The organism is Pseudomonas sp., assembly GCF_048269965.1.
Lineage (GTDB): Bacteria > Pseudomonadota > Gammaproteobacteria > Pseudomonadales > Pseudomonadaceae > Aquipseudomonas.
In genome coordinates this window covers 1-113,143 of sequence record NZ_JBLWTV010000017.1, presented here as the reverse complement: position 1 = coordinate 113,143, position 113,143 = coordinate 1, and the positions used below count along the sequence as shown (strand labels likewise).

Here is a 113,143-nt window from a genome sequence, read left to right as displayed (position 1 = left end):
GCCCTGCAACTGCTCGGTCGTCTGCTCGATCACGTGCTGGCCAGGCGCGGCGAGCGCGTGGTGATCATGGGGGCGACCTCCGGCGACACCGGTTCGGCGGCCATCGAAGGCTGCAAGGCCTGCGACAACGTCGACATCTTCATCATGCACCCGCACAACCGCGTGTCCGAGGTGCAGCGCCGGCAGATGACCACCATTGTCGGCGACAACATCCACAACATCGCCATCGAAGGCAACTTCGACGACTGCCAGGAGATGGTCAAGGCCAGCTTCGCCGATCAGGGCTTCCTCAAGGGCACGCGCCTGGTGGCGGTCAACTCGATCAACTGGGCGCGGATAATGGCCCAGATCGTTTACTACTTCCATGCTGCGCTGCAGCTCGGCGCGCCGGCGCGTTCCATCGCCTTCTCGGTGCCGACCGGCAACTTCGGCGACATCTTCGCCGGTTACCTGGCGCGCAACATGGGGCTGCCGGTCAGTCAGCTGATCGTCGCCACCAACCGTAACGACATCCTGCATCGCTTCATGAGCGGCAATCAGTACGTCAAGGAAACCCTGCACGCGACGCTGTCGCCGTCGATGGACATCATGGTCTCGTCCAACTTCGAGCGTCTGCTGTTCGACCTGCACGGTCGCAACGGTGCCGCCATTGCCAGTCTGATGGACAGCTTCAAGCAGGGTGGCGGTTTCAGTGTCGACGAGGATCGCTGGACCGAAGCGCGCAAGCTGTTCGACTCACTGGCGGTGAACGACGAGCAAACCTGCGAAACCATCACCGAGGTGTACAGGGAGTGCGGCGAGCTGCTCGACCCGCATACCGCCATCGGTGTGCGTGCTGCGCGTGAGTGCCGCCGCAGCCTGGCCACGCCAATGGTGGTGCTGGGTACTGCGCACCCGGTCAAGTTCCCCGAGGCGGTGGAGAAGGCCGGCATTGATGCCGTGCCGGCGTTGCCTGCGCACCTGAGCGATCTGTTCCAGCGTGAAGAGCGCTGCACGGTGCTGGCCAACGACCTGAAGACCGTGCAGCAGTTCGTCGCCGCGCGGGGGAATCGCGGCAAGCCGCTCTGAGGTCTCTGCTTCGACGAAACCGGCGCCCCAGTGGCGCCGGTTTCGTTTGTGCGCGGCTCAAAGGGCGAAGATCACCGCCAGCAGCGCCATCAGGATGATCAGGATCAGCCAGATCAGGGCGTTGAGGCGGCTGGCGCGAACGACGCCGGCGCCGCGCAGGTGCACCGGGGGATCGTCCTCCAGGTACTGATCGATACGGCGTTCGGCCTCCTGCTGGTCGTTGGCCAGGTATTCGCTCAGCAGGTCGATGGCTGCCTGACGCTGATTGGCATGCACGAGCTGGCGGACTGCGGGTGGAAGTTCGTTCATGGCGCTGCCTGTCTCTCGGGGTGGCGGGTCTGCGACCCGGTTGGCGCTTTTTTTCGTGCGCAGCGCGGGCGTCTGCGGTTTAATTCGACACCTCGCGAATGGAAGCGTTTTGCTCGAGTCATGGATGAGCCCAAGTGCCTGCCTCTCTTCTTTACCCATTCTTGTCTGTTCTTCGGCTTTTTGCGCCGAGGATCGCCCCTGCGTGCTTATCTGACGAACGGCATCACATTTATCACATGTGATTACTTTACGACTCACATGTAAGAGTCTAGGCTGCGATTCATGGACAACAAATCATCAGCCCATTACCAGCGTCTTTATCGTCAGCGTCTGCGTGAGCAGGGGTTGGTCAAGAAGGAAGTCTGGATATTGCCCGAGCATGCGCCCTTGTTGGTCGCGTTCGAGCGCAAACTGCGCCAGCCACAGTCGCTGCTGGCTTCGATGGAGAAGGAGGAGGGTATGAGCATGCCTCAAGTTTGGACCGCCCAGGCGCTGCATGAAGCGCTGGCGGCAACGGAACTGTTCCAAAGCGGTCAGGCCGGCATCGAGCTGATTCAGGGCGCTGACGCCAGCCTGCACATCACCATGCGTGAGTACGGCGACCTGCCGCTGTTCATCGCCGTGTTCGGTGAGCAGATCATCGTCGAGGCGCTGCTCTGGCCGGCAGCGGACGTCAAGGACGCGGCGAGCTTCAACGAAGAAGTGCTGCGTACCCACAAGCTGTTCCCGCTGTCGTCCATCGGCCTGGAGAAAATGGTCGACGGGCGTGACTGCTACACCATGTTCGGCGCGCTGAGCTCGTCCTCGACCCTGTCCGATGTGGTGTTCGAGATCGAATTGCTGGCGGACAACGTGATCAAGGCCACCGAAGCCTATGAAGGCTTCCTCAAGACCGGCGCCTGAGAGGAGATGAGACGATGAATGTCTGGAGCAAAATGCTGACGGCGCTGCGTGGCGGCGCCAATGAAGTGGGTGAGGCGGTGGTCGATGGTCAGGCCCTGCGCATTCTCGATCAGGAAATCCGCGACGCCGATGTCGAACTGCGCAAGTCCAAGGAAGCGCTGGCCGAGATCATGGCCAGGCACAAGCTGGCCAGCGACAAGGTGACCAAGAGCGCGGCGAGCATTGCCGAGTACGAACAGTACGCGCTGAAGGCGCTGGACGCCGGTAACGAGACCCTGGCCAAGGAAGTCGCCGAGAAGATCGCCAACCTGGAAATCGAGCAGGCCAGCGAGCGTGAGCAGGCCGAAGGCTTCGCCGCCAGCGTGGCGCAGCTGCGCAAGGCCGTGACCCAGGCCGAGGGCAACATCAAACGTCTCAAGCAGCAGGTGGATACGGTCAAGGCCACCGAAAGCGTGCAGAAGGCCCAGATGGCCGTGGCCCAGCGCTACGGCGGCTCGCAAGCCAAGCTGCAGACCGCAGTCGAGTCGCTCGAACGGATCAAGCAGAAGCAGGCCGAGCGCGCAGCGAAGATGGAGGCTTCAGCCGAGCTGGCTGCCACCAGCGCGCCGGACGATTCGCTGGAAGCCAAGCTGCGCGCGGCCGGTATCAAGGCCGACAATGCCAGCGCCGACAGCGTGCTGGCACGTCTGAAGGACAAGGCCAAGCCCTGATCAGGGCGCATTGACCGGCAGGCGCGAATGATCGCGCCTGTCGTATGGATTCGGGAAAAGGAAAGCTATGGAACTCTTCCTGCAGGCGGCTCTGTCATTCCCCACCGCCATCTACAGCTTTCTGCTGTGCGTGGCGGTCATCTACTGGCTGGTCGTTGCCGCCGGCCTGCTCGAGGTCGACCTGCTCGACGTCGAGGCCGACTCCATGATGGAGGGCAGCGGCCAGACCGAAGGCCTCGCCGGCCTGCTCTACAAACTCAAGCTCGATGGCGTACCGGTCACGCTGGTGCTGACGCTGCTGTTCTTCTTCGCCTGGTTCGCCTGCTACTTCATCGAACTGTGGCTGCTGCGTCACCTGCCGTTGGGCATTCTGCGTTACCCGCTGGGGCTGGTGGTCATCGCTGGCGCCTTCGTGCTGGCGGCACCGCTGTGCGCGGCGATCTGCCGGCCGCTGCGGCCGCTGTTTCGCAAGGTCGAGGCGATCAGCAGCAAGTCGGTGCTGGGCCAGGTGGCGGTGGTGCGCAGTGGTCGCGTCACCGCCAGTCATGGTGAGGCGGTGCTGGAAGATGGCGGTGCTGGTCTCATCCTGCGGGTACGTGCCGACGAGGCGCTGGGTTTCAAACGCGGCGACCGCGTCGTGCTGCTCGAATACCTGGCGGCCGAACACGCCTATCGCATCATCACCGAAGAAGAGTTCCGAGGCGTCTAGCCTCTGCCCACAATCCCTACGTAACACAGGGCAGGCAGGGTATGCCGAACCTGCCTGCACAACTAGCAAAGGAGTAGAGCTGTAATGGAAAACGTCATTCCCTTCATCGTCGGGGCAGGGCTGGTCGTCCTCTTCATCATTGCCCTGATTGCCCTGTTCAAGGCCTTCTACATCAAGGTTCCGCAAGGCACCGCATTGATAGTCAACGACATGAGCTCGACGCCCAAGGTGCACTTCACCGGTTCCCTGGTGTATCCGGTGATCCACCTCAAGGAGTTCATGAAGATCTCCCTGATCACCCTGGAAGTCGACCGTCGCGCGAAGGATGGTTTGATCTGCCGTGACAACATGCGCGCCGATATCACCGTGGCCTTCTACCTGCGCGTCAACGAGACCCAGGAAGATGTACTCAAGGTGGCCAAGGCCATCGGCGTGGAACGCGCTTCCGACCGCGGGGCGGTCAACGAACTGTTCAACGCCAAGTTCTCCGAGGCACTGAAGACCGTCGGCAAGCAGTTCGATTTCGTCCAGCTGTTCGAGAATCGCCAGGACTTTCGTGATCGTATCGTCGAGGTGATCGGCAATGACCTCAACGGTTATGTGCTCGAAGACGTGGCCATCGATTACCTGGAGCAGACAGCCAAGCATTCGCTGGACCCGAGCAATATTCTCGATGCCGAAGGCATCCGCAAGATCACCGAGCTGACCGCTGCGCAGAACGTCATCACCAACGAGCTGGAGCGCAACGAAGAGCTGGCGATCAAGAAGAAGAACGTCGAAACCCGCGAGGCGACCCTGTCGCTGGAACGCCAGCAGGCCGATGCCGAAGCGCGCCAGAAGCGCGAGATCGAAACCATTCAGGCTCGTGAGCAGGCCGAGACGCTCAAGGTCAAGGAAGAAGAGCGCCTCAAGGCCGAACAGGCCCGTATCCAGACCCAGCAGGAACTGGATATCCGCGCCGAGAACCACCAGCGCGAAGTGGAAGTGGCCCAGCAGAACCGCCAGCGTGCCGTGGTCATCGAGGTGGAAAAGGTCACTCGCGCCAAGGACCTGGAAGTGGTATCTCGCGAGCGCGAAGTCGAGCTGCAGCGCATCGAGAAAGAAAAGGCGCTGGAGGAAGAACGCAAGAATATCGCGGGCGTGATTCGCGAGCGCGTCGCGGTCGAGAAGACCGTGGCCCAGGAAGAAGAGCGCATCAAGGAAGTGCGTGAAGTCTCCGAAGCAGAGCGCATGAAGCAGGTCACCGTGCTCAATGCCCAGGCTGAAGCCGAGCAGGAGCTGGTGCGCCAGGTCAAGCAGGCCGAAGCCGACGAAACCCGCTCCAAGCACAAGGCGGTGGAAATCAACAACCTGGCCCAGGCCGAGCTGGAAGCAGCGGCCAAGAGCGCCGAAGCCAAGAAGAAAATGGCCGAAGGCATCGAGGCCGAGCGCGCCGCACCTGGCCTGGCCGATGCGCGCGTGCGTGAAGTCACCGCCGCCGCCAAGGAGAAGGAAGGCCTGGCCGAGGCTCGCGTGCAGGCCGAGCGTCTGATCGCCGAAGCCAAGGGCGAGCAGGAGAAAGGTCTGGCGCAGGCGCGCGTCATCGAAGCGCAGGCTGCTGCCAAGGAAAAAGACGGCCTGGCCGACGCCAAGGTGCTGGAAGAGAAACTCGGCGCCCAGGCGCGCGGCGAAGAGCAACTGGGCTCCGCCAAGGCCAAGGCGACCCAGGATCTGGGCATGGCCGAGGCGCAGGTGCTGCTGGAGCGCCTGAACGCCGAAGCCGAAGGCCTGGGCAAGAAGTTCGGTGCCCTGGATTCGCTCAGCGACAACGCCCGTGCCCACGAAGAGTTCCGCATGCAGCTGGAGAAGAGCTTCGAGGAAGCCATGGCCGCCATCGCCGCCAACAAGGACATCGCCAAGGACCAGGCCGAGGTACTGGCCACCGCGCTGGCCAAGGCGAAGATCGAGATCGTCGGCGGCGAAGGCGACTTCTTCAACTCCTTTGCCAAGTCGCTGTCGGTGGGCAAGGCCATCGAAGGTGTGGTGGGCAAGAGCCCGGTGGTGCAGGACGTGCTGTCGCGCTTGCTGGCCGGCAAGGCGGCGCCCGCAGCGCCAGCAGCTGCACCGAGCGCCGGATCCGAGCAGGCCTGAGACCTGTCCGTAGGGGGACAACGCTCTTTCTGTCCGCCATCGACGAGATCGGTGGACAAGCTTCGCGTTGTCCACCCTACCCACTTGTAGGGTGGGCTTAAGCCCACCCAGTTGGCCTTGCATGGCGGGCTGAAGCGCCGCCCAGCCCAACCTGGCAGCCCTTCTCCAGAGGGGCTTTTCAGATGCAGCAGATTCAGGATGACTACGATGTCGGACGCACACACACAGGACGTATTGGACAAGGCCGTCGCCGAAGGCGGCGCCTACGAGGTGCTGCACAGGCGCCTGCAGGAGCAGGGCCAGCGCCTGCGTGACTTGACCGAGACGCTCAACGGCCAGCGTCTGGCCGAGTTCGGCAGCAGTGCGATGGAGGCCATCGGCCGGGTGCGTATCCGCACCGAAAACAACTGCATCGCCCGCGATATCGTCCAGGTCGGCGAGTGCCTGCTGTTCGGCTACAACGTGTTCCTGGGGCTGAAGAAGGAAACCGGCGTCGCCGACGTGTTCTCCCTCTACCGCCTGGTGGAAACCCCTGACGGCTTCGATGCCGAATCGGTGCCGCTGGACGGCAGCTTCCTGGCCCAGGCCAGCTTCGTCGCCGATTTCAACGAGCTGTACACCTACTACAAGAACACCCGCCTGCTGCAGTTGGCCATTCGTGACGGCAAGCTGCTGGCGAGTTTCCAGATCGGTGAGCGAATCACCGACATCCGCGTGTTCCGCTGGTCCATCTCCACCGACGGCAAGGATGTCCGCTACATCGATAACCGTGGCGAGCGCGATATCGCGCTGCCGGCGCCGTTCGATTTCGAATGGCAGAAGACCAACCGCGAGATGGTGGTCATGGGCCGCCATCCGCACGTGAACATCCTCGACACCCTGTTCGTCGAGACCGTCGGTGGCGACCTCACCATCAAGGTCGAGAACAACACCCAGGACGGCCAGGGTATCTACCGCGAGGCGGTGGTCGACAAGACCCAGTCGCTGGACGACGCGCAGATCGAATATGCGCGCCTGGGCAGCCTGATCCTGCTCAAGGTGCTGCCGTACCGCGAAGAGCAGTGGCGCTACCTGGTATTCAACAGCCTGACCCGCCAGGTCGAGCGCATCGATGCCATCGGCCTGGCCTGCGTGCAACTGCCGGAAGACCACGGCATCATCTTCCCTGGCGGCTACTACCTGCAGAACGGCGAGTACAAGACCTTCGAGCAGCCCATGGGCGGCATGCGCTTCAAGCGCTCGGTGCGTTCGCCCAACGGCGAGGACGTGCAGTACATCTTCTACCACCCGGAAGAAGGCCGCTCGGCGCTATTCACCTACAACATGATCAATCGCCAGCTGCAAAACCCGATCTTCGGCCATGGTTACGCGCGCCTGGAAGATGGGCGCATGGTGATCTTCGCCGCCGAGGGCAGCGAACCGACCCGCATTCACCCGATGCAGATCTGGCAGACGCCGTTCGAGAGCGAGGACCATGCAGCGCGCCAGCCGGCACGCAGTGGTTTCTTCGGGCGCATCGGCAATGCCGAGCTGGTGCGTGGCGTATCCGACCTGCTGAATCTGAGCCGCGAGATCGACAGCCGCGAAGTGTCGGTGGCGCGCTACACGCAGTTGTGCCAGAACACCCGTCGTCTGTTCGACGTCTACCACTGGCTGGGCGACGCCCAGTGCGCCGAGCTGGCACCGCTGCTGCGCGAAGTGGCCGCCACTTCCGAGCTGGTCCTCGACGAGTTCGAAAAGGTCGAGAGCATTCGCCAGCAGTCCAGCCGGGCCATGGCCGAGGCCGAATCGCGACACAAGAGCCTGCTCTCGGGCCTGCTGGTGGACAGCTGGGATGAGGTGCAGCACTTCGTCGAGGCGCTCAACGCCATCACCGCACAACGCGGTCAGTTGCTGACCATCCGTGACTACCGCTACATCGACGTGGCGCGTATCGACGCCATGGAAACCGAGCTGCTCGAAGCGCAGGAACGCGTGGCCGGCGCCACCTCGGCCTTCCTCGCCAGTGATGCGGCGCTGCAACCCTATGTGCAGCGTCTGGGCGAGCTGGACGGTCTGGCGCAGAAGGCCGAGACCGTCACCCAGCTCAATGAACCGCTGGTCGAGATGCAGGAGATGGCCGGCAACCTCGACATGCTGTCGAGCCTGATGGCCTCGCTGAAGATCGATGACGCCACCCAGCGCACCCGCATCGTCGAGTCGATTTCCGAGGTCTACGCCCGGCTCAACCAGGCCAAGGCGCGTGCCGAGCAACGGCGCAAGGGGCTGGGCTCGGCCGAGACCGTGGCGCAGTTCGGCGCCCAGTTCAAACTGTTCAGCCAGGGCATCACCAACGCCCTGGCACTGGCCCAGGACCCGGAGAAGTGCGACGAACAGCTGTCGCGCCTGCTGGTGCAGCTGGAAGAACTGGAAAGCCAGTTCGGTGACCAGGAGCAGTTCCTCAGCGATATCCTCGGCAAGCGCGAAGAGCTGCTGGAAACCTTCGAGTCGCACAAGCAGAGCCTGCTCGACGAGCGTCAGCGCCGCGCCCAGGGCGTGCTCGACGCCGCCCAGCGCATCCTCGACAGCCTCGTCCGGCGCACCGCGCGCCTGACCCAGATGGAGGAACTCAACGCCTTCTTCGCCGCCGACCCGCTGATTCTCAAGCTGCGCGAAATGGCCGAGCGCCTGCGCGAGCTCAAGGACAGCGTCAAGGCCGACGACGTCGAGGCGCGCCTGAAGGCCGCCCGCGACCAGGCGGTGCGGGCACTGCGCGACAAGAGCGAGCTGTTCGAAGAGGGCGGCAACGTCATCAAGCTCGGCCCGCGCCACCGCTTCAGCGTCAACACCCAGGAACTCGATCTGACCCTGATGCCGCGCGGCGATGCGCTGTACCTGCACCTGACCGGTACCGATTTTCTCGAGCCGCTGCGCGATGAAACCCTGGAGGGCCTGCGCGACTACTGGCAGGTGTCGCTGGAGTCCGAATCACCCTCGCTGTACCGCGCCGAATACCTGGCCGGGCTGGTGCTGGACGCCGCCCTGGGCGGGCGCGAAGGGCTGACCCTGGATCTGCTCAAGACCCATCTGGCGCAGCCGGATGACCTCACCCGACTGATCCGCGACTTCGCCGCGCCGCGCTACAAGGATGCCTACGAGAAAGGTATTCACGACCACGATGCCGCGCTGATCCTCATCCAGTTGCTGCCGCTGCGCGAAAGCGCCGGGCTGCTGCGCTATGCGCCGGCTGCGCGAGGCTTTGCCGCGCTGTTCTGGAACCGCTGGGGGCAGGATATCGAGGCCGAACTGTGGCCCGAGCGCGCGCGCAGCAGCCTGCACCTGCGGCAAATGTTCGGCAGCGAAGACGGCGTGCTGCGCCTGCAGGAAGAGATCGCTGCAGCCATGCAGCGCTTCCTCGCCCAGCACCCGCTGACGGTGACGGCAGCGCAGCGCCAGGCGGCCGCGGCCTATCTGGTCGAGGAGCTGGCGGCCAAGCCCATCGAGTTCACCTTCAGCAAGTACGCCCGGCAACTGCTCGACACCCTGCAGCAGCGCATGCAGGCCAGCCATGTCTGGGATGACTACCGCGCCGCGCTGGACAACCTGCGCGGCCGGCCGGTGCAGCGCTGGTCGCTGGCGCAGACCTGGCTCGATGGCCTCTGCGCGCAGGACGAGGCGCTGGCCGAGCTGGTCGACTACATTCCCGAAGCCGTGGCCATCAGCCTGCTGGACGACGAGTTCCCGCGTCGCTTCACCGAAGTCGACCTGCGTTTCACCGTCAGCGGCCTGCTCGGCGATCACCCGCGTGTGCAGGGTGGTGCCCTGGTGTTGGCCATCGACGATTACTTCGCCCGTCTGCAGCAGCACCGCGGCGACTTCGTGCCGCAGTTGCAGCGCTACCAGGCGCTGCGCCAGGAGGTCATCAACCGCGAGCGCCAGGCCCTGCGCCTGTCCGAGTTCAAGCCACGGCCGCTGTCGTCCTTCGTGCGTAACAAGTTGATCAACGATGTGTACCTGGGTTTCATCGGCGACAACCTGGCCAAGCAGATGGGCACCGCTGGCGAGAACAAGCGCACCGACCTGATGGGCCTGCTGATGCTCATCTCGCCGCCCGGCTACGGCAAGACCACGCTGATGGAGTACGTGGCGCACCGCCTGGGTCTGATCTTCATGAAGATCAACGGCCCGGCCCTGGGCCACGAAGTGCGTTCCATCGACCCGGCGCAGGCGCCGGACGCCACTTCGCGCCAGGAGCTGGAAAAGCTCAACCTGGCGCTGGAAATGGGCAACAACGTGATGCTGTATGTCGACGACATCCAGCACACCCACCCGGAGTTCTTGCAGAAGTTCATCTCGCTCTGTGACGGCACGCGGCGCATCGAAGGCGTATGGAAGGGCAAGACCAAGACCTACGACATGCGCGGCAAGAAGTTCTGCGTGGTGATGAGCGGCAACCCATACACCGAGTCCGGCGATGTGTTCAAGATCCCCGACATGCTCGCCAACCGGGCCGACATCTACAACCTGGGCGACACCCTGGGTGGCATGCAGGAAGCCTTCGCGCTGTCCTATATCGAGAACAGCCTGACGTCCAACCCGGTGCTGGCGCCGCTGGCCACCCGCGACATGGCCGACGTCTACCGCTTCGTCGCCAAGGCCGAGGGCAAGCCGTTCTCCGCCAACGAGCTGTCGCACACCTACAGCGCCGCCGAGATCAACGAGATCAGCTCGACCCTGCAGCGCCTGATGCAGATTCGCGATGTGGTCGGCCGGGTCAACCAGCAGTACATCGTCAGCGCCGCGCAGGCCGACAGCTACCGCACCGAGCCGCCGTTCAAGCTGCAGGGCAGCTACCGCAACATGAACAAGATGGCCGAGAAGATCAGCGCGGTGATGAACGACGCCGAACTGCTGCAACTGATCGCCGACCACTATCAGGGCGAGTCGCAGTTGCTCACCACCGGTGCCGAGGAGAACCTGCTCAAGCTCGCCGAGCTGCGCGGCAACCAGACGCCCGAGCAGGTCGAACGCTGGGCGCAGATCAAGCGCGACTTCATGCGCAACAAGGCCATGGGCGGCAGCGACAGCGATGTCGGTGGCCGCATGGTGGCGCAGCTCAATGATCTGGTCGAGAGCGTGCGCGGCCTGGGCACGGGCAAGTCGTCCGGCGAGGCGCCGAGCATTCCCTGGCAGCAGCTGCTCGCCGGCCTGGACAACCTCGGCAAGCTGCGCCCGCAGGTTGAGGTGGTTGCGCCGCCACAGCAGGGCACGCAAAAATTGCTGGAAAGCCTGGCCGACAGCCTGGAAAACAGCTTCCTGCCGCTGGTCAAGGCGATGGACAAGAAAATCGACATCGATTTGCGTACCCACAACCGCATGCTGGAAATCTCCACCCAACTGCGTGACCTCGGTACGCTGCTCGGGCACGAGCAGCGCAACGACGTCTCGGATGACGAGGCGCCGTGAGACGAGGCTGGCTGACCGAGCTGCGTCCGCTGCTGGTGATCAGTGGCGTGATGCTGCTGGTGCAGCTGGTCAATGGCGCCTTCGCGGGTGCCTTGAACGTCTGGGGGCTGCTACCCCGGCATGTCGAGGCGCTGCCCGGGATTCTCTTCGCGCCCTGGCTACATGGCAGTTGGGCGCATCTGCTCAGCAACCTCAGTGGTCTGCTGGTGCTCGGCAGCCTGGTGCTGCTGCGCTCGCGCCGCGATTTCTATTTTTCCAGCGCCTTCATCATCCTCGGCAGCGGGGCACTGGTCTGGCTGTTCGGTCGCATTGGCCTGCACGTCGGTGCCAGCGGCTGGCTGTTCGGCTTCTGGGGGCTGCTCCTGGCACGCGCGTGGTTCGAGCGCAGCCTGCTCGATCTGCTGTTGGCGGTGCTGGTGTTCTTCCTCTACGGCGGCTGGTTCTTCGGCCTGCTGCCGCGTGTCGGCGTTTCCTTCGAATACCACCTGGCGGGGGCTTTTTGTGGGGTGCTTTACGCCGCCCTGAGCCGCCGCCGTCTCACTCGATGAAAAGGACTTTATATGGACTTCAACCGTCTCGATCAGCAACTGCGTGACAGCCTGGCCGACCTGCGCCTGAGCAATGAGGAGCGTGACGAGCTGCGCCAGCTGGGCAGTGAACTGAGTAGCGACCAGGTGCGTTTCATGCGTAACCGCGCCTTCGCCCTGGCGCGAGAACTGATGCGTGAGCCGGAGAACGTCGAGCCAGCGCTGAAATGGCTCGAGCAGGTGATCAAGACCCTCGACAGCGCCGGCAGCGCGCCGCGCGTTGAGCATGCCAGTGCTTACTTCAGTCCGGGCGAGAGCTGCCGGCGCAAGATTCGCGAGCTGTGCCGCCAGGCGCGCAAGAGCGTGGATATCTGCATCTACACCATCTCCGACGATCAGCTCAGCGAAGAAGTGCTCGCCTGTCATGAGCGTGGCATCGCCGTGCGGGTGATCACCGACAACGAAAAACAGTTCGATGTCGGCAGCGATATCCAGTGGCTGCGTGACAAGGGGGTGCCGCTGCGCATCGACGCCGGGCCTTATCACATGCACCACAAGTTCGCCCTGTTCGATGGTCGCCTGCTGCTCAACGGCAGCTTCAACTGGACGCGCAGCGCCACCACCAGCAACGAGGAAAACCTGCTGGTGATCGACCACCCGCAGCTGCTGGCAGCCTACAGTCGTGAGTTCGAAGCGCTCTGGGCACGTTACGCGGGCAACTGATGAATCATCCTCACGCTCGCCAGCTTCTCGGCTTCTACCGCAGTTGCTACCTGGCCGACAGCCGCGACCTGGACCTGGATAACCTCGGCAAGCTGCCCGCCAACCGCTGGGCCTGGCTCGATGGGCTCGAGGAACTGGCCAGCGGCGGCATACCGCTGTTACCGCTGTCGGCCGAGCTGGGTCACGCGCTGGCCGAGGCGCAGGCGCTGTATCAGCGTGAGCTGCAACTGGTCTATGGCGTGCTGCCGATCTGTGGCCGCCTGCCATTGGAGAGTGGTGGTTCGCAGGCGATCTGCGGCCCGCTGTTCTATTACGAGGCGAGCCTGCAACCGACGGCGGACGGGCAGAGCCACTTGCTCGCCATCGACCCGCAGCAGGTGCATGGCAACTGGCGTCTGCTGCGCCGTCTGTTCGATGAAAGCGGCCACGCCAGCCTCGATGGTCTGCCACTGCCGGCGGCACCACTGGATGCTGCCGCGCTGGGCCAGTTGCTCGCCTGGGTGGCGCGCAATACGCAGGTGCGCGAGGTCAGCGAGGCCGCTGGTTTCCCGCAGTTGGTGAGCGCTGAGGTGTTGGCCAAGGCCCAGCGGCGTCGCAGTTTGTCGCTGCAGGCGGGTGCCTTCGTCGCGCTGGTGCCGCGCGGCAGTGGTAGCCGTGGCATCGCCCATGAGTTGCAACTGCTGCAGGACGCCGAGCGACTGTCACCTGCCTTGTTGCAGCTGTTGGGCGAAACACCCTCTGTGCAGGCGGTGGGCTCGACCAGCAGGCCGCAGCGTCTGCCGGCGCAGCTCAGCACTGCCCAGTGCCAGGCGCTGGCCAATGCCGCGCGCCACCCGCTGAGCCAGATTTCCGGCCCGCCCGGTACCGGCAAGAGCTACAGCCTGGCGGCGCTGGCGCTGGATCGCTATCTGCAGGGTGAGAGCGTGCTGCTGGTCAGCCGCAGTGCCCAGGCGGTGCGCGTGATCGCGCACAAGTTGCGCGAGGATTTCGGCCTGCGTGACGGCGTGCTCGAAGGCGACGGCCAGAGCCTGCGCCAGGCCTTGCGCGAGCGTCTGGAGCGGTTGCTGCAGGGCGAATTCGAATGGGTGTCGGAGCAAGCCGAAGAGCGTCAACGCAGCGAGCTGCAAGTGCTGACCGAGGCCGAGCTGCGCCTGTCGGCAGATTTTCGTAAGCGCTGCGAGCAGGCTGTGCGCTGGAGCCGCCTGTTGCTGCGCGCCGAACGTGGCAGCCTGGCCTTCTGGCAGCGCTGGTTGCAGGTGCCCTGGGTACGCAGGCGCATCGGCAGCAGTGTGCGCCCCTGGGCATTGCTGGATGAGTTGCGCGATTGCCAGCAGCGCCGCCAGCTTCTGAGCCGTGAGCACCTCAACAGTCATCGCGCCCTGAACCTCAAGCGCCTGCTGGTCAGCGACCGCGCGCTGTTCGTGCGTTACAACCAGGCCATCCGCGCGCGCAGCTCACAGCGCCAACTGGCCTTGTTCGAGGATATCGACCCGGCGCGCCTGCTGGCTGCCTTTCCGATCTGGGTGGTGACCCTGGACGAATTGCACCGCCTGCTGCCACTGCGTCCGGAGCTGTTCGATGTGATGGTGATGGACGAGGCGACGCAGTGCGACATCGCCTCGGCGCTGCCGGCCTTCCAGCGCTGCAAGCGCGCCGTGGTCACCGGCGATGCGCGCCAATTGCGGCACATCTCCTTTCTCTCCCGCACGCGCGAAACGCAGTTGCTGCAGCGCGCCGGCCTGCAGGCCGAGGAGCGCGAGGCCTGGAGCTACCGCGACAACAGCGTGCTGGATCTGGTCGGCCTGCAGTTGGCCAGCCAGGAGGCGGTGGTTTTTCTCGATGAGCATTTCCGCAGCCGCCCGGCGCTGATCCGCTTCAGCAACGAGCTGTTCTACGACCAGCGCCTGCGGGTGATGAAGGAGCGCCCCGGCGTTGATGCCTGCGACAGCCTGCAGCTGCTGCGTATCGAGGGCCAGCGCGGGCGCAATGGTGCCAACGAGGCGGAGGTCGAGCGGGTGCTGGCGCTGATCACGGCGCACCTGGCCGAATACCAGGGCAGCCCGCTCAAACCGAGCATCGGCGTGCTGTCGCCGTTTCGCGATCAGGTCGAGCGCATCCGCACACGCATCGGCGAAACGCTGCCGTTGGAGCAACTGCGCGAGTTTCGTCTGCTGGTGGATACGCCCTACGGCTTTCAGGGCGAGGAGCGCGACCTGATGATCCTCAGTTTCGCCATCGACCGCGAATCGAGTCAGGCGGCCAGTTACCTGAACCGCGCCGATCTGTTCAACGTCGCCATCACGCGTGCCCGCGAGCGCCAGGTGCTGCTGTTCAGCGGTGACGAACGCCAGTTGCCGGCCACGCATCTGTTGCGCCGCTACCTGGAATTCCTGCACAAGCCTGGTGTCAGTTGGCAGGCGGGGGCTGTGGAAGTCGCCCGGCAGAACCTGTGTCAGGCGCTCGAAAGTCAGGGCGTCAGCGTGTGGAGTCACTATCCGCTGGCCGGACAGGTGCTGGACCTGTTCTGTCGCCGGGGCGACAGGTGCCTGGCCATCGACCTGATCGGTTTTCCGGGGGAGGGCGAGGGCTTTCTCGAGCTGGAGCGCTACCTGGTGCTGGCGCGCGCCGGCCTGGAGACCTTGCCGCTGAGCTACGGTCTATGGCGTGAGGCACCGGAGCAGGCGTTGCAGGCGGTACTGGCGCGACTCTGACACTGTCAGCCCTTGAGCCGATGTCGCGGGCTTTCTTGACGCGCGCGGCGATCGTGCCTAGGTCTGTATCAGGCAGACCATCAATGTACCGGGGGGGCTCATGGCGCTGCGCAACGCTGTTCAACTGATCACTTATCCCGACCGCCTGGGGCGTAACCTGGGGGAGCTTTACCAGCTGTTGGATCGGCACCTGGGGGACGCGCTTGGTGGGGTGCATATCCTGCCGCTGTATCCGTCCAATGCCGACGGTGGATTCTCACCGCTCACGCACATGGAGGTGGATCCACGTTACGGCGACTGGGCGGATGTCGAGCGAATCTCCGCACGCTTCGACCTGTGCGTCGATCTGGTGATCAGCCACATCGCGGACGAGTCGCCGGAGTTTCTCGATTTCGTTGCGCATGGCCAGGACTCGCCCTACGCGGATCTCTTCGTTCAGGTCGATCGCTTCGGCGAAATCAGCCATGACGACCTGGCCAAGATCCATATCCGCAAGGAAAAGGAGCCGTTTCGCGAGGTGCGCCTGGCCAATGGTGAAACCTGTCGGGTCTGGTGCACGTTCACCGAACGGCAGATCGACCTCAATTACGACTCGCCGAAAACCTATCAGTTGATGGAGCAGTACATGGCCTTCCTCGCGGCGCGCGGGGTCAGGCTGTTTCGCCTGGATGCCTTCGGCTACACCACCAAACGCATCGGCACCAGCTGCTTTCTGGTGGAGCCGAACGTGTACCGCATCCTCGAGTGGTTCCGCGAAACCGGGGTCAAATACGAGGCCGAGATGCTGCCGGAGGTGCATGACCACATCAGTTACCAGTACGCCATCTCGCGGCGGCAGATGCGCCCGTACGGCTTCGCGCTGCCGCCCTTGGTCCTGCACGCACTGCTCAGTGGCAGCAGCCGCTACCTCAAGAACTGGTTGCGGATGTGCCCACGCAACCAGATCACCGTGCTCGATACCCACGACGGCATCTGCATTCCGGATGTCGAAGGCATGTTGCCCGAGGCGCAGATCCAGTACCTGATCGACGAGGTCTCGACACGCAGTGCCGACCCCATCATGCGTCGCTCGGCGGTGAACGTGCACAGCGTCGGGGCCATCTACCAGCTGACCTGCACCTTCTACGAGGCGCTGATGCGCAATGACGAGGCTTATATCGCCGCACGCGCCATCCAGTTCTTCGCGCCCGGTATCCCGCAGGTTTACTACGTTGGCCTGTTGGCTGGCTGCAACGACTTCGACCTGCTCGAGCAGACCGGCGAGGCGCGCGACGTCAATCGCCACTACTACAGCCTCGAGGAGGCCGAGCAGGCCTTGCAGCAACCACTGGTGCAGCGCCTGCTGGCGCTGATGCGTTTGCGTTGTCAGCATCCGGCTTTCGAGGGGCGTTTCGAGCAGAACTATTCGGCTGACGATCAACTGCTGCTGGCCTGGCGTCATGGCGAGCATTACTGCCGTTTGCACCTCGATCTGAGCAGCCTGCAAGCGATCATCGACTACACCGATGGACAACTGAGTATCTGCCGCATGACCTGTTGAAGGTCGGCGTGGGGCATGCTTTCGCGTTAGACTTGCGCTCTTTCGACCAGCCAAGAAGCCCGCCATGGCCCTGCCATCGACCACCTACAAGATCGAACTGAACCTCACCGACATGGATCGCAGCGTTTATGAAAACCTGCGTTTCACCGTCGCTCGCCACCCGTCCGAGACCGAAGAGCGCCTGGCTGCGCGGCTGATTGCCTATGCGCTGTTCTATCACGAGCAACTGGCGTTCGGTCGCGGCCTGTCGGATGTCGATGAGCCGGCGCTGTGGGAAAAGAGCCTGGACGATCGCGTGCTGCACTGGATCGAAGTGGGCCAGCCCGACAGCGAGCGCATCACCTGGTGCTCGCGGCGCACCGAGAAGTTCAGCCTGGTGGCTTACGGCAACCTGCGCGTGTGGCAGGGCAAGTGCCTCGACCCTGTGCGCAGCCTGAAGAACATCAACGTGGTCGCGCTCGGCCAGGAGGCACTGGCCGACCTGGCGCTGGACATGCCGCGCTCGCTGAACTGGAGCGTGATGATCAGCGATGGCGAGCTGTTCGTCACCGACGAGCGCGGCCAGCACGAGATTCCCATTGAGTGGCTCGCTGGCGAGCGTTGAACCTGATGCGTGCCGTAGGACGGACGACGTTTTTTTCGTCCGCCATAATGAGCGCTCATGGTGGACGGATGAAGCGTCGTCCACCCTACGAATCTGGCCAGCGAGCATTGAAGCCGTAGCCGGATGCAATCCGGGACCGCCTTGTACCCTATCCCCGGATTGCATCCGGGCTACGGTTCAGTTCCCTCTCCCCTCGGGGAGAGGGCTAGGGAGAGGGGGATTTCGGCGACTCGGTGTTGCTGGATGAACCCTCTCCCCCAGCCCCTCTCCCATAAATGGGAGAGGGGAGACAAGCCACTCCCATGCGAACATAAAGAAGTCCCATGCGTATCGAAGCCCGTCCCTTACCCGCCCAACTGCCTGATCTGGGCAATCTGCCGCCTTTGCTGACGCGCCTCTACGCCGCCCGTGGCGTGCAGTCTGCCGAAGAACTGGACAAGGGCCTGGCGCGGCTGATTCCGTACCAGCAGCTCAAGGGCATCGACGCCGCAGTCGAATTGCTGGTCGAGGCGCTGGCGCAGCGTCAGCGCATCCTCATCGTCGGCGACTTCGATGCCGATGGTGCCACCGCCAGTTCGGTCGGCGTGCTCGGCCTGCGCCTGCTCGGTGCGGCGCATGTGGATTACCTGGTGCCGAACCGCTTCGAGTACGGCTACGGCCTGACCCCGGAGATCGTCGCCGTGGCGCTGCAGCGCCAGCCAGACTTGCTGCTGACCGTGGACAACGGCATTTCCAGCGTCGACGGCGTGGCGGCGGCCAAGGCCGCCGGGTTGACGGTGCTGGTCACCGATCACCACCTGCCAGGGCCGGAACTGCCGGCCGCCGATGCCATCGTCAACCCGAACCAGCCAGGCTGCGATTTCCCGAGCAAGGCCATGGCCGGTGTCGGCGTGATGTTCTACGTGCTGCTGGCGCTGCGCGCGCGCCTGCGTGAAACCGGCTGGTTCGCCAGCCGTGCGGAGCCCAACCTGGGCGAGCTGCTCGACCTGGTGGCACTGGGTAGCGTCGCCGACGTGGTGCCGCTGGATGCCAACAACCGCATCCTGGTGCATCAGGGCCTGGCGCGGATTCGTGCCGGCCGGGCGCGGCCGGGCTTGCGTGCGATTCTCGAAGTCGCCGGGCGCGACCACCGCCGCATCACCTCCACCGACCTGGGGTTCATCCTCGGCCCAAGGCTGAACGCGGCCGGGCGTCTGGATGACATGAGCCTGGGCATCGAATGCCTGCTGTGCGACGACGAGGCACTGGCCCGCGACATGGCCGTGCAACTCGACCAGCTCAACCAGGACCGCAAGGCCATCGAGCAGGGCATGCAGCGCGAGGCGCTGGCTCAGCTCAAGGATCTGCCGGTGGCGGACATGCCGTTCGGCCTCTGCCTGTTCGAGCCCGACTGGCACCAGGGGGTGATCGGCATCCTTGCCTCGCGCCTGAAGGAGCGCTATCACCGGCCGGCCATCGCCTTTGCCGATGCTGGCGAGGGCATGCTCAAGGGCTCGGCGCGTTCTGTGCCGGGGCTGCATATTCGTGATGCGCTGGATGCCGTGGCAGCCAAGCATCCGGGGCTGATCAGCAAGTTTGGCGGGCACGCCATGGCCGCCGGGCTGTCGCTGCCGCAGGAACATTTCGGTGCGTTCTCCGTCGCCTTCGACGCCGAGGTGCGCCGCCAACTGTGCGAAGACGACCTGACCGGCCGCCTGCTGTCCGACGGCCAGCTCGATGCCACCGAGTTCCACCTGGAACTGGCCCGCGCCCTGCGCAACGCCGGGCCCTGGGGCCAGCACTTCCCCGAACCGCTGTTCCATGGCGTGTTCCAGATCGTCAATCAGCGCATCGTCGGTGAGCGTCATCTGAAGCTGGTACTCAAGACCGAATGCGGCAGCGTGCAACTCGACGGCATCGCCTTCAACATCGACCGTGAGGTCTGGCCCAACCCGACGTTGCGCTGGGCCGAAGTGGCGTACAAGCTCGACCTCAACGAGTTTCGTGGCAACGAGACGGTGCAGTTGATGGTGGCGCATATCGCCCCGCGCTGATCGTGGCGGCGACGAAACTCCGCGTTACCAATATGCCAGGCCGATTCTGACGAACTCTGCTAGAAACTCTCGTCAATTCAGCCGATGTCGGTTGAGGCGCATGCGGAATTTCCCTGCGTTATCCGGGGTCGGATGCACCGGCACCTACTTTTTCAGGAGCGTTCGCGATGAACACCAGTAATCTGCTCGACCAATTGCTCAAGGCCGGCCAGCAGGCCATGCAGAAACCTGCGGCGAAGGGCTCCCAGGGGCAGCAGGCCGGTGGTTTGGGTGGCCTGCTCTCTGGTGGAGGCCTGGGCAGCCTGCTCTCGGGCGCGGGCGGCGGCGCGTTGGCGGCCGGTGCGGTCGGCCTGCTGCTGGGCAGCAAGAAGGCGCGCAAGATGGGCGGCAAGGCGCTGACCTATGGCGGCCTGGCTGCTCTCGGTGTGATGGCGTACAAGGCCTACGGCAACTGGCAGGCGCAGCAAGCCCAGCAGGGCGGCGCGCAGCCGGTCGAACCGCAGACCCTGGATCGGTTGCCGGCGCCGCAAGTCGAGCAGCACAGCCGCGCCATTCTCAAGGCGCTGGTGGCGGCGGCCAAGGCCGATGGTCATGTCGACGAGCGTGAGCGTCAGTTGATCGAAGAGGAGTTGGGCAAGCTGGCACAGGACGCCGAACTGCAGACCTGGCTGCACACCGAACTGAACAAGCCGCTCGACCCGGCCGATGTGGCGCGCGCCGCAGCGACCCCGGAAATGGCCGCCGAAATGTACCTGGCCAGCGTGCTGATGGTGGATGAAGAGCACTTCATGGAGCGCGCCTACCTCGAAGAGCTGGCGCGTCAGCTGAAACTGCCGCTGGAGCTCAAGGCCGAGCTGGAAACCCAGGTGCGCTCGCTGCCGGTCGGTGCCTGAGTCGTCTTTTCGTCTCAGTCCGCATGCCGGGCGTGACCCGGCATCGCCTCATCACCATGATCGCTCAGGTAGGCTTCGACGGCCGCGCTGACCGTTGGTTGCAGGTGCCTTGGCTGATCGTCGTGCAGCAGCCCGAAGCGCCGCAGCTTGTCCTTGAGCGGCCCCTTGACCTCCGCGAAGTGCAGCTCGATGCCGGCTTCCGCCAGCATTCGTTCCAGGTCGCCGAGCATGTCGGCAGAGGTCACGTCGATGCTGGTAACCGGCTCGGCGGCGATTACCACGCGGCGCACCGGTGCGGGAGCTTGCTCCAGCGCCTGCAGCAGGGATTGCTGGAAGAGCTCGGCATTGGCGAAGAACAGCGGGGCGTCCCAGCGAAACAGCAGCAGGCCGGGTATCTGCCGTGCATCGGGGTGTCGCTTGATGTCATGGAAACCACGGATGCCCTCTACCTGGCCGAGAATGGCGTAGTAGGGGCGCCAGCCATCCCAGAGAAACTCGATCACCGCCAGCACCACGGCAATGCCGATGCCGGGGATGACGCCGAAGGTCACCACGCCGGCAAAGCAGGCCATCGACAGCCAGAATTCCCATTGCTGCACGCGGAAGATGCGGCGCAGATCGGTGACCACGAACAGGCCGATGACCGCGGCAATCACCACCGCAGCCAGGGCACTGGTGGGCAGGTACTGCATCAGGTCCGGAGCCAGCACCAGCAGCAGGGCGACGCTCAGGGCGCCGACGATACCGGCGACCTGGGTCATGGCGCCTGCCGCCTCGGCGACGGGCGTGCGCGACGAGCTGCTGCTGATGGGAAAGCCCTGGAACAAACCGCCTGCCAGGTTGGCGGCCCCGAGACCGATGAGCTCCTGGTTGGGGTCTACGTGGCGTCCGGTGCGCGCGGCGTAGGTACGCGACAGCACGCTGGTGTCGGCGAACGCGACCAGGGCGACGGCGATGCCGCCCAGCACCACGCTGGCCAGATCGACGCCGCTCAGCCAGGGCAGGGTGAAACTGGGCAGCCCCTGTGGCAGTTCGCCGAGCACCTGCACGCCCTGGGTATCGAGGTCGAACAGCGCGACTGCCACCGTTGCCAGAGTCACGGCGATGAGGATGCCGGGCAATTGCCGGAAGCGACTCAGCAGCAGGATCAAGGCCAGTGTGCCGGCGCCGACGAGCAGGCTGTAGAGGTGGGCCTGGCCCGCGATCAGCGCGCTGGCGATGGCCCGCAGGTCGCTGAGCGGCCCCTGGCTGTCGATGGAAAAGCCGAACAACCTGGGCGTCTGGCTGATCAGCACGCTCAGCGCAATGCCGTTCATGTAGCCATAGCGGATGGGCTTGGAAAGCAATTCGGTGATGAACCCCAGGCGCAGCAGCCCGGCGATCAGGCAAGTCAGGCCCGCCACCACGGCCATCATGCTGGCCAGGGTCACCGCACGCATCGGGTCGCCGCCTGAGAGTGGCAGCACCACTGCGAGAATCAGCGCCGCCAGGGCCGAATCCGGGCCGAGCACGAGAATACGGCTGGGGCCGAACAGGGCGTAGGCCAGCAGCGGCACGATGGTCGCGTACAGACCATAGATGCCTGGCACGCCGGAGGCCTCGGCATAGGCGATGCCCACCGGCACCAGCATGGTGGTCAGCACCAGGCCGGCCGCAATGTCCTTCGGCAGCCAGGCCAGGTGATAGTCCCTGAGCGTTTGCAGGCCCGGAAGCCAGCGTAGCCAGCCGCGTCGTTGCGCAGTGCCGGGAAATGGTTTACGGGTGTTGTTCGACGGTGCAGGCGGCATCGCGTAGCGGCTCTGACAGGGTTGCCAGCAAGTAAAGCGCAGAGCGCTGGGGCAGCACCACAGGTATTGATCGCAGGCTGAACATTGAGCCGCTGCATCAGACCAAAAGATCATTCATCCTCGCCCCCGGCTTGCTTTAGGCTGTTGGCCAACGACAAGAACGACACGCGAGGATGCTTATGTCGCAACTGCCACTGGATGCCTACGACTACCTGATCGTCGGTGCCGGCCCTGCCGGCTGCCTGCTGGCCAATCGGCTTTCTGCAGACCCTGGCGTCAGCGTGCTGCTGATCGAGGCGGGCGGGCGCGACAACTACCCCTGGATTCATATTCCGGTCGGCTACCTCTACTGCATCGGCAACCCGCGTACCGACTGGTGCTACGACACCGAGGCCGATCCCGGCCTGCATGGCCGCTCGTTGAAATACCCGCGTGGCCGCGTGCTCGGCGGCAGCTCCTCGATCAACGGCATGATCTACATGCGTGGCCAGGCGGCGGACTACGATGGCTGGGCCGCTGCGGGCAATCCCGGCTGGGCCTGGCGGGATGTGTTGCCGCTGTTCAAGCGTTCGGAGAATCATTTTGCCGGCACCAGCGAACTGCATGGCGGCGATGGCGAGTGGCGGGTCGAGCGCCAGCGCCTGTCCTGGGAGATTCTCGAGGCCTTCCGTGAGGCGGCGGCGCAGAGCGGTATCGCCAGCGTCGACGACTTCAACGGGGGTGACAACGAAGGCTGCAGCTACTTTCAGGTCAACCAGAAACACGGCGTGCGCTGGAATGCCTCCAAGGCCTTTCTGCGCGATATTCGCCAGCGCCCCAATCTGCAGGTGCTGACCGGCGCCGAGGCCGAGCGGCTGGAGCTGGAGGGCGGTCGCGCCCGTGCGCTGCATCTGCGTTGTCAGGGGCGAGCGCTGCGGGTGTCGGCACGTCGCGAGATCATCCTGTGTGCTGGCGCCATCGGTTCACCGGCCTTGCTGCAGCGTTCCGGCATCGGCCCAAGGCCGCTGCTCGAACGCCTGGGTATCGGCGTGCACCATGAGCTACCAGGCGTCGGTGAGAACCTGCAGGATCACCTGCAACTGCGTTTGATCTATCGCGTCGAGGGCGTGAAGACGCTCAACCGCATCGTGGCTACGCCTTGGGGCAAGCTGGGAATGGGGCTGGAGTACCTGTTCAAGCGCAGCGGGCCACTGTCGATGGCGCCCAGCCAGCTAGGCGCCTTCGCCAGGTCCGACCCCGGCCAGGCGCGCGCCAACTTGCAGTATCACGTGCAGCCATTGTCGCTGGAGCGTTTTGGCGAACCCTTGCATGACTTCCCGGCTTTTACCGCCTCGGTGTGTAACCTGCGCCCGCATAGCCGTGGCAGCGTCCAGATCGCCTCGGCCGATGCCAGCGTCGCCCCGCTTATCCGCCCCAATTACCTCAGTGACGAGCGGGATCTGCAGGTGGCTGCCGACGCCATTCGCCTGACCCGGCGCATCGTCGCCGCGCCCGCCCTGGCCGGCTACCGGCCCGAGGAATACAAGCCGGGGCCGCAGTACCAGAGCGAGGAAGACCTGCAGCGCGCAGCGGGCGAGATCGGCACCACCATCTTCCATCCGGTGGGCACCTGCGCGATGGGGCAGGGGCGCGATGCGGTAGTGGACGCCCGCCTGCGCGTGCACGGTATCGCCGGGCTGCGGGTGGTCGACGCGTCGATCATGCCGAGCATCACCTCGGGCAACACCTGCTCGCCGGTGCTGATGATCGCCGAGAAGGCGGCGCAGATGATCGCCGAGGACGCGCGAGCGGCGATAAGCATGGTGCCGCAGCGCGAGCCTTGCGGGGTGAGCGCGTGACCGCTCGATCCGAGCCTTGGCGGGCTAGGCTGACGGTGTGCTCTGGTAGCATTGGGCGTCGATGAATGGAGGCGAACATGGCTCTGCGTGTAGCGCTGATCGGGTTGGGCCTGCTTCAGGTCGCCATGAGCGTTGTAGCTGGCGATCTGGCGTTGGACCAGCGCGCCTTGCTCCTGGAGGACAGCCGGCTGCCGCGCGAGGCGGCCCTGGATCGTCTGCAGCAGGTGCGCTTCGCCTTTCGCGAGGCGGCGCCTGAGGCCGGCGAGTGGCCGCTGTGGTCGCGCACCTATGGTATCCAGGGGAGCTGGGACGACGCCGGCCTTGAGCGCCGCGGCGAGGGGCTGCTGATGGGGATGGATCGTGCGCTGGGCGGGCAGTGGATCGGCGGTGTGCTGGGTGGCGTGACGCGTGCCCGACTGGATCATGATCAGGGTCATGGCCGCACCGATAGTCGTTACCTTGGGCTCTACGCCGCGACTCGGGTGTACAACCAGCTGGGGTTTCGGCTCGGGTTGCTGCACGGCTGGCATGAGCTGGATCGGCGCGATAACGCGCGCAGTTGGCAGCTGTTTGGCGAAAGCAGTTACGCCATGGACTATCGCGATTTCACCTTGGAGCCATTTGCCGGCCTGGCGTTGGTGCATCTGGATGCCGACGCCCGGCGTTTCGACGGACTGCGCCTGGCGGCTGCGCACGAGCAGACGGGTTATCTGACGCTTGGCTGGCGCCTGGCCGCGCCCTGGTACTGGCAGCAGCGCAAGTGGGTAGGGCGTGCCAGCCTGGCGCTGCGGCAGAATCTGGGCAGCGACCGCTTGCGTGACGAGGCGGTCGACGGCCAGGGCGCACTCCAGCAGATGCACAGTCGTGAGTTCGAGCGCAGCAGCCTGCGTCTTGACCTGAGCCTGGATCATGAACTCAGCCGCAGTCTCTACCTGGGCCTGACCTATGCGGGCCATTACGCCGAAGACGCGCGCGACAACGCCTTGGCGGCACGCCTGAGCCTGAAGTTCTGAGCGCGCCCCGCCGGTCAGCCAGCGGGCTGCCAGGGGGCTTCGAGTCGGGTATACTCGCCGGCTTTTCAGAAACTTTGCGGTCACGGCTCTTGCCGTGCTCGGCCAGGGCAGCGCATTAGCCGCCCGGGCGAGCCGGATTGAGCCGTTTCGCGTCTTTTGCCCGAGAGTGCTGCCCACCATGGAAATCAATCCGATCCTCAACAGCATCAAGGACCTGTCCGAGCGAACCCAGTCAATTCGGGGGTATCTTTGACTACGATCACAAGCATGATCGTCTGGTCGAAGTAAACCGCGAGCTGGAAGACGCCAGCGTCTGGAACAAGCCCGAGTACGCGCAAGCCCTGGGCCGCGAGCGCGCCATGCTGGCGCAGATCGTCGAAACCATCGACGACCTCACCGGCAGTCTGGTCGATTCCAGGGATCTGCTGGAAATGGCCGTTGAAGAAAACGACGAAGCTGCGGTGAACGATATCGTCGCCGAGGTCGAACGCCTGCGCGAAATCCTCGAGAAGCTTGAATTCCGCCGCATGTTCAGCGGCGAGATGGACCCGAACAACTGCTACCTGGACATCCAGGCCGGTTCCGGCGGCACCGAGGCTCAGGACTGGGCCAACATTCTGCTGCGCATGTACCTGCGCTGGGCCGACAAGCGCGGCTTCGACGCCACCATCATCGAGCTGTCCGAGGGTGAAGTCGCCGGTATCAAGGGCGCCACCGTGCACATCAAGGGCGAATATGCCTTCGGCTGGCTGCGCACCGAGATCGGCGTGCACCGCCTGGTGCGCAAGAGCCCGTTCGACTCCGGCGCCCGTCGCCACACCTCGTTCTCGGCAGTGTTCGTATCGCCCGAGATCGATGACAAGGTCGAGATCGACATCAACCCGTCCGATCTGCGCATCGACACCTACCGCTCTTCCGGTGCCGGTGGTCAGCACGTCAACACCACCGATTCGGCGGTGCGTATCACTCACGTGCCGACCAACACCGTGGTGGCTTGCCAGAACGAACGTTCCCAGCACGCCAACAAGGACACCGCCATGAAGATGCTGCGGGCCAAGTTGTACGAGCTGGAGATGCAGAAGCGCAACGCGGCTTCGCAGGCGCTGGAAGACAGCAAGTCCGATATCGGCTGGGGTCATCAGATCCGTTCCTACGTGCTCGATGACTCGCGCATCAAGGACCTGCGTACCGGCGTCGAGCGCAGCGACTGCCAGAAAGTCCTCGATGGCGACCTCGACGGCTACCTCGAGGCCAGCCTCAAGCAGGGCCTCTAAGCCCAGCAACCCATCCGTGGGCGCCGGCTAGCCGGCGCCTGCTCAAATCTTGTACGACACGCCAGGCAGATAAAGCGACCATGAGCGACCAACAACTCGACCAGAACGAACTGCAACAGGAAGAAAACAAGCTGATTGCCCAGCGCAAGGAAAAGCTTGCTGCCGTCCGTGAGCAGGGCATTGCCTTCCCCAACGATTTCCGCCGCGACCGCCTGTGCGCCGACCTGCAGAAACAGTACGAGGGCAAGAGCAAGGAAGAGCTGGAAGCCGCAGCCATCCCGGTCAAGGTGGCCGGGCGCATCATGCTCAACCGTGGCGCCTTCATGGTCATCCAGGATACGTCCGGGCGCCTGCAGGTCTACGTCAACCGCAAGACCCTGCCGGCCGAGCAACTGGAAGCGGTCAAGCACTTCGACCTGGGCGACATCATCGCCGCCGAGGGTACCCTGGCCCGCTCGGGCAAGGGCGACCTGTACGTCGACATGCAGAACGTGCGCCTGCTGACCAAGTCGCTACGCCCGCTGCCAGACAAGCACCATGGCCTGACCGACACCGAGCAGCGCTACCGCCAGCGCTACGTCGACCTGATCGTCAACGAGGACGTGCGCCACACCTTCCGCGTGCGCTCGCAGGTGATCGCGCACATCCGTCGCTTCCTCAACGAGCGCGGTTTCCTCGAAGTGGAAACCCCGATGCTGCAGACCATCCCCGGCGGCGCTGCGGCCAAGCCGTTCGAGACCCACCACAATGCGCTGGACATGGCCATGTTCCTGCGTATCGCCCCGGAGCTGTACCTCAAGCGTCTGGTGGTGGGTGGTTTCGAGAAGGTCTTCGAGATCAACCGCAACTTCCGCAACGAAGGCGTTTCGACCCGGCACAACCCCGAGTTCACCATGCTCGAGTTCTACCAGGCCTACGCCGACTACCGCGACAACATGGACCTCACCGAGGAACTGTTCCGCGAGCTGGCCCTGGCCGTGCTGGGCAGCACCGACGTGCCGTATGGCGACAAGGTGTTCCACTTCGGCGAGCCGTTCGTGCGCCTGTCGGTGTACGACTCCATCCTCAAGTACAACCCGGATATCACCGAGGCTGACCTGAGCGACGTCGAGAAGGCCCGCGCCATTGCCAAGAAGGCCGGCGCCAAGGTGCTCGGCCACGAAGGCCTGGGCAAGCTGCAGGTGATGATTTTCGAAGAGCTGGTGGAGAGCAAGCTGGAGCAGCCGCACTTCATCACCGAGTATCCGTTCGAAGTGTCGCCGCTGGCGCGTCGCAACGACGACAATCCCAACGTCACCGACCGCTTCGAGCTGTTCATCGGCGGGCGCGAGATCGCCAACGCCTATTCCGAGCTCAATGACGCCGAAGATCAGGCCGAACGCTTCCTCGCTCAGGTGGCCGAGAAGGACGCCGGTGATGACGAAGCCATGCACTACGACGCCGACTTCGTCCGCGCCCTGGAGTACGGCATGCCGCCGACGGCCGGTGAAGGCATCGGCATCGACCGCCTGGTGATGCTGCTGACCAACTCACCGTCGATCCGCGACGTCATCCTGTTCCCGCACATGCGTCCGCAGGCTTGATGCCAGACAGAAAGCCGCCTTCGGGCGGCTTTTTGCTATCTGTCTTTGCACTTTTCGCGGCGATGTCACCGGTCGCCCGGGCTGCAAGCGAAACGGAGCCTTTTGCTTGCCTGTCCAAGCCATTACTCTCCCTGTCATAACCAGAACCCAGAGGGTCGACCCATCTTGAGCTCCGTGCCCGCGTCCCCGAATGCCACCCAGGCAGCCAATGCCGTCGCCGAAAGCGTCCAGTACCAGGGCCGCAAGGCCAGTCGTCAGGGCAGTGAGCAGCGCCGCCAGGCGATTCTCGATGCCGCCATGCGCATCATCGTGCGTGATGGCGTGCGCGCCGTGCGCCATCGCGCGGTGGCGGCCGAGGCGCAGGTACCCTTGTCGGCCACGACCTACTATTTCAAGGATATCGATGACCTGATCACCGATACCTTCGCCCAGTTCGTCGAGCGCAGCGCTGCGCAGATGGCAGCCTTCTGGGCCAGTACCCGGGGTGTGCTGGAGGAGATGGTCGGGCGCCTGGATGGCGGCGAACAGGCGCGTCGGCAACTGGCCGACGAGATCGCCGCTCTGGCGGTGCAGTACGTGCAGCGCCAGTTGCATGAGCGTCGTGATCACCTGATCGCCGAGCAGGCGTTCCAGCAGGAAGCCCTGCTCAACCCACGGCTGCGCGAGCTGGTGCGAGCCCACCGGCAGATCCTGCAGCAGGGTGTCACGCACTTCTTCGAGGTACTGGGCTCGCGCCAGCCCGAACAGGATGCCGTGCTGTTGACGGCCGCCATCGTGCGGATGGAGTATCAGGGCCTGCTAGACGGTGTAGAGCACCTGGACAGCCAAGGAATGCTGGCCATCCTTAAACGCTACATGAACTTGGTTCTGGGGTTGTAAACCGTCGATCATCGGGTCGAACGGCCTTCACAAGGAGAGCGAAATGAAAGCCTGGCGCGCATTGGTCGCCCTGTCCTTCCTGCTGTTGAGTGGTTGCCTGGTCACCTTCAAGGACCCGATTCCGGCCAACGAGGCTGCGCCCATACCACTGCTGGGCGAATGGACTCGGCAGGACGAGTGGGGGGATCAGCTGTTTCTGGAAATCACCCGTGCCGGCTCCAACCTCTACCTGGCGCGCATCTACGAGGGCAGTGCGGACAACGAAAGTAGCTTCGAGGAGTTCGGTTTCACCGTCGCTCATCATGGCCGCCGCTGGTACCTCTCGGCGGGCTTGCCGAAGAGCCTGGGTGCCAACTTCGCCATCGCCGGTTTCGAGCTGACCCGGGACAACGAGCTGGTGCTGTACAACCTCGACACCGACCGCATTCTTCAGGATATGGACAAGGGCCTGCTGGAAGGGCAGACCGTACCCATGCCCGAAGCTGACGGTGCATTGATCACCAGCCCGCTGGACAAGGTGTTCGCCTACCTCGACGACCCGGCCAATGCCGACCTGTTCGTCGAGGTGGCGCGCTATCAGCGGGCCGCCGAGTAGGAACTGCAATGAACAGCCAGCAAAAACTGGACGACTACCAACTCTGTATTCGTGCCCTCAGTGACCGCATCGTCGACGCGCAAACGCCCATCCGCATACTCGATGCGGTGAAGTGGGACGACGGCATCCGTGACGGCTTTCTCAAGGCCAAGGGCAAGCAGCTGCCGGCCGTGGATCGCGACTACTACCTGAGTCGGCCGCTGGCCTTCGATGCCACCGCGAAGAAGCTGGAATTTCAGAACATCGAGCGCGACATCACCCGCCAGCTCGGCCAGTTCAACCCGGTCGGGCAGATCATGCGGCGCATGTGCAAGGAATACCGCATGGTCATCCGCATGCTCGAGGCGCGTGGCACCGAGGACTTCGGCCTGATCAGCCAGGAGCTGTATGGCGCTGCCTCCGACGCCTTCCATGCTGGCGATCCGACCTTGGCCGACCTGGGTCTGATGCTGTCGGACTACCTCAACAACATCGCCGCGCGTGGTGATCTGGAAGACGAGGCCAAGACCCTCGGGGCCAGTGATGCGGTGAATATTCTGCAGCAGCGCCTGGCCGGGGTATTCGGCGACGACACCATCCGCGTGTTCGAGTCCGACGGTATCCTTGCCGATGCTGCCGCCGGCGCTGACTACATCAAGATCCGCAGCGATGCGCGCTTCAACGAGCGCGACGTCAAGGCGCTGGAGGTGCATGAAGGGCTGGTGCACGTTGGCACCACGCTCAACGGCCTCAACCAGCCGATCTGCACCTTTCTGGCCAAGGGCCCGCCTTCATCGACGGTGACCCAGGAGGGCCTGGCAATTCTCATGGAGGTGATCGCCTTCGCCTCCTACCCCACGCGTTTGCGCAAGCTGACCAACCGCACCCGCGCCATCCACATGGCCGAGGAGGGCGCAGATTTTCTCGAGGTGTTCGAGTTCTTCCGCGAGCAGGGTTATGGCCTGGAAGGCGGCTACAGCAATGCCAGCCGGGTGTTTCGCGGCTCGCTGCCGACGGGGCTGCCGTTCACCAAGGATCTGTCCTACCTGAAGGGCTTCATCCTCATCTACAACTACATCCAGTTGGCGGTGCGCAAAGGCAAGCTGGAGCAGATTCCGCTGCTGTTCTGTGGCAAGACCACCCTGGAAGACATGCGCACGCTGCGCAAGCTGGTGGACGAGGGGCTGGTGCTGCCGCCCAAGTATCTGCCGCCGCAGTTTCAGGACATGAACGCACTGTCGGCCTGGATGTGCTTCTCCAACTTCCTCAACCATTTGAGCCTGGATCGCATCGAAGCGGACTACGCCAACATCCTCTGAATCACACTGCACGTAGGCTGCGCCGCGCGCACCGCTGCCGCAGCGCATCGTCAGGTTTGCAACGTCGTGGCCCACCCCGGAGACCCGCAAGTGCCCAGCCATCAACTCGAATACGAAATCCTCGGCACTTCGGCGCAATCGGTGGAGATCATCCTCGACCCTGGCGAGACGGTGATCGCCGAGGCCGGTGCGATGAACTACATGACCGACGGCGTGCGCTTCGAGACGCGCATGGGTGACGGTTCGTCCAGTGGGCTGCTGGGCAAGCTGTGGAGCGTCGGCAAGCGCATGCTCACCGGCGAGTCGCTGTTCATGACCCACTTCAGCAATGGCGGGAAGACCCAGGCGCGGGTCGCCTTCGCCGCGCCTTATCCGGGCACCGTGGTGCCCATCGACCTGGCGCAGGTCGGCGGCCGGCTGATTTGCCAGAAGGACGCCTTCCTCTGTGCCGCACATGGCACCCGCATCGGTATCAGTTTCGCCAAGCGCCTGGGTGCCGGCTTCTTCGGTGGCGAGGGCTTCATCCTGCAGAAGCTCGAAGGCGATGGCCTGGCCTTCGTGCATGCCGGTGGCACGGTGATCCGCAAGGAGCTGAACAACGAGACGCTGCGTCTGGACACCGGCTGCCTGGTGGCTTTCAGCAGCGGCATCGACTACGACATCGCCCTGGCCGGCGGCCTCAAGAGCATGCTGTTCGGTGGCGAAGGCATCTTGCTGACCACCCTCAAAGGCACCGGTACGGTGTGGATCCAGAGCCTGCCGTTCTCGCGTCTGGCCGAACGTGTCTATGCCGCGACCGTGCAGGCGCGCGAAGAGGTGCGCGCGGGTGGCAAGTAGCCTGCGAGTACTGGCCTTGCTGCTGGCCAGCCTGTGCTTGGCTGGTTGCAGCGGCCTGTTGTTCTACCCGGAACCTGGCCTGCCCATCACTCCGGCTCGCGCCGGCCTGGAATACCGCGATATCGAACTGCGCGCCGCCGATGGCACGCGCCTGCATGCCTGGTGGCTGCCGGCCAAGGCCGGGGTGAAGGTCAAGGGCACGGTGCTGCATCTGCATGGCAATGGCGGCAATCTGGCCTGGCACCTGGGTGGCGTTCACTGGCTGCCGGAACAGGGCTATCAGGTGCTGATGCTGGATTATCGTGGCTACGGTCTGTCCGCAGGCAAGCCGCGACTGCCGGAGGTCTATCAGGATATCGATGCAGCCTTCGCCTGGCTCGAACAGGCGCCGCAGGTGCAGGGCTTGCCGCTGTTGGTGTTGGGGCAGAGCCTCGGTGGCGCATTGGCCGTGCACTACCTGGCCGAGCATCCCGAGCGTCGCTCAGGCGTGCAGGCCATGGCGCTCGATGGTGTGCCAGCCAGTTATCGCGACGTGGCCCGGCATGCCCTGAGCACCTCCTGGCTGACCTGGCCGCTGCAGGTGCCGCTGTCCTGGTTGGTGCCGGATGGTGACAGCGCGATTCACCGCATCGATCGACTCGCCGGCTTGCCGCTGCTGATCTATCACAGTGTTGACGATACGATCGTGCCGCTTTCCAATGGCCAGCGTTTGTATCAAGCTGCGCGCCCGCCACGCGCCTTTCAGGCGACCGGTGGGCTGCACGTGCAAACCTTTGCCGAGCCCGCCTGGCGCCAGTCGCTGCTGGCGTTCTTCAGCGCGCCGCAGGCTTTTGTCGAACGCCAGGGGCCGGCTACCGAATCCGCAACAGAGAGTCCGCAATGACCGAACGTAATCCCATTCCCCTCATCTTCACGGGTGTCGCCAGCATCGTCGGCACCATCGGCGTGCTCTGGTACTACGGCTACGTGCATTTCGCCAAACCGGAAGATGCGCTGCTGCTGTCCGATTTCACCATGCTCAAGACCGTACCGGGTGAGGATTACAAGGTCTCGCTGAAACCGGCCAACCAGGTGGCGCAGTGCATCGATGGCGTGCTGGTGTTGTTCGATCTGCAGCAGAAGGGGCTGACCGGTGTGCTGGTGGACAACAAGAAGCAGGCTGTGCGCTGCATGGGCCAGGAAACCCCGGGGCTGGAGCAGTAAGACAAAACGCATACGTAGGGAGTCGCGGGGCCGCCTAGGCCGTGCGCACCGAAGCCTCGGCGTGAGTGTTATCGGTGCGCATGGCGCACCCTACGGCAAAAAAGAAACCCGCCGTCAGGCGGGTTTCTTCATTCCGGCTGGCTGTCAGGCGCCGGTAGCCGAACGCGGAGCGACCGGCTGGTTGTCGTTGGAGATGGTCACCTCCACGCGACGGTTCTGCGCGCGACCGGAGTCGCTGGCGTTGTCCGCGACCGGATACTCCTTGCCATACCCCTGGGCGACGATGCGCGTCGGCGCTACGCCAGCGCGTACCAGGGCGCGGCGTACGGACTCGGCGCGGCGCTCGGACAGGCCCTGGTTGTAGCTGGCCGAGCCGACGCTGTCGGTATAACCCTCGACGATCACCTGGCGCTCCGGATTCTCCTGAAGGAAACGCGCCAGTTCGGTGACATTGGGCAGCGCGCTGCTCTTGAGTTCGGCCTTGTTGAAGTCGAACAGGACGTCACCAAAGGTCACCAGCGTGCCGCGTTCGGTCTGTTTGGCGTTGAGGCTGTTCTGCAGCTTGCGGATCTGCGCATCACGAGCATCGAGCAGGGCCTGGGCGCGCTGCGCCGAGGAATTCTTCAGCTCGGCTTCGGCATTGCGCAGCACGATGGTCTGCTTGGCCACCTCGACGCGCTGGTTGGTCAGGTAGGCCAGTTGGTCGACCTTCTTCTCGTCTTCCTTTTCCATGTAGGCCTTGTCGGCCTTGTTCAGCCATTCCTGGGCTTCCTTGGTTTCCAGCGCCGCGACCTTGCTCGCCTGCGGATCACTCTGCAGGGAGGAGAAGTTGCTACGCGCCGACTCCAGGTTGGCATTGGGCTGGTGCGAGCAGGCGGCCAGGCCGACGCTCAGGGCCAGAAGGGCGGGGATCATCACGTGTTTACGCATGGCGTTCATCCTTTGATCTGTCAGCGAATGGGTGGGGTGCATGGCGCTCACTGAGCGTTGCGCATGCCTTCCTCACGCAGTTCCTGAACACCCTGACGGGCGTCTTGCAGTGCCTGCTCGGCTTTGGCGGCCTGGGCCTTGCGCTCGGCGAGTCGGGCGTCCCACTCAGCCTGTTCAGCCAGGCGGCGGGCCTTCTCGTACTCTTCCTCATGCATGGCCAGTTCGGCTTCTTTGAGCTTGTCCTGCGCGGACTTCATTTCCACGGCGGCAAACTCGGTACCGCCGGCACTGATCGCCGAGTTCACGGCAGACTGCGTCACGGCGTATTGCTCGCTGGGCGGGTTACCCGCACAGCCAGCCAGTACCAGGCTGCCACCCAGTGCCAGGGCGGCCAGTTTGATCCCGTGCAGGCGGCTGCGTGGGGCTTTCTCGGTATGGGTCTTCATGGCGGCTAACTCCATTTGAAACACTCCTATGAACGACGATATCCGTGGCAATTGGTCCATCGTGCTGCCCGTCTACCAAGGGTCTTGGCGATATTGGCGTGCCGCGATGGCCTGCAGTTGGGACCCGCACGTTTTTCGAATGGTTCAGAAAAAAAGACAGTTAGCTCATGATTTAATGGATGACCGGCCAGTCAGGTAATCACTGCTCTGGCCGTCCTCGAAGCGGGCGGTGAGGCTCGTTGATAAGCCTCAAGCCCTTGTGGAATCTGGCTTATGAGTTTTTGGCAGGTTGCTGGTGGCCGCGACAAAGGCGCCCCTGAAACGTCCAGGGTCGCTGTCGCTATTGCGTAAAGCAGCTTGGATATTCGGCGTTCAGGCTCTAAACAAGCGGAACTGAACGATATATCGAACGAATGAGCGCCTTCCCAGCATCAGTGGCTCGTACCCTTGCCCGTTTCACTGAGCTCACGCAGGTACTTGCGCGACAGCGCCAGAAAGCGCGGTGTGGGCCCTATGTCCTCGTACAGCGGGTCGCCCTGTTCGTCCAGTGCCACCACCTTGCTGCCGCGCACGTAGGGCAGGCTGGCCTCGAGCTCCTCGAGCGCCGCCCCGATCAGCTCGCCGAGCAGTTCCTCGCTGTGGTGCTTGGGGTACATCTCGGTGAGCGCCGCCAGGCGGGCGGCCGACTCGACATCCAGATGAATGTGATAGCGGGTCGGGGTCAGGTGCCCCTTGGCATTCTGTTCCCAGTGTTTTGCCAGTTCGCGAATTCTCATGTCGTCACTCCTCACGGGGGGCGCAGCTGATGCCGGCTAGCGCATCCACTACGCCTGTCAGTAAGCCTAGTCCCAGCACGCAGGCCTGCCTGGGTACGCGTCGCACCCTTGTAAGAAGTTGGCGCGCTGGGCACTCTGTTGACACTAACCGGGATAAGGAGTGCGACATGGCGGAAATCGATGCGCGCCTGCGTGAAGAGGTGCACCTGCTCGGCGAGTTGCTCGGGCACACCATCAGCACCCAGCTAGGCGACGAGTTTCTCGACAAGATCGAACGCATACGCAAGTCGGCCAAAGCCGGTCGTCGCGGCTCTGCGGCGGGTGCCGAGGAGTTGACCAGCACCCTGGGCGATCTGGGTGACGACGAACTGTTACCGGTGGCACGAGCCTTCAATCAGTTTCTCAACCTGGCCAACATCGCCGAGCAGCAGCATCGTGTGCGTCGCCGCCGTGCCGGTGAGCCCGAGCCGTTCGAGTTGCGCGTGCTCGACGAATTGCTCGAACGTCTGCTCGCCGCCGGACAGGGCAGTGATGAACTGGCGCGCCAGCTGGGGCGCCTGGACATCGAGCTGGTGCTGACGGCGCACCCCACCGAAGTGGCGCGGCGTACGCTGATCCAGAAATACGATGCGATCGCCGCGCAGCTGACGGCACTGGATCACTGCGACCTGTTGCCAGCCGAGCGTGAACGCATCGCCCAGCGTCTGCAGCGGCTGATCGCCGAAGCCTGGCACACCGAGGAAATCCGTCGTAGCCGGCCCAGCCCGGTGGACGAGGCCAAATGGGGCTTCGCCGTCATCGAGCATTCGCTGTGGCAGGCTGTGCCGCAGTTCCTGCGCCGCGCCGATCAGAGCCTGCAGGCCGCCACCGGCCTGCGTCTGCCATTGGAGGCTGCGCCGATTCGTTTCGCCTCGTGGATGGGCGGTGATCGTGACGGCAACCCTAATGTCACGGCGCGCGTGACCCGTGAGGTGTTGCTGCTGGCGCGCTGGATGGCCGCCGATCTTTACCTGCGCGACGTCGACAATCTGGCTGCGGAGCTGTCCATGCAGCAGGCCAGTGACGAACTGCGCGCGCAGGTGGGCGACAGTGCCGAACCCTACCGCGCATTGCTCAAGCAGCTTCGCGAGCGTCTGCGCGAAACGCGCAGCTGGGCGCAGCAGGCGCTCACTGCCGAGGTGGCGCCCAGCACGGCAGTGTTGCGTGACAACCATGATCTGCTGGCGCCGCTGCAGCTCTGCTACCAGTCGCTGCATGCCTGCGGTATGGGCGTCATCGCCGATGGTCCGCTGCTCGATTGCCTGCGTCGAGCAGCCACTTTCGGCCTGTTTCTGGTGCGCCTCGATGTTCGCCAGGATTCCACCCGGCACGCTGCGGCGATGTCGGAAATCACCGATTACCTGGGCCTCGGTCGCTACGCCGAATGGGACGAGGAGACGCGCCTGAGCTTTCTCCAGCGCGAGCTGGAAAACCGCCGGCCACTGCTGCCAAGCGACTATCGCCCTTCGGCCGATACTGCCGAAGTGCTGGCGACTTGCCGTGAGGTGGCGGCTGCGCCTGCCGCCTCGCTGGGCTCCTACGTGATCTCCATGGCCGGTGCCGCCTCCGATGTGCTGGCCGTGCAACTGCTGCTGAAAGAGGCCGGGTTGCGCCGACCGATGCGGGTGGTGCCACTTTTCGAAACCCTGGCCGATCTGGATCATGCCGGGCCGGTGATCGACCGCCTGCTGGGGTTGCCCGGCTATCGTGCGCGCCTGCATGGCCCGCAGGAAGTGATGATCGGTTATTCCGATTCGGCCAAGGATGCCGGTACAACCGCCGCGGCCTGGGCGCAGTACCGCGCTCAGGAGGAATTGGTGCGCCTGTGTCGCGAGCATCAGGTCGAACTGCTGCTGTTCCACGGTCGCGGTGGCACCGTCGGCCGTGGTGGTGGCCCTGCTCACGCGGCCATCCTGTCGCAACCGCCCGGCTCGGTGGCAGGGCGTTTCCGCACCACCGAGCAGGGGGAAATGATCCGCTTCAAGTTCGGTCTGCCGGATATCGCCGAGCAGAACCTCAACCTCTATCTGGCAGCAGTGCTGGAAGCCACGCTGCTGCCACCGCCGGCGCCGGAGCCGAGCTGGCGGGCGATGATGGATCGCCTTGCCGATGTCGGCGTGAAGGCCTATCGCGGGGTGGTGCGCGAGCATCCACAGTTCGTCGAATATTTCCGTCAGGCCACGCCGGAGCAGGAGCTCGGCCGCTTGCCGCTGGGCAGTCGCCCGGCCAAGCGGCGCGAAGGTGGTGTGGAGAGTCTGCGGGCGATCCCGTGGATCTTCGCCTGGACCCAGACGCGGCTGATGTTGCCGGCCTGGCTTGGCTGGGAGCAGGCACTGGGACAAGCCCTGCAAGGCGGTGATGCCGAGCTGCTGAAAAGCATGCGCGAGCAATGGCCGTTCTTCCGTACGCGCATCGACATGCTGGAAATGGTCCTGACCAAGGCAGACGCCAATATCGCTGCCCTGTATGACGAGCGCCTGGTCGAACCGGCGCTGCAGGCGCTGGGTGCGCAGTTACGCGACCTATTGTCGCAGGCGTGCGCTGCCGTGCTGGAACTGACCGGCCAGTCGCGCCTGCTCGCGCATAACCCGGAAACCCTGGAATCGATCAGCGTGCGCAACACCTACCTCGACCCGCTGCACCTGTTGCAGGCCGAGCTGCTGGCGCGCTGCCGGCAACGTGAACAGGCGCCGGAGAGCCCTCTCGAACAGGCCTTGCTGGTCAGTGTTGCCGGTATTGCAGCGGGCTTGCGCAACACGGGGTGAAGGGCAGCGGGCGCTGGTGGACAACTGCCTGACCTGCGCCGCGAAGCAGGTCCAGGCCGCCGGGAGGAGGGTTTTTATCCGACTTTTGGCGGCTTGTGCGCCTGGGGTGCGCTGTGTATCTTGAGCAGCCTTTTGGCCGCTACGGCTGCCGCACTACATTCAAGAGATTGGCCCCACGAGGCGAGTCCGACCGATTACTACATAACTCTTGAGGAGCACATCGATGCGCGTGATTCTGCTGGGGGCGCCCGGTGCCGGCAAAGGTACCCAGGCTCGCTACATCACCGAGAAATTCGGCATTCCGCAAATCTCCACTGGCGACATGCTGCGTGCTGCGGTCAAGGCTGGCACCGAGCTTGGTCTGAAGGCCAAGAGCGTGATGGACGCTGGTGGTCTGGTCTCCGACGACCTGATCATCAATCTGGTCAAGGAGCGCATCGCTCAGGCCGATTGTGCCAATGGCTTTTTGTTCGATGGTTTCCCGCGCACCATTCCGCAAGCCGAAGCGCTGCGTGATGCTGGCGTCGCTCTGGATCACGTGGTTGAAATCGCCGTGGAAGACGAGGAGATCGTCAAGCGTCTGTCCGGCCGCCGTGTTCACCCGGCTTCCGGCCGCGTCTACCACACCGAGTACAACCCGCCGAAGGTTGCCGGCAAGGACGACATCAGCGGTGAAGAGCTGGTTCAGCGCGAAGACGACAAGGAAGAAACCGTGCGTCATCGCCTGTCCGTCTACCACTCGCAGACCAAGCCGCTGGTGGACTTCTATCAGAAACTCTCCGCTGCATCCGGTACCCCGAAATACAGCCATATTCCGGGTGTCGGCAGCGTCGAAGAGATCACCGCGAAGACTCTGGCGGCTCTGGACTGAGTTCAGATCGCCAGCTGTCATCATGACAAGGCCCCACAAGGGGCCTTGTTCGTTTATGGAACCTGGTACGTTCTGGTCGTTCTCAAGCATGGCCGCGCAATGCGTGCCGGCTAGTATCGAGGATGCAGCCTCCGGCCTGCGTCGGGGCGTGTCGATAACCTATAAGGAAGAGGGCATTCAATGACCGAGAAACGCATCTGGCTGGGCCTTGCGGTATCGCTGCTGGCTACTGAGCTGACATTTGCCGACACCGCGGCGGATTGCTCCGTCACCGAATTCACCATGGGCTTGCGCTTTCAGCAGCAGTCCGCGGAAATCCAGGCGTTGCAGTTGCAGGCCTACAACATCGCCACGGAGAAACTCGACAAGGCTGTGGCGGCGGCGAAGGATCCGTCGAAGCTGGCCATCGTCACCGATCTCGATGAAACCGTGATCGACAACAGCGCGCTGCTGGCGCGTGATCTGGCCAACTGTCACCAGTACGACGCCTGGGACACCTGGCTGCCCTGGGAGCGTGACGGCACTCCCGTGCTGATCCCAGGTGCGAAGAAATTCCTCGAGCACGCCGACAGGCTCGGCGTGACCATCCGCTATATCTCCGACCGCGCCGACGAGCAGAAGAAGTACACCCTGGCCACGTTGAGCAAGCTGGGTCTGCCGCAGGTATCGGAGCAGAGCGTGCTGCTGCTCGGGCCGCCCAAGGTCGAGCGCCGCGCCATCGTCAGCGCCGATCAGCAGATCATCCTGCTGCTGGGTGACACGTTGCATGATTTCGACGCACGTTTCCGCAAGACACCGCTCGACGCACAGCGCAAGACCGTCGCCGAAGAGTCGGGCAAGTGGGGCGTGGAGTGGATCGTGTTCCCCAATGCCGGCTACGGCACCTGGTCCAAGGCGCCGCTCAAAGGCTGGGAGGCAGAGCCGGTAGTCGAGCCCTGGTAAGAGCCTGTTCAAAGTCTGCTGCGCGTCGGCCCTGCGGCGTTAAAACAGGCTGGAGCGCCAGCCCGGTCGGAAGCCGTTTGCGGCTAACGCGCTTTAGCGCGGCCCGAAGGGCGAACGAAGTGAGTAATGCTCATGTACAAAAGTACAGTCGCCCGCGACTCCGACCGTTCCTCGCCTGTTTGATTCGCTGGCGCTCACCCTTCGGGCCAGCCTTCGGCTGTTACTCCCGTGGGTCGTTGCGCCTTGCATTGCTCTAGCTCGCGAGACTTTGAGCAGGCTCCAAGGGCGCCCGTCGGTCGCTCGGCGCGAGCCGGGCGCCGTCATGGCGCTGGAAAAAATGTCGTCGAGCCGGTCTAATGCCGGCTCTTTTTTCTTCAGCTGTCCGAATGCAATGACCACTCTCCTGGCCCTCGATACCGCTACCGAAGCCTGCTCCGTCGCGCTGCTGCACGATGGTCGCGTGCTCAGCCACTACGAAGTCGCCCCGCGCATGCACGCGCAGCGCCTGTTGCCAATGATTCAGCAACTGCTGGGAGAGGCGGGTATCGCCGCATCGGCGCTGGATGCCATCGCCTTCGGCCGTGGCCCGGGTGCATTCACCGGTGTGCGCATCGCCATCGGCGTGGTGCAGGGGTTGGCCTTTGCCCTGGATCGACCGGTGCTGCCGGTCTCCAATCTGGCCGTGTTGGCTCAGCGTGCGCAGCGTGAGCAGGGCGCGACCCAGGTCGCAGCCGCCATCGATGCACGCATGGACGAAGTCTATTGGGGCTGCTACCGCGCCGAGGCTGGCGAGATGCGTCTGCTCGGTCAGGAGGCAGTGTTGCCGCCGGAGCACGCCGAGGCGCCGCGTGGCAGCGAGGGCGAGTGGTTCGGCGCCGGCACCGGTTGGGGCACCTTCGCCGCGCGTATCGCCCTCACGCCGACGCGCATGGATGGCAGCATGCTGCCACATGCCGAAGACCTGCTGAGCCTGGCCCGCTTTGCCTGGGCGCGTGGCGAGGCGGTGCCGGCCGATCAGGCGCAGCCGGTGTACCTGCGTGATCAGGTCGCCACGCCGAAAGCGCCGCCGGCATGACAACTGGTCGGATGCCTGGCGCCGGAATCCCCTTGGCATTTGCCAAGGACGATGCCCGCCGCTACATTGCCAGCACTGTCCCTTGTTCAGCCGAGCCCACCGAGCAGTCCTAGATGCGGATCGACGGTTACCTACCTTCCTACTCGCCAGATCGCGGCCCCCGTTCGGGCACCGCGGTCACGCCCTATCGTGAGGCGCAGCGGGAGGTCGAGGCTCAGCGCGAACAGCCGGCTGCCCCGGCCAGCAGCCAGGGGCTGGAGCAGACGCCGCAGATTCGCCGTGTGCAGGCCAGCAGCAGTAACACCGATAGCCTGCCGAGCCGTGCGCAGGACCTCGGTTATCAACAGCCTGCGCTGAGCAACCGTGCCGCTCAGGCGCTGGCCAGCTACAGCACCACCGCCGCTTACGCCAGCGAGTACGATGCGCAGGAAGTGCTCGGCCTCGATCTCTACGCGTAACCCCGTTTCACGCCCTCTCAGCCAGGCCTGCCAAACCGATCGATGAGCGCTGCGCTTCCCTATTACCTTGGTTGTCCGTCCTGGAGCGAAGCTGCCTGGCGAGCCACGCTGTATCCGCAGGATACCCGGCCAGCCGAGTTTCTCAGCCGCTACACCGAGGTGTTCAACGCGGTGGAAGGCAACACGACGTTCTACGCCAGACCCAACGAGCAAACGGTGACGCGCTGGGCGCAGGTGATGCCGACGCACTTTCGCTTCTGCGCCAAGTTGCCGCGAGACATCAGTCATAGCGAGGATCTCTGCCAGCAACTGGATGAGGTCACGCAGTTTCGCCAGTTGCTGGCGCCGCTCGGCGAACGGGTAGCGCCTTACTGGCTGCAGCTGCCGGCCAGCTTCGGACCGTCGCGGTTGGCGGAGCTGGCGGCGTTCATCGAGCAGTGGGGTGACTGGTCTCTGGCGATAGAAGTGCGCCACCCGGAATTCTTCGCCAAGGGCGATGCCGAGCGCGTGCTCAATCGCCTGCTGCACGAGCGTGGTATCGAGCGCATCTGCCTGGATTCGCGTGCGCTGTTCAGCTGCGATTCGCAGGAGCCCGCCGTGCTGCATGCGCAGGGGAAGAAACCGCGCCTGCCGACTCGGCCCACTGCGTTCAGTCAGGGCCCGCAGTTGCGCTTCATCGGTCATCCCGAGTTACTGGCCAACGACCCCTTCATGCAGCCCTGGCTGGACAAGGTCGCCGGTTGGATCGAGCAGGGGCTGTCGCCCTACGTATTCGCGCACACCTCGGACAACCGCCTGGCGCCGGAACTGGCGCGGCGGTTTCACGAACAACTGATGCTGCGGCTGCCAGGTTTGCCCGAACTGCCGGTATTGCACACGGAACCGGAACTGGAGCAGCTCGGCTTGCTCTGATGGAGGATGAATATGCTGATACGGATAATCGGCCGCTTGCTGTTGCTCTCCCTGCTGCTGGGCGCAGCGCTACTGGTGGCGCTGTGGCGTGGATGGCTGGATGTGGCGCCGCGCTTCAACCCCTGGGCGCCGCTGGATGTGCGAGAGGCGCCGAATCTGCTGACCCCCTTCAAGCTCTGGCGTCTGGGTGAGGATCGTGAACTGTGCGACCTGGCCCTGGCGACGTCCGGGCTGCGTTTCAGCCGTCTGGCCGACAGCACGCCGCACCCGGGCTGCCCGGTGGAGAACGCCGTGCGCATCCAGGGTGCCAGCGTTGGCCTGAGCAGCAGCTTCATGGCCACCTGTCCGCTGGCGGTGAGCTTCGCCCTGTTCGAGCGACATGGGCTGCAGCCGGCTGCGCAGGCGGTGTTCGGCCAGCCGGTGAGCCGCGTCGAGCATGTCGGCAGCTTCGCCTGTCGCAGCATCGCCGGCAGTCAGCGGCCCAGCCAGCATTCCTATGCCAATGCGCTGGATATGGTCGGCTTCCGTCTGCGCGACGGTCAGCACATCAGCGTGCTGCGTGACTGGCCGGGGCAGGGCGACAAGGCGCGCTTTCTGCGTCTGGTGCAGGAAGCGGCCTGCGACAGTTTCAACCTGACGCTGGGGCCGGACTACAACGCCGCCCACCGCGATCACTTTCATGTGGATATGGGGCTGTGGCGGATGTGTCGCTGAGGCGCCCTACGGCAACGAAAAAGCTTCGCCATCCCTAGCGCTTGGCCAACAGCAGATCGGCCGCCTGTCCCTGGCGTCCATCGGCGAATTCGAAGCGGCCCAGCTGGGCGATCTGGTCGTAAGCGCCCAGGGCGATGCCGACGTCGCGGGCGTGCAGGTCGATGGCGCTGACGCCGGCTTCGCCCAGCGTCTGCAACTGCTGGCGGCCCTGGGCATCGAAACGCAGCAGGCGCAGCTGGTCGAACACGGCATCGGCCGCATCGATACGGCCGTCGCCGTTTTCGTCGACGCGGGCCAGTTCGGCAAAACCGTTGACGGCGCCATGCTGGTCGCCGAACAGCTCGCGGCCATCGTCGATACGCCCGTTGCCATTGCGATCCAGCGCCAGCAGTGCATCGTCATTGGTGGGTACGCTGATCGAGTCCATGCGTCCATCGGCGTCCAGGTCGAAGCTCACCGGGCGGCTCAGTCCGCTGGTGGAAAAACCGTTGCCGGCCAGATCCAGCACCAGCGGGTCGACCTGCTGGGGTGCTTGTCCGCTGCTGACATTCAGTTCCAGGCCGCGTTGGTCGATCACTGCCTGACTGACGGCGGCTGCACTGCTGGAGACGGCAGGTGGCTCGGCTGCCTGCTGCAGCTCGCGGGCAATTTCTCCAGGTTTCTGTTCGTCGTCTATCCCAAGGGTGCGGCGCAGAATCTGATAGTTGATGGATTCGTGCGCCACACTGTCGAGCTCTTCATCGAGACGACGATGGCTGGCGGAGCTGCTGCTTGGGCGTGGTGCGGAGAGGGCGTCGAACATGTTCACTCTCGATGCGGCTGTCGGCGGCCGGGTCTGGCAGAATGCCGCTTCTTCGATATCGGCCGCGTGGTCGATGCTTTGAGTGATTTTTGAGCGAACGAGCCAATGACCGACGAGCGGCACAACGCCAGCATCCGTATCCAAGCCCTGCACCCCCAGTACGCTGAAGCAGCCGCCCGGTGGGCGTCGCGCCTGGGCCTGGCGCAAGAGGGGGAAACCGAGTTCGCTCTGCAGCTGGGAGACGACGGGCTGCAACTGGTGGAGCTGGGCGACAAGGCGCCTGGCCCAGTGCGGGTGGATTTCGTCGAGGGCGCAGCGGCGCATCGACGCCAGTTCGGCGGTGGCAGCGGGCAGATGATCGCCAAGGCGGTGGGCGTACAGTCGGGTATTCGTCCGCGCATTCTCGACGCGACGGCCGGGCTGGGCCGCGACTCGTTCGTGCTGGCCAGCCTGGGCTGCGAGATGACGCTGATCGAGCGTCAGCCGCTGGTGGCGGCGTTGCTGGAGGACGGTCTGCAGCGTGCGGCGCTGAACCTCGACGTGGCGCCCATCGTGGCGCGCATGCATCTGCTTGTCGGTAACGCCATCGAGCTGATGCGCCGCTGGCAGGGGGAGGCGCCGCAGGTGATCTACCTCGATCCGATGTTCCCGCATCGCGACAAGAGTGCGCTGGTTAAGAAGGAAATGCGCCTGTTCCGCCCGTTCGTCGGCGATGACCTGGATGCGCCGGCGTTGCTTGAGGCGGCGCTGGCGCTGGCCACTCATCGCGTGGTGGTCAAGCGCCCGCGCAAGGCTCCTGCAATCGAAGGTGGCAAGCCGGGCTACGTGCTGGAAGGCAAGTCCAGTCGTTATGACATTTACCCGAAGAAGAAGCTGGAAGCCGGCGCATAGGCGCCGCCGGTTCAGGGCCGGTAAGCGCGCAGAAACAGCTGCACCGCATCCTGTACATGGTGCTCGGCGGCTTCACCCTCCAGGGGTTCGCCACAACCGATCAGCAGGCGGAAATGCGCGCCGCCCTTGAGCAGGCTGAAGAAGTGATCGGCGGCCAGATGCGGGTTGTCCAGGCTCAGCAGGCCGCGCTTGGCGGCCTTGTGCAGTAGCACTTCCATCTCTTCCTGCACCCGCTTCGGGCCCGCTTCGTAGAACAGCTGCGACAGCTTCGAACCCTGGCTGGCCAGGTTCACCATCATGCGGTGCATTTCCACCGATTCACGGCTGTTGACCAGCGCCAGGAAGCCGCGCGCGATGCCCAGCAGCTGACTCTCCAGCGGCACGTTTTCCGGCAGTTCGAACAGCAGTTCGGGAAGCTGCTCCTCGCACTTGGCCTTGATCGCCGCAGAGAACAGGGTCTCCTTGTCGGTGAAGTGGCTGTAAACCGTGAGCTTGGAAACGCCTGCTTCAGCGGCGATGGCGTCCATGCTGCTGCCGTCGTAACCGTTGCGCAGGAACAGACTCTTGGCCGCCTCGAGGATGGCACGACGTTTGGCGGGATCCTTCGGGCGGCCGGGGCCGGAAGGTTGTAACAACTTGTCAGGCATTGGCGGATTTTAATACTGGACTGGCGAGTTTGCTATTTTTACTATACCCGCCAGTACAAATATTCCAAACCTTCTCCGAAAGGTCTTACACATGTCCCGCCACGTTCTCCCGCTTGTTGCGTCTCTGGCTCTCGTATCCCTGCTGTCTGCCTGCGGTAACGGTGAGCAGGTGGAGCAACCGATCCGTCCTGCCATGGTGGTGCAGCCGCAGCCGGCTAGCGCTCTGGTCGACAGCTACCCGGGCGAGGTGCGTGCACGCTACGAGCCGGAGCTGGCCTTCCGTATCGCCGGCAAAGTGAGCAAGCGCATGGTGGATGTCGGCGACCGGGTGAAGAAGGATCAGCCACTGGCCGAACTGGACCCCCAGGACGTGCGTCTGCAACTGGAAGCCATACGCGCGCAGATGGCGGCAGCCGATGCCAACCTGCAGACCGTGCGCGCCGAGCGTGAGCGCTACAAGGCGTTGCTGGGGCGCAACCTGGTCAGTCGCTCGCAGTTCGACAACGTCGAGAATCAGTACCGTGCTGGCGCAGCGCGTCTGAAGCAGGTCCAGGCCGAATACGACGTGGCCCGCAATCAGACCGACTATGCCGTGCTGCGAGCGTCGCAGGACGGCGTGATCGCCCGTCGTGCGGTCGAAGTGGGGCAGGTGGTGGCGGCTGGTCAGACGGTGTTCACCCTGGCTGCCGATGGTGAGCGCGAGGTGTCGATCAGCCTGCCGGAGCAGAACTTCGGTCGTTTCGAGATGGGGCAGGTGGTCGAGGTCGAACTGTGGTCGCAGCCTGATCAGCGTTTCCCCGGGCGCATCCGCGAGATGGCGCCGGCGGCCGATCCCCAATCGCGCACCTTCGCCGCCCGTGTCGCGTTCACCGAAGGCAAGGTGCCGGCCGAACTGGGGCAGAGCGCGCGGGTATTCATCGCCAGCAATGGCGAGGTACCGCTGGCGGTGCCGCTGTCGGCACTCAGCGCCGAGCAGGGGCAGGCGTTCGTCTGGGTAGTCGATCCCAAGGAGCACATCGTGCAACGCCGCCCGGTGCGTGTCGGCGCCTATGGTGATGAGCGTGTGCCGGTGCTGGAGGGGCTGGCCGCGTCCGATTGGGTGGTCGCCGCCGGGGTGCAGATTCTGCGCGAGGGCCAGCAGGTACGCCCGGTCGATCGGGACAACCGTAACGTCGAACTGGCAGGCAAGGAGTAAGCTGGCATGAGCTTCAACCTGTCTGCCTGGGCGCTGCGCCATCGCCAGATCGTTCTCTACATCATGCTGCTGTTCGCCGTGGTGGGGGCGCTGTCCTACACCAAGCTGGGGCAGAGCGAAGACCCGCCGTTCACCTTCAAGGCCATGGTGATTCGCACCAACTGGCCGGGCGCCAGCGCCGAAGAGGTATCGCGCCAGGTCACCGAGCGCATCGAGAAGAAGCTGATGGAGACCGGCGAGTATGACCGTATCACCAGCTTCTCCCGCCCGGGCGAATCGCAGGTCACCTTCATGGCGCGCGACTCCATGCGCAGCTCGGAGATTCCCGAGCTGTGGTATCAGGTGCGCAAGAAGATCAGCGACATTCGCCACACCTTGCCGCCCGGTATCCAGGGGCCGTTCTTCAACGACGAGTTCGGCACCACCTTCGGCAATATCTATGCGCTGACTGGCAACGGTTTCGACTACGCGGTGCTCAAGGACTACGCCGACCGCCTGCAGTTGCAACTGCAGCGGGTCAAGGATGTGGGCAAGGTCGAGCTGGTGGGGCTGCAGGACGAGAAGATCTGGATCGAACTGTCCAACACCAAGCTGGCGACCCTCGGTCTGCCACTGTCTGCCGTGCAGCAGGCGCTGGAGGCGCAGAATGCGGTCGCGGCTGCCGGCTTCTTCGAGACGCCCAGCGAGCGTATTCAACTGCGTGTGACCGGGCGTTTCGAATCGGTGGAGGAAATTCGCGATTTTCCCATTCGCGTCGCCGATCGTACCTTCCGCATCGCCGACGTGGCCGAGGTCAAGCGCGGCTTCAACGATCCACCCGCACCGCGCATGCGCTTCATGGGCGAGGACGCCATCGGTATCGCCGTGGCGATGAAGGACGGCGGCGATATTCTGGTGCTGGGCAAGGCGTTGGAAGGGGAGTTCGCCCGCCTGCAACAGACGCTGCCGCTGGGCATGGAGTTGCGCAAGGTGTCGGATCAGCCGGCGGCGGTGAAAACCGGCGTGGGCGAGTTCGTCAAGGTGCTGGTGGAGGCGCTGGTGATCGTGCTCGCGGTCAGCTTCTTCTCCCTGGGCGTGCGCACCGGCCTGGTGGTGGCGCTGGTGATTCCGCTGGTGCTGGCGATGACGTTTGCCGCCATGTACTACTTAGGAATAGGCCTGCACAAGATTTCTCTCGGCGCGCTGGTGCTCGGCCTCGGCCTGCTGGTGGACGACGCGATCATCGCGGTGGAGATGATGGCGATCAAGATGGAGCAGGGCTACGACCGCTTCAAGGCCGCCAGTTTCGCCTGGACCAGCACGGCTTTCCCGATGCTCACCGGCACGCTGATCACCGCTGCGGGTTTTCTGCCCATCGCCACCGCGCAGTCCGGTACGGGCGAATACACCCGGTCGATCTTCCAGGTGGTGGCCATTTCGCTGATCGCTTCATGGATCGCGGCGGTGATGTTCGTGCCCTATCTGGGCGACAAGCTGCTGCCCGATCTGGCCAAGCTGCATGCGGCGAAACACGGTGGCAGCGCAGAGGGTCATGACCCTTATTCGACGCCGTTCTACCGCCGTGTTCGCGCCACGGTGGAGTGGTGCGTGCGTCGTCGTGGCGTCGTGATCCTGCTGACCATTGCGCTGTTCGTCGCCTCGGTGCTGCTGTTCCGCTTCGTGCCGCAACAGTTCTTCCCGGCCTCCGGGCGCCTGGAGCTGATGGTCGACATCAAGCTGGAGGAGGGCGCCTCGCTGAGCGCCACCGAAGCCGAGGTGCATCGTCTGGAGAAGCTGCTCAAGGAGCAGCCTGGCATCGACAACTACGTGGCCTATGTCGGCACCGGCTCGCCGCGTTTCTACCTGCCGCTGGATCAACAGTTACCGGCGGCGAGTTTCGCTCAGTTCGTGGTGCTGGCTTCGAGCATCGAGGAGCGTGAGCGTCTGCGTAGCTGGCTGATCCAGGTCATGAACGATGAGTTTCCGTCCCTGCGCAGCCGCGTCAGCCGCCTGGAGAACGGGCCGCCCGTGGGCTACCCGATCCAGTTCCGTGTCAGTGGCGAACATATCGACGAGGTGCGCGCCCTGGCCCGTCAGGTGGCGGACAAGGTGCGCGAAAACCCGCATGTGGTGAACGTGCACCTGGACTGGGAAGAACCGAGCAAGGTGGTGATCCTCAATATCGATCAGGATCGTGCCCGTGCCCTGGGGGTCAACACCGCCGAGCTGTCGCGCTTTTTGCAGGGCTCGCTGTCCGGTACCAGCGTCAGCCAGTACCGAGAGGGCAATGAGCTGATCGAGATTCTTCAGCGCGGTACGCCGCAGGAACGCAAGGCGCTAAGCCTGCTGCCGAGCTTGGCGGTGCCGACCGACAGCGGCCGCAGCGTGGCGCTGTCGCAGGTGGCGACGCTGGAATACGGCTTCGAGGAAGGCATCATCTGGCACCGCAATCGCCTGCCCAACGTCACCGTACGTGCTGATGTGTATGGCAAGCAGCAGCCGGCCAGTCTGACCCAGCAGATCCTGCCGACGCTCGAGCCGATCCGCGCCGAGCTGCCCGATGGTTATCTGCTGGAAGTGGGCGGCACGGTAGAAGACTCCAGCCGTGGGCAGAAGTCGGTGAACGCGGGGGTGCCGCTGTTCATCGTGGTGGTGCTGACGCTTTTGATGCTGCAACTCAAGAGCTTCTCGCGCTCGGCGATGGTGTTTCTCACCGCACCGCTGGGCTTGATCGGTGTCACCTTGTTCCTGTTGATCTTCCGCCAGCCGTTCGGCTTCGTCGCCATGCTCGGCACCATCGCCCTGGCCGGGATGATCATGCGTAACTCGGTGATTCTGGTCGATCAGATCGAACAGGACATCAGCCACGGTCTGGATCGCTGGCACGCCGTCATCGAGGCCACGGTACGCCGCTTCCGCCCCATCGTGCTCACTGCACTGGCGGCGGTGCTGGCGATGATTCCGCTGTCGCGCAGCGTGTTCTTCGGGCCGATGGCGGTGGCCATCATGGGCGGTCTGGTGGTCGCCACGGCGCTGACCCTGCTGTTCCTGCCGGCACTGTATGCAGCGTGGTTCCGGGTCAGGGAGAGCGAGGCGCGTTGAGTCGTGGGAGGCGCTTCAGCGGCGACTTGCTATCGCGGCTTGCGCCCCTTCCACGAGATTCGGGATAGCCATAAAAAACGGGAGCCAGTGGCTCCCGTTTTTCGTCGAGCGGATCGGACTTATTCGTCCATCTGCGATTGCAGGTAGTTCTGCAGGCCGACGGCCTCGATCAGGCTGAGCTGGGTTTCCAGCCAGTCGATGTGATCCTCTTCGGAGCAGAGGATCTCTTCGAGCAGTTCACGGCTGGCGTAGTCACCGATGCTCTCGCAGTAGGCGATGGCGGCCTTCAGGTCACCGTGTGCCTTGTGCTCGATCTTCAGGTCGCACTCGAGCATTTCCTTGGTGTTTTCACCGATCAGGATCTTGCCCAGGTCCTGCAGGTTGGGAATACCTTCGAGGAAGAGAATGCGCTTGATCAGTTTGTCGGCATGCTTCATCTCGTCGATGGACTCGTGGTACTCGTGCTCGCCGAGTTTCTTCAGGCCCCAATCTTCGTACATGCGCGCATGCAAGAAGTACTGGTTGATGGCGACCAGTTCGTTACCAAGAATCTTGTTCAGGTGTTGAATGACCTTCTTGTCGCCTTTCATGACCGCTCCTGCTGCTTCAATGACCGTGATGATCTCGAATTTTCGGCCTGGTTTTCTCTTATGTCAAACTTAAGTAGTTGAAACATAAGTAAAAATAAAACTGAATAAGAATGTTTTTATTCCGCATCACGGCGCCAAGTTATTGAATCAATGCAATAAAAAAGTTGCTGAAAGTTCTGCGCTGACTGAAACAGATAAGTGACCTCGATATTTTATTTTTCCGTGCCCATAAAAAAGCCCCGCAGGACGGGGCATGGGGCGCGCAGAATTCAGGCGGCGTGAGCCGAATGCGGGTCGCGGCTGTTCAGATAGTCCTGCAGGCGGGCCTGCTGCACCGGGGTCATGAACAGGCCCAGTTTGCTGCGCCGCCAGAGAATGTCGGCACTGCTGCGCGCCCATTCTTCACGACGCAGGTATTCCACTTCGCGGGTGTAGAGCCCGGCGCCGAGATGTTCGCCGAGGTCGGTAAGGTTGTGTACGCCATCGAGCAGACGCCAGCTGCGGCTGCCATAGCTGGTGGCCCAGCGTCTGGCCAGGCTGGTGGGTAGCCAGCCATAGCGTTCGCAGAGTGCTTCGACCAGGGCGCTCTGGCTTTGCAGATCCTCACCACCGGGGAGCGGCGCGCTGGCCGTCCAGCTCGGCCCCAGGTGGGTGAAATGCGCGGCCAGTTCCTGCATGGCGGACTCGGCCAGCTTGCGATAGGTGGTCAGCTTGCCGCCGAACACCGAAAGCAGTGGCGCTTCGCCCGGCGCACCGGAGAGCGACAGGGTGTAGTCACGGGTAATGGCCGATGGCTCATCGGATTCGTCATCGCACAGCGGTCGCACGCCAGCGAAGCTGTGCAGCACATCGTCGCGGCTGAGCTGTTGCTTGAAGTGATCGTTGACCACCTTGAGCAGATAGTCGGTTTCCTCGGCGGTGATCGTCACCTGTGCGGGGTCGCCCTGATATTCGCGGTCAGTGGTGCCGATCAGGGTGAAGCGCTCCAGATACGGAATGGCGAAGACGATGCGGCGGTCTTCGTTCTGCAGGATGTAGGCCTGCTCACCGTCATACAGGCGCGGCACGACGATATGGCTGCCCTGGATCAGGCGAATGCCGTACGGCGATTGCTGCTTGAGGTCTTCACGGATGAAGCGCGCGACCCAGGGGCCGGCGGCGTTGACCAGAGCGCGGGCGCGAATGGACAGCAGGCTGCCGTCGCTGCGCTCCAGGTGGATATGCCATAGGCCCTTGCTGCGTCGGGCGCTGACGCAGCGCGTGCGCGGGTGAATGTGCGCGCCTTTTTCCCGTGCGGCCATGGCGTTGAGCACCACCAGGCGAGCATCGTCTACCCAGCAGTCGGAATACTCGAAACCGCGGCTGATTTCCGCTTTCAACGGGCTACCGGCGCCGAAGCGCAGGCCGCGCGAAGCCGGCAGGCGCTCGCGCTTGCCCAGGTGGTCATAGAGGAACAGGCCGGCGCGGATCATCCAGGCTGGGCGCAAGTGCGGACGGTGCGGCAGAACGAAGCGCATCGGTTTGACGATATGCGGCGCCTTGGCCAGCAGCACTTCACGCTCGGCCAGCGCCTCACGTACCAGGCGAAATTCGTGGTGCTCCAGATAGCGCAGACCGCCGTGGATCAGCTTGCTGCTGGCAGAGGAGGTGTGGCTGGCCAGGTCGTCCTTTTCGCAAAGGAACACGGACAAGCCGCGACCGGCTGCATCGGCGGCGATACCCACACCATTGATACCACCGCCAACGACGGCGAGGTCATAGACTTCCGCAACAGGGCTGGCGAACTGGTCATGGGGCATGTGGCACGCTCGGCTATTGGATTCGAATGTGTTGATGTTCACTTTCGAAAATATGCTAGACGAAGATGCGCAGTTTCGCTACCCCGGCGCGCTGGGTGGTCATGCACAAAGGGGATCAGTCGTAGGGCGGGTGTAACCCGCCATCGGTATGCTGGCGGTTTCACCCGCCCTGCGTGAGTACCTGCCAACCGCGCTGATCAGACCAGATCGAGCTGAACCTTGTGGCTGTGCAGCAGGCGGGTGATGGCAGCAGAAGGGGCGCTATCGGTGAAGACGCGGTCGACCAGCGCGATGGAGCCCAGGCGCACCACCGCGTTGCGGCCGAACTTGCTGGAGTCGGCGGCGAGGAAAACCTGCCGCGCGTTGTCGATGATGGCCTGGGAAACCCGCACTTCCTGATAGTCGAAATCGAGCAGGCTGCCGTCGTCGTCGATACCGCTGATGCCGACGATGGCGTAGTCGACCTTGAACTGCTGGATGAAATCCACCGCGGCCTGACCGACGATGCCGCCGTCGCTGCGCACCGTGCCGCCGGCCACCAACACTTCGAAGTCGGCCTTGGCGCTGAGCTGGGCGGCGACGTGCAGGTTGTTGGTGATGACCTTCAGGCCCTTGTGGTTCTGCAGCTCGCGGGCGATGGCTTCGGTGGTGGTGCCGATGTTGATGAACAGCGAGGCATGATCGGGTATCTGCGCCGCCACGGCTTCGGCGATGCGCTGTTTTTCCTCGCGCATCTGCCCGGCGCGCATGCCGTAGGCGGTGTTCTGAATGCTCGACGACTCGCACGCCGCGCCGCCATGGGTGCGACGCAACAGGCCGTGCTCGGCCAACTGGTTGATGTCGCGGCGAATGGTCTGTGGGGTAACGGCGAAGGCCTGAGCCAGCTCGTCGATGCTGACGTAGCCGCGTTCGCGGGCGAGGTTGAGGATGTCGTGCTGGCGGGGAGCGAGATTCATGAGCGCTTCCTGTGATGGTCACCCATTATAGGCTGTAGATGCGGACGATTTCGGCCTGTTAATGTAGGGCATCTTTCACAGCGTTTTCACATTCGAACATGACTCCAGCCATCGATCTGTTGAAGAAGGCCAAGGCCGAACACCGTGTGCATAGCTATCAGCATGACCCCAAGGCGCCGTCCTATGGCCTGGAAGCGGCGGAAAAGCTCGGCCTGGCGCCCGAATGCGTGTTCAAGACCCTGCTCGCGGCGACCGAGAAAGGTGAACTCCTGGTGGCGGTGGTGCCGGTGGTCGGCAGTCTCGATCTCAAGGCGCTGGCCGCAGCGGCCGGCGCGAAGAAGGCCGATATGGCGGACCCGGCTGCCGCGCAGCGCGCCACGGGTTACCTGGTCGGCGGCATCAGCCCGCTGGGGCAGAAGAAACGCTTGCGCACCTTTATTGACGAATCGGCGCGTCAGCACCCAAGCATTCACGTCAGCGGCGGCCGGCGCGGGCTCGAACTGGAGCTCTCGGCCGAGACCCTGGCGCAGCATACCCAAGGACAGTTTGCCGCTATCGGCAAAGCCTGAACCGCGCAGTATGCTGCCAGTGAATAAGCCACTCTGCGGTCAACAGCAGCGAACGTTACCGATAAAAACAAGGAATCTTGCATGACCCAATACCTGCTAGCCATCGACCAGGGCACCACCAGCTCCCGCGCCATCATCTTCAGTGCCCAGGGACTGCCGGTTGCGCGGGCCCAGCAGGAGTTCAAGCAGTATTTCCCGCAGGACGGCTGGGTCGAGCACGATGGACAGGAAATCTGGCTGTCCACGCTCAAGGTTTGCCGCGATGCCATTGCCAGCAGTGGTCTGCAGCCCGAGGCGATCGCGGCCATCGGCATCACCAACCAGCGCGAAACCACCCTGGTATGGGATGCCGTCAGCGGCACGCCGATCCATCCGGCCATCGTCTGGCAGGATCGCCGCACGGCGGACTACTGCGCCGGGCTCAAGGATCAAGGCCATGAAGCGCTGGTCTCGGCCAAGACCGGCCTGCTGATCGACCCCTATTTCTCTGCCACCAAGCTGCGCTGGATCCTGGAAAACGTACCCGGCGCCCGCGAGCGGGCCGAGCGCGGCGAATTGCGTTTTGGCACCGTCGACAGCTTCCTGCTGTGGCGCCTGACCGATGGCAAGGTGCATCGCACCGACGCCAGCAATGCCTCGCGCACGCTGATGTTCAATATCCATACCCAGCAGTGGGACGAGGAGCTGCTCAAGCTGTTCGAAATTCCCGCCAGCCTGCTGCCCGAAGTGCTCGATTGCGCCGCCGAGTTCGGTCACACCGACAGCGAGCTGCTCGGCGCCAGCATCCCGGTGCTGGGCATGGCGGGCGACCAGCAGGCGGCCTTGATCGGCCAGGCCTGCTTCGAGCCGGGTATGGTCAAGAGCACCTACGGCACCGGCTGCTTCATGATCCAGAACACTGGCGATCAGCCGGTGAGCTCGAAGAATCGCCTGCTGACCACGGTCGGCTATCGCCTCGATGGCAAGGTCACCTATGCGGTGGAGGGCAGCATCTTCGTCGCTGGCGCGGCGGTGCAGTGGCTGCGTGACGGTATCAAGCTGATCAGCCATGCGCGCGAGAGCGAGGCGTTGGCCGAAGCAACCGGCGAAGCCTGCGGCGTCTATCTGGTGCCGGCTTTCACCGGCCTGGGCGCGCCGTATTGGGACCCCAAGGCACGTGGTGCCATCTTCGGCCTGACCCGCGACACCGGGATCAAGGAGATCGTCACCGCCGGTCTGCAATCGGTGTGCTACCAGACCCGCGACCTGCTCGAGGCCATGCGCCAGGATGGTGCTGCGGCGCCCAGCGCGCTGCGTGTCGACGGTGGCATGGTGGAGAACAACTGGGTCATGCAGTTTCTCGCCGACATCCTCGGTGTCAGCGTCGAGCGCCCCGAGGTCACCGAGACCACGGCGCTCGGCGTCGCCTACCTGGCGGGGCTGAAGCTCGGCCTGTACCAGGACCTCAATGCCATCGCCAGCCACTGGCATCGGCAGCAGCGTTTCGAGCCGAGGATGAACGAGGCGCATCGCGAGCGCCTCTACGCCGGTTGGCTGGATGCGGTGAAACGGGTGCGCAGCGAAGCGTGAAGCGGCTCGCTCTGTGGCGACGCAGCAGCGCTTGCGTGCTGCTGTCGCTGCTGCTCGGCAGTGGGCTGGCGCGGGCCGAGAAACTGGTGATCGCCGGAGATCTGTGGTGCCCGATCAACTGCGCCGCCGATGCCGAGCAACGTGGCATTTTCGTCGAGCTGGCCGAGCAGATCTTTGCCGAGTCAGGCATCGAGGTGGAGTACCGCGTCATCAACTGGGCGCGTGCGGTGCACGACACCCGGCGCGGCAAGCTGGGGGCGTTGATCGGCGCCGGGGTGCAGGATGCGCCGGACTTCATCTTCACGCCCACGGCTCCCGGTGTGTCGCGCATGTGCTTCTACGCCCTGCGCGGCGGGACCTGGCGTTACCAGGGGCTGAAGTCGTTGCAGGCCGTGCGTCTTGGCGCGATCAACGGTTACAGCTATGGCGCCGAACTCGATCTGTATCTGCGCGAGCACCAAGACCAGGCACAGGTGCAACTGATGACTGGTGACCGCGCGCTGCAGAGCAATCTGCGCAAGCTGCGTCACGATCGCATCGATGCGTTGGTGGAAAATGCCTGGGTGATGCAGGCGCTGCTCAGCGAACACTATCTGCACGGCGATATCGTCGAAGTGGGTTGCCGTCAGCCAGATATACCCATCTACCTGGCATTCGCCCCAGGGCTGGCTGATAGCGCGCGCTATGCACGGCTGTTCGAGCAGGGGCTGCTGCGCTTTCGCGAGGACGGGCGCATGGACCAACTGTTACGGCGTTACGGCCTCCGTTGAGGCTTACTGTTCGGGGAAAATACAGACCGTCTGTACGTGGTTCGGCTTCGATTAACTGGGCATGCTCTGATTTCACAACTATGGCCAGGAACGCCCCATGTCCCTCGAATTTCACCAGATCGACGCCTTCACCGATCAGCCCTTCGCCGGTAACCCAGCCATCGTCTATCGCCTGGACCGCTGGCTCGATGAGGCGCTGATGCAGCGCATCGCCGCCGAGCACAATCTGGCGGAGACGGCATTCGTGATGAAGGAGGGCAGTGCCTGGCATATCCGCTGGTTTACCCCGGTCAGCGAGGTACCGCTCTGCGGGCATGCCACCCTGGCTGCGGCCAAGGTGCTGTTCGACATCTATCGGGAACCGGCCGAGGTGCTGGATTTCACCTGCTTGTCCGGAGCGCTGCAGGTCACCCGGCAGGGCGAGCGTCTGCAGCTGGACTTTCCGGTGCGGCGCGTGGAATGGGTGGCGCAGCCTCTACATGAGCAGGCCGAACGTGCGCTGGAGCGCCAGGTCGAGCAGGTACTGGCACTACGCAACGGCGATGGCAGCGTGCAGGAGCTGATGGTGGTGCTGGGCTCCGAGGCCGAGCTTCGCGAGCTGAAGCCGAATCTGCCGACACTGGCCACTCTGCCTGGGCTTGGCGTGTTGGTCACTGCCTGCGGGCAAAAGCACGACTTCGTCTCGCGCTACTTCGCGCCGAGCATTGGTATCGATGAAGACCCGGTGACGGGCTCGACGCACTGCATGCTGGTGCCGTACTGGTCCGAGCGTCTGGGACGTACCACGCTCAGCGCCTTCCAGTGTTCGACGCGCGGTGGTGAGCTGCTCTGTCGTCTGGAGGGCGAGCGGGTGAAGATCGCTGGCCACGCGCGGCACATCGCCAGCGGCCAACTGATGCTCTGATCAGTTGCTGCTGACCCGGCGCACGCCACCTGATTCGCTCAGTTGCAGTTGCGCGGCGACGCTGCCGAGTGCCGGGAAGGCCACCAGGTGATCGGCCGCGACGCGGATGCCCACTTCGTCGCCCGGCTGATGATCGGCATGGCTGGGGAAGATCGATTCCAGCTGGCTGCCAGTCGGCAGTTGCAAGCGGTAGAGCGTGGCGGCGCCGAGGAAGGTCTTGCCGACGATGCGCGCCTTCAGTTCGCTGTGCTCGTCCGGGACGATGTCGTCCGGGCGCAGCAAGACGTCCACCGCGCTGCCCTGCGCCCAGGTATAGGCACGGTTGCCGCGGATCATGCCGAGCTCGGTCTGCACCGTTTCCGGGCCGAGTAACTGGCCGCGAATGAAGTAACCCTGACCGATGAAGCTGGCGACGAAAGGCGTCAGCGGCTCGTGATAGAGGTTGAACGGCGTGTCCCACTGCTCCAGGCGCCCATCTTTGAATACACCGACGTGATCGCTGACGGCGAAGGCTTCTTCCTGATCGTGGGTGACCAGGATGGCGCTGGTGCCACGCGCCTTGAGAATTTCCCGTACCTCATGGCTCAGGCGCCTGCGCAGTTCGCCATCGAGGTTGGAGAAGGGTTCATCGAGCAGCAGCAGTTTCGGTTCCGGCGCCAGAGCGCGCGCCAGGGCGACCCGCTGCTGCTGACCACCGGACAGCTCGTGCGGGTAGCGTTTGGCCAGGTTGCCGAGTTTGACCAGTTCCAGCAGCTCTTGAGTGGCGCGCTCGGCGTTGGGCTGCTTGCGGATACCGAAGGCGACGTTCTCCGCCACGCTCAGGTGGGGGAACAGGGCGTAATCCTGAAACACCATGCCGATATGGCGTTTCTCCGGCGCCAGGGTAAAACCGGCGCGGGAAATCACTTCACCTGCCAGTTCGATCTCGCCTTCCAGAACCGGCTCGAAACCGGCGATGGCGCGCAGCGTGGTGGTCTTGCCGCAACCCGATGGACCGAGCAGGCAACCGATATCGCCGGCATTGAGGTGCAGGTCGAGATCCTGCACCACCTTGTGCGCGTGATAGCCGCAGTTCAGTCCGCGTAGCTGCAGCAGGGGCTGGCTCATGCGTGGTGGTACGCCGGTTCGACCAGCATCTCCAGCAGCGCCTTCTGGGCGTGCAGGCGGTTCTCGGCCTGATCCCAGGCAACCGAGCGCGGGTCGTCGAGCAGGTCGAAGCTGATTTCTTCGCCACGATGCGCCGGCAGGCAGTGCATGAACAGCACGTCTTCTGCGGCGCCGTCGAGCAGCTCGCGGGTGACCTGGTAGGGGCGGAACAACGCCATGCGCTGCTCGGCTTCGTCTTCCTGACCCATCGAGGCCCACACGTCGGTGCTGACCAGATGGGCGCCGGCCACCGCTTCGCGCGGGTCGCGCACGACCTGCACGCGCTCGCCGGCCAGGGCGAGGAAGCGCGCATCCGGCTCGTAGCCGGCAGGGCAGGCGACCTTCAGCTGGAAGTCGAACTGCATCGCCGCTTCGATATAGGAGTTGCACATGTTGTTGCCGTCGCCGATCCAGGCCACCGTCTTGCCGGCGATGCTGCCGCGGTGCTCGAGGAAGGTCTGCATGTCGGCCAGCAACTGGCAGGGGTGCAGGTCGTCGGACAGGCCGTTGATGACTGGCACCTTCGACTTGGCGGTGAACTCGGTGAGGTTGCTGTGGGCGAAGGTGCGGATCATCACCGCGTCGAGCATGCTCGACATGACGATGGCAGCATCGCCGATCGGCTCGCCACGGCCCAGTTGGGTGTCGCGCGGCGAGAGGAAGATGGCCTGGCCGCCGAGCTGGATCATGCCGGCCTCGAAGGACAGGCGGGTGCGAGTCGAGGCCTTCTCGAAGATCATGCCCAGCACGCGATTCTTCAGCGGTTCGAAGAGCACGCCGCGGTTGCGCAGACTCTTCAGCTCGATGCCTCGGCGGATCAGTCCCACCAGTTCGTCCGGTGTGTAATCCATCATCGAGAGAAAGTGTCTGACGCTCATCGTTAACTACCTTTATCACTACAGTTCGCAAGCTTGTGTTCGTGGATAAAACCGACAAAAACAGCAGAGCTTGCGGCAGGAGGCCGCAGGGTGCGACGAAACAGGGGAAGGCGCGATCTTATAAGGAAATGACGAGACGGCGCAAATTGCCGCCCGCAGGCTTGCTTGATCCTGTTTTGTAAGCCTTTTCCCAATTCGGCGTAAGAGATGTCATAAAACTGAAAAAATAGATTGCGCCGCTCTAGAACGGGCCTCTACGATGCCGCCGCCTTTCCAACGCAATGCATTGCCCCCCGCAATGGGGACATCCATGGAATATCTGTGCAAAGGAGTTTTGCATGAAAAACGTAGCCTACGCTGCTACCTTCTCCGCCCTGGCCCTGCTGACTGGCTGTGCCAGCCAGAACGTAAGCCAGCCGACTGCACCACTGACTGGCGCCGTCGAAACCAACCTGAAAGCCGACGTGAAAGTGGGCGAGTCCATCTCCGGTCAATCTTCGGTGAACATCCTGTTCGGTGTGTTCAAGCTGGGTGGCGACACTCAGTTCGCCGACGGCGTGACCTACGGTGGTGGCGAGGGTGGTTTCGCGCTGGGTCTCGACCCGGTCGCTTCCGCCAAGTCCGCAGCTGCTTACAAGGCCGTCAAGGCTTCGGGTGCCGACCTGATCGTCGCCCCGCGTTACGAAGTGAACGTTCAGGATTACTTCGTATACAAAACCGTTAACGTCAGCGTTACCGGCAAGAAAGGCACCGTTACCTCCATCCGTTGATCGGATCGGTAATTGCCTGAATCGGCAGGCTTGATGCCTGCCGATTCATGAGACGAACGCTGCTGGCGTCGCCTCCACGCTCGGCCCATAGTTCATGACCTGCGACCTGACCGGTCGTCTCGGATCAGAACAAGAGGCCAGGCCATGACCAAGTCCCTTCATTACCGTGCATGCCATCTGTGCGAAGCCATCTGCGGCCTCGCCATCGAAACCGAAACCCAGGCAGACGGCGCAACGCAGATTCGCTCGATCAAGGGCGACGCTCAGGACAGCTTCAGCCGTGGCCACATCTGCCCCAAGGCCGTGGCGCTGCAGGATATCCAGAATGACCCGGATCGCATTCGCCAGCCCATGCGGCGCATTGGTGAACAGTGGCAGCCCATCGGCTGGGACGAAGCGTTCGCCCAGGTGGCCGAGCGCCTGAGCGCGATCCAGGCGGCGCATGGGCAGAACGCTGTTGCGGTCTATCAGGGCAATCCCAGCGTGCACAACTACGGGCTGATGACGCACAGCAACTACTTTCTCGGCCTGCTGAAAACCCGCAATCGGTTTTCCGCCACGTCGGTCGACCAACTGCCGCATCACCTGACCAGTCACCTGATGTATGGCCACGGCCTGCTGATTCCGATTCCCGATATCGATCACACCGACTTCATGCTGATCCTGGGCGGCAACCCGCTGGCCTCCAACGGCAGCATCATGACCGTGCCGGATGTGGAGAAGCGTCTGAAGGCCATCCAGGCCCGTGGCGGCAAACTGGTGGTGGTCGACCCGCGCCGAAGCGAAACTGCAGCCATCGCCGACCAGCACCTGTTCGTGCGCCCCGGCAGCGATGCCGCGCTGCTGCTGGCGCTGCTCAATACCCTGTTCGAGGAAGGCCTGACGCGTGACAGCCATCTGCCGGTGGAAGGTTTGCAGCAGGTACGCGAGGCGATAGCCGGCTTTGACGCCGAAGCCATGAGCGCACGCTGTGGCGTACCTGCCGCTACCATCCGCCAACTGGCGCGGGATTTCGCCGCTGCGGACAAGGCGGTGTGCTACGGCCGCATGGGGGTTTCCACGCAGGCGTTCGGTACGCTGTGTCAGTGGCTGGTGCAGGTGATCAACCTGGTGACCGGCAATCTCGATCGCAGTGGCGGCGTGCTCTGCACGACGCCGGCGGTGGACCTGGTGGCGAGCACCTCCGGCGGGCATTTCAACCGCTGGCAGAGCCGGGTTTCCGGCCTGCCGGAATACGGCGGCGAGTTGCCGGTCTCGGCGTTGGCCGAAGAGATGCTCAGCCCCGGCGAAGGGCAGATTCGCGCGTTGGTCACGGTGGCCGGCAACCCGGTGCTGTCCACGCCCAATGGGCGTCAGCTGGAGCAGGCGCTGAACGGCCTGGAGTTCATGCTTTCGGTGGATTTCTACATCAACGAGACCACCCGTTATGCCGACCTGATCCTGCCGCCCACCGCGCCGCTGGAACACGATCACTACGACACCACCTTCAATGTGTTCGCGGTGCGTAACGTCACCCGTTTCAACGAGGCGATCCTGGCCAAGCCGGAGGGCGCATTGCACGACTGGGAAATCTTCGTCGGTCTGGCCAAGGCCTTCGCCGCGCGCAATGGCCTCGAGCTGAAACCGACCATGGCGCCTGAGCAGATGATCGACATGGGCCTGCGTTTCGGCCCCTACGGTGATGGTAGCGAGCGCAAACTCAGCCTGGCGGCCTTGCGCGAGCATCCGCACGGCGTCGACCTGGGGCCGCTGCAGCCGAATCTTGCTGTGCGCCTGAAAACGCCGAGCAAGGCGGTGCAGGCCGCGCCTGAACTGCTGCTGGCCGATCTGGCGCGCTTTGCCGAGCAGCAGCAGCCGGCTGCCCATGAACTGCTGCTGATCGGCCGCCGTCACGTGCGCAGCAACAACTCCTGGATGCACAACTATCACCGTCTGGTGAAGGGCAAGCCGCGTCACCAGTTGCTGATGAACCCGGCGGATCTGGCCAGTCGTGGCTTGGCCGATGGCCAGCGTGTACGGGTGCGCTCGCGGGTCGGCAGTATCGAGGTGGACGTGGTGGCCAGCGATGAGGTGATGGCTGGCGTGGTCAGCCTGCCGCATGGTTGGGGTCATGCGCGCCCCGGTGTGCAGATGGATATCGCCCGTGCGCAACCCGGTGCCAGCGCCAATGACCTGACCGACGAACGTCAGCTCGATGCGCTGTCCGGCAATGCCGTGCTCAATGGTGTGCCGGTGGAAGTAGTGGCCGCGTAGAAGGGCGTCTCTCCCGAGCGGGTTGTAGGAGCCGCGCCTTGCAGCGACAGGAGCCGTGACGCCATGTCGGGGAAATACCCGGCAGCTTCGCCCCGGGGCGGGGCCCCCACGGGGCCTCGCAAGACCGTGCAATGGATGCTCGGCAAGGCCGAGCATTATGCTCGGCTTTTCGCTACAATCGCGCCACCGTGGCGACCGTCGGGTCGCGAAGTCTATGCTGAGGTGCCCCCATGGATATCATCGAAACCATCAAAGAGCAGATCGCCAACAACACCGTTCTGCTGTACATGAAAGGCTCGCCCAACGCGCCGCAGTGTGGCTTCTCCGCCCGTGCTGCCCAGGTGGTGATGGGCTGCGGCGAGAAGTTCGCCTACGTCGACATCCTGCAGAACCCGGAAATCCGCGCCAACCTGCCGAAGTACGCCAACTGGCCAACCTTCCCGCAGCTGTGGGTCGGCGGTGAGCTGGTCGGCGGTAGCGACATCCTCTCCGAGATGTACGAGAAGGGCGAGCTGCAGACCCTGATCAAGGATGCCGTGAGCAAAGCTGGCGCCTGATTACTGTTCGCGCAAAAAAGAACCCGCCTAGGCGGGTTCTTTCGTTTCTACAGGGCGCTGTGCGCTCCCGGTGCTCGAGCATGGCTGCTACTTCTGCAGCCACTGGCCGTTGAGCTGGATGAATTGCCCCTTGGGCGTACGCTCGATGGCCTTCTTGCCGGCGATGGCTTCCACGTCGTTGAGGCTGATGCCATTGTCCTGCGCCACCTTCTGATACTCGGCGCGCCGTGCCTGGTTTATCAGGCGGGCGATTTCGTCGGCCTGGCCGCCGGGTTTGACCACGCCCAGGTAGCCGTTGGGTTGCTCGCCCAACTGGCCGCTGGCCTTGGCATCGCCGAGGGCGCTCATGGCCTGGTTGAGGTTCAGTGCGTAGGCCGGCAGGCTGAGGGTCAGCGCCAGCAGCAGGGTCGAAATGTATCGAATCATCGTCTCTCTCCGTAGAACCTGTTCATACCGACATGGCGGTCTCAGAACAGACCACTGTCTTCGTTGAATACATTGTCCAGAGCCTTGTCCACCTTGATGTAGATTTCGTGCTCGACCTTGACGTTCAGGTTGATGTTGATCGGTTCGTTCGGCATCGCCAGTTGTACCGTCGGGGTACAGGCCTGGCATAGCAGCCCCAGGCTCAGGACTGCGAGGAGGCGGTACGTGCGCATGGCGCTACTCCTTTGGTTCTTGGGGGACACGCTGGCGCATCCATTGCTGAATCCGTTGCTGGATGATGCCGCTTACCTTGTCGGTCAACTGCAGGCTGGCCAGCAAGGCCGGAATGTCTTCTTCCAGATTGATGTTGAAGTGGATGGGCCGGCCTTTCTCGATGGCCGGGTTCTGTCCATGCAGGCGCATGCCCAGCAGCAGTTTGCCGGACGGATCATAGTCGACGCTACTGCTGAGCTGATCGTAGTGAAAGTCTTCCAGCGCATCGGTGACCAGCTTCATGCCGGGGTTGGCCTGACCCATGGCGCTGATGCGTGGTGAATGAAAACTCAGTCGCCCACCCGGTGACCGGGCTTCGATCAGGCCCTTTTCGATGCTGATGGCTCCATCCAGGCGCAGTGGCAGGGTGCCGTCGATCAGTCCGCTACCGGCCAGCCCTTCGGCCGGATAGGCGCGAAACAGCTCCTGCAGATCCAGGCCACTGAGCTGCAGGGGCAGCAACTGGCTGGGCTGCTCCAGTGCCCAGGTCGCCGATGCCAGGCTCAGGCTACCGCCGAGAATGCCCAGTTCGGCGCGCTGGTGGGTCAGGCTGCCCGCCAGTGGCCGTTGCAGGCTGGCCTGGTAGCTGGCCTGCAGCTGCAAGGGGCCGAGCTCGATGCCGGGGTCGAGCTGCTTGGCACTCAACCGTGGCAGGTCGAGGCGAAGTCGGTCACCGCTCAGCTGCAGCCGCAACTCGGCATCGAGGCCGCTCAAGCTGGTGCGGTCATAGATGCCGGCCAAGCCCTTGCCTGTCAGGCTGGCCTTGAGTTGCAAGGGCTTGCCGCTGGGTCGTTGCAGGTCGGCCTCGGCCTGAACGCGGCCGTTGTCCAGCGTCAGCAGCGGCGGCCAGTCGGCCAGGGTTTGTGCCAGTGGATTGCCGGCGCGCAGGAACAACTCGTCCAGAGTGGCGTTGACGTTCAGCGCATTGGCCGTGTTGGTCAGGCGCAACGCCATGCTCAGGCCCGAATCGGCCAGTAATGCACCGTCGAGGGTCTGGCTGCCGTTGTCGGCCTGCACGCGTCCCTGCCATTGCCAGCCCTGGGCCTGCAATTGGGGGTGTTGCAGGCGTTGGATGCGCAGGCCCAGCGGGCCGGACAGGGCTGGTGCGCTCGGGTCGCCGCTCAGGCTGAGGCCGGCCAGCGTCGCCTGGGCTTGCTGCAGGTCCAGCTCGGCGCTGCGCAGGCGCTGGACGTCGAGGCGCGAGCTGTCGGCCAGGCTGAGCTGCAACTGCTGCTGCGTGACGTTGCCTTTGAGGCCAACGCTCAGACGCAAGTCATCGAGACGGCTGTCAGCCAGGTCCAGGCGTTTGCTGCGAGCCTCGAGCTGCAGGTGTCGAACGTCGAGTGCCCAGTCGGGGGATTGGTGCAGGGCAAACTCGGCATCCGCCTGCAGTTCCAGCGGGCCTTGACCGCTGACGTTCAACTGCAGGGCCAGCGCTTCATCGGCATCGCCACCCAGTGGTGAGAGGTGCAGCTGCAAGTGCTGCGGCCGCAGCCCACTCGGCAGCGACGTCAGCCAGGGGGCATCACGGGTGTCGAGCTGCAGTTGGCCGTTCAAGCGGCGGGCCTGCCACCAGCCCTGGGTGTTGTGTAGATCGAGCGCCAGTTCACCGCTGACCAGGCCGACACCGGGAAGCGGCCAGGGGTGCGGTATCTGCGTGTCGACCCGCAGCCATCCGGAGGTGGCCAGCAGTTTGCCGAGCGTAGCGGTGCTCTGCGGCACCTGCAGTTGCCACTGAGCGTTCATGCCGGCCTGGCGGGGCGTTGCCGGTAGAGCGGCAGCGTCGAGCAGCGTCCACTCGCCCAGCCACTCGGCGAGCCAGGCCATGTCCTGCAGCGCGGTAATCTCAAGCTCGCCGCTCCATTGCAGGGCGTCGGCCTGAGCCTGCAAGTCGCTGTGCAGAGCGATCTGCGGCTGATCGTCGAGGTGCAGGTCCATCTGCAGCTGTCGCGGGCTGTTCAGCTCGCTGCCCAGCCCCTGCAGTTGGGCTTGCAACTGCGCCCTGTGTGCTCCGCGCAGCAGCAGCGTCTGCAATTGCACGGTATCGTCCGTGAACCCAAGGTCGAGGTCGCCCTGCAGTGCGCAGCGGCCGCTGCTGCAGGGCAGTTGCGCATGGGCGTTGCGCAGTTCGATGTGCCGTGGAAGCCATGGCAGGGCATTGCTCAGGGTTTGCAGGAGGCTGGTCAGATCGCTGTCGCTCGGACTCTCGGACTCTCCCAGGGTGGGTTGCCATGACAGGCGTAAATCCTGGGCAACCAGGCGGTAGCGAGGTGCTTCACGGGCCAGCCAGTAGAGTCGCAACTGACCGCTTTGTACCTGCAGCTCGCCGTCACGGCGCTGCACCAAACTTGCACCCTGGAGCTGCAGGCCGCGCCAGGACAGCCCCAGTCGCTGCCAGTCCAGCTCGATGTGCTGTTCCTCGAGCAGGTGCTGCACGCGGTAGCCGACATAGCAGGCCAGTAGCGACAGCAGCGCCAGTATCGCTACGCAGGTGCTCAGCCAGAAACGCCGGCGACTCATGAGTGTTCCTTGCTCGGTGCGGTCCACTGGACGGTACCCCATGCTCGAGTGAGTGCCAAGCGGCTTTCCGTGCTATTGTGTATTAACAGCTTTTAATATTTGCTTTGTCGTAAACGAGCTAAGGAGAATGTGATGAGTGCCCTGACTCGCTCTCAGCCCGATGCCGATGCGGTACTGGCCAAAGCGCTGCTCAATACCCGTGAGCAGCTGGGGCTGACGCAGCAGGAGCTGGCCGATATCGTCGGCGTCCATCGCAGTGCCATCAGCCGCTGGAACGAGCAGGGCGGTTTGCGTCCGCAGAGCAAGACCGGCGAGCTGGCGCTGTTGCTGATTCGCGCCTATCGCGCGCTGTTTGCCCTGTTTGGCGGCAATCAGCAGGACATGCGCCATTTCCTGCGCACCGAGAATCGTCATCTGGCAGGCATTCCGCTGCAGCAGATGAGTCAGGTGCAGGGGCTGGTGCGCGTCGTCGAGTATCTGGACGCCATTCGCGGCAAGGTCTGAGAGCCTGCTCAAAGCCTGCTGCGCGTCGGCCCTGCTGCGTTAAAAATAGGCTCGGAATGCTCATGTACAAAAGTACACTCCGCTTCCTCGCCTATTTTTGCCTTGCACGGCTCTAGCTCGCGATTCTTTGAGCAGGCTCTACGCTTTAAGGAGGGATCGCCATGGATATCTGGCAACTATGTGAAGGCGAACGGCAGGTTCGACCGTTGCGCGGCAAGCTGCTGCGCATGGTGGAGAGCCAGGCGCAGGTCGCGACACTGCAACTGGTGGATAACCTGGCCGAACAGGCCCTGCTCGAGGATCTGCTCGAGAGCAGCAAACCGCCGCTGCCGGAGGCTGCCGAGGCACTGCACTATCTGCTCAAGACACCGTTTCGCTATCCACCGCTACGTTGGGGCTCGCGTTTCGGCACCGTGCACGAACCCAGTCTGTTCTACGCGGCCATGCGCCTGGAAACGGCGATGGCCGAGGCTGCTTACTACCGCTTCGTGCTGTGGAGTGGCATGGCCAGCGCGCCGCCCAGTGGCCGTATTCTCTCCGAGCACTCCACGTTCGAGGCGCGTTACCGCGTCGAGCGTGGTATCCAGTTGCAACAGCCGCCTTTCGATCAACATGGCGCGCTGTTGGCCCACCCTAGCGATTACCGCGTGTCTCAGCGCCTGGGTGCGGTCATGCGTACGGTCGGTATCGAGGCGTTCGAGTACCGCTCGGCGCGCTGTCCTGAGGGTGGCAGTAATGTCGCGCTCTACGTGCCGACTGCGTTCGCGGAAAAACGCCCGCGCAACCTCACGGCCTGGCTGTGCGAAACCACGGACGAGTATGTGGCGTTCAAGCATGCGCAGACGCCGGATCAGCCGCGCTTGTTTCACCGGGAGCAGTTCCTGGTGCAGGGGCAATTGCCGTACCCCGCGTGACGTCTGCGCTGGCGCGTCAGATGCCCCGAAACAGAGCGCTGCGCGGATCTGTCGCAGGGAGTTGTGCACAATGCTGAAGCAGGCTGTCATATCACTGTCAGAAACGCCGCTAAACGCTTGATTTTTCGTGGTTGATTTTTAAGTCAATGAAAAATATGAACTTTTTTCATTGGTGAAAAAATCGACAGTTTGACTGAGAGCCCCACAGCATCAGGCCTGTGACTGCTTTCGCCCAAGTTGTTCACGGAGTTATCCACAGCTTCTGTGGATTGTGAGGGAGCTCTTTTCTGCAGTCGCAATCGATCCGGCAGGCAAGGCTTTACCTTCGAGAAAAAAGGAGTAGAGTGGCGCGCCCCGGCAGTCACCCCCCTTTATTTATGCCTCGCGCTTTGCCTTCCTCAGCCCCTGCAACTCGTTCCGGTTCTTCTCGTCTGCCCATGCGCGTTGCGCTTTGGCTGCTCGACAGCCCGCGTCTGGGACAAACGCCGAGCGTCAAACGCATCGCCGGCAACCTGCTCAAGCAGCCCGCACGCAAAGGCTGTGTGCAGGCGCAAAGCCGGTTGGGTCAGCTGCTGTGCCGCGATTGCGGTAATACCCGTGATCGCCGCATCGGTTATGAGCTGCTACGCCAGGCTGCTCGCGCGGGCGACCGCAGTGCTCAGCTGGAGCTGGAGCGGCTGTCGCGCTGATTGCATGCTGGCCCCCTGTAAATCGCCGGCTGGGTATACTGCACGGCGGTCAAACATGGAGCGTCTATGCCAATCGATCCCCTGTCTCTCGCCCTCGGCGCCGTCGTTGCGCTGGTTCCGCTATTGGCCGGTCTCTGGTCCTTGCAGCGCCGGCTGGTTCGCGAGCAAGGCGAGCAGGCGCTGCTGCAGGAGCGACTGGAGCAAGTGCAACTGGGCCAGGCCGGTTTGCTGGCGCAGCTCGATGCCTGTCGCGCCGAGTTGGCCGAAGTCAGCGAGATCAAGGTGGAGCAGCAGACCGAGCTGGCCGGCTTGCGTCGCGAGAATGAGCTGCTGCAACAGGAGCGGCAGATCGCACGCGAGGCCGCGCAGTCCTGGAATCAGCAGCGCGAACGCAACGAAGCCGAATTGCGCCGGCTCACTGCCGAGTGTGCGGCGTTGGCGGCCGAGTTGCAGGAAAGCCGCGACAACCAGCAACAGCGCCTCGATGATCTGCAGGGCGCGCGCAATGAACTGCGCGCCCAGTTCTCCGAGCTGGCGACGAAGATCTTCGATGAGCGCGAGCAGCGTTTCGCAGAGACCAGCCAGCAGCGCCTCGGCCAGTTGCTCGACCCACTCAAGGAACGCATCCAGGCGTTCGAGAAGCGTGTCGACGAGAGTTACCAGCAAGAGGCACGTGAGCGCTTTTCCCTGAGCAAGGAGCTCGAACGTCTGCAGCAACTCAATCAGCGCCTGGGCGACGAGGCGACCAATCTGACCCGTGCACTCAAGGGCCAGAAGACCCAGGGCAACTGGGGCGAGTTGGTGCTGGAGCGGGTGCTGGAACATGCCGGCCTGGAGAAGGGGCGTGAGTACCACACCCAGGTCAGCCTCAAGGGCGCTGGCGGCGAGCGCTTTCAGCCTGATGTGCTGATCCGCCTGCCGGGCGACAGGCAGGTGATCGTCGATGCCAAGGTCAGTCTCAGCGCCTATCAGCAGTATGTCGCGGCTGCGGACGAGCCGATTCGCCAGCAGGCGCTGAAGCAACATCTGATCTCGCTGCGCAGTCACCTCAAGGGGCTGTCCGGCAAGGATTATCAGCGCCTGGAAGGGTTGCACAGTCTGGATTTCGTTCTGCTCTTCGTGCCCATCGAGGCCGCCTTCGCCGCAGCGTTGCAAGCCGAGCCGGACCTGTTCCAGGACGCCTTCGAACAGCAGGTGGTGATCGTCAGCCCGACCACCTTGCTGGCTACCCTGCGGGTGATCGACAGCCTCTGGCGCCAGGAGCGCCAGGGCCAGAACGCGCGTGAGATCGCCGAGCGTGCGGGACAGCTGTACGACAAGTTCGTTGCCTTTGTCGCCGATCTGGACGAGATGGGCAGTCGTCTGCAGCAATTGGACAAGGCTTACGCCAGTGCCCGCAACAAGCTGGTGGACGGTCGCGGCAACCTCATTGGCCGTGTGGAAAACCTCAAGCTGCTGGGCGCCCGCGCGAGCAAGAGCCTGCCGGGCGAGTTGCTCGAACGCTCTGCCGATCTGCCGGCGCTGGACGAAGTGGGCGAGTGAGCTGCAGCCACAGGTGATTGTGCCGCCGAGCAGGGCGGGTGCAACCCGCCATTGACACGCAGGCGGGTCGTACCCGTCCTGCAGGAGCAAAAGGGGAGCGCCGTCGCCAACTCCCCCTAGCCGCGCAACGCCAGATGACGGCTGAGCAGGGCGCGCAGGGCTGCAGGCTTGACCGGTTTGGGCAGGTAGTCGAGGCCGGCGGCATGCACCTCGGCCATCAGCTCCGGGCGGCCGTCGGCACTGATCACCACGCCTGGCACCGGTTCGCCCAGGCGCGTGCGTAGCCAGGCCATCAGTTCGGTACCGGTTTCGCCCTCGTCGAGGTGGTAGTCGACCAGCGCCAACTGCGGGTGCACATCTTCGCTGAGCAGGTGCTCGCACTCCAGGCGATTGCGCGCCGTCCACACCTGGCAGCCCCAGCGCGACAGCAGGCTGTGCATGCCGGTGAGGATGCTGTCTTCGTTGTCGATGCAGATCACCTGGGTGCCCTGCAGGGGTTGGCCATCCACGGCCGGTACGGCAGGGCCTTGTGGCTTCGGCGCCGGTTTTCTCGCGAGCGGCACGCTGACGCTGAACACGCTGCCTTTGCCTGGCCAGGAACGCACTTCCAGGCGATGGGCGAGCACGCGGCACAGGCCGTCGGCAATCGCCAGGCCCAGGCCCAGGCCTTTCTCTGCACGAGTCTGGTGACTGTCCAGGCGCTTGAACTCCTCGAAGATCACCTTGCGCTTGTCTTCGGGGATACCCATGCCGCGGTCCCAGACTTCCAGGCGCAATTGTCCGCCTTCACGGCGCACGCCCAGCACCACGCGGCCCTTGGCGTAGCGGAAGGCGTTGGTCAGGAAGTTCTGCAATACCCGGCGCAGCAGCTTGATGTCGCTGTCGATCCACTGCCGGCTGCCGTGCACGCGCAGGTCGATACCCTGTTCGGCTGCCAGCACGCCGAACTCGGCGGCGAGGGTATCGAACAGGCTGGAGAGGGCGAATGCGTGACGATCCGGGGTGATTCGCCCGTTCTCCAGGCGCGAGATATCCAGCAGATCGGTGATCAGGTCCTCGGCTGAACGCAACGAGCTGTCCAGATGCCGGACCAGCTCCTGAGCTTCGTTGGGCAGTGCGTCATCCTGGTGGGCCAGCGCCGCAGAGAACAAGCGGGCTGCATTGAGCGGTTGCATCAGGTCATGGCTGACTGCGGCGAGGAAGCGCGTCTTCGACTGGTTGGCAGCTTCGGCGTGGGCCTTGGCTTCGGTCAGTGCCTGGTTCAGTTTCGACAGCTCAAAGGTGCGTTCGGCGACCCTTCGTTCGAGGCTTTCGTTGGCCTCCTTGAGGGCGCGTTCGGCTTCGCGGAACTCGGTGATGTCGGTGAAACTCATGACGAAACCGCCACCGGGCATGGGGTTGCCGATCAGTTCGATGACCCGGCCGTTGGGGAATACTCGCTCATAGCTGTGCGCAGTGCCCTGGCGCATCCAGTACAGGCGCTTGGCGACGTTCTCTTCGAGGTCGCCGCCACCGAGCATGCCGCGCTCGGCATTGAAGCGGATGATCTCGGCAATCGGCCGACCGACGTAGATCAGGCCTTCGGGGTACTCGAACAACTCCAGGTAGCGGTGGTTCCAGGCCACCAGACGCAGGTTCTGGTCGACCACGCTGATGCCCTGGGTGATGTTCTCGATCGCCCCCTGCAACAGGGCACGGTTGAACTGCAGCACCTCGCTGGCTTCGTCGACGATGCGCACCACATCCTCGACCTGCATCTCGCGGCCTTCGATGGCGGCCTTGACCACCGCTCGGGTCGAGGAGGCGCCAAGGACACCGGCGAGCAGGCGCTCGGTGTGGGCGATCCATTCGCTGTTGGCCGGCTGATTGGGGTCGAAGGCCTTGCCTTTGCCCTGGCGCAGGGCGAAGCGGGTAAAGCTCTGATGTGCGCGTTCTTCGCCGACGAAACGGCTGGACAGCATCAGCAGGTCGGCCACCTGCACCGCCAGCAGGCTGCGGTTGCTGGGTTTGGTGCCCAGGTCATGGCCGATGAAGCGCCCGGCCTGCCAGTGCTCGGAAACGCGCGTGCGCGAGAACCAGGAAACCCAGGCGAACAGCAGCATGTTGCCGGCCAGCGACAGCACCACGCCGCGCGTCAGCGGATCGACCTGCAGGCCGATGGGGGCGTAGAGCAGGGTGCTCAGGCCGGGGAAGCTGTCCAGCGACCAGCCCATGCCGCGTGCCGCCAGCGGCAGCACCAGGGTATAGAACCAGAGCATGGCGCCAACGATCAGGCCGGCGAACACGCCGCGGCGATTGGCCTGCTTCCACACCAGTGCGCCGAACAGGGCGGGGGCCAACTGGCCGATGGCGGCAAAAGACACCTGGCCGATGGTCGCCAGGCTGGCGTTGGAACCGAGCAGGCGATAGCACACATAGGCCAGCAGCAGGATCAGCACGATGCTGACCCGGCGCGCGGTGAGCATCCAGTGGCGGAAGGCCTCGAACGGCCGCTCGGTGTTCTGCCGGCGCAGCAGCCAGGGCAACAGCATGTCGTTGGAAATCATGGTCGACAGCGCCACCGAGGCGACGATCACCATGCCGGTAGCGGCCGAGGCGCCGCCGATGAAGGCCAGCATGGCCAGCGCCGGATGGGTTTCAGCCAGCGGCAGGCTGATGACGAAGGAGTCCGGGGTGATGCCGGCCGGCAGGCGCATCTGTCCGGCCAGGGCAATGGGCACGACAAAGAGTGCGGCGAGTACCAGGTAGGCGGGGAACACCCAGCGTGCCAGGCGCAGGTCCCTGGGTTCGATGTTCTCCACCACGGCCACATGAAACTGCCGGGGCAGGGCGATGATGGCGATCATCGCCAGACCGGTCTGGGCCATCATCGCCGGCCAGTTCACTGCCTCGTTCCAGAATTTATCCAGCTCGGCGGTGTTGTGCGCCTGCTCGAGCAGGTCATTGAAACCGTTGTACAGGCCGAAGGTGACGAAGGCGCCCACGGCGAGGAAGGCCAGCAGCTTGACCAGCGATTCGAAGGCGATCGCCAGCACCATGCCGCGGTGGTGCTCGGTGACGTCGAGCTTGCGCGTGCCGAACAGAATGGTGAACAGCGCCAGTGCCAGCGACACGATCAGCGCCGTGTCCTGCGCGCTGGTACCGGTGTCCTGGGCATGCTCGCCGATCAGCAGGTTGACCCCGAGGACGATGCCCTTGAGCTGCAGGGCAATATAGGGCAGCACGCCGACCAGGCAGACCAGTGCCACGACGATGGCCAGCGACTGCGACTTGCCGTAGCGCGCGGCGATGAAGTCGGCGATGGAGGTGATGTTTTCCTGCTTGCTGATCATCACCATCTTCTGCAGCACCCAGGGCATGGTCAGCAGCAGGATGATCGGGCCGAGGTAGATCGGCAGGAACGACCATAGCTGCACGGCGGCCTGGCCGACGGCGCCGAAGAAGGTCCAACTGGTGCAGTAAACGGCCAGCGACAGCGAGTACACCCAGGCACGGATCTTCGGCGGCATGGGGGCGCTGCGGCGGTCGCCATAGAAGGCGATGGCGAAAAGAATGGCCATGTAGATCAGGGCGACCGCGGCGATCAACCCGGGGGACAGCGACATGCAGACTCCGAAACGCGCAGTGAAACGAAATGAGCCTGGCCGCCGAGGCGAGGCCGATGTTGACCAGTGTTGCACAAAGCCTCGATCTGTCGGCTGCGACCAAGGTCGCAGGCCGCCTGGCGCACTTTGCGACAGGACTCGATTGTGTCCCAGGCAGTGGCCTGATAGCGTGCCCCGTTTGCGATTCTGCCCAAGGAAGGACCCTGAGGAAGCCCTATGTTCAAGCCGCAGCTGGTGACGTTGCAACGTGGTGCTCTGCGCCTGGAACCGCTTTCCGATGCCGATATCCCCGCGCTGGTGGCGCTGGCCGAAGCCAACCGGGAGGCACTGCTGTACATGAGCGGTACCCAGCGACTGGACTGGTACCGCAGCGCCCTGGCCGATATGCGCGAGCAGCGTGCACTGCCGTTCGTCATTCGCCTGGGTGACGAGTTGGTGGGCACCACCCGCTTCGCCGACTTCATCAATAGCCTGCCGGCCTGCGAGATCGGCTGGACCTGGCTCGATCGACACCAGCATGGCCGAGGGTTGAACAGCAGCATCAAGTATCTGATGCTCAGGCACGCTTTCGAAAACTGGGGCATGGTCCGCGTGCAGCTGAAAACTGCTGCCAGCAACCTGCGGTCGCAACGCGCCATCGAGAAGCTCGGCGCCGTTCGTGAAGGATTGCTGCGCAACCATCGCCGTCTGGCCGATGGCCGTCTCGATGACACCCTGCTGTACAGCATCACCGACCTGGAATGGCCGGCGCTGCGCGAGGCCATGGAGGCGGGCTTCAGCGCCTGACTCTCATGCACAGTCGTGAGCAGACCCGCTTCTGGCAAGCCTCCGCATTGAGCGGCGTCGAGCTGTTGCAGGCGCGCTACCTGGAACAGCGCTTCGCCCCTCACGTGCATGAAGGTTTCGTGTTCACCGTGATCGAACATGGCGCCCAGCGCTTTCATCATCGCGGCTGTGATCATCTGGCACCTCGGGGCAGCATGGTGCTGATCAACCCGGACGAAGTGCATACCGGTTCCAAGGCGCACGAAGACGGTTGGCGCTATCGCGGTTTCTATCCTGATAACGCCCAGGTACTGGGGGCGCTGCAGGAGCTGGGCCTGGCCAAGGCCGGCATGCCGTCGTTTTCCTGCAGCGTGCTGCATGATCCGCGTTTGCACGCGGCCTTTCTGCAACTGCATCAGCTGCTCGAGGGCGGTGCCGAGGCGCTGCAGCAGCAACTGGCCTGGCGTGAGGCGATCCTGCTGCTGTTTCAGCACCATGCGCAGCTTGCCGAACCGCCTGCCCCTGGGCGTGAACCCTGGGCCGTGGCGTGCGCCAAACAGATGCTCGCCGAGCGATTGATCGAGCCGCCCTCGCTGGAAGAACTGGCGGTTGCGGTCAATCTTTCACCCTTTCATTTCGCTCGGGTGTTCCGCCGCGCGACCGGCTTGCCGCCGCATGCCTGGCTCAAGCAGCGGCGCCTCGAGCAGGCGCGAGCGATGCTCAAGGGTGGTTGTGCGGCGGTCAGCGTGGCGATGCAGTTGGGCTTCGCCGATCAGAGCCACTTGTCGCGACAGTTCAAGCAGGTCTATGGCGTGACTCCGGGTGAGTACCGCAGCGGCGTGGCACGGGGTTCGTAGGGTGCGCCGTGCGCACCAGCAGCCCGTGCATTTCCCCGCTGCGCACGGCGCACCCTGGCGAAGGGTAACAACCGCCATGAAAAAGCCGGCGCTCCTTGCGGGGCGCCGGCTTTTCAAACTGCTACGGCGATCAGAATTGGTGATCGGCGGTGTCCGGGTTCAGGTCGCTGATGCCCAGCTTGCCCGCCGCCTGCTCGATGGCGCCGGTCTGCTTGACCAGGGCAGCGATGGCGTCACGTACCAATTGCTGGCCTTCGGTGTTGCCTTGCGCGATCAGCTGGTCGAAGTGCAGGTTGTTCTTCTCGGCGCTGTCGACCAGCGCCTGCAACTTGGCTTCGGTTTCCTGCAGGTCGGCCTTGAGGGTGGCGTCGGCCTGGGCGTCAGCCTTGGCCACCAGCTCGGACAGGCTCGGGCCGGTCAGGGTGCTGCCGTCGACCTTCTTGTACTCGCCCAGGTAGACGTTACGAATGCCTTTGCCGTTGTAGAAGTGCGAGTTGTGGGTGTTATCGCTGAAGCAGTCGTGCTCGTCTTCGGTGGAGTTGGCTTCCAGCGCGACCTTCATGCGCTCGCCCGCCAGTTCGCCGAGCGACAGGCTGCCCATGCCGAACAGCATCTTGCGCAGACCGTTGTCGGCCGACTCGGCGACCAGTGCGCTGCGGTAGTTGCCTTCCACGCCGTCTTTCCACTGCTCGACCATGTCGTTCAGGTCGCTGACCAGCAGGTCGGTAGCCGCCTTGAGGAAGGCGCGGCGGCGCTCGTTGTGGCCACCGGTAGCGCCTTCACCCACTACATAGTCGGTGTAGGGGCGCTCGCCGGCGCCTGGCCCGGTGCCGTTGAGGTCCTGGCCCCAGAGCAGGAATTCGATGGCGTGGTAGCCGGTGGCGACGTTGGCTTCGGAGCCGCCCAGCTCGTTCAGGCTGGCCAGCAGCTCGCCAGTGATGTCGCTGACGTCGACCTTGTCTTCGCCAACCTGGATCTCGGTGTTGGCGATGATATTGGCTTGCGCGCCCGGGTTGCCCAGGGCGTGCTGGTAGTCCTCGGCCACGTAGTCGATCAGGCCTTCGTCCAGCGGCCAGGCGTTGAGCTGACCTTCCCACTCGTCGACCACCGGGTTACCGAAACGGAACACTTCGCTCTGCATGTACGGCACGCGTGCGGCCAGCCAGGCTTCGCGCGCAGCGTTCAGGGTCGCTTCGCTGGGATCGGCAAGCAGTGCATCGACGGCAGTCTGCAGGGCCTTGCCGGTGCTGGCAGCGTCGCTGAACACGGCCAGGGCCAGATCGGCGTAATGCTTGACCACGGCCTTCGCCGCGGCTTCGTCGACCTTCGCCGCAGTGGCTGGCGCCGTGCTCTCGGTGGTGGCAGCAGGTGCAGCTGCCTGGGTCGCGGGGGCTTTGTCTTCGCCACAGCCAGCGAGGGAAATGGCGATGGCCAGCAGGCTGGCGGAGGCCAGAGGCATACGAATCATGGCGGGGTCCTTTGCATGTACGAAACGTGGACGGTACCCAGTGGTACCTGAAAAACTGCAACATAATGCAAATGTTTCGCATTATGTGTAAAGGCCATTATTCGTCGCTGTGCGGGATATCGCTGCCGAGCCACCTCGTTGCCGTTAGAATGCCAGCACCCGATTCGCAGTTCTGCCTGGAGAAAACTGCATGAGCCTGACCGCCGTGATCATCATCGTTGTCCTCGTCCTGCTCGGCGCCTACGCGGTGTCGCTGTACAACGGACTGGTACGCCTCAAGCATGGCGTGAGCAAGGCCTGGTCGAACATCGACGTGCTGCTCAAGCAACGGCACGACGAATTGCCCAAGCTGGTGGAAACCTGCAAGCAGTACATGCAGTACGAAGGCTCGACGCTGGAACGGGTGATTGCAGCGCGCAGTGCCGTGGCCAGCGCTCGCGAGCAACATGATGTCGGCGCCCTGGGCAAGGCCGAGAGTGGTCTGCGCGCGGGCCTCGGTCAGCTCTTCGCGCTGGCCGAGAACTATCCGGAGCTGAAGGCCAACGACAGCTTCCAGCATCTGCAGCAGCGCATCAGTGGCCTGGAAAACGGCATCGCCGACCGCCGTGAGCTCTACAACGAGGCGGTCAACCTCAACAACGTGCGCATCGAGCAGTTCCCCGACGTGCTCATCGCACGCATGTTCAACTTCCAGGCTGCCGAGCTGCTGGTGTTCAGCGAGGCGGAGAAAGCCGATGTGGACATGAAGTCACTGTTCAACTGAGAACCTGCCGATGATGCAGGTCGACCCCTTCGGCTTCTTCTTCACCCTGACCTTCACCCTCGGCGCCTGCCTGGGCGGCGCCTGGTGGTGCCTGCGGGGTTGGTCGCAGGCGCGCCATCTTCTGGACACGCCGACCTCGAAGATCCGCTCGGCGGCGCAGGGTTACGTCGAACTCTATGGTGTGCTCGAAGCGTTGCCGGACATGCAGTTGCGGGGGCCACTGACCGGCAAGCCCTGCCTGTGGTGGCGCTTTCGCATCGAGGAATATCGCTCCAGCGGCAAGAAGCGCAGCTGGCGGGTGATCGAGAGTGGCGCCAGTGACGCCTGGTTGCGCCTGGTCGATGGTACCGGCGAATGCCTGATCGACCCGCGTGGTGCCGAGATTCGTGCGGCGGTACGCGAAGTCTGGGAGGGCAACCTGCGGCACCCGCTGGGTCCGGCCAAGACCGGATTGTTCGGTTTCCTCACCAGCGGCCAGCGCTATCGCTACAGCGAAGAGCGCTTTCACGTCGGCCAGCCGCTGTATGCCATCGGTGATTTCCGCACCCGCGGCGCTGCCCAGCAGGGATTCGACAGGCATGCCGCTCAGGGCGAAGTGATCCGCGAATGGAAGGGCGATTACGTTGGGCTGCTGCGGCGTTTCGACAGTGACGGCAACGGTGAGCTCGACGAGCAGGAGTGGAATCGCGTGCGTCTGGCGGCACAACTGGAGGCCGAAGATCGGCACCGGCACAAGGCGTCCGAGCCGGCGCGGCACCAGATGGCCAAGCCCGATGAGCGCCAGCCGTTCATTCTCTCCAACAGCGGAGAGGACGAACTGGCCCGCACTTTCTACTGGCAGGCCGCAGGTGGTGCCGTACTGTGCGTGGTCGGCGCATTGGCCACGGCCTGGCTGCTGGGTGTACAGCACTGGTGAGCTGTTTTACCGGGCGCGAACGAAAACGCCGCGACTGATCGCGGCGTTTTCGTGGGGGGGGGCGTCAGAGCGTCGCGGCTGAGCTCAGGCGCCGCGACTGCTTGAGGAACAGCGTCAGCTCGCGCGCCGGCAGCGGTTTGCTGTAGAGGTAGCCCTGACCCTCATGGCAGCCCTGGGCGATGATGTAGGCCTCCTGCTCGGCGGTTTCCACGCCTTCGGCGATGACTTGCATGCCCAGGCTCTTGCCCAGCTGAATGATGGCGCGAACGATGGTGGCGTCGTCTTCGTCTTCGAGCAGATCCTGCACGAAGCTCTTGTCGATCTTGATCTTGTCCAGCGGCAGGCTCTTCAGATAGCTCAGCGAGGAATAGCCGGTACCGAAGTCGTCGATGGCGATCAGCGCGCCGGAGCGGCGCAGGCTGAGCAGGTGCTGGGCGGCGGTGCTGATGTCTTCCATCAGGCCGGTCTCGGTGACTTCCAGCTCCAGGCTCTTGGGCGGCAGGCGGTAGACCTGCATCAGGTTGTTGACCACGCGCGGCAGCTCGGCGTGGTGCAACTGCACGGTGGACAGGTTGATGGCCATGCGCAGATCGCTGAAGCCCTGATCATGCCATTCGCGCAACTGGCGGCAGGTCTGGTCGAGAATCCATTCACCAATGGGGATGATGGTGCCGTTCTGCTCGGCCAGCGGAATGAACAGGTCCGGCGCGACGAAGCCATGTTGCGGGTGCTGCCAGCGCAGCAGCGCTTCGACGCCGACCACGCGATGGTCGCGGTAGTCGATCTGGGGCTGGTAGACCAGGTGCAGCTGGTTCTGCGCCAGGGCATCGCGCAGATCCTTTTCCAGCTCACGACGGCGACGCATCTCGCTGTCGACGCTGGCGATGTAGAACTGGTAGCGATTGCGCGAACGACTCTTGGCCAGGGTCATGGTCTGTTCGGCTTTCTGCAGCAACTTCTCGGTGCTGTCGCCATCTTCCGGGAACAGGGTGATGCCGATGGTGGCGCGCAGGCGCACCTCGTGCTGATCGAGCAGGAAGGGCAGCTCCAGATCGTCGAGCACGCTCTGCGCCAGTTCGGCAGCTTCGTAGGGTTGTTCGATGTCGGCTTGAACCAGGGCGAACTGGTCACCGCCCAGGCGGGCCAGCGCGCCGAGACGGCCGCTGTGGCTGCGCAGGCGGTCGGACAGTGCGAGCAGCAACTGGTCGCCGCTCTGGTAACTGAATTGTTCGTTGATGCCCTTGAAGTCATCCAGGCCGACGCAGAGCACGGCGACGCGACGCTGCAGGCGGCCGGCATCTTCGAGAATCTGATCGAGCTGCTGTTGCAGTTGCTGGCGATTGGGCAGGCCGGTGAGGAAGTCGTACTGAGCCATGCGCAGCAGGCTGTTCTCGGCTTCACGGCGCAGGTGGGTGTTGCGCTCGATGGAGGCCAGCAGTTGGTTGGCGGTGTTGATCCACAGACCCAGCTCGTTCTTCTCGTTGCCCTTGAGCATGGGCAGCTTGTGTTCGCTGGGGCGGTCGGGATTGATGTTGGTGAGGTGCTCGATGATCTTCGACAGCGGTTTGGTCAGCAGCCAGTGATAGACCAGATAGAGCACCAGGCCCATGGCCAGGGCGCGAAGGACCCCTGAGATGAAGATGATCACCGAGTTGGTGACGAAACTTTCGCCATAAGGCGCCGTGTCGAGGGTGATGTTGAGGTCACCGTAATACTCGCTGTAAGGGCCACGGCCGACCAGTTTGGTGGCGAACAGCTGTTCCTGACCGAGGATCGGGTCGGTCAGCCAGCGAGTCGGCATCTGCGCCAGATCGCGAGTCCGCTCGGCCAGCATGGGTTCGTTGGGGTGGCCAATGGAGGCGTGACGCACCGATTCGTGCTGGAACAGCCCCTCGATCACCTGCATGCCCATCTCGCGGTCCAGGCTGTATACCGCCTGGGTCGAAGGGTCGCGGAACATGCCGAGGATGCGATGGGCATCGTTGGCCACCGCCTGACGTGTCTTGTAGGCGTCGAAGACGATCTGCGCACAACTCAATACCACCCCGACTACGAGTGCTGACAGCAGCACCACGCGGAGCAACTTGAGCGACAAGCTGTTTTTCAATTCCAGCTTCAAAGGCAATTCCTTATGTCGATGCTTACAGCGTCAGTCAGACGAGAGTATTGGCAATCTCGGCCTGGCCGTCAAAGGGCCATCATGCCTGGTGGCACTATTTATCCCACAAGGAACGCTCCTGGTGCGAATCGCCGCTTGGAGGCCGACTCACTGCTCTGTGTCGGTGCGATCGCGCAGTACTTGAACACCTTTTTGATATTGACCGTCCGTTGCTGTTACGCCCCGTGACGCGCCACCTGCCGTCTGCTTCTGCGCTGGCACAAGAGTTGCGAAGGCCGGGCATCGACCAGGAGGGGACTCGTGATGAAAACGCTCATGCTGTTGCTCGTTGCTGTCAGCGTTGCCCCACAGGCCCATGCCGCCAGCGAAGAGGCCGCCAATACGGCCTGGCTGGTGCTGGCCAGCGTGCTGGTGTTCTTCATGCAGGCGGGTTTCGCCTTGCTGGAGAGCGGCATGTCGCGGGCCAAGAACGCCGTCAACGTGATGATGAAGAACTACATGGACTGCTGCGTGGGCGGCATCGTGTTCTGGTTGTTCGGCTTCGGCCTGATGTTCGGCGCCAATCTCACGGGCTGGTTCGGCATGAGTCACTTCGCGCCGAATGACGGCGAGCCCTGGGATTACACCTTCCTGCTGTTCCAGATGATGTTCGCTGCCACCGCTGCGACCATTGCCAGTGGTGCCATGGCCGAACGCACGCGCTATGGCGCCTATCTGATTGGCGCGGTACTGATCAGCGGTGTGATCTACCCGATATTCGGCAGTTGGGTGTGGGGTGGTCTGTACGGCGGTCAGGGGTGGCTGGCCAAGCTGGGCTTCATCGATTTCGCCGGCTCGACCGTGGTGCACAGCATCGGTGCCTGGTGTGCGCTGGCAGGGATTCTGGTGCTGGGCCCGCGTCTCGGGCGTTTCGCTCCTGATGGCAAGGCTCGCTTGATCCCTGGGCACAATCTCGGCCTGGTGGCATTGGGCGGTTTCATTCTCTGGGTGGGTTGGTTCGGTTTCAACGCCGGCAGCAACCTGGAGGTCAGCAGCAGTCTCGGGCTGATCGCCCTGAACACGCATCTGGCAGCGGCTGCCGGTGCGCTCGGCGCTCTGCTGGCGCAACGCAGCACGGCCAGCCCGGTATTGCTGACCACCACGGTCAATGGCTCGATTGGCGGGCTGGTCGGCATCACCGCCGGCTGCGCCAGCATGGCGCCGGGTTTCGCTCTGCTCAGTGGTCTGGTCGCCGGTTTCGTCGTGGTCTACGGCATGCGTCTGCTCGATCGCCTGCAGCTCGACGATGTGGTCGGCGCGATTCCGGTCCACGGGTTCGCCGGCATCTGGGGCACGCTGGCAGCAGGCCTGTTCTATCAGGGCGACCTGTTCAACTGGGAGCGTGTCGCGGTGCAGGCACTGGGTGCTGCGGCAGCCTTTCTCTGGGCCTTTCCGGTTGCCCTGGTGTTCTACTTCCTGTTGGCCAGGACCATGGGGCTGCGGGTTTCGACCCAGCATGAGCAGCGCGGGCTGGATTTTGCCGAGCATGCCGAGGTCGGATATCCGGAGTTCAACCTGACGCAGACCTTCGACAGCGAGCAATGGTCGAGGAGGGGCTGAGGATGAGATTGAGCCTGCGTCGTCGCGCGATCTACACCGGCCTGGCTGGACACTTTTCGGATGAAGAGGTATGGCCGTTGCTGGCCCTGTGGGAGAACAAATACGCCGAGCAACCGCCGTTCGCCCTCAATGAATTTCTCGCCGAGGTGGTGCTGCGTACCGAGCGCAAGCTCGAACGCGCACGCCTGTATCGCGAGTTGGTTGGCGCCCTGACGGGACCGCCCTCGCATCTGCTGCCTGACCCAGAGGCGCAACTGGCTGCCTGGCGCCAGGGGCGCAACGAGGCCGTGCGCCAGGTGGCGACCCCGGATGGTGCCGCGCAAACCACCTTCCTGGCCCTGAACCAGGCCTTGCTGGAGCAACTCGACAGCGCGCAGCAGGCTGCATTGAGGCGCTTCGCCGCCGGCAACCTGTCCGGTATGGGGGGCAGCACCGAGCTGTCGACGCGTTTGCGTATCTGGCTCGAGCAGGGCGGTGGCGACGGTATCGCCAACCTGGGACTGGAGCAACTGCGTAAGCTGCTGAACCTGCTCTATATCGGGCTCTGCGAGTTTCTCGGGCCGGTCCGTGCCGACCGCGTACTGAGTCAGGCGGTCAATCGTGTGGAGCAGCAGGGGGTGGAATTTTCACCGCGCAGATTGCTCTAGCCGGGCAGGCGAGATGCAGAAATGAAAAACCCGGCCTGCTGAGGCCGGGTTTTCGCATTACGGGGCTGTGCTTCAGGCCGCGTAGTTCTGGGCGACGAAGTCCCAGTTCACCAGGTTCCAGAACGCCTCGACGTACTTCGGACGCAGGTTGCGGTAGTCGATGTAGTAGGCGTGTTCCCAGACGTCGCAGGTCAGCAGCGGCGTGTCGCCGGAAGTCAGCGGGCAGCCGGCGCCGATGGTGCTGGCCAGGGCCAGGGAGCCGTCAGCTTTCTTCACCAGCCAGCCCCAGCCGGAACCGAAGGTACCGATGGACACCTTGCTGAACTCTTCCTTGAACTTGTCGAAGGAACCGAAGGCCGCGTTGATGGCGTCAGCCAGGGCACCGGTCGGCTGGCCACCGCCGTTCGGCGACAGGCAGTTCCAGTAGAAGGTGTGGTTCCACACCTGAGCGGCGTTGTTGAAGATACCGCCCGAGGAAGTCTTGACGATTTCTTCCAGGCTCTTGCCTTCGAACTCGGTGCCCGGCACCAGGTTGTTCAGGTTCACGACGTAGGTGTTGTGGTGCTTGTCGTGGTGGAATTCGAGGGTCTCGGCGGAAATGTGCGGCTCGAGGGCATTCTTTTCGTAAGGCAGCGGCGGCAATTCAAAAGCCATGGTCTATCTCCTACTCAGGTCGTGTGCGGTATGCGCAAGGCCGATCACGGGCGGCCTACAGGCGGCGCCGAGTTTGTACTCTTTGCGCCGCAGACTCGGGATCATAGCACCCGGCCACGGCCATAACCACGCAACATCTGTGTGGGAAAGCCGGTGCCAGGGCCTTTGCAGCATTGGCTTCGACAGCCGCAGGCGCCAGCAGTTGCCTCTTTCGGCGCGGTCGCGCGCAAACGCTAACAGGTCTTAGAGTGCGCCGGCCTTCTTCCAGGCCAGGTAGCTGCTCACCAGCTCCGGCCCCAGTTCGCCCGGGCGGGCGTCGAGTACTGGTACTTCGTGGGCGGCCAGGCGTTCGTGCAGGTCGGAGCGGGCATTGAGGTAGTCCAGCGTGCCGCAGTAGGCCAGGGCCTGATCGAACTGTTCCACCGGCGTTTGACGCAGACGATCCAGTGCTTCCTCGCGCAGGCTGGCGATCAGCACGCGATGCTGGCGCGACAGGCGACGCACGGCGGCGAGCAGGTCCTGATCGTCTTCGTCACGCAGGTTGGTCACCAGCACCACCAGCGAACGACGCCGCTGGCGCGCCAGCAGCAGATCGGCGGCGGCGCTGAAGTCGGCCGGCTGCTGGCTGGTATCGAGGTCGTAAACGGCGTTGAGCAGCACGTTCAATTGCGCAGGCCCCTTGACCGGCGCCAGGTAACGCGACTGGTTGCCGGCAAAGGTCGCCAGGCCGACGGCATCGCCCTGGCGCAGCGCCACGTAACTGAGCAGCAGGCAGGCGTTGAGCGCGTGGTCGAAGTGCGACAGCTCGTCGTCCTGGCTGCGCATGCGCCGGCCGCAGTCGAGCAGGAAGACGATCTGCTGGTCGCGTTCGTCCTGGTACTCGCGGGCGATGGGTGTGCGCTTGCGCGCAGTGGCCTTCCAGTCGATCTGGCGCAGGGTGTCGCCATCACGAAATTCGCGCAGCTGATGAAACTCCAGGCCCAGGCCGCGACGCGGGCGCTGACGCACGCCCAACTGACTCAGCCAGTCGTCTACCGCCTTGAGCTGCGCGCCATAGAGACGCGCGAAATCGGGGTAGACGCGGCTCTCGTCAGCCAGCGGCAGCAGACGCTTGGCCTGCCACAGGCGCAGCGGGCTGGGCAGTTTCAGCTCGCACAGGGCGAAGTGGAAGTGGCCGCGGATCAGCGGTTTCAGACGATAGCTGACCCGCGTCTGCTGGCCAGGCTGCAGGGTGATGCGTTGCGGCAGGAAGTCGAAGGCCATGCCTTCTGGCACATGGTCGAAGACCTCGATTTCCAGGGGCTGGGCGAAATCGTGATGGGCGATCAGCTGTACCTCGCTCCAGCGCCCGAGCGGCAGGTTGCCCGGCAGTACGCGTTCCAGGCGCGGCGAGCGCTGGCGCCGCAGCCACAGGGCATCGACAGCGGCGATCAGCAGCAACGCCAGCAACAGCCCCCAGGCCAGTGGCAGCAGGCTGTCTGCCAGGCGCATGCCGAGCAGGGGCAAGGCGCCGAGCAATACGGCGGCGGCGAACAGGCCGCCGAGCAACCCGAGAAGCAGGCGCGAAGGTTTCATAGACGCGGTGCCGGCACCTGATCGAGCAACTGTTGCAGCACCTGATCCACCGACAGGCCTTCGATATCCAGTTCCGGCGCCAGGCGTACGCGATGGCGCAGCACGGCCAGGGCGCAGCTCTTGATGTCATCCGGCAGGACGAAATCACCGCCGCGCAGCAGCGCGCGAGCACGGGCGCCACGCACCAGGGCTATCGAGGCACGTGGCCCGGCGCCCATGGCCAGGCCCGGCCAACTGCGCGTGGCGCGGGCCAGGCGTACGGCGTAATCGAGCACCTGCTCATCCAGTGGCAGATCGCTGGCGATCTTCTGCAGGGCCAGCACGTCCTTGGCCTGCAGCAGGGTACGCAGCGGGCTGACTTCGAGCATGTCGGCCTTGGCCGAACGGGTCACCTGGCGCACCATGTTCAGCTCTTCATCCTGCTGCGGATAATCCATGCGCAGCTTGAGCATGAAGCGGTCCAGCTCGGCTTCCGGCAGCGGGTAGGTGCCTTCCTGCTCGATCGGGTTCATGGTTGCCAGCACCATGAACGGCAGCTGCACCGGCAATGCGCGGCCTTCCAGGGTCACCTGGCGCTCCTGCATCACTTCCAGCAGAGCGGCCTGGGTCTTGGCCGGTGCGCGGTTGATTTCATCGGCCAGCAGCAGGTTGGTGAACACCGGGCCCTTGCGCAGTTTGAACTGCTCGCTCTGCATGTCGTACACGGCATGGCCAGTGACATCGCTGGGCATCAGATCCGGGGTGAACTGGATGCGCGCGAACTCGCCGCCGAAGCAACGCGCCAGGGCGCGCACCAGCAGGGTCTTGCCCAGCCCCGGTACACCTTCGACCAGCACGTGGCCACCGGCGATCAGTGCGGTGAGCACGTCGTCGATCACCGCGCTCTGGCCGATCACGGCCTTGCGCAACTCGGCGCGCAGGGCCTGGGCCAACTGGCTGGCACGCTGGCGTTGCTGCGCTTGCGGGTTGCTCGGCGCAGCGGCCGGGGTTTCCTGCACCGGCAGGTTATCGTTCTCGGGGGTCTCGCTCATAGGGCATTCCTGAGGGTTTGCAGGTGGGCGACCTGGCGGGTGAAGTCACTGGCGGATAGGCGCTGCGGCAGCAATGGGCGCATGGCCTGGCTGATGTCCTTGGCGGGCAGGCGGGTCAGGCGACCGAGAACCTGCCACTGCTCGGCGACGGCGAGCTTCTCGAAACCGGGATGGCGGCGCCGTGCGCGGCGATTGATGTCCTGTTGCAGGCCTTTGAGCAGGCTGTGCTGGCCGCTGCGACGGAGCAGGAAGTCGGCGCTGCCACGCAGGTGTTCCTCGAGCTGGCGCCGGGCACGGCTGGCCGGTGCCTGCAGCGGGCCATGACGCATGCCGACGTGCCACAGGGTGGCGATGATCAGCAGCGCCAACGCCAGCAAGGCCAGCGGGAAATGGCGCAGCAGCAGGCGCGCCAGGCCATCGCTGTCGGCATGGTAGAGCAGGGTCACCGCACTGTCCTGGCCCAGGTACCAGAGCAGCCAGGCGTGGTCGTAGTCGTCGATGTTGCGGTTCTGCCAGATCCACGGATCGCTCAGTACGGTGATCAGTCCGTCGCCGTGGTACAGCTGCAGCAGGTGCGTGGCAGCGTCGCTGTTGGCCCAGGCGTGCGCGCGGTTCTGCGCATCGTACAGGTGGAAGTCGGTGTCGAAGGCGATGTAGGCCGGGGCCTGCTCGTTCTCCAGGTAGAGCTTGGTGAGTTGCGGGTAGGCCTCGCTCTCCTCGCTCTCCTGCTCCGACTCGCTACTCTCTTCGTCATCCAGTTCGTCGCTCATGTACTGCTGGACACCCAGCAGATCGAGCAGCAGGTCGCCGCTCTTGCCTTCCTCTTCGTCCCACAGGCGTTCGGCGATGAACAGCAGATGGCCGCCACTCGCCGTCCACTGCAGCACGCGCTCGACCTGGCGCGGCGTCATGTTGCTGCGGTCAGCCAGCAGCATCAGGGTCTGACCTTCGCTGGGCAGGCCATCGAGTACTTCCAGACCTTCTGCGCGACGCGCGGCGATGCCCTGTTTGCGCAGGAAGTACTCGGCAGCCAGATAGGGGCTGCTGGCAACCTCGGGAGCAGGGCCGTGCTCGATCACCTCTTCATAGGGTTCGAGCTTGCCCATCAGGTAGCTGGCGAGCAGTCCCAGAACCAGCAACAGGGCCATGGCGAGGATGAAACCGGCGCGCCGACTCATGCTGCACGCTCCTGACCGAACAGGCTGCGCCAGCCCTGACACAGGCCCTGACGCAGCGATTCGGCAGGCAGGCGATGGCCATAGGCCAGGGCCTGCCAATGCAGGGTGAGCTGGCGGCTGTAGTCTTCCAGGTTCTCTTGCCCGAGGCCGGCGACCAGGTGCAGCACTTCGCCTTCGGTGTGCGACTGCTTCAGGGGCAGGCGGTGCTCATGCAGCAGGCGACTGAGCAGTGCGCGGTAGAGCAAACCGAGGGCGGCGCGCGGTTGGTCGGCCCAGAGTCGCTCGGCTTCGCTGGCGACATCGTCGGGCAGCGTCTCTGGCGCGAGTTCCAGGCCGAACAGCTGTTGCGGCGCGACCTGCCGGCGTCGTGTCGGCAGGCCGATGCGGTCGCCAAAGGCCTGCAGCCACTCGCGGTAGCGCCACAGAACGAAGGCCAGCAGCGCGGCCAGCGCTGCCCACAGCAGCACTTCGAAAACCTGCGCGAGGACATCCAGGCTCTTCCACCATTCGCCGAATTTGAGCAGGTTCTTGAGCATGTCCAGGAAGGCTTCGACGTCTTCCGGCTTGGGTTCCTCAGCCGGCTTCTCTTCGCCCAGGCGCCAGCGCGTGACGGTATCGCGGTGCTGGAAGGGCGGCTCGTCGAGCAGGGTTTCGATGCTTTCACGCGCGGCCTGGCTGCTCAATGGCTGCTGGAGCAGGCGCGGTGCGTCCGGGCCTTGCGGGTCGGGCTGCTCGACCTCTGCGCTGACGATGGGCGGCGTGTCGGCCCAGGCATCGTTTGGCAACTGCGTCAGCAGCAGGGCGCAACCGAGCAGCAGGGCATAGGCGCTACCGGTCAGGCGCTGGCGCAGGCGGCGGAAGGTCAGCTCGATATCCCAGGCTTCCAGGGCGGTGCGGCGGTTGAGGTAGAGGGTGAAACCGCAGGCGACATAGACCGGCTCCCAGATGATCAGCAGCAGCACGTAAAGCAGGTTGGACAGGTGCTCCAGCCACATCCACTGGCCGCTGCTGGCGGCGATCAGGCTTTCCCAGGTCCAGTCCAGTTCTACCTGTTGTGGCAGCATCAGATAGAACAGGGCGACCAGGCCCATCCACAGGGCAATTTCCAGGTGCATGCCCACCAGCGTCAGCCAGGTGGCAGCGGCGCTGTCGCGCTGACTGAGTACCACCAGGCGCTGGCTGCGTGCCTGACCGGCCAGACCCTCCAGTTGCAGCACGGGCAGATCGAAGCTGCGCGTCGGGCTCAGGCGGCGCCAGGTCAGGCTGGCCAGCAATTGTGGCCACAGCAGTTTCGGCAGGGCGCGCAGGGCCTGTTTCAGCGAGGGTGTGTTGCCGAACAGCGCTTGCGACAGGATGTACAGCGGCAGGCGCTCATAGGCCGGCTTGAGCCACCAGAAGACGAAGATGGCCCAGCCCGGATACTGCCAGAGCAAGGCGCAGAGCAGGGCGAACAGCGGCAGGGTGACCAGCGCCCAGCTGGCCATCAGCAGGCCGGCGTGACGACGGGCGAGCAGCACGCCGAGATCGATGGCTTCCCAGGCGCTGCGCGGGCGGATGGCGACGCTGGCTTCAGTCAGGCGCATGCTGCCTCCGACCGGCCAGCAGCAGATAACCCAGTACCAGCGCCCAGAGCCCGGCACCGGCGGCGTACTTGATGTTCGGGCTGGCGAAGGTGGTGGACGACCAGAAGGCCTCGATGAAGGCGGCCAGCAGCAGGAACAGGATCACCCCGGCCACCAGCTGTATCGCCTTGCCAGCGGCCAGGCGCAGGGCCTCGCCACGGGGCAGGCGGCCGGGGGCGAGCAGTGCCCAGCCGAGCTTGAAGCCAGCCGCGCCAGCCAGGGCAATGGCGGTCAGCTCGAAGGCACCATGGCCGATGACGAAGGACCAGAACGGCTCGCCATAACCGATGCGCGTCAGGTGACCCGCTACCGCGCCGATCATCAGGCCGTTGAACAGCAGGAAGAACAGGCTGCCGAGACCGAGCAGCAGGCCACTGGCGAAGGTCTGAAAGGCGATGCCGATGTTGTTCATGATGTAGAAGCCGAACATCACCCAGTCGTCGCCCGAGCCGCGTTCGCTGAAGCGGCCGAGACGGCGCGCGTCGGGATCGTACATGCCTTCCATTTCGCTGACCTGGTCGGGGCTGACCAGGCTGAAAATCAGCTCGGGATAGAGATAGGTCAGCAGTCCCATCACTGCCAGGCTGCCGAAGAACAGCAGGCTGGCCACGCATACGCTGCGCCACTCGCTGCGTACCAGGCGCGGGAAACCGCCGAACACAAAGCGCACCATCTGCGCGCCAAGGTGGCTGCGATGGCGGTAGAACTGCTGATGACCACGCATGGCCAACTGTTGAAGCTGGTCGATCAGGTGGCTGCTGTAGCCGCGTGCCTGAGCCAGGGCCAGATGCTGGCAAAGCTGCCGGTAGCTGGCGGCGAAGCCTTGGTAGGTCTGCGTTTTGGACTTGCCGCGCTCGAGGGCTTCGAGCTGGCTGTTGAAGGCATCCCAGTCCGGCTGATGGCGACTTTCGAACAGGCTCTGCTTCACGGTGCGCTCCCCAGCAGGCCGCGCGCGATGCCATTGAGACGCGGCTCGGCCTGTTCGGCAGGCACTTGTAGCGGATCGGCCAGCAGCGCCGCCAGCTCGGCTCGGCGTGCTGCGGAGAGCTGGCCGCCACGTTCGGCAAAACCGAGGATGGCGCGTTGCTCGTCAAGGCTCAGCGGGAAGGGCGCTGGCAGCGGTTCGGCCTCGGCGAGCAGCGGTTTGCTCAACGGCGCATCGCGATAGACCACCAGGGTGCCGGCGGCGATATCGCCAAGACGTTTGAATGCCGGGTGGTTCAGACAACTGATGATGCCCAGGGTGTAGCCGAATGGCAGGATATCGACGAAACGCAGCAGGTTGCGCGTCAGTGAAGCGGCCCAGCCGATTGGCGTGCCGTCATCGTGAACCACGCGCAGGCCGAGCATCTGCTTGCCGGGAGAACGGCCCTGGTTGAACACCTCGAACAGCACCATGTACCACCAGGTCACGAGAAACAGCAGGATAGTGCCCAGGCCCATGCCGAACTGACCGAGCAGGCCGAGAACGATGAACATCACCATCAGGATCAGGCCGCGAATGGCGAGGTCGATGGCGAATGCCAGGGCGCGCGGCACCAGCCCGGCCGGTCGCAGATGCAGATCGATACCTTCCGGCGTTTCGACCTGGTAGCGAGTATCCAGGGGCAGCTGGTTGGGCGGAAGGCTTGCGCTTGAGCGTGAGTACATCGGCGGACTGCATCAAGGAAAGCCCGATGCTAGCGAGCAGCGGGCCACGAACGCAACCGGGCCAGTGAGCTGGCCCGGGCTGCATTGGCTTATAAGGACGTTGAAAAACGTAGGCGAGGTAGGCAAGACAAGGCAAAAACGACCGAAAAAGCGGAGTTTACGTATTGTAAATGAGCATTTTGAGGTCGTTTTTAACGCAGTATTGCCAACGCAGGTAGTTTTTCAGCGGCCTGTTATTGGGCGGCAGGCAGCACGCCAAAGATAGTGCGATACAGCACGCCCATGGCCACGACCATCAGCGGAATGCTCCACACCAGACCGATACCCAGCGGAATGGCACTGACCATGACGATCAGACCGAGCAGCAGGAACAGGCCGAAGACCTTGAACCAGTGCTGGGTGATGGCCTTGCGCGAGGCTTCCAGTGCCTGCCACGGCGACAGGCCACGCTCGACCACCAGCGGGATGGCCAACAGATAGGCCACGGCCAGGTAGATGCCGGGGATCAGCAGCAGGATCATGCCGAGGTAGATCAGCAGCATCATCACCACGGCAGTGATGATCAGCGGTACGGTGCGCCCGAAGTGGCTGAAAATCTCGTTGAAGCTCAGCGGCTGGTCGGCGGCGCGGCGAATGCCGACCATGTTGATGCCGGCCATGAAGGGGTAAGCCAGGGCCGAGGCCAGCAGCGAGATGAGGATTTCGCCGACGATCATCAGCAGCATGTTTTCGCTCAGGGCGCCGAAGATGCCGACGACGCCGCCGAGGATGAAGGTGGCAGCCAGCAGCACCACGTAGAACACCAGGAAACCACCGATGATGATGCCTTTGGTGCCCTTGACCTTGCTCCAGGATTCGCTCAGCAGCTCGCCGATGCTGAAGTCGTAGCCGCGTGCCAGGGCTTCTTCGATGCTCGGTGTCTGGTTGGAAGGCGCCTGTTGCAGGTCGCTGGTGGGAGCGGCATAGGGATTGGGGGTGATCGCGTCACTCATGGTTGCATCCTTGTAGGTCGAGTGTGAGGGCTGCCAATGCTAGTGGTAACGACAGCTACCCGACAAGTGCAGCGTGTCTGACGGCGCAACGGCTGTGCGCTGGTTCATGCTTTGGCCGGGAGCGGTGAGCCTGGACGTGGGTGATAGACTGCCGACAACTTTACGTCCGGTTCGGAGCCACCCATGACTTCCAGCATCTTCTGGTACGACTACGAGACCACCGGTATCAATCCGCGCTGTGACCGTCCGTTGCAGGTGGCGGGTATCCGTACCGATGAGGCGCTGAACGAGGTCGGCGAGGCGCTGAACATCTATTGCCGCCCCAGCGATGACATTCTGCCGCACCCGGCTGCTTGCCTGGTGACCGGTATCGATCCTCGGCGCCTGCAGCAGTTGGGGCTGGATGAGGGCGAGTTCATGACCCGTGTGCATGCCGCGCTCTCTGCGCCCGGCACCTGTGGCGCCGGCTACAACAGCTTGCGCTTCGATGACGAGGTGACGCGCTACAGCCTCTATCGCAACTTCTTCGATCCTTATGCGCGTGAGTGGCAGGGCGGCAATAGCCGCTGGGACCTGATCGATCTGGTGCGCACCGCTTATGCGCTGCGGCCCGAGGGCATCGAGTGGCCCGAGGAAGAGGGGCGGGTGTCGCTCAAGCTGGAGCGGCTGACCCAGGCCAATGGCATCGACCATGGCCAGGCTCACGATGCGCTGTCCGACGTGCGCGCCACCATCGGCCTGGCACGGCTGCTGCGCGACCGACAGCCGAAGCTTTACGACTTCCTCTACCAGCTGCGTAGCAAGCAGCGGGTACTGGATCAGATTCGCCTGCTGCAGCCGCTGTTGCACATTTCCGGACGCTTCTCTGCGGCACGTCATTATCTGGCGCCCGTGCTGCCGCTGGCTTGGCATCCGCGCAATCGCAATGCGCTGATCATCTGTGATCTGCAGGCTGATCCGTCGCCCCTGCTGAACCTGGACGCCGAGACGCTGCGCAGTCGTCTCTACACGCGCCGCGAGGACCTCGCCGAGGGCGAGTTGCCGGTGCCGCTGAAGCTGCTGCACATCAATCGCTGTCCGGTAGTGGCACCGCTTGCGGTGCTGCGCGAGGCGGATCGGCAACGCCTGCAACTGGACTGGTCGATCTGTGAACGCCATCTCGAAGTGCTGAAGAGTGAACAGTCGTTGTGGCAGGACAAATTAGCGGCCATTTACCGTGAAGATGCCTTCGCAGGCAGTAACGATCCCGAACAACAGCTTTACGATGGGTTTATCGGTGATCGTGACCGTCGTTTGTGTGAGCAGGTGCGTGGCGCCCAACCCGACGCATTGGCCAACGACAAGAAATGGCCATTCGACGATGCACGACTGCCAGAGTTATTGTTTCGTTATCGGGCGCGCAATTTCCCTTCAAGTCTGTCAGCCGCTGAATCCCAGCGCTGGGAAGAGTTCTGCCGGCAACGTTTGAGCGATCCGGAGTTCGGCGCGCCCAATACCCTGGCGCAATTTCACGCGGCAGTGGAGCAGTTGCGCACGGACTGCAGCCCGGACCAGTTGCAACTTCTGCAGCAGTGGCAGGCGTATGCACAGGCGTTGCAGACGCGTTTTGCCGTGAATCGCGCAGGCGTTTAAACCGGACAAGAGGCCGCCAGGGCAATGCACGGAGGCGAGGGGCTCGTCAGTGCTTTATAAGAAAAATGCAGGGGCCGGAGTTTTCCGCTCGTTCAGCCTAATTGCGGGTGCAGGCAATTGCCCAAAACGGTCAAGCCTGAAAAATATCGACAATAAAAAACGCCAGCAAGGCTGGCGTTTTGGGTGTCGCTCAGGAATTAGCCCAGCAGCGTGGCCCAACCTTCGACGACGTCGGCGCCCCACTTGGCTTTCCACTCTTTCAGAGTCTTGTGGTTGCCGCCTTTGGTTTCGATCACTTCGCCGCTGTGCGGGTTCTTGTACTGCTTGACCTTGCGCGCGCGCTTGGCAGCAACAGGCTTGCTGGCGCGTACGCCTTTGCCGGTTTTGGCCTCAGGATCGAGCAGGGCGATGATGTCGCGCAGCGACTTCTGATATTCGCCCATCAGGGTGCGCAGCTTGCCTTCGAATTCCAGCTCTTTCTTCAGCTTGTCGTCTTGCGACATGTTCTTCAGACGCTCTTGGAGCTCTTTGATGCTTTCTTCGATATTGCGGTATTCGTTGATCAGCGACATGGGCATTACCTTGGCGTGAATAAGTCTGTGGTAGTCAACAGTGACCTAATAATAGTCATGCACTTATAGCAAGTAAACAGCAGGCCACAAAATAACTGCAGTGTACTGCAACCCTATGTGTCGCTCAGGCTTGAATTAAATCGGCTACTGCAACTAGCTGCTGAAGTTTTCGGTGCGCTCAACTCGGGCACTTCCGGGTGCCCGGTCGCGGGCTTTTGCAGGTGTATGGCTGCTGCAGTTTTGCCGGCAAATCGTTAGAATGGCCGACTTTTTGCGCCGCCAGTGGGGTTTAGTTATGCGCACGTTCAGATTGGTCATCTCCTGCCCTGACCGCGTCGGCATCGTTGCCAAAGTCAGTAATTTCCTCGCTACCTATAACGGCTGGATTACCGAAGCCAGTCACCACTCCGATACACAGAGTGGCTGGTTCTTCATGCGTCACGAAATCCGTGCCGACTCGCTGCCGTTCGATCTGGAGGGTTTCAAGCAGGCGTTTTCGCCCATTGCCCGCGAGTTCTCCATGGAGTGGCGTATCACCGATTCGGCGCAGAAGAAGCGCGTGGTGCTGATGGCCAGTCGTGAGTCGCACTGCCTGGCCGATCTGTTGCACCGTTGGCACAGCAATGAACTCGATTGCGAGATTCCCTGCGTGATCGCCAACCACGACGACCTGCGCAGCATGGTGGAGTGGCATGGCATTCCATACTTCCATGTTCCGGTCGACCCCAAGGACAAGGCGCCGGCCTTCGCCGAGGTGGAACGGCTGGTCAAGGAACATCGGGCCGATGTCATCGTCCTGGCGCGCTACATGCAGATTCTGCCACCGGCGCTGTGCGCCGAATTCGCCCAGCGTGTGATCAACATCCATCACAGCTTCCTGCCGTCGTTCGTTGGCGCCAAACCCTACCACCAGGCTTCGCTGCGCGGCGTGAAGCTGATCGGCGCCACTTCGCATTACGTCACCGAGGAGCTGGATGCCGGGCCGATCATCGAGCAGGACGTGGTGCGCGTGACCCATCGCGACGATATCGAGGAAATGGTGCGTCTGGGCAAGGATGTGGAGAAGATGGTGCTGGCGCGTGGGCTACGCTATCACTTGGAAGACCGAGTGCTGGTGCACGACAACAAGACGGTGGTGTTCGACTGATCCTGCTGCGTGGGCCGGCCCGATGTACGTCACAGGAGAACGCCCATGCTCAAGTCCATCAAGGTGCGCGACTACATGACTCGCCATCTGGTGACCTTCAGGTCGGATACCGATCTGTTCACCGCCATCAATCGATTGCTGGAGCACCGGATTTCCGGTGCGCCGGTGGTCGATTCCCAGGGCCACCTGATAGGCCTGCTGTCGGAGGGTGACTGCTTGCGTGGCATTCTCTCCGGGGCCTACTACGAAGCTGTCGGCGGCACCGTCAGCACCTACATGACCACCGACGTCGAGACGGTGAGCCCGGAGGCCGACATCATCGAGTTGTCCGAGCGCTTTCTGCGCGGGCGGCGGCGGCGATTGCCGGTGATCGAGCACGGTCGTCTGGTGGGGCAGATCAGTCGGTGCGACGTGCTGCGTGCCGTCAAGGAGTTCGCCCAGCACGAGCAGGGCTCTCTGGAGGCCAGTTGATGGAGGCTCGAACGGCATGACCGATCCACTGGACAAGGCCACCTCAAAGGCGCCGCCGACCCTGGGCGAAGGCTGTGTACGGCGATACGACCCCGATGCCCTGAGCGAAGAGCATGGGACCGAGTTCGCCGATGCGGCCGAACTGTGGCGTCAGTTGCAGGAGCAGGCCGAAGACGATCCTGAGCATGAGCGATAAAAAAGAAGGGCGCTGCGGCGCCCTTCTGGTTACAGGGCGTTTCAGATTCGGAAACTGTCGACCATCTGCTTGAGGCGCGCGGCCTGCTGTTCCAGATCGCCGCAGGCGCGCAGGGTGGCCTGCAGGTTTTCCACACCCTCCTGGTTGAGGGTGTTGATCTCGATGATGTCCATGTTCAGTGACTCGATCACCGAAGTCTGCTCCTCGGTGGCGGTGGCCACCGACTGGTTCATCCCGTCGATCTCGCCGATGCGGGCGGTCACCGTACCCAGTCGTTCGCCGGCCTGGTTGGCGATGTCCACGCTGTCTTCGCTGTAACGCTGGCTCTCGGTCATGGTGGTGACCGATTCTCGCGAGCCGACCTGCAGTTCCTCGATCATTTTCTCGATTTCCTGCGCCGACTCCTGGGTGCGGTGCGCCAGGTTGCGCACCTCGTCGGCGACCACGGCGAAGCCGCGCCCGGCTTCACCGGCCCGTGCGGCTTCGATGGCGGCGTTGAGCGCCAGCAGGTTGGTCTGCTGGGAGATGCTCTTGATCACTTCGAGGATCTGGCCAATGTCCACCGTCTTGCTGTTGAGCATCTCGATCTTGGCGCAGGCGTCGCTGATCTTGTTCGACAGCTCGCTCATCGAACTGATCGCTTGCTGCACCACCTTGCCGCCGTCTTCTGCCTGATGGCGGGCATCCGATGCCTGGCTCGAGGCATCGGCGGCGTTGCGGGCGATTTCCTGCGCAGCCGCGCCGAGCTGATTGATGGCAGCTGCCACGCTGTTGGTACGGCTGGCCTGTTCGTCGGAGTTGACCATCGAGGAATTGGAAGCATTGACCACCAGCTTGGCCACTTCGTTGACCTGGACGGTGGCCGATGACACTTCACGGATGGAGCCGTGGATGCGTTCGACGAACTGATTGAAGGAGCGCGCCAGGGCGCCGAATTCGTCATTGGACTGGATCGCCAGGCGCTTGGTCAGGTCGCCTTCGCCCTGGGCGATGTCTTGCATGGCCTTGCCCATGGCGGTCAGCGGCTGCATCAGCACACGGATCAGCAGGCCGAGCAGGGCAATGATCAGCACCACGGCAATCACCGTGGCAACGATGGCCGAGGCGCGAAACTCGGTGAGCATGGAGTAGGCCTTGGCCTTGTCGATCGACAGGCCGATGTGCCAGTTGACCGAGGGCAGGCCCTTGACCGGTGCGAAGGTCAGGATGCGGGTGTTGCCATCGAGCTGCGCCTCGCTGAATTCGCTGCTGATGCGTGGCGTGTTCTGCGGGTAGATGTCCTTGAGGTTCTTCATCACCAGGTCCTTGTCCGGGTGCACCAGAACCTTGCCATCGGCGCTGACCAGGAAGGCATAGCCGATGCCGTCGAAGTCCAGTGCATTGATGATGTTGACCAGGGTCTGCAGGCTCAGGTCGCCACCGACCACGCCTGCGGGCCGGGCCGGGGTGGCGATGGTGATGATCAGCTCGCCGGTGGCGGCATCGACGTAAGGCTCGGTAAGGGTGGTGCCGCCGGCGGCCAGGGCATCCTTGTACCAGGGGCGCGTGCGTGGGTCGTAGTCGGCAGGCATCTGCTCGTCAGGGCGCATGGTGAAACCGCCGCTTTCGGTGCCCAGATAGGTAAAGGCGAAGGACGAGGTCAGCGCTTTCTGTTCCAGCAGTTTGACCACGCGATCCGGCTCGCTGTCGTTGCTGATCGACTGCGCCGCGCTTTCCACCAGCAGGATGCGGCCGGACAACCAGTTCTGGATGTTGCTGGCGGTCACGTTACCCATTTCATGCAGATAGCTTTCCAGGTCCTCGCGGATGGCGTTGCGCTGCAGGTAATCGTTGTAAAGGGTGAACAGCGAGAAGGCGGCGATCACCACCAGGGAGGCTGCGAGCAGAATCTTGTGGCTGAACTGCAGGTTTTTGCTCATGTTGTCTTGCGTCCGGATGGCTCTGGAACCAGTCTTGTATTCCACGGCTGCGCTTGCAAGAGCGTTTTCGCGGGCTGTTGCGGCAGATGGAGTGGGTGTTTGTTCTGCTGTTTGTATCGGTATAACTGCAGTAAAGCTTTAACCCAGGGGATGGCAAGATGCCTTTGAATTCACAGTTCGTATTGGGTGCTGGCAGTGATGGTCAGGCGGTTGGTCAGCCTTTGCGCCTGGCCAACCGTCACGGTCTTATCGCTGGCGCCACCGGCACCGGCAAGACGGTGACCCTACAACGGTTGATCGAGACGTTCAGCGACGCCGGGGTGGCAGTGTTCGCCGCTGATGTCAAAGGTGATCTGTGTGGTCTGGGCGCTGCCGGCGCGCCGCGAGGCAAGGTCGCCGAGCGCATCGCCAGCATGCCCTGGCTGAATCATCAGCCGCAGGCCTATCCGGTGACGCTGTGGGACGTGCATGGTCAGAGCGGCCACCCTTTGCGTACCACCCTCAGCGAGATGGGGCCGCTGCTGCTTGGCGCTCTGCTCGAGCTGACTGACAGCCAGCAGGCGGCGCTCTATGCGGCGTTCAAGGTGGCTGACCGCGAAGGTTTGTTGCTGCTCGACCTGAAAGACCTGAAGGCGCTGCTCGGCTACCTCAAGGACAATCCGCAGGTGCTGGGCGAGGACAGTGCGCTGTTCACCAGCGCCTCGGCACAGGCGTTGTTGCGTCGCCTGGCAGGGCTGGAGCAGCAGGGTGCCGAGGCCCTGTTCGGCGAGCCGGCGTTGCAGCTCGAAGACCTTCTGCACCCTGATCGTGATGGCCGCGGGCGCGTGCATCTGCTCGATGCCTCCCGCCTGGTGCATGAGGCACCCAAGGTGTATGCAACCTTCCTGCTGTGGCTGTTGGCTGAACTGTTCGAACAACTGCCGGAGCGCGGTGACGCCGACAAACCGGTACTGGCGTTGTTCTTCGACGAGGCGCACCTGCTCTTCCAGGGCACGCCCAAGGCGCTGCAGGAGCGCCTGGAGCAGGTGGTGCGGCTGATTCGCTCCAAGGGCGTCGGGGTGTATTTCGTCACCCAGTCGCCGAGCGATCTGCCGGACGATGTTTTGGCTCAGCTCGGTCTGCGCATTCAGCATGGCTTGCGCGCGTTCACGGCCAAGGAGCAGAAGGCCCTGCGCGCAGTGGCCGATGGTTTTCGCCCGAACCCGGCATTCAGCGCGCTCAGCGTGCTCACCGAACTGGGCATTGGCGAAGCGTTGGTCGGCACGCTGGAGGAAAAAGGCACACCGGCCATGGTTCAGCGCGTGGCCATCGCGCCACCGCAGTCGCGCATCGGCCCGCTGAATGAGGCCGAGCGTGCGGCATTGGTGCGTCAGTCGCCGCTGGCTGGGCGTTACGACAAGCCCGTCGACCGCGAGTCGGCCTATGAGCTGCTCACCGCGCGTGCCGAGCAGGCTCAGGATGACGCGCCAGTCAAGGCGACGCAGAAGCAGAAGGCAGAGCCGGGGCTGGGCGATATGGCCAGTGATCTGATCGGCAGCGCGATGAAGAGCGCGCTGCGCCAGGCCGCCAACCAGATCGGTCGGCAACTGGTGCGGGGGCTCATGGGCTCGCTGACGGGTAGCAGGAAGCGTTAGGTAAGTGCTGGAAAAGCCGTCATTCCCGCGGAGGCGGCTCAAGAGCAATTGGACTCCCGCGTTCGCGGGAGTGACGGTAGAAAGCCCGTTCCAGAACTTTCCCGGCTACGGGGAGCCTGGGGCAGCGTGTCACTAGCCGGCGGTTTCGTCGGCTGCGTCCTGCTTGTCCTGGCGCTCTTTCTCGATTTTCTCGATTTCTTTCTCGAAGGCCTGGTCGAGCAGGCTGGGCTTCTTGCGCCAGGGTTTGCGGTCGGGGTCTGGCTGAGCGGCGTAGGTGATGACTTCTCCGCCGTATACATCCTTGTAACGCTGCGCCTGGCGCTCGAGTTCGGCGCGCAGTTCGTCTTTCGTCACTGTTTTTACCTGTAGGTTATGATCGACCCACACAACAGCCGAAACACCAGGTTTCACTGTTGCGCTGAGGGATCAATCTAAAGTGCTTTGCCTTGGTTGGCGGGGAGAACAGTTTGCAAAGTTTCACGCTTTGCATCTTTCTCCTTTCTCTTCAGTTACTTATCTATTTGTAACTTTTTTCCGAGAAAAGTTGCATTGGGCAACTGACGAGTATTATCGCCAACGCCCTTTGAATGTCCAGTGATCAGTCTGCCAGCGTCTGGTAGTGCAGGCTGAAACTCATCTGAACACTTTGCTCCGCGGCCAGTAAGCGCAGCCCCGGTTGTCCCGGCAGATGGTGGGCGTTGACCGGGTGGGTGACGGGCTCGAAGCAGAAGAAGTTCTGCGCCTGCGGGCAGAACAACAGAAACATATCGCTGCCCTGTGCCTCGCAGACGAGCTGATAACCTGCCTCCGGTTGAATGATGCGAGCGCGCCCCGGCCATTGGGTGAACGCATTATCGACAAGTTGCTGCGGCAACAAGGTGGGCTCGTTGAAGTTCCAGGCCTGCGGTAATTCGACCCACTGGCTGGACAGCTTGTCCTCGCTGCACAACCAGACGCCGCCAGCTTGCGCCTGCACGCGCGTGTGCGCAGTGCGCGGCAGATAAGGATGCAGGCCGAGCCCATACCAGGTGGGCTGCTCGCCGAGGTGTGTGGCGTGTAACGTCAGGCGCAGACGGCCGTCAGTGAGTTGTACGTGGAGCGTGGCGCGATAGGGAAAAGGCGATTGGCTCTGCAGTTCCAGGAGGGCGCTGTCGGACGTCGCATTGACTATCTGCCAGGGTTGTTGCCAGGCACTGCCGTGTATCGGCAGAGGTTCGTGGTCGGTATTGGCATCAAGCGCTTGCCAGCCGTCAGGGGTAGCGAAACCACCGCCGCCAATGCGGTTGGACCAGGGCAGCAAGGGGTAGCAGGCCAGGCGCCTGGGATTGACGGCAGCCAGTGCCTGTTCGTCGCTGTGGCGCAGCAGCGGCTGGCCGTCGCTCAGACGCACCCAGTTGACCAGGCTTGCGCCCAGTTCCGGGGCAAGGGTCAACTGGGTCAGGCTATCGCTCAGGGTCAGCAGAGTCGTTGGCACTTGACGCTCCAAGGGCTGTAATTGTCGGGAATTCATAGTGTCATCGTACAACTGCTAGGCTATCATTGCTGCAAAGCCTCACGTCTTACATCGAGAATTCGTCCGCCATGGAAACGCAAAACGCTCAACCCCGTGCTCGTCGCAAGCATCGCAGCCTGGCCCAGGAGCTGGTAGCCGATCTGTCGCAGCGCATTCGCGATGGGCTGATCAAGCGCGGTGAGAAGCTGCCGACGGAGTCGGCGATCATGGAAGAGCAGGGCGTCAGCCGTACCGTGGTGCGCGAGGCCTTGTCGCGTTTGCAGGCAGCGGGGCTGGTCGAGACCCGTCATGGCATCGGCACTTTCGTGCTGGATACGCCCAGTGCCAGTGGTTTTCGCATCGATCCGGCGACCATCGTCACCTTGCGCGACGTGCTGGCCATTCTCGAACTGCGTATCAGTCTTGAGGTGGAGTCTGCCGGGATGGCGGCTCAGCGCCGTAATGACGTACAACTGAAGGCCATTCGCGAGGCACTGGATGCCATCAACGAGAGCGCGATGCATGCCAGCGATGCGGTGTCCTCGGACTTCCATTTTCATCTGCGCATTGCCGAGGCTACCGGCAACCGCTACTTCACCGATATTCTCAGTCACCTGGGTACCAGCATCATCCCGCGTACCCGGGTCAATTCCGCCAGCCTGGCGCGTGACGACCAGACCCACTACATGGCGCGTCTGGAGCGCGAGCACGAGCAGATCTTCGAAGCCATCGCACGTCAGGATGCCGAGGCGGCGCGGGCTGCGATGCGCCTGCACCTGACCAACAGCCGCGAGCGCCTGCGTCAGGCGCACGAAGCGGCCGAGGCGCAAGCGCTGCACGGCTGAAACGCCCTGCACAGACTCGGCGGCCCTGGGCCGCCGAGTGTCTGTTGGCAGTGAGAAAAAATCAGCGCACATGGCGCGCTCTAGCGCCTATAGGCCAGGGCGACGATACCGCCGACCACGATCAAGCCGCCGATCACCTGCAGGGCTTCCAATACCTGCCCCAGAATCAGCCAGCCCAGGATCATGCCGGCCACCGGCTCCATGTTCATCACCGGTGCATTGCGCGCGATGTTCAGGCGCGGCATGCAGATGAACAGGGTTGAAAAAGCTGCACCATAGAGCAGGACCAGGCAGGCCAGTGCGATCCAGCCGGTGCTGGCATTGGGCAGGCTCAAACCGCCAGGAATAAGGCCGCTGCTGCCCAGCAGGGCCGAGGCGCTGAACACCACGGCCAGGGTCAGCATGCTGCGTACCGAGCCCGCGATTTTCGACAGACGATTTTCGGTGATCCACAACGCCACGGCGAAAACGGCGGCAGCCGTCAGGCTGAACAGGATGCCTGCCATCCACTCGCCGTCCGGCGCATCGCTGCTGGCCAGGCGGCCAGGAACGTCGAGCACCAGCACCAGGCCGAAGAGGATCACGCCCATGATGGCCAGCGCCTGTCGGGTTGGCGCTGCACCGCCGAGCGCCCAGGTGAGCAGTGCCAGCAGGATTGGCGAGAGGTTGACCACCAGCAGCGCCAGGGCCACGGGAATGCGCGCCACGGCCGAGTAGATGCAGAAGCTTTGAATGGCGATCAGCAGGCCCAGCAAGATCTGCCAGCTCCAGGTGGCGCGACCCAGTTTCAGCGATTCACGTCGCCACAGTACCAGAGCGGCCAGCGCGACCAGGGTCACGCCGGCACGCGCGAGCATGGCCAGCAGCAGCCCGGTGTCGTGGTCGAAGGCGATCCGCGCAGCGATGTGGTTGCCCGCGAACGAACAAGCCAGTGTGGCGAGGATCAGGACGGCGATGTGACGCGCAAATGGGGTGGAACCTTGCATGACGAAATCCTGTTGTCATGGCCTTGAAATCAGGCCCTAAAGCAAAACGCCGCCCGATTGGGCGGCGTTGTCGTTCAATGCCCGGTTGCTGTCAGAGCACGATGCTCGGCAGCCACAGCGAAATGGCAGGGATGTAGGTAACGGCCATCAGCACGGCGAACAGCGCGATGTAGAACGGCAGCAGTGCCTTCACGGTGTTTTCGATGGTGACCTTGCCGATGGCGGCGCCAACGAAGAGTACCGCACCTACCGGTGGCGTGATCAGCCCAATGCCGAGGTTGACCAGCATGATCATGCCGAAGTGCACCGGGTCGACGCCGAATGAGGTCACCACTGGCAGCAGGATCGGGGTGAGGATCAGGATCAGTGGCGCCATGTCCATCAGCGTGCCCAGCACCAGCAGCATGAAGTTGACGCACATCAGGATCACGTAGCGGTTGTCCGAGAAGGCCAGGAACGCCGTGGTGATCTTCGACGGAATCTGCATCAGGGTCATGATGTAGCCGAAGCTGGCGGCGAAGGCGATGAGGATCATCACGATCGACAGCGTGCGCACGGTGCGGTGCAGCATCTTCGGCAGTTCACGCCACTTGTAGTCGCGGTAGATGAACATGGTCACGAAGAACGCCCAGACCACCGCAACAGCCGCCGATTCGGTGGCGGTGAACACGCCACTGAGGATGCCGCCGAGGATGATGAACATGGTCATCAGGCCCCACAGCGCTTCCACGCAGATCTTCAGTGCCTGGCGCAGCGGAATCACCTCGCCCTTGGGGTAGTTGCGCTTCTTGGCGAACCACAGGCACAGCGCGGCCATGGTGAAGCTGAGCAGCAGGCCCGGGCCGATGCCGGCGACGAACAGCGCCGCGATGGACACCGTGCCGCCAGCGGCCAGCGAGTAGATCACCGAGTTGTGGCTGGGCGGGGTGAGCAGTGCCTGCACCGAGCCGGAAACGGTCACGGCGGTGGAAAACTCGCGCGGATAGCCCTTCTTTTCCATTTCCGGGATCAGCACCGAACCGACCGAGGCGGTATCGGCCAGGGAGGAGCCGGAGATGGCGCCGAAGAAGGTCGAAGCGGTGATGTTGACCAGCGACAGGCCGCCGCGGACGAAGCCGACCAGCACCCCGGCGAACGCCACCAGGCGCCGGGCCATGCCGCCTTCGGCCATGATTGCGCCGGCCAGGACGAAGAACGGAATGGCCAGCAGGGAGAATTTGTTCACGCCACCGGCGATCTGGATCATCACGGCGTGCAGGGGGATATCGATCCACCAGGCGCCGATCAGTGCGGAAACGCCAAGCGAATAAGCAACGGGGACGCGTAGCAGGATAAGGACAATGAAACTGCCCAAAAGAATGGCGGCATCCATTTACGCGGCCTCCTTGGAATCTTCGGTGTGTTCGAAGTCGACGGCACGGCGCTTGTGTTGATCGCCGTACAGCAGTTGTTCGATGACGAACAGCAGGGTGATGCAACCGCCCACCGGGATTGGCATGTAGCTGATGCCGACGCGTACCGAGGGCAGGGTGCTGAGGTACTGGTTCCAGGTCGCTACGCAGAGTTTGTAACCCCAGATCAGCATGAACAGCGCGATGCCGCCCATGACCAGGCGCACGAACAATGTGATCAGCGGCACCAGTGCTTGTGGCAGGCGATCGGTCAGTGAGGTCACAGCCATGTGGGCCCCCGCACGGTAGCCAGCAGCGGCACCGACGAAGGTGAACAGCACCATCAATAGCACTGAAATAGGCTCGGGCCAGCCCAGTCCTTGACCCAGCACGTAACGGCTGAATACGCCCCAGGGGATGATCAAAGCCATGATCACGATCGCCAGGCCGGCGGTCGCGATACAGGCACGGTAGATGGCGTCGTTGACGCCCAGAACCAGGTTTTTCATGAGGCTTCACCGGTTGCGCGGCGCAGGCGAGGTGCCGGCGCCGCGCGCTTGCGCGTGGATTACTGAACGGCTTCGATACGCTTAATCAGGTCAACGAACTGCGCGCCGTACTTCTCACGAACCGGGGCGGTGGCATCGTAGAAGGGCTTGGTATCGACTTCGATGAATTCGACGCCTTCAGCCTTGAGTTTCTCTACGCTGCTGGCGCTCTTCTCGTCCCACAGCTGGCGCTCTTCCAGTTGCGCTTCCTTGGCCAGTTTCTTGACCAGTTCCTGCTGTTCCGGCGTCAGCTTGTTCCAGGTGGTCTTGGACATCAGCAGCGGCTCGGGCAGGATCAGATGGTGGGTCTGGGTGTAGTACTTGGCGGAGCGGAAATGGTTGTGCTCGAGCAGGGTAGGCGGATTGTTCTCGGCGCCGTCGATCACGCCGCTCTGCAGGGCGCTGAAGATTTCACCGGTGTCCATGGCGATGCCGTTGGCACCCATGGCGTTGAGGGTGTCGATGAACAGCGGGTTGCCCATTACGCGGATCTTCATACCTTTCAGGTCTTCGATGCTGCGTATCGGCTTCTTGGTGTAGAGGCTGCGGCTGCCGCCGTCCATCCAGGCCAGACCGACCATGTTGAAGTCGGAGTTGGTGATGGCGTCGAGGATTTCCTGGCCGATCTCACCGTCGATGATCTTGCGCATGTGGTCGACGTCGCGGAACACGAACGGCATGTTGAAGACGTTGGTGGCCGGCACTACCGAACCGACCGAACCGAGGCTGACGCGGGTCAGCTGGACGGCGCCGATCTGGGTCTGCTCGATGACTTCCTTCTCGGAGCCGAGAACGCCGCCGGCGAACATGCGGGATTTGATCTCGCCGTTGGTGGCAGCTTCCAGCTTCTTGCCGAGGTTTTCCATGGCGACTACGGTCGGGTAGCCAGCAGGGTGGATTTCGGCAATCTTCAGGGTCGTCTCGGCCTGTACGAAGGAGGACAGGCCGAGCGCTAGCGGAAGTGTGGCGAGAAGCAACTTGCGTTTGAGGTTCATGCGGAAAACTCCGTCTTGTTGTTGTTGGTTTACAGCAGCTTGAGTCCGGTGCCGCGAACGGCCCGGGGTGAATCGGATCAGGGTTGCAAGGCAGGCTCCTCGATGCCGCGCACACCGGCCTGCAGGGCGAATACACCACCTGCCAGTGGCTGGTCGGAGAGATCGCCGCCGGGGCGGATCGAGGTCACGTACAGGGTGTCCAGATTGGCGCCACCGAAGGCGCACATGGCGGGCTTCTTCACCGGCACGGCGAGCGAGCGATCCAGGCGGCCGTCGGGGGTGAAACGGTGGACCAGGCCTTCGTCGTTGCCGCAGATCCAGTAGCAGCCGTCGACATCCATCGCCGCGCCATCGGGGCGGCCCGGGTGCCGTGCCATGTCGATGAACAGGCGGCGGTTGTGCGGCGTGCCGCTGTCGATGTCGTAGTCGAAGGCCCAGACGCTCTGCACGCTGGGATGCGAATCAGACAGGTACATGATGCGGCCGTCGGGGCTGAAGGCCAGGCCATTGGGCACGATGAAGTCGTCGAGCACCTGTTGCAACTGACCGTCGTAGCGATACAGCGCGCCGACGCGGGCACCGGCGGCCATGTCCAGCAGCATGGTGCCGGCCCAGAAGCGACCCTGGCGATCGCAGCGACCGTCGTTGAAGCGCATCTGCGGGCGGGCATGTTCGACCTGTGCCAGGCGCTCGGCCTGTACGCTGCCATCGTCTTGCGGACGCAGATGGAAGATGCCGCTCTGCATGCCGGCGATCCAGCCGCCGGCAGGATGCATGGCGATGCAGGCGAGCATCTCGTCGGCCTGCCAACTCTGCGTCTGGCCATCGGCCGCGGACCAGCGGTGCAGGCGGGCGGCAGGGATGTCGGCCCAGTAAAGAGCCTGTTCGGCAGCGTTCCACACCGGGCTTTCACCCGTGGCGTTGCGCGCATCGACAATCAGTTCGGCTGTCATGGCTGTGGCGCTCTACGTGTTGTAATGGCTTGGGGCGGTCGCGGGGTGCTGTTCAGTCGTCGCCGAACGGGCCGGCGGCAACGAAGGCCCCACCCTGGTAGATGCGCGCCGGGTCGTCAGCGGCCGGCATGGGCTGCGCTTGCACCTTGTCGCGGAAGACTTCCGAGCTGTCCTTGGGCGTGAAGCCCAGGTGCGCGGCCTTGCTGTTGTCCCACCACACATCGCGGTTATCCGACATGCCGTAAACCACGGTGTGGCCGACGTTCTCGGTATAGAGGCAGCGTTCGAGCAGGTGGGTAAGGTCGTCGTAGCTCAGCCAGGTGCTCATCATGCGGCGGTTGGCGGGTTCGGGGAACGAGGAGCCGATGCGGATGCTGACGGTTTCGATGCCGTAGCGATCGAAGTAGAAGCTGGCCATGTCCTCACCGTAGGACTTGGACAGGCCGTAGTAGCCATCCGGGCGACGCAGGCAGTTGGCGTCGAGGTGTTCGTCCTGCTTGTAGAAACCGATGACGTGGTTGGAACTGGCGAATACAACGCGTTTAACGCCATGGCGGCGGGCCGCTTCGTAGACATGGAATACGCCGCAGATGTTGGCGCCGAGAATTTCTTCGAAGGGGCGCTCGACCGAGACGCCACCGAAGTGCAGGATGGCGTCGACGCCTTCGATCAGTTGATGCACGGCGGCTTTATCTGCCAGGTCGCAACGCACCACTTCTTCGTGGGGGCCGGCAGCCGGTGCCATCTCACCGATGTCGGACAGACGCAGGATAGTGGCGTAGGGGCGCAGACGTTCGCGCAGTACCTTGCCCAGCCCGCCGGCAGCGCCGGTCAGCAGCAGGCGATTGAAGGGGCGCAGTTCGCTGGAGATCGTGGTCATGGCGGGGGCTGGACTCTTGTTGCTTGTTGTTATTGGTTTGTCATACGTTGTCGTATGACTTGAGGCGATTATCAGCACCATCCCAGGTAATGTCAACGCGACAGTGGGGGGAAATTGAGGTCTTCAGTCTGCGTTTCACTGAGCAGCTCCAACCTGTAAAACACCCATGATTGGTAAGGGAAAATACAGCTCGGTAGGCTCTAATACGGTGTTTTCTTGTGTTCGTACAGCGTATTTGAACATCGCGCGAGTGGCCTCAGGCAGGTGCAGGGTCGGCATTCTCGGATCCTATGGGACTAAAGTTGTATGACAACGTATCTCGGCTGGGATGAAGTGCCTCTATGATGCGAGGCGCGCGAATGACTGGAGGCGTGACATGGGCAGGAAACCTGCTGGCATCCGCAGCAGTGCGGTCCCGACACTGATCGATGTCGCCAGGGTGGCGGGGGTGTCGCCGATCACCGTATCGCGGGCACTGGGCCGCCCCGAAGTGGTTAGCGATGCCACCCGCAAGCGCGTACTGGAGGCGGTACGGGCGACCGGCTATGTGCCCAATCTCGCGGCAGGTTCTCTGGCGTCCAGCCGCAGCCGGCTGGTGGCGATCTTCCTGCCGACCATTGCCAACTCGATTTTCGCTGACACCGTGCAGGCGCTGACTGACCGCCTCGCGGCTGCCGGTTACCAGACCTTGCTGGGCCTCACCGGCTACCGCCCCGAGCAGGAGGAGGCCTTGCTCGAGGCGGTGTTGGGCCGTCGCCCGGACGGCATCGTGCTGACTGGCACCGAGCACACCTTGGCGAGCCGTGAGCGCCTGGCGCGGGTCGGCATCCCGCTGGTCGAGGCCTGGGATCTGTGCGAGCACCCGGTGGACATGCTGGTCGGCTTTTCCCATGAGGCCGTGGGCCAGGCGGTGGCGCGCTATCTGATCGGCAAGGGCTACCGCCGGGTCTCGGCGGTGGGCATCGATGACCCGCGTGGTCTGCGTCGTTATCGCAGTCTGGTCGGCGCGCTGCAGGGGCACGTTGCAGCGCCGGTGGCGGCTCAGATCCTGCCTGCGCCGGCGACCCTGGCGGTTGGCCGCGAAGGCCTGGCGCGCCTGCTGCAGGAGGGTGCCGCTGGCGAGGTGGTGGTCTGCAGCTCCGACACCGTGGCACAAGGCGTGATGGCCGAGGCGCTCAGCCGTGGCCTGCGCATTCCTGAAGATCTTGCGGTGATGGGTTTCGGCGACCTGTCCAGCGCGGCACATACGCATCCGCCGCTGTCCACCGTGCGGGTGGATGGACCGCGCATCGGCTGCGCCATTGCCGATGCCCTGCTGGCGCGCTTCGCCGAACCGGCGGCGGCACGCCAGCCACTGCGTCTGGATGTCGGCTTCGAACTGGTCGAGCGCGGCAGCGCCTGAGCCCGTCAGGCCAGGCGCAAGTGGTTGTCCCACAAGCCGGCAGGTAGCTGCAGGGCGTTGGTGACGATGCGCTCACCGCGGCAGTCGTACAGGCGGCAGCGTCCCTGGCCCGAAGTGACCACGAAACCGTCGGCAACCGCGCCGACGCCTGCGCAGTCCGGCAATGGCACATCCAGGCGCACCTGGGCGCTGTCCAGGTCCCAGATGAAGAAGCGGTTGCCGCGCGGTGCGGTCATCGCCAACAGGCGCAATTCATCGTGGATCGCCACGCTGGCGGTGTACTGATTCATGGCCACGCGTTGCGTCTCGCCCAGGGCGAAAGGCTGGAACGGTTGGCCGGGGCGCTTGATCGCCAGCAGCGGCACCTGGTCATGCAGGTCGCCCATGTACTGCTGGCCGCTGACCACCGTGCCGTCACGGGCCACGGCCAGGTGGCGGATGCTGTTGCGCTGGTCGGCCAGATACTCCTGACTGACCAGGCTGCCGTCGCGCCTGATCAGCACCAGGCTGGCCTGCATGGCGTCGAGATTCATGTCCACGCGGCTTTCCGCTTCAGTGCGGATACCGCCATTGGCCACCACCAGGGTTTCGCCATCGGGCATCCACAGCAGCTGGTGCGGGCCGACGCCGTGGCTGCTGTGCTCACCGTCACGCAGCAGATGCTCACCTTGCAGGCGATAAACGCCAATGACGCCACGGCCTGGCTCGGTGGTGTCGTTCTCGGTGGCGTACAGCCACTCGCCGTCCTTGTGGAACACCGCATGGCCGTTGAAGTGGCGCCCGGCCGGCGAGCTGAGCGTCTGTAGCAGGCGACCGTCGCGCGTGTCGATCAGGTAGCTTTCGGTACTCGGGCGGCGGCCGACGAACAGTGCCACAGGCAAGCTCGGGTGCGGCACCACATCGTGGCAGCGCTCGTTCACCGGCGTGGCGAAGGCGCGCTCGCCGTCGAGGTGATAGCCGACGGCGTAGTGTTTGCCGTCGCTGTCGTCACGGGCCGACAAAAGCAACGGCTGGCCCGATGGGCCGAACAGCGTCCAGCCACCGAAGGCGCCGGCCGCCGCCAGGCTGGCAGCCGCGGCACTGAGGCCGAGGAAGGCTCTGCGTTGCATGCTCAGTCCCCGTCGTGGGCGTTGAAGCCGATCTGCACGTCGAGCGCCTTGGCCAGTTCGCCTTCCTGCAGGCGGTGCAGGCGATTGAGGCTGTCGTACAGCTCGTTCAGGGCAGTGCGACCCGCTTCGTCGACGAGCAGCTCACCCAGAGGGCTGTCGAGTGCGGCCAGGCGTTGGCGGGTGTCCTGGTAGGCGGCGTCGATACGTTTTGCCAGATCGGCCTGATCATCGCCCAACAGCGACTGAATACCGTCACGGTTGCTGCCGTGCCACAGCAGTTCGGCGCTGGCCAGTGCGGCGCCCTGGTTGGCCAGGCTGCCGGCACTGCGCCAGGCTTCGGCCTGGTAAGGCTGGGCGATGCCCTTGCTCTGCCGACCCATAGGGGCGCCGAGTTTCTTCTTCAGGCCATCCAGGGCGCTGACCTGAACGCGCAGCAGTTCGGCGATCGCTTCGTTGGAGTCGGCGTAGCGCTCGTTGGGGAAGGTCTTCAGCTGTTCGGCCATGCCGGGCTTGGCCTGCCATTCGCCGACGATCTGCGCCGCCAGAGCCTGCTGGTGCTTGCCGATGGCTTGCAGCAGCGGGCAATAGCGCGCTTTCTGTGCGGCCTGGGCGAGGTCCAGATTGGGATCGAACAGCATGTATTCGTAGGCGGTCAGGCCCTGAACCACCACGCTGGCATCGGACAGCTCATCCGCGCTCAGCTGCGGCTTGTTCTTCAGCAGGGCTTCGACCTGGCGCTGTACCAGGTTCTTCTTGTCCGGCCAGAACTGGATCTGCCAGGCGCGGTTGCCTTCGGCCAGCGGTCCGACCAGCAATGGCTGCAGGCCGGCCCAGGCGCTCTGCGCGCCGAGAAAGGCCTGGCGCGCGGCGCTCAGATCGGTGTCGCCTGCGCAGAAGGCTTCGGCACTCGCCGCCAGTTGACGATCAGCCTCCTGCCAACTGCTGTAAGCCGGTAACAGGACGCCATCGGCCAGCGCGGCGCTGACCTTGGCTTGCGGGTCCTGCTGACCACAGCCGACCAGGGCCAGGCCGAGCAGGGAGGCGATCAGGGTTTTATGCAACATCGCAGGCTCCTCAGAGGGAATTCAGGAAGGCGAGCAGCGCTGCTCGCTCGTCGGCATCGAATTTCAGCACATGCAGCTTGGCCGCTTCGGCCTCGCCACCGTGCCAGAGAATGGCTTCCAGCAGGTTGCGCGCACGGCCGTCATGCAGGAACTGCGTGTGACCATTGACCGCTTGCGTCAGGCCAATTCCCCACAACGGCGCCGTGCGCCATTCGTGACCGCTGGCGAGAAATTCATCGCGGCCATCGGCCAATCCCTCGCCCATGTCGTGCAGCAGCATGTCTGTATAAGGACGGATCAACTGGTTGGCCAGTTCCGGCTCCGCCGCATCGGCCGACGTGGTGAAGCTGGGTGTATGGCATTTCTGGCAGCCGGCCTGATGGAACAGGCTCTTGCCCTTGAGCACCTCGGGCGCGTCGACGTCACGCCGCGCCGGCACACCCAGGTTGCGGCTGTAGAACAGTACGCTGGCCAGGATGGTGTCGCTGACCTCCGGTTCACCGCCATGGGGCGCGGCCAGGCAATCGCCCTGCGCCGCTGTGCAGTTGTCGTGAGGGATCAGCGAGCTGGTCAGGCCCATGTCATTGGCGAAGGCATCGGCATTCTGCTGATTGAGATTGGGCTGGCCAGCCTTCCAGCCGAAACGGCCGAGCACGCTGCGCTGCTGCTGACGGTCCCAGACCCGATTGGGGCGACCGGAAATACCGTCGCCATCGGCGTCGTCCGGGTCGGCGCCTGCCAGGATATCCGCCTCGGCAATGGCTTCGAGCAGGCCGAGGCCGATCATCGGCGGGGCGATACGCGTGGAGAACAGGGTATCGGCATGCATGGCCCCATAGCCGAGTTGGCTGATTTCCAGCTGCGGCTTGCGCAACTCCACCCGCGTGCCGTCGGCAAAACGCACGGGCACGCTGCTGTAAGTCACGCGGACCTTGCCTTCGGGCGCTACGCCAGGATTGGCCATGTCCTGCAGTTGGGTGCCGTAGCTGGGCTCGGCGACGACACCCTGGCGGATCAGCAACTCGGCATGCTCGGGGCCGGCCGGCAGCGAAAGGCGCACCAACATGGAGGCGGCACTGACCGCATCTGGCCCCGGCGGATGGCCACGGCCATCCTTGATGTGGCAGTTCTGGCAGGCATTGGTATTGAACAGCGGGCCCAGGCCATCGCGAGCGGTGGTGGTGGCTGGCGCCGTGACCCAGGGGTTGCGGAAGAAGCTGTTGCCCACTGCAAAATCCAGGCGACGGCTTGGCGCGAGGTTGGCCGAGGGCAGGGAGAAGGCGTTGTGATCGAACTTGCGTACCGTCGCCGCACCCGCAGACAGGGCCTCGCCAGGTTCGGGCGCAGTGAAGTGCGGTTGCTGCTCGCAAGCGATCAGAGTCAGGGCCATGAAGGGCAGCAGGCAGCGCTGGAGCGGCGACATCGATGAACAATCCGAACGGCAAGAAAGCGGGGCACCAAGATTAGCAGGCTAACGGAATTTAAATAAGATGGATTAGCGTTAGCTGGACGTGGCCAGAGGTCGCGGCTGCATCCTGCTCATCGAGATGACGCAGGATGCATCTTGCACGGGACGCTACGCGCCGGGCCTGCTCACTTCGATGTACCACTTTGGCTGCATGGCGCCGAAGTCGGTGCGGATGTTCGAGGGCAGGTAGCTGGCCGAATCCAATACATGCATCTGACCTGGCGAGCGTTCGAAGACCACCCAGTGCCAGAAGTCGCGGCCGTTCTCCTGGCGGTGCTTGATGGCCAGCAGCGCCAGATCCGGCAGACTCTCCCAGGACGTGAAGGGCGCCTCGCCTGTTGCGGCTGTCGCGCCGCCCGTGGCCAACAGACGCCTGACGTATTGGCTGTCGGACCACAAGGATTCGTCCTCGGCATGAATGCCCATGGCGTTGGCGATTGCCTTCATCGCGGCGTAGCTCTTGCCGAGAATGTTGGCGGCTGCGGCAATGCCGCAGCCGCTGATTTCTTCTTGCACGACACAGTTGGGTGCGTATTCGATGAGATTGGCCCGGGGCACCCAGCCTGATTCCACGCCATCTTCGCGTGTACACCAGAACCAGCCATTGAGGCTGCGCGACGCGCTCAGTCGCTCGCCGACCTGTACATCGAGTTCACGAGCGGTATAGGCCTCGCGTGCGCGGGCGTGCCGATCATCGAGCCGTTCGATGACCTGGCCAGGGACCCAACCGGCCTCCTGACCAGGCGTGCTGCAGAAGAACCAGTTATCCCAGCCTTCGTTGCCCTGGTAGGCCTCGCCAACCGTGAGCGCCGCACCCTCGGTGAATGTGATCGGTTTGGGAAATTCGCTGATGTGTGCCGTGGTGACGATGAAGATTCGCAGGTCCATATGCATCCAGCTGAGGTGATCCGTGGATAGGGCGTCACACAGTAGAAGAGATGCCCTCGTTGGCCCAGTCTCTTTTTCATTCAGAGCAAGAACGTTCAAGACCTTCCAGAGGCGCCTGGCTAAGCTCGCCTGCTCAAGGAGGTTCCATGTCTCGTCATCAAGAATTCACTCAGGGCGCCCGCGATATGCTGCCGATGCTGCTCGGCGCCATTCCTTTCGGCATCATCTTCGGCAGCCTGGCAGGCGCTGCCGGGCTCGATCCCTGGCAGACGCAGGGCATGTCCTTGCTGGTATTCGCAGGCTCGGCGCAGTTCATCGCCATCAGCCTGTTGAGCGGCGGCGCCGGTATTGCCGTGGTGTTGCTGACCACCTTCGTGGTCAATCTGCGCCATGCCCTGTACAGCGCCAGCCTGCAGCCATACGTGCGCCATCTGCCCAAGCGCTGGCGCATGCCGCTGGCTTTCTGGCTCACCGACGAGGCCTACGCGGTGGTGCTGCAGCGCTATGCGCGCGGCGATAGCGAACCCTATCGCCATTGGTACTTTCTTGGCGCGGCACTGGCCATGTACTGCAACTGGCAGCTGTGCACGCTGGTCGGCGTGCTGTTCGGCCAGGCGGTGCCGAACATCGGTGAATGGGGGCTGGATTTCGCCATGCTGGCGACCTTCATCGGTATCGTCGTGCCCATGCTGCGCAATCAGCCGCAGGTCGCTGCGGCCCTGGTCGCTGCAGGTGTGGCGCTGGCCTGTCATGCACTGCCGTACAAGCTCGGGCTGATGGCTGCCGCAGCCAGTGGCATCGTCGTCGGCGTGTGGTTGGAACGGCGCAAGCCGGTGCTGCAGGGGGGGTTGGTCTGATGGATATCTGGTTGCTGATCCTGGGCATGCTGGCGATCACCTTCGTCACCCGCTACAGCCTGTTCGCGTTCCCTGATCTGCGTTTTCCGCCCTTGATCAGGCAGGGGCTGCATTACGTGCCGACTGCCGTGCTGACGGCGATTGTCGTGCCCGGCATGCTCATGCCGGACGGGCAGAGTTGGTCGCTGAGCTGGAACAACGCCTACCTGCTGGCGGGCCTGGTCGCCATTGTCATCGCCGCTTTCACACGGCACCTGCTGGCGACCATCGGTGGTGGATTGCTGGTGTTCTTCCTGCTGCGCTGGGCGTTCGGGCAACTGCCGGTCTGAGTGGTGCCGGCCGCAGGGTGCGCCGTGCGCACCAGAATGCCAGCGAAAACCTCGGTGCGCGTGGTGTTCAGCCGGGGGACATGGTAAACACCTGTCGGGGGACATGGGTAACAGGTTGATGATCATGTTGCCCGTTGCC

General features: G+C 63.7%; 99 protein-coding genes (1 of these 99 cut by a window edge). 59 read left to right on the top strand and 40 right to left on the bottom strand.

Annotated elements, in window-relative coordinates; translation table 11 throughout:
- A protein-coding gene (gene thrC / locus ACN0X6_RS18670) for a threonine synthase (protein ID WP_417706227.1) crosses the window boundary here: on the top strand, window positions 1-1,068 show its 3' portion. 342 nt of this gene lie to the left of the window's left edge; the window shows 1,068 of its 1,410 coding nt (coding positions 343-1,410); its start codon lies off the left edge, out of view; its stop codon occupies window positions 1,066-1,068.
- A gap of 57 nt (window positions 1,069-1,125) precedes the next feature.
- Here thrC and ACN0X6_RS18665 read toward each other — a convergent pair whose 3' ends face one another.
- Window positions 1,126-1,377 (bottom strand): hypothetical protein, encoded by a 252-nt coding sequence (locus tag ACN0X6_RS18665; RefSeq protein WP_192985791.1) that lies wholly within the window; start codon window positions 1,375-1,377, stop codon window positions 1,126-1,128.
- A 282-nt stretch (window positions 1,378-1,659) separates the two neighbouring features.
- On the opposite strand from ACN0X6_RS18665, the gene ACN0X6_RS18660 reads away from it, so the two are divergent.
- The 12 genes from ACN0X6_RS18660 (at window position 1,660) to ACN0X6_RS18605 (ending at window position 20,305) form a co-directional block, all read left to right on the top strand.
- A complete protein-coding gene (locus tag ACN0X6_RS18660) occupies window positions 1,660-2,280 on the top strand; it encodes a YjfI family protein (RefSeq protein ID WP_192985792.1) in 621 nt (206 codons plus the stop codon).
- Between the two features lie 14 nt (window positions 2,281-2,294).
- Complete coding sequence (locus ACN0X6_RS18655; RefSeq protein WP_192985793.1) at window positions 2,295-2,990, top strand: PspA/IM30 family protein; 696 nt, start codon at window positions 2,295-2,297, stop codon at window positions 2,988-2,990.
- Window positions 2,991-3,057: 67 nt separating this feature from the next.
- On the top strand, window positions 3,058-3,699 hold the full coding sequence (locus tag ACN0X6_RS18650) for a hypothetical protein (protein ID WP_417706224.1): 642 nt from the start codon (window positions 3,058-3,060) through the stop codon (window positions 3,697-3,699).
- An 84-nt stretch (window positions 3,700-3,783) separates the two neighbouring features.
- The gene (locus ACN0X6_RS18645) at window positions 3,784-5,829 is read left to right on the top strand and encodes a hypothetical protein (RefSeq protein ID WP_417706222.1); all 2,046 of its coding nucleotides are present in this window, start codon (window positions 3,784-3,786) and stop codon (window positions 5,827-5,829) included.
- A gap of 207 nt (window positions 5,830-6,036) precedes the next feature.
- A complete protein-coding gene (locus ACN0X6_RS18640; RefSeq protein ID WP_417706220.1) occupies window positions 6,037-11,274 on the top strand; it encodes a DNA repair ATPase in 5,238 nt (1,745 codons plus the stop codon).
- A complete protein-coding gene (locus tag ACN0X6_RS18635; RefSeq protein ID WP_417706218.1) occupies window positions 11,271-11,822 on the top strand; it encodes a rhomboid family intramembrane serine protease in 552 nt (183 codons plus the stop codon). Before ACN0X6_RS18640 ends, ACN0X6_RS18635 begins: the two co-directional genes overlap by 4 nt.
- 12 nt (window positions 11,823-11,834) lie before the next feature.
- Window positions 11,835-12,524 carry a phospholipase D-like domain-containing protein gene (locus tag ACN0X6_RS18630; RefSeq protein ID WP_417706216.1) on the top strand — a complete coding sequence of 230 codons (690 nt, stop codon included), beginning with the start codon at window positions 11,835-11,837 and terminating at the stop codon, window positions 12,522-12,524.
- A complete protein-coding gene (locus tag ACN0X6_RS18625; protein WP_417706214.1) occupies window positions 12,524-15,235 on the top strand; it encodes a DEAD/DEAH box helicase in 2,712 nt (903 codons plus the stop codon). The genes ACN0X6_RS18630 and ACN0X6_RS18625 overlap by 1 nt, the downstream gene beginning before the upstream one ends.
- Before the next feature lie 100 nt (window positions 15,236-15,335).
- The gene (gene gtfA, locus ACN0X6_RS18620) at window positions 15,336-16,775 is read left to right on the top strand and encodes a sucrose phosphorylase (RefSeq protein ID WP_417706212.1); all 1,440 of its coding nucleotides are present in this window, start codon (window positions 15,336-15,338) and stop codon (window positions 16,773-16,775) included.
- Window positions 16,776-16,839: 64 nt separating this feature from the next.
- On the top strand, window positions 16,840-17,379 hold the full coding sequence (locus ACN0X6_RS18615) for a YaeQ family protein (RefSeq protein WP_072425875.1): 540 nt from the start codon (window positions 16,840-16,842) through the stop codon (window positions 17,377-17,379).
- Between the two features lie 323 nt (window positions 17,380-17,702).
- Complete coding sequence (gene recJ / locus ACN0X6_RS18610) at window positions 17,703-19,412, top strand: single-stranded-DNA-specific exonuclease RecJ (RefSeq protein ID WP_417706210.1); 1,710 nt, start codon at window positions 17,703-17,705, stop codon at window positions 19,410-19,412.
- A 167-nt stretch (window positions 19,413-19,579) separates the two neighbouring features.
- Window positions 19,580-20,305, top strand: coding sequence for a tellurite resistance TerB family protein (locus tag ACN0X6_RS18605; RefSeq protein WP_417706209.1), 726 nt, complete (start codon window positions 19,580-19,582; stop codon window positions 20,303-20,305).
- Between the two features lie 14 nt (window positions 20,306-20,319).
- Here the strand turns inward: ACN0X6_RS18605 and ACN0X6_RS18600 are convergent, their stop codons facing one another.
- The gene (locus ACN0X6_RS18600; protein WP_417706207.1) at window positions 20,320-22,092 is read right to left on the bottom strand and encodes a SulP family inorganic anion transporter; all 1,773 of its coding nucleotides are present in this window, start codon (window positions 22,090-22,092) and stop codon (window positions 20,320-20,322) included.
- A 179-nt stretch (window positions 22,093-22,271) separates the two neighbouring features.
- On the opposite strand from ACN0X6_RS18600, the gene ACN0X6_RS18595 reads away from it, so the two are divergent.
- The 10 genes from ACN0X6_RS18595 to ACN0X6_RS18550 all read left to right on the top strand — a co-directional run bounded on the left by ACN0X6_RS18595 (window position 22,272) and on the right by ACN0X6_RS18550 (window position 32,612).
- Entirely contained in the window at window positions 22,272-23,930 is a 1,659-nt protein-coding gene (locus tag ACN0X6_RS18595; protein ID WP_417706206.1) for a GMC family oxidoreductase, read from the top strand.
- 77 nt (window positions 23,931-24,007) lie between these two features.
- Window positions 24,008-24,943: an autotransporter outer membrane beta-barrel domain-containing protein gene (locus ACN0X6_RS18590; RefSeq protein WP_417706204.1), complete on the top strand. Its 936-nt coding sequence runs from the start codon at window positions 24,008-24,010 to the stop codon at window positions 24,941-24,943.
- A 178-nt stretch (window positions 24,944-25,121) separates the two neighbouring features.
- A protein-coding gene (gene prfB / locus ACN0X6_RS18585) for a peptide chain release factor 2 (RefSeq protein ID WP_417706202.1) occupies window positions 25,122-26,217 on the top strand; the annotation gives its coding sequence in 2 pieces (ribosomal slippage) (window positions 25,122-25,193 and window positions 25,195-26,217; 1,095 coding nt in all).
- 80 nt (window positions 26,218-26,297) lie between these two features.
- Window positions 26,298-27,800: a lysine--tRNA ligase gene (gene lysS / locus ACN0X6_RS18580; protein WP_417706200.1), complete on the top strand. Its 1,503-nt coding sequence runs from the start codon at window positions 26,298-26,300 to the stop codon at window positions 27,798-27,800.
- 165 nt (window positions 27,801-27,965) lie between these two features.
- Entirely contained in the window at window positions 27,966-28,679 is a 714-nt protein-coding gene (locus ACN0X6_RS18575) for a TetR/AcrR family transcriptional regulator (RefSeq protein WP_417706198.1), read from the top strand.
- A 43-nt stretch (window positions 28,680-28,722) separates the two neighbouring features.
- Window positions 28,723-29,274, top strand: coding sequence for a hypothetical protein (locus ACN0X6_RS18570; protein ID WP_417706197.1), 552 nt, complete (start codon window positions 28,723-28,725; stop codon window positions 29,272-29,274).
- A gap of 8 nt (window positions 29,275-29,282) precedes the next feature.
- The gene (locus ACN0X6_RS18565) at window positions 29,283-30,572 is read left to right on the top strand and encodes a flavohemoglobin expression-modulating QEGLA motif protein (RefSeq protein ID WP_417706195.1); all 1,290 of its coding nucleotides are present in this window, start codon (window positions 29,283-29,285) and stop codon (window positions 30,570-30,572) included.
- 90 nt (window positions 30,573-30,662) lie between these two features.
- The gene (locus ACN0X6_RS18560) at window positions 30,663-31,409 is read left to right on the top strand and encodes a TIGR00266 family protein (protein WP_417706193.1); all 747 of its coding nucleotides are present in this window, start codon (window positions 30,663-30,665) and stop codon (window positions 31,407-31,409) included.
- Complete coding sequence (locus ACN0X6_RS18555) at window positions 31,360-32,292, top strand: alpha/beta hydrolase (protein ID WP_417706191.1); 933 nt, start codon at window positions 31,360-31,362, stop codon at window positions 32,290-32,292. Before ACN0X6_RS18560 ends, ACN0X6_RS18555 begins: the two co-directional genes overlap by 50 nt.
- Window positions 32,289-32,612: a hypothetical protein gene (locus ACN0X6_RS18550; RefSeq protein ID WP_160017347.1), complete on the top strand. Its 324-nt coding sequence runs from the start codon at window positions 32,289-32,291 to the stop codon at window positions 32,610-32,612. Before ACN0X6_RS18555 ends, ACN0X6_RS18550 begins: the two co-directional genes overlap by 4 nt.
- Before the next feature lie 144 nt (window positions 32,613-32,756).
- Here ACN0X6_RS18550 and ACN0X6_RS18545 read toward each other — a convergent pair whose 3' ends face one another.
- The 3 genes from ACN0X6_RS18545 to ACN0X6_RS18535 form a co-directional block, all read right to left on the bottom strand.
- Complete coding sequence (locus tag ACN0X6_RS18545) at window positions 32,757-33,542, bottom strand: OmpA family protein (protein WP_417706189.1); 786 nt, start codon at window positions 33,540-33,542, stop codon at window positions 32,757-32,759.
- A gap of 47 nt (window positions 33,543-33,589) precedes the next feature.
- The gene (locus tag ACN0X6_RS18540) at window positions 33,590-34,003 is read right to left on the bottom strand and encodes a DUF4398 domain-containing protein (RefSeq protein ID WP_417706187.1); all 414 of its coding nucleotides are present in this window, start codon (window positions 34,001-34,003) and stop codon (window positions 33,590-33,592) included.
- 416 nt (window positions 34,004-34,419) lie between these two features.
- The gene (locus tag ACN0X6_RS18535; RefSeq protein WP_074682602.1) at window positions 34,420-34,764 is read right to left on the bottom strand and encodes a pilin assembly protein; all 345 of its coding nucleotides are present in this window, start codon (window positions 34,762-34,764) and stop codon (window positions 34,420-34,422) included.
- Window positions 34,765-34,931: 167 nt separating this feature from the next.
- On the opposite strand from ACN0X6_RS18535, the gene ppc reads away from it, so the two are divergent.
- From ppc to ACN0X6_RS18500, 7 genes are all read left to right on the top strand, one after another.
- Window positions 34,932-37,568: a phosphoenolpyruvate carboxylase gene (gene ppc / locus ACN0X6_RS18530; RefSeq protein ID WP_417706185.1), complete on the top strand. Its 2,637-nt coding sequence runs from the start codon at window positions 34,932-34,934 to the stop codon at window positions 37,566-37,568.
- Between the two features lie 223 nt (window positions 37,569-37,791).
- Window positions 37,792-38,439 carry an adenylate kinase gene (gene adk, locus ACN0X6_RS18525; RefSeq protein ID WP_017675094.1) on the top strand — a complete coding sequence of 216 codons (648 nt, stop codon included), beginning with the start codon at window positions 37,792-37,794 and terminating at the stop codon, window positions 38,437-38,439.
- A 180-nt stretch (window positions 38,440-38,619) separates the two neighbouring features.
- Window positions 38,620-39,381: a 5'-nucleotidase, lipoprotein e(P4) family gene (locus ACN0X6_RS18520; RefSeq protein ID WP_417706183.1), complete on the top strand. Its 762-nt coding sequence runs from the start codon at window positions 38,620-38,622 to the stop codon at window positions 39,379-39,381.
- Between the two features lie 391 nt (window positions 39,382-39,772).
- Entirely contained in the window at window positions 39,773-40,456 is a 684-nt protein-coding gene (tsaB, locus tag ACN0X6_RS18515) for a tRNA (adenosine(37)-N6)-threonylcarbamoyltransferase complex dimerization subunit type 1 TsaB (protein WP_417706181.1), read from the top strand.
- Between the two features lie 113 nt (window positions 40,457-40,569).
- Window positions 40,570-40,914 carry a hypothetical protein gene (locus tag ACN0X6_RS18510; RefSeq protein WP_417706180.1) on the top strand — a complete coding sequence of 115 codons (345 nt, stop codon included), beginning with the start codon at window positions 40,570-40,572 and terminating at the stop codon, window positions 40,912-40,914.
- A gap of 42 nt (window positions 40,915-40,956) precedes the next feature.
- Window positions 40,957-41,826, top strand: coding sequence for a DUF72 domain-containing protein (locus ACN0X6_RS18505; RefSeq protein WP_417706179.1), 870 nt, complete (start codon window positions 40,957-40,959; stop codon window positions 41,824-41,826).
- Between the two features lie 12 nt (window positions 41,827-41,838).
- The gene (locus ACN0X6_RS18500; RefSeq protein ID WP_417706177.1) at window positions 41,839-42,540 is read left to right on the top strand and encodes an extensin family protein; all 702 of its coding nucleotides are present in this window, start codon (window positions 41,839-41,841) and stop codon (window positions 42,538-42,540) included.
- Window positions 42,541-42,574: 34 nt separating this feature from the next.
- Here the strand turns inward: ACN0X6_RS18500 and ACN0X6_RS18495 are convergent, their stop codons facing one another.
- Window positions 42,575-43,342, bottom strand: a complete 768-nt coding sequence (locus tag ACN0X6_RS18495; RefSeq protein WP_417706175.1) for a hypothetical protein — start codon at window positions 43,340-43,342, stop codon at window positions 42,575-42,577.
- Window positions 43,343-43,447: 105 nt separating this feature from the next.
- Here ACN0X6_RS18495 and ACN0X6_RS18490 point away from each other — a divergent pair, with 105 nt between their 5' ends.
- Window positions 43,448-44,233, top strand: coding sequence for a class I SAM-dependent methyltransferase (locus tag ACN0X6_RS18490; RefSeq protein WP_417706173.1), 786 nt, complete (start codon window positions 43,448-43,450; stop codon window positions 44,231-44,233).
- Window positions 44,234-44,244: 11 nt separating this feature from the next.
- Here the strand turns inward: ACN0X6_RS18490 and ACN0X6_RS18485 are convergent, their stop codons facing one another.
- Entirely contained in the window at window positions 44,245-44,880 is a 636-nt protein-coding gene (locus tag ACN0X6_RS18485) for a TetR/AcrR family transcriptional regulator (RefSeq protein WP_417706171.1), read from the bottom strand.
- A 91-nt stretch (window positions 44,881-44,971) separates the two neighbouring features.
- On the opposite strand from ACN0X6_RS18485, the gene ACN0X6_RS18480 reads away from it, so the two are divergent.
- Both ACN0X6_RS18480 and ACN0X6_RS18475 read left to right on the top strand, forming a co-directional pair.
- Window positions 44,972-46,075, top strand: coding sequence for an efflux RND transporter periplasmic adaptor subunit (locus tag ACN0X6_RS18480; RefSeq protein WP_417706169.1), 1,104 nt, complete (start codon window positions 44,972-44,974; stop codon window positions 46,073-46,075).
- 6 nt (window positions 46,076-46,081) lie between these two features.
- Window positions 46,082-49,156, top strand: a complete 3,075-nt coding sequence (locus tag ACN0X6_RS18475) for an efflux RND transporter permease subunit (protein ID WP_417706167.1) — start codon at window positions 46,082-46,084, stop codon at window positions 49,154-49,156.
- A 119-nt stretch (window positions 49,157-49,275) separates the two neighbouring features.
- On the opposite strand, the gene bfr is transcribed toward ACN0X6_RS18475, so the two are convergent.
- The 3 genes from bfr to ACN0X6_RS18460 form a co-directional block, all read right to left on the bottom strand.
- On the bottom strand, window positions 49,276-49,746 hold the full coding sequence (gene bfr / locus ACN0X6_RS18470; RefSeq protein WP_003462607.1) for a bacterioferritin: 471 nt from the start codon (window positions 49,744-49,746) through the stop codon (window positions 49,276-49,278).
- Between the two features lie 269 nt (window positions 49,747-50,015).
- Entirely contained in the window at window positions 50,016-51,545 is a 1,530-nt protein-coding gene (glpD, locus tag ACN0X6_RS18465; RefSeq protein ID WP_417706165.1) for a glycerol-3-phosphate dehydrogenase, read from the bottom strand.
- Window positions 51,546-51,742: 197 nt separating this feature from the next.
- Window positions 51,743-52,501: a DeoR/GlpR family DNA-binding transcription regulator gene (locus ACN0X6_RS18460; RefSeq protein ID WP_417706164.1), complete on the bottom strand. Its 759-nt coding sequence runs from the start codon at window positions 52,499-52,501 to the stop codon at window positions 51,743-51,745.
- Between the two features lie 98 nt (window positions 52,502-52,599).
- Between ACN0X6_RS18460 and ybaK the strand changes: the two genes are divergently transcribed.
- The 4 genes from ybaK (at window position 52,600) to ACN0X6_RS18440 (ending at window position 56,313) form a co-directional block, all read left to right on the top strand.
- Window positions 52,600-53,070 (top strand): Cys-tRNA(Pro) deacylase, encoded by a 471-nt coding sequence (gene ybaK, locus ACN0X6_RS18455; RefSeq protein WP_417706162.1) that lies wholly within the window; start codon window positions 52,600-52,602, stop codon window positions 53,068-53,070.
- Between the two features lie 81 nt (window positions 53,071-53,151).
- Entirely contained in the window at window positions 53,152-54,639 is a 1,488-nt protein-coding gene (glpK, locus tag ACN0X6_RS18450; protein ID WP_417706160.1) for a glycerol kinase GlpK, read from the top strand.
- Window positions 54,636-55,409 (top strand): substrate-binding periplasmic protein, encoded by a 774-nt coding sequence (locus ACN0X6_RS18445; RefSeq protein WP_417706158.1) that lies wholly within the window; start codon window positions 54,636-54,638, stop codon window positions 55,407-55,409. The genes glpK and ACN0X6_RS18445 overlap by 4 nt, the downstream gene beginning before the upstream one ends.
- A gap of 97 nt (window positions 55,410-55,506) precedes the next feature.
- Window positions 55,507-56,313, top strand: a complete 807-nt coding sequence (locus ACN0X6_RS18440) for a PhzF family phenazine biosynthesis protein (RefSeq protein ID WP_417706156.1) — start codon at window positions 55,507-55,509, stop codon at window positions 56,311-56,313.
- Here ACN0X6_RS18440 and ACN0X6_RS18435 read toward each other — a convergent pair whose 3' ends face one another.
- Complete coding sequence (locus tag ACN0X6_RS18435) at window positions 56,314-57,420, bottom strand: ABC transporter ATP-binding protein (protein ID WP_417706154.1); 1,107 nt, start codon at window positions 57,418-57,420, stop codon at window positions 56,314-56,316.
- Entirely contained in the window at window positions 57,417-58,337 is a 921-nt protein-coding gene (gene argF, locus ACN0X6_RS18430; protein ID WP_417706152.1) for an ornithine carbamoyltransferase, read from the bottom strand. Before argF ends, ACN0X6_RS18435 begins: the two co-directional genes overlap by 4 nt.
- 338 nt (window positions 58,338-58,675) lie before the next feature.
- On the opposite strand from argF, the gene ACN0X6_RS18425 reads away from it, so the two are divergent.
- From ACN0X6_RS18425 to grxD, 3 genes are all read left to right on the top strand, one after another.
- Complete coding sequence (locus tag ACN0X6_RS18425) at window positions 58,676-59,107, top strand: hypothetical protein (RefSeq protein WP_417706150.1); 432 nt, start codon at window positions 58,676-58,678, stop codon at window positions 59,105-59,107.
- A gap of 144 nt (window positions 59,108-59,251) precedes the next feature.
- Window positions 59,252-61,360 carry a molybdopterin oxidoreductase family protein gene (locus ACN0X6_RS18420; protein WP_417706148.1) on the top strand — a complete coding sequence of 703 codons (2,109 nt, stop codon included), beginning with the start codon at window positions 59,252-59,254 and terminating at the stop codon, window positions 61,358-61,360.
- A 230-nt stretch (window positions 61,361-61,590) separates the two neighbouring features.
- A complete protein-coding gene (grxD, locus tag ACN0X6_RS18415; RefSeq protein ID WP_160019776.1) occupies window positions 61,591-61,917 on the top strand; it encodes a Grx4 family monothiol glutaredoxin in 327 nt (108 codons plus the stop codon).
- Between the two features lie 87 nt (window positions 61,918-62,004).
- On the opposite strand, the gene ACN0X6_RS18410 is transcribed toward grxD, so the two are convergent.
- From ACN0X6_RS18410 to ACN0X6_RS18400, 3 genes are read right to left on the bottom strand one after another with little or no spacing between them, the layout of a single operon-like run.
- Window positions 62,005-62,343, bottom strand: coding sequence for a YdbL family protein (locus ACN0X6_RS18410; RefSeq protein WP_160019775.1), 339 nt, complete (start codon window positions 62,341-62,343; stop codon window positions 62,005-62,007).
- 41 nt (window positions 62,344-62,384) lie between these two features.
- Entirely contained in the window at window positions 62,385-62,576 is a 192-nt protein-coding gene (locus ACN0X6_RS18405) for a YnbE family lipoprotein (protein ID WP_192983022.1), read from the bottom strand.
- 4 nt (window positions 62,577-62,580) lie between these two features.
- Entirely contained in the window at window positions 62,581-65,136 is a 2,556-nt protein-coding gene (locus tag ACN0X6_RS18400; RefSeq protein WP_417706145.1) for an intermembrane phospholipid transport protein YdbH family protein, read from the bottom strand.
- Between the two features lie 132 nt (window positions 65,137-65,268).
- On the opposite strand from ACN0X6_RS18400, the gene ACN0X6_RS18395 reads away from it, so the two are divergent.
- The 4 genes from ACN0X6_RS18395 (at window position 65,269) to rmuC (ending at window position 68,785) form a co-directional block, all read left to right on the top strand.
- Window positions 65,269-65,640, top strand: coding sequence for an antitoxin Xre/MbcA/ParS toxin-binding domain-containing protein (locus ACN0X6_RS18395; protein WP_417706143.1), 372 nt, complete (start codon window positions 65,269-65,271; stop codon window positions 65,638-65,640).
- Window positions 65,641-65,801: 161 nt separating this feature from the next.
- Entirely contained in the window at window positions 65,802-66,554 is a 753-nt protein-coding gene (locus ACN0X6_RS18390; RefSeq protein ID WP_417706141.1) for an RES family NAD+ phosphorylase, read from the top strand.
- A 437-nt stretch (window positions 66,555-66,991) separates the two neighbouring features.
- On the top strand, window positions 66,992-67,243 hold the full coding sequence (locus ACN0X6_RS18385; RefSeq protein WP_017675070.1) for a sel1 repeat family protein: 252 nt from the start codon (window positions 66,992-66,994) through the stop codon (window positions 67,241-67,243).
- Between the two features lie 180 nt (window positions 67,244-67,423).
- Window positions 67,424-68,785 carry a DNA recombination protein RmuC gene (gene rmuC, locus ACN0X6_RS18380; RefSeq protein WP_417706234.1) on the top strand — a complete coding sequence of 454 codons (1,362 nt, stop codon included), beginning with the start codon at window positions 67,424-67,426 and terminating at the stop codon, window positions 68,783-68,785.
- 116 nt (window positions 68,786-68,901) lie between these two features.
- On the opposite strand, the gene ACN0X6_RS18375 is transcribed toward rmuC, so the two are convergent.
- The gene (locus tag ACN0X6_RS18375; RefSeq protein ID WP_417706139.1) at window positions 68,902-72,390 is read right to left on the bottom strand and encodes a NahK/ErcS family hybrid sensor histidine kinase/response regulator; all 3,489 of its coding nucleotides are present in this window, start codon (window positions 72,388-72,390) and stop codon (window positions 68,902-68,904) included.
- A gap of 216 nt (window positions 72,391-72,606) precedes the next feature.
- Between ACN0X6_RS18375 and ACN0X6_RS18370 the strand changes: the two genes are divergently transcribed.
- Together ACN0X6_RS18370 and ACN0X6_RS18365 are read left to right on the top strand one after the other, a co-directional pair.
- Entirely contained in the window at window positions 72,607-73,176 is a 570-nt protein-coding gene (locus ACN0X6_RS18370) for a GNAT family N-acetyltransferase (protein WP_417706138.1), read from the top strand.
- A 5-nt stretch (window positions 73,177-73,181) separates the two neighbouring features.
- Window positions 73,182-74,012 (top strand): AraC family transcriptional regulator, encoded by an 831-nt coding sequence (locus ACN0X6_RS18365; protein WP_417706136.1) that lies wholly within the window; start codon window positions 73,182-73,184, stop codon window positions 74,010-74,012.
- A 130-nt stretch (window positions 74,013-74,142) separates the two neighbouring features.
- Here ACN0X6_RS18365 and ACN0X6_RS18360 read toward each other — a convergent pair whose 3' ends face one another.
- On the bottom strand, window positions 74,143-75,480 hold the full coding sequence (locus ACN0X6_RS18360) for an imelysin family protein (RefSeq protein WP_417706134.1): 1,338 nt from the start codon (window positions 75,478-75,480) through the stop codon (window positions 74,143-74,145).
- A 190-nt stretch (window positions 75,481-75,670) separates the two neighbouring features.
- Between ACN0X6_RS18360 and ACN0X6_RS18355 the strand changes: the two genes are divergently transcribed.
- A complete protein-coding gene (locus ACN0X6_RS18355; protein ID WP_074917075.1) occupies window positions 75,671-76,243 on the top strand; it encodes a LemA family protein in 573 nt (190 codons plus the stop codon).
- Between the two features lie 10 nt (window positions 76,244-76,253).
- Window positions 76,254-77,159 (top strand): GIDE domain-containing protein, encoded by a 906-nt coding sequence (locus tag ACN0X6_RS18350; RefSeq protein WP_417706133.1) that lies wholly within the window; start codon window positions 76,254-76,256, stop codon window positions 77,157-77,159.
- A 64-nt stretch (window positions 77,160-77,223) separates the two neighbouring features.
- Here the strand turns inward: ACN0X6_RS18350 and ACN0X6_RS18345 are convergent, their stop codons facing one another.
- Window positions 77,224-79,278, bottom strand: coding sequence for a putative bifunctional diguanylate cyclase/phosphodiesterase (locus ACN0X6_RS18345; RefSeq protein ID WP_072425838.1), 2,055 nt, complete (start codon window positions 79,276-79,278; stop codon window positions 77,224-77,226).
- A 303-nt stretch (window positions 79,279-79,581) separates the two neighbouring features.
- Here ACN0X6_RS18345 and ACN0X6_RS18340 point away from each other — a divergent pair, with 303 nt between their 5' ends.
- A complete protein-coding gene (locus tag ACN0X6_RS18340; protein WP_417706232.1) occupies window positions 79,582-80,877 on the top strand; it encodes an ammonium transporter in 1,296 nt (431 codons plus the stop codon).
- Between the two features lie 2 nt (window positions 80,878-80,879).
- Window positions 80,880-81,524 (top strand): hypothetical protein, encoded by a 645-nt coding sequence (locus tag ACN0X6_RS18335; protein ID WP_417706131.1) that lies wholly within the window; start codon window positions 80,880-80,882, stop codon window positions 81,522-81,524.
- Window positions 81,525-81,596: 72 nt separating this feature from the next.
- Here the strand turns inward: ACN0X6_RS18335 and ACN0X6_RS18330 are convergent, their stop codons facing one another.
- The 8 genes from ACN0X6_RS18330 to ACN0X6_RS18295 all read right to left on the bottom strand — a co-directional run bounded on the left by ACN0X6_RS18330 (window position 81,597) and on the right by ACN0X6_RS18295 (window position 90,226).
- Window positions 81,597-82,178, bottom strand: coding sequence for a superoxide dismutase (locus ACN0X6_RS18330; protein ID WP_003462535.1), 582 nt, complete (start codon window positions 82,176-82,178; stop codon window positions 81,597-81,599).
- Window positions 82,179-82,421: 243 nt separating this feature from the next.
- A complete protein-coding gene (locus tag ACN0X6_RS18325; protein ID WP_417706128.1) occupies window positions 82,422-83,753 on the bottom strand; it encodes a DUF58 domain-containing protein in 1,332 nt (443 codons plus the stop codon).
- On the bottom strand, window positions 83,750-84,784 hold the full coding sequence (locus ACN0X6_RS18320) for an AAA family ATPase (protein WP_417706126.1): 1,035 nt from the start codon (window positions 84,782-84,784) through the stop codon (window positions 83,750-83,752). Before ACN0X6_RS18320 ends, ACN0X6_RS18325 begins: the two co-directional genes overlap by 4 nt.
- A complete protein-coding gene (locus ACN0X6_RS18315; protein ID WP_417706124.1) occupies window positions 84,781-85,962 on the bottom strand; it encodes a DUF4350 domain-containing protein in 1,182 nt (393 codons plus the stop codon). The genes ACN0X6_RS18320 and ACN0X6_RS18315 overlap by 4 nt, the downstream gene beginning before the upstream one ends.
- Window positions 85,959-87,545: a DUF4129 domain-containing protein gene (locus tag ACN0X6_RS18310; protein ID WP_417706122.1), complete on the bottom strand. Its 1,587-nt coding sequence runs from the start codon at window positions 87,543-87,545 to the stop codon at window positions 85,959-85,961. Before ACN0X6_RS18310 ends, ACN0X6_RS18315 begins: the two co-directional genes overlap by 4 nt.
- Window positions 87,532-88,512 (bottom strand): stage II sporulation protein M, encoded by a 981-nt coding sequence (locus ACN0X6_RS18305; protein ID WP_417706120.1) that lies wholly within the window; start codon window positions 88,510-88,512, stop codon window positions 87,532-87,534. The genes ACN0X6_RS18310 and ACN0X6_RS18305 overlap by 14 nt, the downstream gene beginning before the upstream one ends.
- Window positions 88,509-89,234 carry an RDD family protein gene (locus ACN0X6_RS18300; RefSeq protein WP_417706119.1) on the bottom strand — a complete coding sequence of 242 codons (726 nt, stop codon included), beginning with the start codon at window positions 89,232-89,234 and terminating at the stop codon, window positions 88,509-88,511. Before ACN0X6_RS18300 ends, ACN0X6_RS18305 begins: the two co-directional genes overlap by 4 nt.
- Window positions 89,235-89,467: 233 nt before the next feature.
- Complete coding sequence (locus ACN0X6_RS18295) at window positions 89,468-90,226, bottom strand: hypothetical protein (protein WP_417706117.1); 759 nt, start codon at window positions 90,224-90,226, stop codon at window positions 89,468-89,470.
- Between the two features lie 183 nt (window positions 90,227-90,409).
- Here ACN0X6_RS18295 and sbcB point away from each other — a divergent pair, with 183 nt between their 5' ends.
- Window positions 90,410-91,858: an exodeoxyribonuclease I gene (gene sbcB / locus ACN0X6_RS18290; RefSeq protein ID WP_417706115.1), complete on the top strand. Its 1,449-nt coding sequence runs from the start codon at window positions 90,410-90,412 to the stop codon at window positions 91,856-91,858.
- Between the two features lie 197 nt (window positions 91,859-92,055).
- Here sbcB and mvaT read toward each other — a convergent pair whose 3' ends face one another.
- Entirely contained in the window at window positions 92,056-92,430 is a 375-nt protein-coding gene (mvaT, locus tag ACN0X6_RS18285) for a histone-like nucleoid-structuring protein MvaT (protein ID WP_017675049.1), read from the bottom strand.
- Between the two features lie 295 nt (window positions 92,431-92,725).
- On the opposite strand from mvaT, the gene purU reads away from it, so the two are divergent.
- Genes purU through ACN0X6_RS18270 form a run of 3 tightly spaced genes read left to right on the top strand, consistent with a single transcriptional unit; the run spans window position 92,726 to window position 94,244 of the window.
- Window positions 92,726-93,577: a formyltetrahydrofolate deformylase gene (gene purU / locus ACN0X6_RS18280; protein ID WP_417706113.1), complete on the top strand. Its 852-nt coding sequence runs from the start codon at window positions 92,726-92,728 to the stop codon at window positions 93,575-93,577.
- A gap of 45 nt (window positions 93,578-93,622) precedes the next feature.
- Window positions 93,623-94,048 (top strand): CBS domain-containing protein, encoded by a 426-nt coding sequence (locus tag ACN0X6_RS18275; protein WP_160019753.1) that lies wholly within the window; start codon window positions 93,623-93,625, stop codon window positions 94,046-94,048.
- Window positions 94,049-94,064: 16 nt separating this feature from the next.
- Window positions 94,065-94,244 carry a hypothetical protein gene (locus tag ACN0X6_RS18270; RefSeq protein ID WP_417706111.1) on the top strand — a complete coding sequence of 60 codons (180 nt, stop codon included), beginning with the start codon at window positions 94,065-94,067 and terminating at the stop codon, window positions 94,242-94,244.
- A 41-nt stretch (window positions 94,245-94,285) separates the two neighbouring features.
- Here ACN0X6_RS18270 and ACN0X6_RS18265 read toward each other — a convergent pair whose 3' ends face one another.
- Window positions 94,286-96,163, bottom strand: a complete 1,878-nt coding sequence (locus ACN0X6_RS18265) for a methyl-accepting chemotaxis protein (protein WP_417706110.1) — start codon at window positions 96,161-96,163, stop codon at window positions 94,286-94,288.
- A 158-nt stretch (window positions 96,164-96,321) separates the two neighbouring features.
- Between ACN0X6_RS18265 and ACN0X6_RS18260 the strand changes: the two genes are divergently transcribed.
- Complete coding sequence (locus tag ACN0X6_RS18260) at window positions 96,322-97,797, top strand: helicase HerA-like domain-containing protein (RefSeq protein WP_417706108.1); 1,476 nt, start codon at window positions 96,322-96,324, stop codon at window positions 97,795-97,797.
- Between the two features lie 132 nt (window positions 97,798-97,929).
- Here ACN0X6_RS18260 and ACN0X6_RS18255 read toward each other — a convergent pair whose 3' ends face one another.
- On the bottom strand, window positions 97,930-98,151 hold the full coding sequence (locus tag ACN0X6_RS18255) for a hypothetical protein (protein WP_017675043.1): 222 nt from the start codon (window positions 98,149-98,151) through the stop codon (window positions 97,930-97,932).
- A 244-nt stretch (window positions 98,152-98,395) separates the two neighbouring features.
- Window positions 98,396-99,271: an aldose 1-epimerase gene (locus tag ACN0X6_RS18250; protein WP_417706106.1), complete on the bottom strand. Its 876-nt coding sequence runs from the start codon at window positions 99,269-99,271 to the stop codon at window positions 98,396-98,398.
- 107 nt (window positions 99,272-99,378) lie between these two features.
- Between ACN0X6_RS18250 and ACN0X6_RS18245 the strand changes: the two genes are divergently transcribed.
- Entirely contained in the window at window positions 99,379-100,134 is a 756-nt protein-coding gene (locus ACN0X6_RS18245; protein ID WP_417706104.1) for a FadR/GntR family transcriptional regulator, read from the top strand.
- Between the two features lie 80 nt (window positions 100,135-100,214).
- Here ACN0X6_RS18245 and ACN0X6_RS18240 read toward each other — a convergent pair whose 3' ends face one another.
- The 6 genes from ACN0X6_RS18240 to ACN0X6_RS18215 all read right to left on the bottom strand — a co-directional run bounded on the left by ACN0X6_RS18240 (window position 100,215) and on the right by ACN0X6_RS18215 (window position 105,887).
- Complete coding sequence (locus ACN0X6_RS18240) at window positions 100,215-101,120, bottom strand: EamA family transporter (protein WP_417706102.1); 906 nt, start codon at window positions 101,118-101,120, stop codon at window positions 100,215-100,217.
- A 91-nt stretch (window positions 101,121-101,211) separates the two neighbouring features.
- Window positions 101,212-102,492, bottom strand: coding sequence for a TRAP transporter large permease (locus ACN0X6_RS18235; RefSeq protein WP_417706101.1), 1,281 nt, complete (start codon window positions 102,490-102,492; stop codon window positions 101,212-101,214).
- Window positions 102,493-103,020 (bottom strand): TRAP transporter small permease, encoded by a 528-nt coding sequence (locus ACN0X6_RS18230; protein WP_417706099.1) that lies wholly within the window; start codon window positions 103,018-103,020, stop codon window positions 102,493-102,495.
- Window positions 103,021-103,079: 59 nt separating this feature from the next.
- Complete coding sequence (locus ACN0X6_RS18225; protein WP_417706098.1) at window positions 103,080-104,054, bottom strand: TRAP transporter substrate-binding protein; 975 nt, start codon at window positions 104,052-104,054, stop codon at window positions 103,080-103,082.
- Between the two features lie 77 nt (window positions 104,055-104,131).
- Window positions 104,132-105,007 (bottom strand): SMP-30/gluconolactonase/LRE family protein, encoded by an 876-nt coding sequence (locus ACN0X6_RS18220; RefSeq protein ID WP_417706096.1) that lies wholly within the window; start codon window positions 105,005-105,007, stop codon window positions 104,132-104,134.
- A 52-nt stretch (window positions 105,008-105,059) separates the two neighbouring features.
- The gene (locus tag ACN0X6_RS18215; protein WP_160019741.1) at window positions 105,060-105,887 is read right to left on the bottom strand and encodes an NAD-dependent epimerase/dehydratase family protein; all 828 of its coding nucleotides are present in this window, start codon (window positions 105,885-105,887) and stop codon (window positions 105,060-105,062) included.
- Between the two features lie 376 nt (window positions 105,888-106,263).
- On the opposite strand from ACN0X6_RS18215, the gene ACN0X6_RS18210 reads away from it, so the two are divergent.
- Window positions 106,264-107,289, top strand: a complete 1,026-nt coding sequence (locus ACN0X6_RS18210; RefSeq protein WP_417706094.1) for a LacI family DNA-binding transcriptional regulator — start codon at window positions 106,264-106,266, stop codon at window positions 107,287-107,289.
- 5 nt (window positions 107,290-107,294) lie between these two features.
- Here ACN0X6_RS18210 and ACN0X6_RS18205 read toward each other — a convergent pair whose 3' ends face one another.
- The 4 genes from ACN0X6_RS18205 to ACN0X6_RS18190 form a co-directional block, all read right to left on the bottom strand.
- The gene (locus tag ACN0X6_RS18205; protein WP_417706093.1) at window positions 107,295-108,398 is read right to left on the bottom strand and encodes a DUF1513 domain-containing protein; all 1,104 of its coding nucleotides are present in this window, start codon (window positions 108,396-108,398) and stop codon (window positions 107,295-107,297) included.
- Window positions 108,399-108,400: 2 nt separating this feature from the next.
- Entirely contained in the window at window positions 108,401-109,462 is a 1,062-nt protein-coding gene (locus tag ACN0X6_RS18200) for an imelysin family protein (protein ID WP_417706091.1), read from the bottom strand.
- 10 nt (window positions 109,463-109,472) lie between these two features.
- Complete coding sequence (locus ACN0X6_RS18195) at window positions 109,473-110,885, bottom strand: di-heme oxidoredictase family protein (protein ID WP_417706089.1); 1,413 nt, start codon at window positions 110,883-110,885, stop codon at window positions 109,473-109,475.
- 153 nt (window positions 110,886-111,038) lie between these two features.
- Entirely contained in the window at window positions 111,039-111,818 is a 780-nt protein-coding gene (locus ACN0X6_RS18190) for a hypothetical protein (protein ID WP_417706087.1), read from the bottom strand.
- 146 nt (window positions 111,819-111,964) lie between these two features.
- On the opposite strand from ACN0X6_RS18190, the gene ACN0X6_RS18185 reads away from it, so the two are divergent.
- Together ACN0X6_RS18185 and ACN0X6_RS18180 are read left to right on the top strand one after the other, a co-directional pair.
- Window positions 111,965-112,675, top strand: a complete 711-nt coding sequence (locus tag ACN0X6_RS18185; RefSeq protein WP_417706085.1) for an AzlC family ABC transporter permease — start codon at window positions 111,965-111,967, stop codon at window positions 112,673-112,675.
- Window positions 112,675-113,004, top strand: coding sequence for an AzlD domain-containing protein (locus ACN0X6_RS18180; RefSeq protein ID WP_417706083.1), 330 nt, complete (start codon window positions 112,675-112,677; stop codon window positions 113,002-113,004). The genes ACN0X6_RS18185 and ACN0X6_RS18180 overlap by 1 nt, the downstream gene beginning before the upstream one ends.
- The last annotated feature ends 139 nt before the right edge of the window (window positions 113,005-113,143 follow it).

Excerpts from the sequence above, each read along its gene's own strand:
- ACN0X6_RS18665 (WP_192985791.1), bottom strand. The coding sequence starts at position 1,377 with ATGAACGAACTTCCACCCGCAGTCCGCCAGCTCGTGCATGCCAATCAG.
- ACN0X6_RS18660 (WP_192985792.1), top strand. The coding sequence starts at position 1,660 with ATGGACAACAAATCATCAGCCCATTACCAGCGTCTTTATCGTCAGCGT.
- ACN0X6_RS18655 (WP_192985793.1), top strand. The coding sequence starts at position 2,295 with ATGAATGTCTGGAGCAAAATGCTGACGGCGCTGCGTGGCGGCGCCAAT.
- ACN0X6_RS18650 (WP_417706224.1), top strand. The coding sequence starts at position 3,058 with ATGGAACTCTTCCTGCAGGCGGCTCTGTCATTCCCCACCGCCATCTAC.
- ACN0X6_RS18645 (WP_417706222.1), top strand. The coding sequence starts at position 3,784 with ATGGAAAACGTCATTCCCTTCATCGTCGGGGCAGGGCTGGTCGTCCTC.
- ACN0X6_RS18640 (WP_417706220.1), top strand. The coding sequence starts at position 6,037 with ATGTCGGACGCACACACACAGGACGTATTGGACAAGGCCGTCGCCGAA.
- ACN0X6_RS18630 (WP_417706216.1), top strand. The coding sequence starts at position 11,835 with ATGGACTTCAACCGTCTCGATCAGCAACTGCGTGACAGCCTGGCCGAC.
- ACN0X6_RS18625 (WP_417706214.1), top strand. The coding sequence starts at position 12,524 with ATGAATCATCCTCACGCTCGCCAGCTTCTCGGCTTCTACCGCAGTTGC.
- gtfA (WP_417706212.1), top strand. The coding sequence starts at position 15,336 with ATGGCGCTGCGCAACGCTGTTCAACTGATCACTTATCCCGACCGCCTG.
- ACN0X6_RS18615 (WP_072425875.1), top strand. The coding sequence starts at position 16,840 with ATGGCCCTGCCATCGACCACCTACAAGATCGAACTGAACCTCACCGAC.
- recJ (WP_417706210.1), top strand. The coding sequence starts at position 17,703 with ATGCGTATCGAAGCCCGTCCCTTACCCGCCCAACTGCCTGATCTGGGC.
- ACN0X6_RS18605 (WP_417706209.1), top strand. The coding sequence starts at position 19,580 with ATGAACACCAGTAATCTGCTCGACCAATTGCTCAAGGCCGGCCAGCAG.
- ACN0X6_RS18600 (WP_417706207.1), bottom strand. The coding sequence starts at position 22,092 with ATGCCGCCTGCACCGTCGAACAACACCCGTAAACCATTTCCCGGCACT.
- ACN0X6_RS18595 (WP_417706206.1), top strand. The coding sequence starts at position 22,272 with ATGTCGCAACTGCCACTGGATGCCTACGACTACCTGATCGTCGGTGCC.
- ACN0X6_RS18590 (WP_417706204.1), top strand. The coding sequence starts at position 24,008 with ATGGCTCTGCGTGTAGCGCTGATCGGGTTGGGCCTGCTTCAGGTCGCC.
- lysS (WP_417706200.1), top strand. The coding sequence starts at position 26,298 with ATGAGCGACCAACAACTCGACCAGAACGAACTGCAACAGGAAGAAAAC.
- ACN0X6_RS18570 (WP_417706197.1), top strand. The coding sequence starts at position 28,723 with ATGAAAGCCTGGCGCGCATTGGTCGCCCTGTCCTTCCTGCTGTTGAGT.
- ACN0X6_RS18565 (WP_417706195.1), top strand. The coding sequence starts at position 29,283 with ATGAACAGCCAGCAAAAACTGGACGACTACCAACTCTGTATTCGTGCC.
- ACN0X6_RS18555 (WP_417706191.1), top strand. The coding sequence starts at position 31,360 with ATGCCGCGACCGTGCAGGCGCGCGAAGAGGTGCGCGCGGGTGGCAAGT.
- ACN0X6_RS18550 (WP_160017347.1), top strand. The coding sequence starts at position 32,289 with ATGACCGAACGTAATCCCATTCCCCTCATCTTCACGGGTGTCGCCAGC.
- ACN0X6_RS18545 (WP_417706189.1), bottom strand. The coding sequence starts at position 33,542 with ATGCGTAAACACGTGATGATCCCCGCCCTTCTGGCCCTGAGCGTCGGC.
- ACN0X6_RS18540 (WP_417706187.1), bottom strand. The coding sequence starts at position 34,003 with ATGGAGTTAGCCGCCATGAAGACCCATACCGAGAAAGCCCCACGCAGC.
- ACN0X6_RS18535 (WP_074682602.1), bottom strand. The coding sequence starts at position 34,764 with ATGAGAATTCGCGAACTGGCAAAACACTGGGAACAGAATGCCAAGGGG.
- ppc (WP_417706185.1), top strand. The coding sequence starts at position 34,932 with ATGGCGGAAATCGATGCGCGCCTGCGTGAAGAGGTGCACCTGCTCGGC.
- adk (WP_017675094.1), top strand. The coding sequence starts at position 37,792 with ATGCGCGTGATTCTGCTGGGGGCGCCCGGTGCCGGCAAAGGTACCCAG.
- ACN0X6_RS18520 (WP_417706183.1), top strand. The coding sequence starts at position 38,620 with ATGACCGAGAAACGCATCTGGCTGGGCCTTGCGGTATCGCTGCTGGCT.
- tsaB (WP_417706181.1), top strand. The coding sequence starts at position 39,773 with ATGACCACTCTCCTGGCCCTCGATACCGCTACCGAAGCCTGCTCCGTC.
- ACN0X6_RS18510 (WP_417706180.1), top strand. The coding sequence starts at position 40,570 with ATGCGGATCGACGGTTACCTACCTTCCTACTCGCCAGATCGCGGCCCC.
- ACN0X6_RS18505 (WP_417706179.1), top strand. The coding sequence starts at position 40,957 with ATGAGCGCTGCGCTTCCCTATTACCTTGGTTGTCCGTCCTGGAGCGAA.
- ACN0X6_RS18500 (WP_417706177.1), top strand. The coding sequence starts at position 41,839 with ATGCTGATACGGATAATCGGCCGCTTGCTGTTGCTCTCCCTGCTGCTG.
- ACN0X6_RS18495 (WP_417706175.1), bottom strand. The coding sequence starts at position 43,342 with ATGTTCGACGCCCTCTCCGCACCACGCCCAAGCAGCAGCTCCGCCAGC.
- ACN0X6_RS18490 (WP_417706173.1), top strand. The coding sequence starts at position 43,448 with ATGACCGACGAGCGGCACAACGCCAGCATCCGTATCCAAGCCCTGCAC.
- ACN0X6_RS18485 (WP_417706171.1), bottom strand. The coding sequence starts at position 44,880 with ATGCCTGACAAGTTGTTACAACCTTCCGGCCCCGGCCGCCCGAAGGAT.
- ACN0X6_RS18480 (WP_417706169.1), top strand. The coding sequence starts at position 44,972 with ATGTCCCGCCACGTTCTCCCGCTTGTTGCGTCTCTGGCTCTCGTATCC.
- ACN0X6_RS18475 (WP_417706167.1), top strand. The coding sequence starts at position 46,082 with ATGAGCTTCAACCTGTCTGCCTGGGCGCTGCGCCATCGCCAGATCGTT.
- bfr (WP_003462607.1), bottom strand. The coding sequence starts at position 49,746 with ATGAAAGGCGACAAGAAGGTCATTCAACACCTGAACAAGATTCTTGGT.
- glpD (WP_417706165.1), bottom strand. The coding sequence starts at position 51,545 with ATGCCCCATGACCAGTTCGCCAGCCCTGTTGCGGAAGTCTATGACCTC.
- ACN0X6_RS18460 (WP_417706164.1), bottom strand. The coding sequence starts at position 52,501 with ATGAATCTCGCTCCCCGCCAGCACGACATCCTCAACCTCGCCCGCGAA.
- ybaK (WP_417706162.1), top strand. The coding sequence starts at position 52,600 with ATGACTCCAGCCATCGATCTGTTGAAGAAGGCCAAGGCCGAACACCGT.
- glpK (WP_417706160.1), top strand. The coding sequence starts at position 53,152 with ATGACCCAATACCTGCTAGCCATCGACCAGGGCACCACCAGCTCCCGC.
- ACN0X6_RS18440 (WP_417706156.1), top strand. The coding sequence starts at position 55,507 with ATGTCCCTCGAATTTCACCAGATCGACGCCTTCACCGATCAGCCCTTC.
- ACN0X6_RS18435 (WP_417706154.1), bottom strand. The coding sequence starts at position 57,420 with ATGAGCCAGCCCCTGCTGCAGCTACGCGGACTGAACTGCGGCTATCAC.
- argF (WP_417706152.1), bottom strand. The coding sequence starts at position 58,337 with ATGAGCGTCAGACACTTTCTCTCGATGATGGATTACACACCGGACGAA.
- ACN0X6_RS18425 (WP_417706150.1), top strand. The coding sequence starts at position 58,676 with ATGAAAAACGTAGCCTACGCTGCTACCTTCTCCGCCCTGGCCCTGCTG.
- ACN0X6_RS18420 (WP_417706148.1), top strand. The coding sequence starts at position 59,252 with ATGACCAAGTCCCTTCATTACCGTGCATGCCATCTGTGCGAAGCCATC.
- grxD (WP_160019776.1), top strand. The coding sequence starts at position 61,591 with ATGGATATCATCGAAACCATCAAAGAGCAGATCGCCAACAACACCGTT.
- ACN0X6_RS18410 (WP_160019775.1), bottom strand. The coding sequence starts at position 62,343 with ATGATTCGATACATTTCGACCCTGCTGCTGGCGCTGACCCTCAGCCTG.
- ACN0X6_RS18405 (WP_192983022.1), bottom strand. The coding sequence starts at position 62,576 with ATGCGCACGTACCGCCTCCTCGCAGTCCTGAGCCTGGGGCTGCTATGC.
- ACN0X6_RS18400 (WP_417706145.1), bottom strand. The coding sequence starts at position 65,136 with ATGAGTCGCCGGCGTTTCTGGCTGAGCACCTGCGTAGCGATACTGGCG.
- ACN0X6_RS18395 (WP_417706143.1), top strand. The coding sequence starts at position 65,269 with ATGAGTGCCCTGACTCGCTCTCAGCCCGATGCCGATGCGGTACTGGCC.
- ACN0X6_RS18390 (WP_417706141.1), top strand. The coding sequence starts at position 65,802 with ATGGATATCTGGCAACTATGTGAAGGCGAACGGCAGGTTCGACCGTTG.
- ACN0X6_RS18385 (WP_017675070.1), top strand. The coding sequence starts at position 66,992 with ATGCGCGTTGCGCTTTGGCTGCTCGACAGCCCGCGTCTGGGACAAACG.
- ACN0X6_RS18375 (WP_417706139.1), bottom strand. The coding sequence starts at position 72,390 with ATGTCGCTGTCCCCCGGGTTGATCGCCGCGGTCGCCCTGATCTACATG.
- ACN0X6_RS18370 (WP_417706138.1), top strand. The coding sequence starts at position 72,607 with ATGTTCAAGCCGCAGCTGGTGACGTTGCAACGTGGTGCTCTGCGCCTG.
- ACN0X6_RS18365 (WP_417706136.1), top strand. The coding sequence starts at position 73,182 with ATGCACAGTCGTGAGCAGACCCGCTTCTGGCAAGCCTCCGCATTGAGC.
- ACN0X6_RS18360 (WP_417706134.1), bottom strand. The coding sequence starts at position 75,480 with ATGATTCGTATGCCTCTGGCCTCCGCCAGCCTGCTGGCCATCGCCATT.
- ACN0X6_RS18355 (WP_074917075.1), top strand. The coding sequence starts at position 75,671 with ATGAGCCTGACCGCCGTGATCATCATCGTTGTCCTCGTCCTGCTCGGC.
- ACN0X6_RS18350 (WP_417706133.1), top strand. The coding sequence starts at position 76,254 with ATGATGCAGGTCGACCCCTTCGGCTTCTTCTTCACCCTGACCTTCACC.
- ACN0X6_RS18340 (WP_417706232.1), top strand. The coding sequence starts at position 79,582 with ATGAAAACGCTCATGCTGTTGCTCGTTGCTGTCAGCGTTGCCCCACAG.
- ACN0X6_RS18335 (WP_417706131.1), top strand. The coding sequence starts at position 80,880 with ATGAGATTGAGCCTGCGTCGTCGCGCGATCTACACCGGCCTGGCTGGA.
- ACN0X6_RS18330 (WP_003462535.1), bottom strand. The coding sequence starts at position 82,178 with ATGGCTTTTGAATTGCCGCCGCTGCCTTACGAAAAGAATGCCCTCGAG.
- ACN0X6_RS18325 (WP_417706128.1), bottom strand. The coding sequence starts at position 83,753 with ATGAAACCTTCGCGCCTGCTTCTCGGGTTGCTCGGCGGCCTGTTCGCC.
- ACN0X6_RS18320 (WP_417706126.1), bottom strand. The coding sequence starts at position 84,784 with ATGAGCGAGACCCCCGAGAACGATAACCTGCCGGTGCAGGAAACCCCG.
- ACN0X6_RS18315 (WP_417706124.1), bottom strand. The coding sequence starts at position 85,962 with ATGAGTCGGCGCGCCGGTTTCATCCTCGCCATGGCCCTGTTGCTGGTT.
- ACN0X6_RS18310 (WP_417706122.1), bottom strand. The coding sequence starts at position 87,545 with ATGCGCCTGACTGAAGCCAGCGTCGCCATCCGCCCGCGCAGCGCCTGG.
- ACN0X6_RS18300 (WP_417706119.1), bottom strand. The coding sequence starts at position 89,234 with ATGTACTCACGCTCAAGCGCAAGCCTTCCGCCCAACCAGCTGCCCCTG.
- ACN0X6_RS18295 (WP_417706117.1), bottom strand. The coding sequence starts at position 90,226 with ATGAGTGACGCGATCACCCCCAATCCCTATGCCGCTCCCACCAGCGAC.
- sbcB (WP_417706115.1), top strand. The coding sequence starts at position 90,410 with ATGACTTCCAGCATCTTCTGGTACGACTACGAGACCACCGGTATCAAT.
- mvaT (WP_017675049.1), bottom strand. The coding sequence starts at position 92,430 with ATGTCGCTGATCAACGAATACCGCAATATCGAAGAAAGCATCAAAGAG.
- purU (WP_417706113.1), top strand. The coding sequence starts at position 92,726 with ATGCGCACGTTCAGATTGGTCATCTCCTGCCCTGACCGCGTCGGCATC.
- ACN0X6_RS18275 (WP_160019753.1), top strand. The coding sequence starts at position 93,623 with ATGCTCAAGTCCATCAAGGTGCGCGACTACATGACTCGCCATCTGGTG.
- ACN0X6_RS18270 (WP_417706111.1), top strand. The coding sequence starts at position 94,065 with ATGACCGATCCACTGGACAAGGCCACCTCAAAGGCGCCGCCGACCCTG.
- ACN0X6_RS18265 (WP_417706110.1), bottom strand. The coding sequence starts at position 96,163 with ATGAGCAAAAACCTGCAGTTCAGCCACAAGATTCTGCTCGCAGCCTCC.
- ACN0X6_RS18260 (WP_417706108.1), top strand. The coding sequence starts at position 96,322 with ATGCCTTTGAATTCACAGTTCGTATTGGGTGCTGGCAGTGATGGTCAG.
- ACN0X6_RS18245 (WP_417706104.1), top strand. The coding sequence starts at position 99,379 with ATGGAAACGCAAAACGCTCAACCCCGTGCTCGTCGCAAGCATCGCAGC.
- ACN0X6_RS18240 (WP_417706102.1), bottom strand. The coding sequence starts at position 101,120 with ATGCAAGGTTCCACCCCATTTGCGCGTCACATCGCCGTCCTGATCCTC.
- ACN0X6_RS18235 (WP_417706101.1), bottom strand. The coding sequence starts at position 102,492 with ATGGATGCCGCCATTCTTTTGGGCAGTTTCATTGTCCTTATCCTGCTA.
- ACN0X6_RS18230 (WP_417706099.1), bottom strand. The coding sequence starts at position 103,020 with ATGAAAAACCTGGTTCTGGGCGTCAACGACGCCATCTACCGTGCCTGT.
- ACN0X6_RS18225 (WP_417706098.1), bottom strand. The coding sequence starts at position 104,054 with ATGAACCTCAAACGCAAGTTGCTTCTCGCCACACTTCCGCTAGCGCTC.
- ACN0X6_RS18220 (WP_417706096.1), bottom strand. The coding sequence starts at position 105,007 with ATGACAGCCGAACTGATTGTCGATGCGCGCAACGCCACGGGTGAAAGC.
- ACN0X6_RS18215 (WP_160019741.1), bottom strand. The coding sequence starts at position 105,887 with ATGACCACGATCTCCAGCGAACTGCGCCCCTTCAATCGCCTGCTGCTG.
- ACN0X6_RS18210 (WP_417706094.1), top strand. The coding sequence starts at position 106,264 with ATGGGCAGGAAACCTGCTGGCATCCGCAGCAGTGCGGTCCCGACACTG.
- ACN0X6_RS18205 (WP_417706093.1), bottom strand. The coding sequence starts at position 108,398 with ATGCAACGCAGAGCCTTCCTCGGCCTCAGTGCCGCGGCTGCCAGCCTG.
- ACN0X6_RS18200 (WP_417706091.1), bottom strand. The coding sequence starts at position 109,462 with ATGTTGCATAAAACCCTGATCGCCTCCCTGCTCGGCCTGGCCCTGGTC.
- ACN0X6_RS18195 (WP_417706089.1), bottom strand. The coding sequence starts at position 110,885 with ATGTCGCCGCTCCAGCGCTGCCTGCTGCCCTTCATGGCCCTGACTCTG.
- ACN0X6_RS18190 (WP_417706087.1), bottom strand. The coding sequence starts at position 111,818 with ATGGACCTGCGAATCTTCATCGTCACCACGGCACACATCAGCGAATTT.
- ACN0X6_RS18185 (WP_417706085.1), top strand. The coding sequence starts at position 111,965 with ATGTCTCGTCATCAAGAATTCACTCAGGGCGCCCGCGATATGCTGCCG.
- ACN0X6_RS18180 (WP_417706083.1), top strand. The coding sequence starts at position 112,675 with ATGGATATCTGGTTGCTGATCCTGGGCATGCTGGCGATCACCTTCGTC.